Raw genomic sequence first — 115343 nt, 5'->3', positions numbered from 1 at the left:
AAAGATCGCCATGTTATTGCTTTCCGTTCCACCGCTAGTGAAGATGAGCTCACCAGGCAAACAGCCTAGGGATTTCGCCATGCCGTCGCGGAAGCGATTCAGCGCGGTTCTCGCGGCACGACCAAAGCTATGCGTGCTAGAAGGATTACCATAATTTGCTGTATAGAAAGGCAACATAGCCTCCCATACATCAGCATGTACGGGCGTTGTTGCAGCATGATCAAGATAAATGGGTTCCATGTGTCACCTTAAATGTAAAACATGTAGTTATCGTTTTTGCCTTTATCCTCAAAAGAAATCAGGTTCGCCAATGTTGTGGAGTCCAGCACTTCCGCAATGCTATCGCGAATGCGAATCCACAAGTCCCGTTTGGCAGGATCATCCTCTTCCGTAAAATCTACGGGGCTGATCGGTCCTTCAAGTACACGAATAACCTCACCTGCAGTTACCTGCTCAGCAGATTTAGAAAGAATATAGCCACCGTAAGCTCCGCGAATACTTTTGACTAAACCCGCATTGCGCAATGGAGCTACAAGTTGTTCAAGATAATGTTCTGAAAGCTGATGTCTCTCAGCAATACTCTTCAGTGAAGTCGGTCCTTCACCCACTCGGTTAGCCAATTCCATCATGATCGTTAGACCATAACGACCTTTTGTGGAAATTTTCAAAATTAACACCTCATTCAACAAGATATGCCATCAAGGAGTCTGTATATATCGCTAAAACTTGAGATGCTTACCAACCTTGCTACCCACGCTTTAACACCAGGGTCGTCCCTATCTAGGTAAACAGCGTTTCCATTTTTCGCAAAAACATTCCAAAACATCCGTATATCGTATCTATGTTATCACAAAACCCTTGTATTGTGGGGGAAAAACAATGACATTCTCATGAAATATTTTAATTTTGAGCAAAAGGCATGTATAATAGTAGTGTTCAAAATAAACAGTTCCCCCAAAGTCATGCAAGATGGAAAAGAGGTTTACGCTATGCAAACGAAAAAACGTGTCATCCTAGGTATGTCTGGAGGTGTCGATTCATCCGTTGCCGCGCTGCTGCTTAAGGAGCAAGGGTATGAGGTTATTGGCATTTTCATGAAAAATTGGGACGATACCGACGAATTCGGTCATTGTACCGCAGAAGAAGACGCAGAGGATGTTAGACGGGTCTGTGACCAGCTCGACATTCCTTTCTATACAGTAAATTTCGAGAAGCAGTATTACGACAAAGTTTTTGCCTACTTCTTGGACGAGTATACCAAGGGACGCACACCGAACCCTGATGTCATGTGCAATCGAGAAATCAAATTCGGGGAATTGCTACAGAAAGTCCTCGATTTAGGTGGCGACTATATTGCAACTGGACATTATGCGCAAGTAAAGGAACAAGACGGTGAGTTCGTGTTGATGCGTGGAAATGATTCGAATAAGGATCAAACTTATTTCCTTAACGTCCTTAATCAGGGGCAGCTTGCCAAAGCGATGTTCCCGATCGGTCACCTGCCCAAGTCCAAGGTACGTGAAATCGCTGAAGCAGCAGGTCTAGCAACAGCGAAGAAGAAAGACAGCACAGGAATTTGTTTCATTGGCGAGCGTGACTTCAAAACGTTCCTCAGCCAATACCTCCCTGCACGACCAGGCAATATGGTCGATATTCGCAACGGTGAGATCAAGGGGCGCCATGACGGGTTGATGTATTATACATTAGGCCAAAGACAAGGCCTGGGCATCGGTGGGTCTGGTTCAGGAGAGCCGTGGTTCGTTGTGGATAAAAACTTGGAGACGAATGAATTGCTCGTCGTTCAAGGTGAACAGCATCCTGGGTTGTACTCCAAAGGACTGACAGCGACTGATGTGAATTGGATTTCTTCCAAGAAACCAGAAGGTCCATACACATGTACAGCCAAATTCCGCTATCGCCAAGCCGATCAAGGTGTTGTGATTACCCTGCAGCCAGACGGCAGCTGTGAAGTTGTTTTCGATAAGCCGCAAAAAGCGGTAACACCAGGCCAATCCGTTGTCTTTTATGATGGGGAGAGCTGTCTAGGTGGCGGTGTGATTGATAAGGTGCATAAGTAAGGGTAAGAGCAACGATAAGGGCTTAGAGATAAGGCATAGAGATAAGGCATAGAGATAAGGGCGAAGACAAGGGACAAGAGACAAGGGACAGTTGAAAAGTAAAGATTATAGCGAAGGAGTTTGGCTATGGCAATGAACGAAGTTAAGATGAAGGCTGATACGTATGAAGATGTGAAAAGACTCGTTAAGGAGATAGGTATCCTCCCTCTCTCTTCGTTCATTCCCGAGCATCCTTCTCTTGAATCCTTGACTACGCACGAGCAATGGCATACTGGGTTAGAGACAGATCCTTGGTTATGGCGTGATCGGCTTCCTGGGGACGGGCTCGCTGCTTATGGACGTTTTTTTGCTAAAAAGCCGTTGTTGATAGCTTCTGAAATCTTTCCTCTGATCAAAAACTTGCTAGAAGATCCTTACACAGTGGACGAGCGGTATTCCGATGGTGAGCTGTCCAAGGCAGCTGTGGATGTGTATCACGCCATTGCTGGAAATGAAGGCATTGATGTGAAAGCTTTGCGGTCTGCCACCGATCTAAAATCCAAGGAGTCGAAGGCAGAGTTCGATCGTGCCTTGATCGACTTGCAGAGTAAAGCGGATATCGTGATCGCCGGGATTAGTGAGCGGTTGAACGCTAATGGCACGAAAAACGGATGGAACAGTACCTGTTACATGACTGCTTCGCATTGGATGGAGCTGCACGGTATAGAGAAGAATTCACTTCCAACACCTGAAGCTAAGGCTCAACTACGCACGTTGCTGCAGGACAAGTATAGCGAAGGTGCTGGTAAGTATTTGGGGAAGATTTTTAAGTTGTAAAAAGGGGGGAGCACTGGGTGCTCCTTTTTTGTTTTGCTAATGGATAGATTGGTTAATTATCATGTTGAGCATTTCATGTTTGGTGCTTGTTAGTGCGGTTGGTGGCCGGGACGTGTGGTGAGAGTTGCTGTGTGGTGGGAGTGAATGGAGTGGCGGAGTGGCTGGTCTGGTTGGTGTGGGAGAAAAATGAAATAACTGGAAAACGTACAGCTATTCCGGAGAATTTCGCCCAAAAACGCAGTTTAGATGGAAAATATGTAGTTAATTCTGCTCCATTTGTTCATTTCGGTACAAAGCTCAAAAAATAACTGGAGGAAACCCAGTTATTCGAAATTTAAAGAGAAATCCAAACAAATTAGCTGTACAAAATACATCTGTTCGCACCAAGAATCGGGCTAAAGAATTAAATTACCTATATGTCCTGACCAACCATACACAGGATTTGCAATCTCCGCAACCTGTAGGTCACTACTAGTTCTACTTTTGCCTTTACTTCGACCTTTACTTCTTCCTTCACTTCAGCTCCAACTCCAACTCCAACTTCATCCACTGCCTTTCCTTTCGTTTTTGCTGTTATTTACCGCTCGCAATTACGCATGTAAGCTCCCCCCCTCGCACAGGCTACAAACGAAAGGTGTGAGCGACACTGAGCAAAATCATAGCTGTCTTACTCATGTTCGGGCTGAGCTGTGTCGGAGCTTCCTCTGCACTTGCAGAGACGATCCAAGTTGGCAACAGCGGCCATGTGGAAAGGGTTCCAGTACATGACCCCTCTTATGCCAAATGGAGTCGCCTTGCTTTTCACGAAGCCGGTAAGGTGTATACATTGTTGGATTACAAATATATCGGAAAGTCCAACGTCGCACCAGGTGTCGTTCAGCAGCAGTTCCGATTCTGGGCCAAAAAGAATGGTGTTGAATTTCCACTCATCGTCTCGATTCGTTATGACCCTGTCACAGAAAAGGTCTTCACAATCCTCATGGAGCAAGAAAATAGAGGGACTCTACGGATTCTATGAATCTGTAGGCGTCCCTCTTCTTTTGATTTGATTAAGCTTCATCTTCTCTTCTGTTCCTTGATTGGTTGCTGTAAAGATAACTTCGTGTTGGATCTCATCCGGTAAGTATTGCTGACGCACATAATGCCCAGGGTAATTGTGCGGATACATATAACCTTTGTGACCGAGCTTTTCTGCGCCTTTGTAATGTGTATCGCGCAAATGCAAGGGAACTTCGGCTGATTTCACACGTTCCATCAGCTCTTGCGCCCGCATAATTGCAAGCGGAATCGAGTTGGACTTCGGACTCTCCACCGCGAATAAAATTGCCTGGGAAATGATGTACTTCGATTCCGGCCAGCCGATCTTATGGTAGGCGTCCATCGCAGTGACAGATTGGACCATCGCCTGCGGATTGGCGAGTCCGATGTCTTCACTGCAAGCGACGATGAGACGCCGCAGGAAGGTCATAGGATCCATGCCGAGCTTCTCGACGGCATAGAGGAACCAGAACAACGCGGCGTCGCTAGAGCCGCGCACGCTCTTGTGAAAGGCGGACAAGACGTCATACTGCGTCGACTCGTCCGCTTTCACGATGGGGCGGCGGATCGACTCTTCCGCCACCTCACGCGTGATATGAACCGTGCCGTCCGGTTCAGGGGAAGTCGTTAGCGCTGCCAGTTCCAGCGCGTTCAGGGATCGGCGGATGTCGCCATTGGCCATCTGTCCGATGTGCTCTAACGCCTCCTCGTCCACGTGGAGGCGCATGAAGCCGAGCCCCTTCACGGGATCGAATATCGCTCTTCGCATGGCGATGAGCGCATGCTCCGCCGTGAGAGGCTCGAGCTGAAACAGCGTCGAGCGCGACAGCAGAGCCCCGTTCACATGGTGAAACGGGTTCTCTGTAGTCGCCCCGATGAAGATCAGGATGCCCTGCTCGACAGCAGGAAGAAGTGCATCCTGCCGCGAGGTATTAAAGCGATGGACTTCGTCCAAGAATAAGGTCGTTTTGCGACCGTACATCGCTTTCGTGCTTTTGGCCAGCTCGATGATCTCGCGGACGTCCTTCACCGAAGCATCAACGGCGTTCAGCTTCATGAATTCGCCTTGCGTTCGGTTCGCGATAATATTAGCAAGCGTGGTCTTCCCTGTACCCGGTGGTCCGTATAGGAGAATCGATGTTACTTGATCGGCCTCAATCGCCCGACGAAGGAGCTTGCCTTTGCCGACGATTTGCTCTTGTCCAATATATTCGTCCAATGTAGTTGGCCGCATCCGATCGGCAAGCAGCTTGCCTCCTGGATCTTGTGAAGCCGCATATGTAAACAAATCCATAATTAGTTTTCCTTTGCTTGATGATGTAGAAAGTGATAATGTCCATTATACTCCGCCACGGTGGGCATGTCATGTATCACAATCAAATAAGCTCGCCCCCTTCCTGCTAATGCAAAAAAACGGACACCCCTTCATCGGGGCATCCGTTTCTCCTTACTTCGATTTCTTCTTCGCACCAATCTCCAGCAATTCCTTCACAGCTGCACTCACCATGATGAGACCTGCAACAGGTGGTACAAAAGAGTTGCTCGCTGGCGGCTGCTGCGCCTTACGTATTTCAGGTGCATTCGCAGGCACGATTTGTTCCGTAACGTCTTCCCGTGGCTTCATCGGTTCTTCCATCGAGAATACGACCTTCACGCCCTTCTTAATGCCTTCCTTACGTAATCTTTGACGAATGACACGTGCGATGGGGTCCATGCTTGTTTTGGAAATATCCGCAATTCTAAATTGCGTTGGATCCATTTTATTCGCAGCACCCATACAGGAGATCATCGGAATTTTACGTTCGAGACACTGTTTTATCAGATGGATCTTGTACGAAATCGTATCACTTGCATCCAGTACGTAATCGATCGGATACGCGAATACTTGCTCATACGTTTCCTCTGTGTAAAACATCCGAAGAGAAATGACATCGCACTCTGGATTGATGAGTTTGATTCGATCACGCATCAGATCAGCCTTCGGCTGACCAACCGTTGTCGTAAGCGCATGGATCTGACGGTTAATATTCGTGATATCGACAACATCCTTGTCGATCAGAATTAGACGCCCGACTCCGGAGCGCGCCAGCGCCTCGGCAGCGATAGAGCCAACGCCACCGATTCCAAGCACAACAACTGTACTATTTTTCATAATTTCTAGACCCTCAGGTCCGATCGCTAGCTCTGTTCGCGAAAATTGGTGAAGCATAAGGAACACTTCCTCTTCAAGGTTCTTAGGCTTTGGCAGCAGGCTGCTTAAGCGCTAAGCGAATCGATAGTTGTTCTAGTTGTTTGTCGTCCACAGTTCCCGGTGCGTCCGTCAATAAGTCTGTTGCACTTGCTGTTTTCGGGAATGCGATGGTTTCTCTCAGGTTCGTACGGCCCGTGATTAACATCACCAAACGGTCAAACCCGAATGCAAATCCACCGTGTGGAGGTGTGCCATATTCAAAAGCTTCCAGCAAGAAGCCGAATTTCTCAACTGCTTCTTCTTTGGAGAAACCAAGTGCTGCGAACATTTTCTCTTGCACTTCACGTTGGTAAATCCGCATGGATCCGCCGCCTACTTCATAGCCATTCAAGACAAGATCGTAAGCTTGCGCACGAATTTGGCCTGGATCTGTGTCGAAGAAATGAATGTCATCTTCGTTCGGACGTGTGAACGGATGATGTTCAGCTACATAGCGTTTTGCCTCTTCGTCATACCCAAGAAGTGGGAAGTCTACAACCCACGCATATTTGAAGACGGAGTCATCGATAAGACCAAGTTGACGACCGATTTTTAGACGAAGGTTACCTAGTACATCCGCAACAACTTTCTTCTTGTCAGCAGAGAATAATAGAAGATCTCCCTCTTCTGCTCCCAAACGCTCGGTCAATGCTGCGATTTCAGTCTCGTTGAAGAATTTCACGATAGGCCCTTTGAACTCGCCGTCTTTCACTTGAATCCAAGCAAGACCTTTCGCTCCGTAACGTGCTGCGAATGGCAATAGATCGTCGATTTCTTTACGGCTCCATGTGCCACAGCCTTTGGCATTAAGTGCTTTCACTTGGCCCCCGCCGTTTACTACATTAGCAAAAACTTGAACGCCAGAAGTTGAAACGATGTCGGACACATCTTTCAACTCTAGGTCAAAACGAAGATCTGGCTTATCTGAGCCATATTTCGCCATCGCATCTGCATGTGTAATACGTTGGAATGGACGTGGAATCTCAACATTTGCTGTTTCTTGCATCAGTTTCACAACAAGCTCTTCAAGAATATCTAGAAGCTGATCTTGTGATAGGAAAGAAGTCTCGATGTCTACTTGTGTAAATTCAGGCTGGCGATCTGCGCGAAGATCTTCGTCGCGGAAACAGCGTGCGATTTGGTAGTAACGCTCAAGACCACTAACCATTAGCAATTGCTTAAAGATTTGTGGCGATTGTGGAAGTGCGAAAAACTCGCCTGGATGCACGCGGCTTGGTACCAAGTAATCACGTGCGCCTTCAGGTGTACTTTTCGTCAAAATTGGTGTTTCTACATCGATGAAACCTTTTGCATCTAAGAAATTACGGAATACGTTGGATGCTTTGGAACGCAGCATCAAGGTACGTTGCATTTCTGGGCGACGCAAGTCTAGGTAACGATATTTCAAACGAACGGCTTCATCCACTTCAACGCCATCTTCAATGAAGAACGGAGGCGTTTTCGCTGCGTTCATGATTTCGATTTCGGTTACTTGAATTTCGATTTCACCTGTTGGGATATTCTTGTTGACGGTCTCATCATCACGTACAACCACTTTCCCTTTTACGGCAAGTACGTACTCATTACGGGCACGATCCGCAATTGCCAAAGCATCCCCTGAGAAATCTGGGTTAAATACCGTTTGTACAAGTCCACTGCGATCGCGCAAATCAATGAAAAGAACGCCGCCTAAATCGCGTCTTCTTTGAACCCACCCGTTAAGTATAACTGTTTCGCCTACCTGGGCTTTCGTTAGCTGCCCGCAATGATGTGTTTTGAGCATCATAATTGATATTGCCTCCTTATTAATCTTCATATTGGTTTTGCTATCTATTCGAATAGTGTCTTTGCAGCTTGTGAGGCAAGATCCACTAAACTTACCGTGATTTGATTACCTGTTTCCATCTTCTTCAGCGTAATTTCGCCGCGTGCTAACTCGTCATCGCCAAGAATCGCAACATAAGTTGCTTGGAAACGATCGGCGGATTTCATTTGAGCCTTCATCTTGCGGCCCTGGTAGTCCTTCTCCGCCTTTAAGCCTTGAACTCTAAGTTGGTGCAGAAGCTTCGTAACTTCCTTCTCCGCCGCTTCCCCCAGACCAATCAAGTACACATCCAGCGGCTCAGGCTTCGGTATTTCAACCCCTTGCGCTTGCAGTACGAGCAGAATACGCTCAAGACCAAGACCCAAGCCTACACCAGGTTGATCTGTGCCATGTCCACCGATCTGTTCGACAAGACCATTATAACGTCCGCCTCCACCAATCGTGTCGATGGCACCGATACCAGCTGCCTTATATTCAAACGCAGTGTGCGTGTAGTAATCCAGACCACGTACCAAGCGAGGATTAATTCGGAATGGAATCTCCATCGCTGTTAAGTGCTCTTGTACCTGTGCAAAATGTGTACGGCATTCCTCATCCAAGAACTCTAGAATGTCAGGAGCGCCCACACCATGTTTTTGATCGATTTTGCAATCGAGAATACGCATTGGATTACGGTCATAACGAGACTGACAATCCTTACAAAGCTGATCCTTCACAGGGGCAAAGAACGCCTGAAGCTGTTCACGGTAAGCCGTTCTAACTGCTGGTGTACCCACGGAGTTAACTTCCACGGTAACTTCTTTCAGCCCAATTTCTTTATAGAAGGTGTATCCTAGAGCAATTACTTCCGCGTCAATGCTTGGATCCACCGATCCGAACGCTTCAATACCGAACTGGTGAAACTGGCGGTACCGCCCCGCTTGCGGCTGTTCATAGCGAAACATCGGTCCCACATAAAATAACTTCGTTAGATCCGGGATCCCATACAGCTTATTTTCAACGTAAGCTCGAACGACACCCGCCGTTCCTTCCGGACGCAGCGTCATGCTTCGATCGCCTTTATCCATAAATGTGTACATTTCTTTTTCGACGATATCTGTCGTTTCCCCAACACCGCGCGAAAAAAGTTCTGTACTCTCGAAAATTGGCGAACGAATTTCTTTGTAGTTAAACCGTTGACACAAGTCTCTCGCCTTCATCTCGAGATACTGCCATTTCTCTACCTCGCCTGGCAGAAGATCCTGTGTTCCTTTTGGCTTCTGAATACTCATTTAAGTAACCTCCCTTTATCTCTACTACGTGCTCTTGCAAAAAACAAAAAAATCCCCCATCCCCGACTTTCGTCAGGGACGAGAGATTTGAATAACTCAAATTCACCCGTGGTACCACCCACATTCAGCTTCCTTGTACTCTCGCTTACGCAAGCAAAGACAATTCAGCTCTTTGCGGTTAACGCCCGCTACTCGCGCAACTACTACTTAGCACATACTCACATGGGCTGTTCCCAGTCGGTCCTCGGGGAGGTCTGTTCATTCGCTCATCATGGGAAGCTTGCAGCCTAGGCTTCCTTCTCTGTACATGTGGGGGCGAATTACTGTGTCCCTTCAATGGATCACAATCATATCAAATTACATTATGGTTATTGTAAACATTGGAAAGGGCAAAGTCAAGAGATAGTCGTTCCTAATAGACTACTTCACTCATCAAATTAATTGAATCCGTCTGCCCATTTTTGAACTTCATCCATAACAGGCTGTAGTCCCTTCCCTTTAGGTGTTAATTCATATTCTATTCGAACGGGCGTTTCTGGATACACATGTCGAATAATAATCTCCGCCGCTTCTAATTCCTTGAATCTTTCAGAAAGCATCCGATCGCTCATACTCGGGATGAGTACCGAGATATCTTTAAACCGCTTTGGCCCAGATAACAACACATTAACGATAAGTCCTGTCCAACGTTTTCCCAGAAGTTCGAATGCATGCTCGAATTTGGGACATAGTTGATAGTTCTCCATCTTAATCATCTCCTTCGAGTTCTTGCTGAGTACATCTTCATACACTTCTGTAAAAACTATTTTAGCATAGTCGCTTGACAAAAGTAAGTGACTCGTAATAATATACTAACATAAAGTAAGTTGTTAAACAAAATATATTTAAAGAGGAGATGTTAGTATGGCATTAGGACTTTTAATTATTCGATTGGTGATTGGTTTAACAATGGCGGCACACGGTACACAGAAATTATTCGGTTGGTTTGGCGGGTATGGGCCTAAAGGAACAGGCGGATTCTTCGAATCGATCGGTATTAAACCAGGTGTCCTTATGGCCGTAGTAGCTGGACTAGGGGAATTAGCTGGTGGCTTGCTATTCGCCGCTGGTTTATGGACAGAAGTTGGTGCTGCACTCATTATTATTGTCATGATTATGGCGATTATTAAAGTCCACTTTAAAAATGGTTACTGGGTAACCTCTAATGGTTATGAATTCAATCTGACCTTGCTGGTCATTGCGCTTGGCGTTGCATTAATTGGTGCTGGTGACTATTCCATAGATGCACTTATGTAAACTGATTTCTCAAACCGTCCAGCTATGCTGAGGCGGTTTTTTTGTACAAAGAAAATAGCCTGCAGCACATGGCAGCAGGCTTTCAAAAGTTTATATTTTAAAGGGGGTCGAGTATCAGTATATCCTTCTTAGATTAAAGGAAGATGAAGCGCTTATTACAATTTCATTACACGCAAATCCCGCATATTTTCAAGCATTTTCATTTCGTTTCTCCCGTATATTCATCCTGTTTTCACATATACATGTACAACAAGGCGAATGGCCTTGAATATAACATCTGGAGGCTGTAACAATGACACTACAAAACGAGTTTCAAGAGGAACGACAAGATCTCGTGGTGCTTTTCTCTGAAGAATCCGAAACCGAAGCCGAAGTAGAAGATGAAACTGCTGACGAAGAAGCAGCCGAAGAAGAGGCCATTGAAGTGACGGAAGCTGATGCGGAGGAAGCGGAAGAAGAAGCGGCTGATGAGGAAGAAGCCGAAGCGGAAGAAGTCGAAGAAGCTGAGAGTGAAGAATCCGCGGACGAGGAGCCAGAAGCAGCGGCTGATGAAGAAGCTGAAGCTGAGGAATCCGCTGATGCTGAAGCGGACGAAGAAGCTGCCGACGAAGACTAAGAAATGTAACCGAAACATCCTTTCTCTCAAGGCCAAACTACAAACTAAGAGCCTTACAGCCACATCCGATGCGGCAATAAGGCTCTTTATTGATTTAATTGAAATTAAGGCTTACCCGTTAATCCAAGCTTAACATCTCGAATCATCATATATGTGTCGCCATTGGTTAATTTTTGCTTATCTGAAATTCTTTTTATCGTTTCTGCCGTTAGCAATTTACTCTCTATCAGCTTCGCTTGTGCTTCAGCGGCAGTCCCTTTTATTCCTAGGGCTTCTGTAAAGGTAAAGCTAGCTTGCTCAAGGGTCAACGGTATTTTGTCCGCATTATCCAACTTGGCAATGGCTTGATTCACGTCACCCTTAAACGCATCAGGTTTCATCTTCCGTGCACTACCAACCACATTGACCATACGCTTCGGATTGGCCGCGTCATCTAGGCGGAAGTTGTTGTCATAAGCACCTGATGCCAGTCCGAGCATCATGGCTGTTTTCAAACCTTCGTATGCCTTATGCTCCATGAAAGGCTGAGGCTTTATTGTCATCGGTTGAATCTCCATGCCTTGCTTATTCAACTGAGCCTGCAGCTTGGCTATGCTTTCCTTGGATGCTGAAAGCTGACGGAAGGTCTTGTTCTCTGATTTGGCCAAGCTAACAGCAGCCCCGGCTGCTTCCCCTTCTGCCATACCCGTTGGCATAACACGAGCGCTTCCGTGTGGAAGTGTATCATAGCTTGCCGCTCTACCTACGACCAGTAAGCCGTCAATCTTCTGTGGTACGATGCTACGGAAAGGAATCGCATATTGTTTTGGCTTACACACGACATTTCCAGAGTCCGTTGGTGCGATACGCTGAATATCGACGGGATAAGAGCCGAATCCAATGCGATCCCACTGATCCGCATTTGTACATACATCGATGATACTTAAGCGGTATTCACCCTGCATGTGACGTGTTTCCCTCACATAAAGCTCAGGTGCGGATCCATCCAGCTCAATCGTAGAGAACTCTGGGAACGTCTTCTGCATATAAGCGACAATGTTAGGCAGTTCCTTTTTGCCGATATCAAACGCCTCTTGAACCGACTTCGGATCAAATGTGTCTACACCAAAAATTTGCAAGGCATTGATAAGCACCGTATTATCATTTTGCCTACCCATGTTGAGCCCTCTCATTTTGGCTCTTTCTTTGTTCAGTGCAGGATAATTACTCATCTCGCTATATCCAAACACACTCACATCCGTTACACCTGTGCCCGAGTTGTCATCGCCATTCAATCGTTTGGCCATCAGATTCCATACTTCGGGAGTTACATTCTTCAAACGAAAGGCAAGCGTGACAGCCATTTTGGATTTCGGATCTCCAATATCTTCATGCCCCATTGTAAAAGGCACACCTGCTGCTGCTGCGAAATCGCCATCCTGTGTTGCATCAATAACAGAGAAGGCTTTGACGACTTGTGTACTGCCATTTTCAAGTGTGATCGTTGCACCCTGCACGGCATTTTTATTTTGCGAAAGAAGTGGTTCAATCTTCTTCGTTTTCATCAGCACATCGATATTTTTTTCATTCTTCACGGCATCATAGAAAGCATTCGCAGCTGTATTCACATCGAAGGAATCCCCTTCGGTCTTGGCGTACCATTCTGAGAAATACCCTTTGTTCCACACATCATCCTTGCCCAGCAAGGTTTTACTCGTGGAATAATTGTTATCAAGGGAATTGATCCAGCCAAGCGTCATCAATCCGCCTAGAATCTCACGATCTCGACCATCAACAAGCAGCGTGCTTAATCCATTCCGAGCTGACGAAACCGCTGCGGCTACGCCTTCCGGATCCGTACCAACCACAATTACATCATAGGCATCTTTCGCCTTTTTCACCGATTTCACTTCTTCAAGGGCTTGTTGCTGCCCACTATGTCCTTTGGAGTTGTTATGATGAGTATATTGGTAGTACATGGCGGCCGTTGCAGCCAGCAACGTAAGTACAATCAATAAGCCCATCAACCATAGCCATCCTTTGGATGTGGATTTGTTGCGATTTGAATTTGACATTACGACGTAAGCACCCACCTTATCTCCTGCATGTCTTACAATAATTCCATAGGCTAGTTTACCACAATTTACAGGCGTAGAGAAATTATGCCCGTTTCACAAATAAAACCACGCAGGCTGATTGAACAGCACACACGTGGTTTTATGAACTACCGGTACGATTTTTTAGGAATACTCTTCATTTTTTCATGATCAGAAGTGAATTCCGAACTAATTTCAACATCGGCAAAAGCAGAAGCTTGACTCATCCGCTCAGCCATGGAGGTATGGAACAATTGTTGTACCGGAGCTGTCATCATTTTTTCTTTTATGGATTGACGCATCTGTAGGCTCCTAACCGCTAGTATATACATGTTTAGTATAACCAGTGGCTAAGCTGCCTATCCCGATACCCTCCGTATAAAGCTTATTTACTATCGATAATTAAAGTAACAGGTCCCCAATTCGTAAGGGAAACGTCCATCATTTCTCCGAATGCGCCAGTTTCAACCTGTAAGCCTTGATCCCTTAGCAATGAGTTGAATTGATGGTACAACGGCTCCGCCTGCTCAGGGCGTGCCGCCGACATGAAATTTGGGCGCTTACCTTTGCGACAATCCCCATACAGCGTAAATTGAGACACAGATAATATGGCTCCCCCCGTCTCCATGACAGAAAGATTCATTTTTCCCGTTTCGTCCTCAAAAATGCGCAGTCCCGCGACTTTATCTGCAAGATACTTCGCATCCTGCTCCGTATCTTCGTGGGTAATTCCTACTAGCAGCATTAGCCCCTGCTCAATGCGACCTACAGTTTGATTATTGACGGTTACTTCCGCGCGTTTACAACGTTGTACAACTACCCTCATCTTCCTAAATCTCCTTAATTTCTTGCTAGCTCTGCATAATACGCTGAACGGAATAAATGTCTTTGACACGTTTTATTTTTTCTACAACGGACTGTAGATGATCAATATTTTTTATTAAAATGGTCATATGAATCGTCGCCATTTTGTTCTTATCGGAACGTCCTGAAACAGCTGAAATCATCGTCTTGCTCTCCGATACGGCTTGAAGAACTTCATTAAGGAAGCCACGGCGATCATGACCCGTAATCTCAATCTCCACATTGAAATTGGATTCAACTGCTTCTGCCCAATCAACTTCGATAACGCGATCTTCCTCACCCATCGTCGTTGGTATGTTCGTACAATCAGACCGATGGACTGAAACACCACGTCCGCGTGTGATATACCCAACAATGAAATCCCCTGGCACTGGATTACAGCAACGAGCAAAGCGTACAAGCAGGTTATCTACACCTTTGACACGTACACCGTTCGTTGGACGGCTTTTGCGCTCTGTAGCTGCAGGGGCTTTAACCTCTTTCACTTCACTGCTAAGTTTGATAATCTGCGCTTCTTCCGCTTCTCTGCGCAGCTTCTCTGTAAGCTTCGTACAGATCTGTGCAGCCGTAATCCCGCCAAAGCCAACAGCAGAGAGCATGTCTTCAATATCGCTAAAATTGAACTTCTTCGCCGCTTCCAGCATTTTATCGTCACTCATTAAGGTTGGAGGATCGATCGCTAAGCGTTTGAGCTCACGCTCAATCATATCCTTACCTTTTTCAACGTTCTCTTCACGCTTCTCTTTCTTAAACCATTGCTTAATTTTGCTGCGTGCGTGGGAAGACTGTGCGATTTTGATCCAATCTTGACTTGGACCATAGGAATGCTTGGATGTTAGAATTTCAATGATATCGCCGGTTTTGAGCTTATGATCGAGCGGAACAATGCGCGAATTGACTTTGGCGCCAATGGTACGATTCCCAATTTCAGTATGAATGCGATAGGCAAAATCCAACGGAACCGCCCCTGCCGGAAGCTCGATGACTTCCCCTTTTGGCGTAAAGACGAAAACAAGATCAGAGAAGAAATCCATCTTCATGGATTCCATGAATTCTGAGGCATCATTCGTTTCATGCTGAAGTTCGAGAATTTCGCGGAACCAGCTCATTTTATCCTCGAAGGTGCCTGATGGAACAACGGACCCGCCTTCTTTGTAAGCCCAATGCGCCGCAATCCCAAACTCAGAAGTACGGTGCATTTCCCATGTCCGAATCTGTACCTCAAGCGGTTCACCCTTCGGTCCAATAACCGTCGTATGCAAGGATTGATACATATTAGGCTTCGGCATCGCAATATAATCCTTGAAGCGTCCAGGCATTGGTTTCCATAACGTATGAATGATACCCAAAGATGCATAGCAATCCTTAATGCCGTCAACAATGACACGCAGGGCCATGAGATCGTAAATTTCGTTAAATTGCTTGCCGCGGGAGCTCATTTTTTTGTAAATGCTATAGAGATGCTTCGGTCTTCCCGAAATATCCCCTTGAATCCCCATCTCATCCAATTTCTCTTTGATGCTGTGAATCACATCTTCAATGTACTGCTCACGCTCAGTCCGTTTCTTCTGCATGAGATTTACGATCCGGTAGTATTGCTGCGGATTCAAATAACGGAGGGCAATGTCCTCCATCTCCCACTTGATCGTAGAAATACCAAGACGATGGGCAATCGGACAGAAAATCTCCAACGTTTCTTCCGCAATGCGGCGCTGGCTTTCTTCCGACTGATACTTCAAGGTCCGCATATTGTGCAGACGATCTGCCAGCTTAATCAAAATAACGCGAATGTCCTGCGCCATCGCGACGAACATTTTGCGATAATTCTCATTCTGCTGTTCTTCTTTGGATTTGAACTTAATGCGCTCCAGCTTCGTCAAACCATCAACGAGCATTGCACACGTTTTCCCGAATTTATCTAGAACAGTTTCCAAAGAAACTGTTGTATCTTCAACCACATCATGCAGAAGTGCAGCGATCACCGAAGTGACGTCCATCTGCATGTTCACCAATATATCTGCAACAGCGAGTGGATGCAGAATATAGGGCTCACCTGATTTGCGTACTTGGCCATGATGGGCTTCGTCCGCGAATTCATAGGCCTCCCGAATCCTCTGCAAATCATTCTCTTTCAGATAGGTGGCGGCCTTTTCCAGCAGCTGCTCTATACCCATGCATCTACCCATTCCCTTTAGTCGATTTTTATTCATTATGCCTGCAAGTCAGGCCCCTCGTCAACTATTCGCGTACATGCTTTCGACAAAAAGCATCATAGATGCCGCAAAAGCATCGCTTTCACTCCGTAGAATGCTATGAAAAAGAGAATCGAATAACGTACATTCGATTCCCCAGACCTATCTTAATATTGAACAAGAGATACAACATCAATACCATTAAATTTGCTGCGGCCATCTAAGTACGTAAGCTCGATTAAGAAAGCAGCCCCAACGATTTCACCGCCAAGTTGTTTGATCAAATCAACAGACGTTTGAATTGTACCACCTGTTGCAAGCAAGTCATCAGCGATAAGCACCTTTTGTCCAGGCTTAATCGCATCCTTGTGCATAGCAAGTTTATCTTTGCCGTATTCAAGCGCATAATCAGCTTCGATCGTTTCGCCAGGCAATTTGCCGCTTTTACGAATTGGAATAAAGCCCACACCTAAAGCTGTAGCAAGAGGAGCTCCAATCACAAATCCACGTGCTTCCGGACCTGCAATCACATCGATTTCTTTGTCTTGAATGAGCTGTTTCAATTGCTCGATGGCTTCTTTGTATACAGGGCCATTCTGAAGCAGTGTTGTAATATCTTTAAAACGGATGCCTGGTTGTGGAAAGTCCGGGATAACGCGAATGTAATCTTTGAAATTCATATGATTTCCTCCAATGTAAACTCTTTTTATTTTATGTTATCAGCGATCCATTGCTCCAGCTCTTTCGCTGAAGAATACATAACAATGGCTTCAACTTCTTGTCGATGCAATCGATGCTGGTACAATCGTGATGTGGTTAAATCTCTTTTGGCCGGAGTGGCACTCAATGTAACCATATTATCATGTTTCACTACAAATTCTAATTCCTCGAAGACAGATAAAATAAAATGTATCATACCTAGTGATAATCCCGATCTTTTACTAAAAGCAGTCATCATTCTGGTATCTTGCAGTTGAAGTGACTTCTCCTTCTGCAAGGTGCCATACAGCATCTTAAACATCTCCCGGGAAGGCAATGTATTTCCACTATCCTGCCCAAGTTCTGCGAATACAGGATAGCACCGCATCATGCCTGTTGCCTGCTGGAGTACCCCTTTCAGACTGGCAATACGACGAGGTAATGTGTACAAAATGACATCTTGCAGCTCACCGAACATCACCCCGCTTGCTGCCTCATTGCCTGGCCTCACTTGTTCGGTATCCTGTACAATCCAATAAGGCACATGATGACCGACCTGCGAAGCAGTTGACTCGAATAAGGCTACGTCCGCTTCATCAAAAAGTAGGATACCAGGTGACCGAGGCGGCACCGCCCCCCCCGCTGAGAGATTGCTCGCAAGCGCTGCAAGCTTCAGATGCAATTGTCCCGTACCTCGCCAATCGAATACCTGGGTGTGCTGGATGCGCAGATCCTGCATGATGATTTGCGGCTTCCTAACGCCATTCCACTCATTAATCGAGAGCTCACCCAGCACATCAACCTTGGCCGAGGGGGCAATTAACGCTGCTAAACTTCCCTTGCCGAAGCCTACTGCTTCAACCATGCAGCTGACTTCATCCTTCGCTTGAGAAAGTCCTAGTTTCAGATGCTGCTTTTCTTTGCCCATGGTTCGAATATCTTCAAGTCCTAAATCAGTAAACATAAATTTAGGCGATGGATTCCCCATACCGAAAGGTGCTAGCAGTTCTAACCCCTCAATGCTTGCTATAGGAACATCCGCTAGGCTGCACTGATTATCTACGCGTAAGACAGGTACGAAATCTTGCTCAGTCAACGTTGCTTCTGCAAGCTCATTTAATCGGAGTGCGAAAGCTTCCAGATGACTACTGTCCAAGCTCATTCCAGCCGCTGCTTGGTGACCTCCGTAGTGGTCGAGAAGATCCTTACAAGCTGTCAATGCCTTGTGCAAATCAAAGCCCACAATCGAACGCGCAGAGCCTTTGGCCATCCCCTTCACAGGATCAATGCTAAGTACCAGCGTTGGGCGATAGAATTTCTCCACAATCTTCGAGGCAACAATCCCAACGACTCCAACGTTCCAGTTCTCTTTGGCTACGACTATGACTTTATCCAAGCCCTTCGCTCTCTGCTCCTCAGCCATCGCAAAGGCTTCTTGAACCATATCCTCAACGATTTGTTGACGCTCCTTATTCAGCATATCCAATTCAAAGGCAATTTGCTCCGCTTCTTTTTCATCTGTCGTAGTAAGCAGCTTAACGGCAATGTCGGCTGCTTCTAACCGACCGCTAGCATTAATTTTGGGAGCAAGCGAGAATCCGATATGTCCTGCGGTAATCTCTTTCCGTTCTATGCCCGAAACACCAATAAGGGAACGAAATCCCACGTAACTGGAATCCTGCATGCGTGCCAAGCCCATCTTCACGATCAACCGATTCTCGCCTGTTAGCGGCATTAGGTCGGCAACCGTTCCAAGCGCCGCGAATTCAAGAAGCTCTTCTGGAAATCGCTCCAGCAGCGCATGTGCGAGCTTAAATGCAACACCTACACCTGCTAATAGCTTGTAAGGATAAGGACAGCCCGGCTTCTTAGGGTTAATCACAGCCAAAGCGTCTGGCAGTACTTCTGGCGGCTCATGATGGTCCGTTACAATCACATCTAAGCCTATTTCTTGGCAATACGCAATTTCGTGAACGGCGCTGATTCCCGTGTCCACGGTAATGAGCAGCCCGACACCTTGCTCCTTCGCTAACGCAATAGCAGCGCGATTAAGACCATAGCCCTCGCGAATCCGATGAGGGATATAGGTATCGAAATGAGCCCCTAATCCTTTTAACAAATGTGCCATTAAGGATGTACTGCTGACACCATCGGCATCATAATCGCCATAAATACGGATCATCTCGTTGTTCTGCAGCGCTTTGCGGATTCGCTCCACAGCTGGAAGCATCCCGTCCAGCAAATAGGGATCATGGTAATCGCTGATGCCACCCTGCATAAATTGTTTGGCCTCTGGCACGCTGCGGATATCTCGAAGCACTAGAATACGGGCAACCAAGGGTTCCAACTGCAGCTCACGTACAAATTCTTCCACAAGCGCTTCATCCGCATTTCCAATGTTCCATCTTGCCTTCGGTGCTAGCACTTGGTGAGTCCTCCTTGGCGTTTTCCTAAGAAAATTTCATGATAGCTTAGATTTAGAAAACTGTGAATTAGTGTAGAACAGATGGCAGCTCGCTTGCTTCCATATCTGCCTGTTGTTTATAGGGATAGCCTGCATCGTAGGGATTCACATGAATGAACACATTGGTCACATGATGGTACTGCTTCATCAGCTGTTGTTTTATTTTCTTCGATACCTCATGCCCCTCCCAGACGGAGAGCCTAGGATTCACACTGATCGTCATTTCGATTACAACATAATGTCCGTGTTCTCTAGCGCATAGATCATCAACAGTAATCACACCATGAATCTTTTGAACGGCTGTAACGAAATCAGCTGCCTCTTCCTGATGAAGAACGTTTTCTGCTGAGGTAGATATCGTTTTGTTGAATAAAGAGAATCCCATTTTACAAATTAGAAGTGCTATGAGAAGTCCAGCTAATGCGTCTGCATAATAAAGTGCGCCATATCCCATTACATGCGCTAGCATCGTCGATAGTATACCTATCCCGACTACAAAAGAAGAGTATATATCGGAACGCTGTCTCCGCGCATTGGCAATGAATTCCTCTGTTCCAACTTGTTTGGCGAGTCTACGCAAGTATTGGAACATGGATTCCTTTGTAAGAAGCGAAATCACTAAAACAATTAGGGTAATTCTACCAGGTTCAATCTCCGCATGATTTATCCATGATTTGACCGATATAATGCCCATTTCAGTGCCAATCACCATGATCAGGACAATAAGTAGAATCGAACCGACTGAAATTTCCCCATCCAACCTTCGATAAGAAGCACCCTCAAGCTGCATCCTCGTTGTTCTTACTCTCCCGATAGCAGCAGCTAGCACACAAATCCCTGCTGCCGATTGAGCCGCTGCTGCGAGCAGCGAAATACTATGCGCCTGAAAGCCTACTATACCATTCAGACAAGTCAGAACAGAAAGGATCAGCATGCCTACCCAAAGCGCGTATTCTGTCTTATGAAAACCCTCGTCTTTCACGTGGCCATTCCCCCTGAACGGATACAAAGGCCGCGCAACAATCACGCGGCCGGTTATTATGGTTATTACGCTGCAGCTTTCTTTTTAGAACGTGATAATGAATTTCTTTTGAACAAATACCATAAGGAACATGCAATGAAGATAGACGAGTAAGCCCCACTCGTTAAACCAATTAACTTGGCCAATGCGAATAACTTAATGGACTCACTGCCGAACAGATATAAACATCCTGCAGCAATTAACACCACGAGTACCGTATTGATGTTACGCGCCATCGTTTGCCAGATACTGTCATTGACCAAAGCAACAAGATCAGCGTCTGTCTTAAGTTTAGCGAAACGTAGATTCTCACGAATCCGGTCAAAGATAACGATCTTATCATTGATGGAGTAACCGATCGTGGTCAAAACTGCCGCAAGGAACGGAAGGTTCACTTCGAAGCGGAAAATGGCAAACATCGCAATAACGATGAACGCATCGTGCAAAATAGCAATAATTGCTGCTAGGGCAAATCGCCATTCGAAACGGATACTCACATACAAGCAAATTAATACGCTTGAAATTGCGACTGCGTATACCGCTTTAAGCAATAATTCTTTAGCAAGCTGCGGATCAACGGTATTGATTTCCTTCGAAACCTCAGCGCTATAGGCTGTTGCAAATGCTTTTTGGATCTTGTTCACCGTCGCATCGTCAAGAACGTCATCGAAACGGATCGACACGCGATCACTATTATTACCACCAATTGTAGGATCCGCATATTTCGATTTCACATCACCACTTGTGTTCAATCCGTGCAAAATTTCCTCAACCTTAGCACTATCCAACTGCTTACCGACAACAAGGTCGATATTCGTTCCCGCTTTGAAATCGACACCGAAATTCATGCCCGAGGTTAAAATAATGACTAACCCAATGATCAGGATTGCGGCCGATATGATGAAAAATTTATTGCGATTTTTAACAAAATCATACTTTTGCTTAGAGTCCACGGATATCTGCCTCCTTTACACCGAAATAACTTGGCTTTTTCAGCAAATTACCTCGGATAATAAGATGCAGCAGCCATCTGGAGAACAATACGTTCGTTAAGATACTGATAATAATACTCATCATCGTAATAACTGCGAATCCGCGAATAGCACCGTTACCTACATAATAAAGCACGATACCTGCAATTAAGTTTGTTACGTTCGCATCCATAATCGTACGGAAGGAATGCTTTGTCCCTGCTTTCAAGGATGAAAGGATACTCTTGCCTGCACGGATTTCTTCACGAATTCGTTCGTATGTGATAATGTTCGCATCAACAGCCATCCCTGCTCCTAAGACTAAGGCAGCGATACCAGGCAATGTCAATGTGGCATTCATAAAGTCGAAGATCGCTAATAATACCCAAACATACGTGATCAAAGTGAAAGCCGCTACTAGACCTGGTACACGGTAGTAAAGCACCATGAACAAGAAGATCAAGATCGAAGCGATTAGCCCCGCTCTAGCTGTCTCATGAAGGGATGCTTTCCCTAATGTAGCATCAACACGTTGTATGTATTTTTCCGTTAATTTAAGCGGCATTGCGCCTAAGTTAATCATTTTCGCTACTTTGGTTGCTTCAGCAACATTCGTTTGTGTAATGATTGCGGAGTCGCTGTCAATTGGGAAATTAACCGATGCCGTCGACTGAACAACATCATCCAAGTAAATAGACAACGTACTGCCAACCAGCTTCGTTGTTACTTCCTTGAATTTCTCTCTGCTTTTCATTTTGATCTCAACGATCGGTTGCTTCGTATTCGGATCATAGCTTAATTTCGCTGCATTCTCGACGAAGTCAGTTCCATTCATGTAAACCGTTCCATCAGGACCTCTGAAAGTAAGTACAGAAGGTTTGGACATCAGGGTACGAACTTCTTCTTCGTTCTCTACACCCGCTAGACGAACACGGATACGATCTGATCCTTCTGGGTACACCTCAGGTTCAGCAACACCGAGGGAATCGGCACGTTTTGCAAGACTTTGTGCAGCTTCCGTAAGCGTTTCCTTCGTGAGGGGCTGTCCAGCCGTTAACGGCTCCGCGGTGTACAATATTTCAAAACCGCCTTTTAAATCCAATCCAAGCTTAATACGTTCTACTAGTCTAGGGCTCGTTGCTCCAACTGCGCCAAGAACAATGACAACCGTTAGAAAAAAGAACGAAATTCTTTTCCAATCCAGCATCTGTTGCTAGTCTCCCTTCAATACTCAATATGCCTATTATACTCAGGTCTGAAAAACGAGTCAATTTAAGTCGTTTCATGAAAAATAAGCCCATTCTTAGAATTGGGCTCCTCTATACATACTAATCGTCATCCAGTTCATAAACGCTGTAGATTTGAGGGACAAAATGTCATTTACGATTTGATGGAGAGAGGGCAACCCTGTTTTACGGTATTTATCACTTACACAATCCCATATATCCTTGCCGGTAACATGCTCGTACCCAAGCAGAACAAATTCCTCAACCTTGCTCAAACATAAGTTTTCGATGATTTCATTCAATTCATGATCCGAAAGACCCGGATTCTCTTCTTCGCTTCCATTATCCTGTTCGTCATTCATTGGGGGATCCTCCTAAGGCATGGTTTAACCTGTATGTACGGTAATTCGAGAGACACCTCGCAATTTCCTGCCAAATACGCCCTTGTCCCTAAAATCTTAGCATGAGCTTGGCCAGCTCGCGCATAGTCATAGGTATGACACTATCGGAAGAGGGTATGGCAGTGACCAAGCAGTCGTTTATTAGAGGTACAATGATCCTGCTCGCCGCAGGTATTTTGAATCGCATACTTGGCTTCATACCCAGAATGACTTTACCGCGCGTGATCGGGGCCGAAGGCATTGGTATATATCAAATGGGGTGGCCTTTCCTATCTGTTATTTTAACCATCATTACCGGAGGCATTCCTATCGCTATCGCCAAGTTGATTGCAGAAGCGGAGGCAGAGAAAAATGAGACCCGCATTCGCAGTATTTTGCGCATATCTTTAGCGATCACTATAACCCTAAGCATCATTTTTACTTTTATCTGCATCGTAGGAGCCTCATGGATCACATCGCATTTGTTAACAGATTCACGCGTTTACTACACTTTCCTATGTATGAGTCCCATGATTCCCATTATTGGTGTATCGGCAGTGTATCGCGGTTACTTTCAGGGCAGACAAAATATGATTCCTACCGCGACCTCACAAATTATGGAGACATTGATTCGTATCGTCATGGTCTTAGTCTGTTCGTATATGATGATTCCTTACGGGATTGAATACGCGGCAGCCGGGGCGATGATTGGCGTCTTAGCAGGCGAAATTGGCGGACTTGCTGTCTTGGCCATTCATTTTAGATGGGATAAAAAAGCTTCACCAAAGTCTCCTCTTGCCCACATCGGTACGAAGAAAACGACAGGGCGACTTACGAATTTACGTAGAATCTTACGCATTTCCATCCCGATCACTGGAAGCAAGCTCATCGGTGCCGGCTCCTATTTACTTGAATCCATCTTAATTGCACAAAGCTTAGCGATCGCTGGTATTACGACTTCCCTTGCAACCGCACAATATGGCGCATTACAAGGCATGATTATTCCCATCATTCTTCTACCAAGCGCACTTACGATGTCATTATCCGTCTCTTTAGTTCCTTCGCTAAGTGAAGCAGCCGCTCGCAAAGACCTCAAAACGATTCATATGCGTTTGCATCAATCCTTGAAGCTCGCTTTAGTTACAGGTGCCCCATTCGCAGTCCTGATGTTCGTTCTTGCTGAACCCATTTGTACGTATATGTACAATCAGCCCGATGTCAGTGTCATGCTCAAAATGATGGCACCCATTGCGATTTTTATTTATTTTCAAGCCCCGCTGCAATCTGCTTTGCAAGCATTAAACAAGCCAGGAGCTGCGCTAATCAATACCTTGATTGGTTCGACTGTTAAGCTGGCATTGATCTACTGGTTAGCCAGTAAACCTGAAATGGGCATTCACGGCGCCGTATTTGCGATTAATGTCAATATTGTCTTAGTTACCTTGCTGCATTGGAACAGTGTAGTCCGACTACTCAAATTCCGGATGGAAGGCAGCAGTTTCGTAAAAATTGGTGCGGCCATGCTGCTTTCTGGCCTTGTTAGCTACGTCATCATGTATGCACCTTGGGTCTCCGTGACTTGGATTCGCTTTGTCTCCGCCTTACTTCTAGGTCTCTTCTCTTATATCTTTTTCATCACCGTATTCCGACTCATTAGTCTTAAGGATATTGGACGTCTGATGAATATGGGCAAAAAAATAATACGCTGAATCGCGACTTATCGCTTACGATCGAGAAACATTCTGCCGCGATGATCTATCGAGCAATAGAATATTTCTTTAAAATCCCTAGCCCCATTTTCTTGGAGCTGATTTTTCAACCAAAACCTTGTTTGCCCGATTTTCTCTAAATTATCGTCTTGGACTTTACCATCCATAATCAGAGGCAGCGGTAAGCCTTCATAACGAATGGTTTCTTTTAACTTCGTGACGCCAGCACCTGTCTCTTTCCCATCCTTGTCTTTCTCAATTACGCTTAATTTCCCCGAAGGCTCCAGTATGGCAAATTCCACATCAGCCACGTTCATCACTTTATTTTGTCTTAATTGCAGCATCAAATCATCTAAATTATAACGATGCTTCTTCATTTCCTCGCGATTGATCATTCCTTTATTGATTAGAACACTCGGCTTACCATCGAAAAGCACACGAATGGCTCGGCTTTTTAACGTGATATAAGCAATGACAACTTGAATAAGCACCAATGTCGCCATCGGTAAAAGGCCAGCCATAAGAGGCTTCTTCGTATCCTCAAGCACGAAAACTGCAATTTCCGCAATCATAATGGAAATGACAAGATCGAAAAGCGACAGCTTACCAATCTCACGTTTTCCCATGATACGAAGCATGAGAAATACGACAAAATAGATAAGCACCGTACGCAAAAAAATGGTCAGAATATCCATTGCAACCTCCCTGATCTAAGCTCTTGCTTGTTCTCGGAGTTCACTGGTATTCTGACCGCCAACGCACTTCATCATGCAGATATTACGTATTCAATTGTTGGCAATTACAACAAGAATAATTTGAAATACAACGTAGAAATCAACAGCAGAACGAAACAAATCGGGGCAGCAACCACCACATACTCACTTTGTTTTAGCTTTACTCCATCATAATAAGTAAATGATGCCGCGTATAAGCTTGCGATTGAGCTGATTAGCGTTACACCGCTTCCAATCCCGCTTCCTACGATCAATGCCCACCAAATCGGCTGTGTGGATACCTCTATAAGCTGCTCCATATGGTCAACGATTGGAATCATAGCAGCTAGGAATGGGATGTTGTCCATCATTGCAGCACCAAAGGTATTCAACCATAGCAGCAAAATGGACAAAAAGGGAATACTGCCTTGACTTAGCTCAAGACCTCTGCTTGCAATGAACCCCGAAAACCCTGCATAAGTTAAGCCCCCAACCATAATGAATAAGCCTAAGAAAAACAGCCATTGCGTTTCTTTCAGATGATGCCAGACCAGACCATAATCTTTGTTTTTAAAAAGATCTAGTATGTCTTTGTAATTCATCGCGAGTAGAGCAAGAGCACCAGAGGCCGCAATGTAGGCTGGGCTCCAAGCTAGTACACCATGAAGACAAAGCGTAACAATGGTCAAGCCCGTTATCAGGCTGCTTCCCAGAACATACCCTCTATTTGCGGATAAATAGGAACTTGGCTTTATGCTGAGCAGCTCACGCATATAAGCTTCAGCTGCAACCAAACGCTTTCGATAGATCAACCACATAATGAGATAGACCACGGCTAATAGCAAGCAGATCAAAGGCAACAGCTTCATGAACATGTCCCCTGCCGAGATATGTCCAGAAGCCCCAAGCATACGGCTAGGAATATTTCCCATGATGGTGGCTGCTCCGCCAATATGTACGGATAATAGCATGGAGATTAGAAACGGAGCTGGTAACAGCCTCATCTTTTTCGAAGCAACAATAATAAAGGGTACTATGACAACGACAGCCATTAAGCTGTCCAACAGGGCAGAAATAAGCGCTGCTAGAAGCGATAGGCTAATGATCAGCGTTAATGCCCTCATACGGTATTTTCGAACGATTGAACTTACGATATAAGAAATTATGCCGGTTCTCTGAAAGAGGCTGGATAGGATGAAAAGGCTCACGAGATAGATTAGAATTGGCCAGTTCGCATAGGTGGTTAGTGCCTTTTGGAGTGGAACAATGCCTAATATCAGCATCAATAAGGCTCCACCAAGCGCGGTGTACATGCGATCCCATTTTTCAATTAATATACAAACATAAGCTGCCGCGAAAATAAGTAAAGCTGCTATTGCTTGCCACATAGCTGGACCCTGAGAGAATTCAGTCATAAATAATCACACTCCTTTGATCTATAGTTTGTACTAATTCTATGTGCTTGGCCATACAATGATGATAATGAAGCGTTCGAATATAGGAAAGGAATGATGCCTGTGAACCCTATGAAAACGGTCAGTCAGGTTCGAATAACATCGCCTTTATTTTCAGGACTCGTCTATTCATTTACTATGATGACCATTGGAACCATCGTGACCTCCTTGTTTTTACTTTTAACAAGCACACAAGAAAGCTCCTTACACACGCTAACAACCATCATCCACGCGGTCTCCTTATTTATTGGAGGATGGGTTTCAGGTAAACGAGGCGGAAGCCGCGGCTGGTATCACGGGGGCATGGTCGGCGTTTTCTACTTCATTCTTATTTTCTTAGTCGGTTTTCTGGCATTTGATGCAGGGTTGAATCTTCAATCCCTCCAATTACTTGGCATTTTATTCGCATCTGGGGCGCTCGGAGGCATACTTGGTGTAAATACTCAGAAATAAGTCTTTTCCGTGAAGATTGCACTTCCCCCCCGTTGAATGTGGTATAATGTCATAGTTATTGCCGCACAAAACTTCCAATATAAGGGGGGATACAACATGAGCCCTTTTCAATCTATGACGCATGCGACAGTCTATATTGTACTAACAATTTTCGCTTTTGTAATTATCGCAACGCGAAAGAGTCCATACACCATTGCGAGCAGCTTGGTTCAAGAAATATTTACTTCACGTAAGTTCCTTTTACATTTCATCGCGCTGCTTATGATCCTAATGGTCAATAAGATGGAGATGGCGATCGAAAAAGGAATGCAATACAAAGCCGATTTTACGAAGTCGATCTATGGCATCGAAGGTGACTTTGTTGCAACGATTCAACACTTTTTCCATAATGATATCCTTACGGTCATCAGTAGTTATTTCTATGTTATTATTTTCCCATCCATCATGATTACCTCCATTGCACTCTACACGTACCAGAAGAATCATAAACTTTTCTATGCGGTTTGTTATGCACTCATGTTCAATTATATGATTGCCATTCCATTTTATCTCTTTTTCCCAGTTAATGAAGTGTGGTTTTTCCATCCAAAAGTAGATCTGCTTATTTTAGATGTATTTCCCACGTTTGAGCAAGATTACAGACCGTTATCTGGACTGGATAACTGCTTCCCTAGCTTACACACATCGATTTCCATTTCAATGGCGGTTATCGCTGTCAAAAGCCGAAATAAGTTTTGGAAAATCTTCGTTCCCTGCTCAGCAGCCTTCATCATTTTCACAATCTTCTATCTAGGCATTCACTGGTTATCTGATATGTGCGCAGGTGTTGTACTCGGTGTTGTAGCTGCACGAATGGGTCTTCGCATTGCTGAAGGCCGGCTCATCCTTGGTGAGCGCGCACTACTCAAGCGTCGAGTAAAGAATAATGAATATTAAATTTCATATGTTTATGCAAACAAAAAGCGAGAGCCTATTATAGGTCCTCGCTTTTTAAATTGACTCATTCTTTAGAAGCAGGTGTTTGTGAAACCGCATTAACCGCAGAGCGATCAAATGTCATTTTCGTTGCATCGTTGACACGAAGTACACAAATGTCATCTGTGATTTCTACAATCGTGCCGTGAAGTCCGCCGATTGTTACTACCTTATCCCCTTTTTTTAATCCTCCAAGCATTTGACTACGTGTTTTTTGTCTTTTTTGCTGTGGACGAATAAGTAAGAAGTACAGAACTACGAACATGAGCACTAAAGGCCCGTATGTATACAAATATCCTACTGCACCAGTAGTACCTTCTTCAGCTGATAAAAACATAGGTATCCTCCTCTCTTAGAATCCTCTTTCATTATCATTCAGCCCGTAAGCGGCAAAGAAGGTATCGCGGAAATCAAGTAAACGATCTTCCTTAATAGCTTCTCTCACTTCACGCATAAGCTGTAATAGAAAGTGAAGGTTATGAATCGTCGTCAAGCGAATACCAAACGTTTCATCCGCTTTGATGAGATGTCGAATATAAGCGCGGCTATAATTCGTACACGTATAGCAGGAGCATTTGGAATCTAGCGGACCAAAGTCAGTTGCATATTTGGCGTTACGAATGACAAGACGACCAGAACTTGTCATGCAAGTCCCGTTTCTAGCAATCCGCGTAGGCAATACACAATCGAACATATCAATGCCGCGGATAGCGCCTTCAATTAAAGCGTCCGGCGAGCCAACACCCATCAGATAACGTGGTTTGTTTACAGGCATAAGCGGTGTTGTGTAATCTAGCACTTCATACATCAAGTGCTTAGGCTCACCCACACTCAGTCCACCAATAGCATACCCCGGGAAATCCATGGAAGTCAACTGCTCGGCACTCAGCTTACGGAGATCCTTATGCATGCCGCCTTGAATGATGGCAAACAAGCCTTGATCTTGGGGTCTAGCATGACTTTGCAGGCAGCGCTCTGCCCACCGCGTCGTACGCTCCAACGATTTTTTCACATATTCATATTCGGCTGGAAATGGCGGACATTCGTCGAAAGCCATCATGATGTCCGATCCTAGCGCATTCTGAATCTCCATCGCCTTCTCTGGAGATAGAAATAGTTTATCGCCATTCAAATGCGATTTGAATTGAACGCCTTCTTCGGTAATTTTACGCATATTGCTTAAGCTGAATACTTGAAACCCACCACTGTCCGTCAGAATGGGGCGATCCCAATTCATGAATTTGTGCAAGCCGCCTGCTTCTTTCACAATTTCGTGTCCAGGACGAATGAACAAGTGGTACGTATTACTTAAAATGATTTGGGCGTCCATCGTTTTCAATTCTTCCGGACTCATCGTCTTTACTGTTGCCTGTGTTCCCACTGGCATAAACGCAGGCGTTTCTATAACGCCATGCGGGGTGTGTACACGGCCTAAGCGAGCGCCGGATTGTTTACAGGTTTTAATCGGTTCATAGGTTACTGCTGCTGTCATGATATCCACTTCCTATTCTAAGCTTGCTCTTCTTGTTCGTGTATTGTCTTAATAAATTAGCATTGCATCGCCAAAGCTGAAGAATCGGTACTGCTCTTTCACAGCTTCTTCGTAGGCTCGCATCACATTCGACTTACCAGCTAATGCGCTAATGAGCATAAGTAACGTTGACTTGGGCAGATGAAAGTTCGTTAACAAAGCATCTACAACACCAAACGTGTATCCAGGGTAAATGAATATGGACGTCCAGCCCTGAGACGGTTGAATGAGTAATGGTTCACCTTCAATGTAACCAGGCTGCTCACGGCTCAATCCAGCGGCCGTCTCAAGTGTACGTGCAGATGTCGTGCCGACAGCAATTACGCGTTTCCCCGCTGATTTGGTCTCATTAATTAGAGATGCTGTTTCAGCTGATAAAATGTAAAATTCAGCATGCATTTGGTGATCTTCGATCTTGTCCACGGAAACAGGACGGAAAGTGCCTAGACCTACATGCAGTGTTACGAAGGCAAGTCGGACACCTTTGGCCTTGAGTCTCTCCAAGTAGTCCTCCGTAAAGTGTAAGCCAGCCGTTGGCGCGGCGGATGACCCTTCATGCTTCGCATAGACGGTTTGATACCTTTCCCGCTCTGATAGCTGCTCCTTGATATAAGGCGGAAGCGGCATCTCGCCTAATCGATCGAGGATCTCATTGAAAATTCCGGTGTAGCGGAATTGCAGTATACGAGCTCCCATGTCTCCCACATCTACGACTTCCGCAGTTAGAAGCGGTTCACTTCCCTCGTCAGTCGTCACGCCGAATACCGCAATAGCCCCTAATTGCATGCGTTTCCCAGGCTTGACCAAAGCCTCCCAACGATCCTCGCCGAGTGGCTTCAAAAGTAATAGTTCTACTTTAGCGCCCGTGTCTTTCTTCATACCAAAAAGCCGTGCTGGAATGACTCGTGTGTCATTCATCACGAGTAAATCCCCGGCTTCTACGTAGCTAATCAGGTCTTCGAACGTACGATGAGCTGTTTCGCCTGTTTCTTTATTCAGCGTAAGCAACCTAGACGCCGTGCGTTGCAGCAGCGGCGTCTGGGCAATCAATGATTCAGGTAATTCAAAATCGAAAGCTTGTACTTCCATGTGAGTTATTCATTCCTTCGTTATGTTGACCCCAGTATAGTACGTCTGAAGTATTTTTTTGTAATCGTAGCCCTTTTCGGCAAAGCCTTTTGCACCCCATTGCGACATACCTACACCATGACCAAACCCTTTTCCACGGAAAATGATTTGATTCCCTTGCAGTGTAGACGCCCCCTTTGTTGGGAGTCCAGGAGTCCCAGTTCCTGCCAACGCAGGCTTACTTATCCCCTTGCTGCTTAACGTCATGATATCCGTTGTCTTCACCGCTGTTGGCTGCGATTGTTTGCCAGATAACACATATACGGTATCAGGCGTCAAGCTGGTTGAAACAACCCCTGTACTACTCAGGATAGCTAAGCTTGGAGCATTAGAGCTAGTACCAGTATAACTGCCTGCACCTTCTATTTCAAACAGCGTGCTCGGCAAACCGCCAAGTGCGGCGCGAATGGCGTCCGGATTATCCAACTTCACGACAACACCGTTCGCTTTCAGCTCGATTGCTCGGCCAGACGGCCCTCTTTTGGAAACCTGCAGTGAGGTTAATTCCCCAGTAATAGTCGTTTTCGTAAATGCTTCAAGCTTACTCTTGATTTCACTTAATGTATAAGGACCTCTTATCCAGGAATACGCATTCGATTCCCTCTCTTGACCAAGGATGACGACTTTTTCCTTAGTGGCTAATTTTGCAATGGCAGGATTCGCAACGTTATCCACATATGGCGCGATGCGCACATTGACATCTGGCTCGGTAGCTTCGTATATGGCCTTACCTAACTTGTCCTTCTGCCCGCTGTCCTTGACATACATACTATGTACAAAGCCGATACGCCCGTCTGTCAGTTGAATCTGATACCAAATGGCTTTGCCCTGTTCAGCGCCTTCATCCGGGCTTGCTACGCTACGCAGGTACTCAACTGAATTCCCCCAGGCCTCGGTAGAATCTGCTGTAATCCCACCAGCATTCGACCCAAATACAGGTGAAATCAAGCCTTTCTTGTCTGAAATCACTTCATCCTTCGTGGCATCAACCGCTTGGTTGCCTGCCGTAAATTCTTTTTCCAAACCATAGTACGCCTGGTCAAGCGTTGTATCCGTAACCTGTGCAATCTCATACTTATTTCCTTGATAAATAGCGAATGTCCGCGCCGCAACTGCTTGAGCCTTCAATGCTTCGGTTGGCCATTGCGAGTTAAGTTCTGCACCAATAACGCCATATAAATATTGCTCCATTGGGACTTCATTCACCAAGGCTAGTCGGTCATGATACGTGCTGACCTCCATGTCTCCACGGAAGCTGCGGTCCATACGCTCTTTGACCGCGATGCCCATTTTCTTAGGATGAATCACCGTTTTCTGCTCACCGACGGCAGTCACATAATGAGGCACAGCAACCGTGGGACTGCTTGAGTTGGTTACATCCAACCTGCGGATCAGATAGGCAGCCTTCGTATTCGCAGCTTGGAGAGGTGTATTGGGTGCGGCTTTCAGCGCTGCTTGCTTCACTAGCTCCAGCTTGGCATCAGTTGCCTCATTCCCTAACCAAACACTATAGCCAACTTTGCCTGCCCCATCCGCCTGTAAAACGAGATCAGCTACAACACCAGCTTGTGTGTACAAAGCAATTTGCTGCTGTGCTGCAGCCTCTGACGCATACGTTCCCGCACTCAAATGGAGCGGACCGCTGATCGCAGGTGCAGCCGATTTCGTTAAGGCAGCAACTGTTGGATCCTTCAACGCTTGAGCTGCCGCATTTTCGGCTTCTGCCATCGTAGGCAGATTCCCGTAATACACTTGGTACACCATCTTACCTAATTTCACACGACTTAACACATAGCTTTCCTCTGCCATAACAGCCAGTTTGGCGTTCAAAGTCTTGGCCGCTGCGAAGTCTGACGATTCTAGCATCATCACACTATACTGATCCAATGACATCCGTATGGTTGAATCCGAAATGGAAGCATATGGATCCGCCACCGTATTCGCTGAACTTCGAACACCGATATCAAATCCTCCTGGTGATGAGAGTGAAACTAGCGGCTCTAGCTTTTTATATTTGGTAGCGTTAATGACAAGTGCAACGCGAATCTGGTCCAAATGCTTAATTCCCTCTGCATTGGCCTCAAGAACACCTAGGGAGGAAAATGTAGCGAAAGTTATTACAGCTGCCGTCAAAATGGCGATTCGTCTAGAATTCAGTTGCTTATGTCTTCCATACATGAAGGTATCGTTTCCTTTCTTTCTTAACTCTTATAGTAATGTAGACTCTAGCAAAAGGCAGAAGTTTTGTAAGATTTGCAGAAAAAATGACAAAAAAGACGAAAAAGCTCCTGCCTGCCTTACAGCAGAGGCAAAAGCTTCTCGTATGTCTCACATTGAAATGGCTGCTAACCATCAATTAGCGTTGCTCTGGTACAGGTAAACCGAGGTGGTGATACGCCTGTGGCGTCACGGTCCGCCCTCTAGGCGTACGCTGCATAAATCCGATTTGGAGCAAATACGGCTCATATACATCTTCTATGGTTTGACTTTCCTCACCGATGGTTGCTGCGATCGTTTCAAGCCCGACAGGGCCCCCTTGGAAGCTCTGAATTATGGCACGCAGCATCTTATGGTCAATTTCATCCAATCCCAAATCATCGACCTGCAGTAGGCGAAGCGATTCTTGGGCGAGCTCCATCGTGATGATGCCATCGCCTCTCACTTGCGCGAAGTCGCGTACCCGCTTCAGCAAGCGATTCGCGATTCGCGGAGTTCCGCGTGAACGCATGCCGATCTCGCGGGCTGCATCACCCACGATTCCGACCTGCAGAATGTCGGCTGTCCGGCTAACGATGTAGCTTAGCTCATCCACCGTGTAGAATTCCAGACGACTTACGACGCCGAAACGGTCGCGTAGAGGCGCAGAGAGCAGCCCGACACGCGTTGTGGCGCCGATCAAGGTAAATGGCGGCAGGTCTAGGCGCACAGAGCGCGCACTAGGCCCCTTGCCGATGATAATATCAAGGGCAAAGTCCTCCATCGCTGGATACAGCACCTCTTCCACCGTACGGTGGAGGCGGTGAATCTCATCGATGAATAGCACATCCCCCTCCTGCAGATTCGTCAGAATGGCAGCAAGATCTCCAGGCCGCTCGATGGCAGGCCCGGAGGTTGTACGAATATTCACGCCAAGCTCGTTGGCGATAATGTTGGATAGCGTCGTTTTCCCAAGTCCAGGCGGCCCATACAGAAGTACATGATCAAGGGCTTCTTTCCTCATCTTGGCAGCTTCAATATAGATCTTGAGGTTCTCCTTCGCCTGCTTCTGGCCGATATATTCAGCCAAATAACGAGGACGTAGACTATACTCGACCACATTGTCCTCCATCATAAAATTAGCCGATATGATCCGGTCATTGTCCATGGTGTCCCTCCTTCATTTGCACATTCAATTCACTTACATGGTAAATAGGGCTTGCAGGGCAAGCTTCACAAGTACATCAACGGAATCCGATGGCCCAGCTTTAGGCTTCACTTGCAGCCACGCACGATCGACTTCTGCCTCCGTGTAGCCAAGTGTCATTAAGGCTTCCTTCGCTTCGCTCCAAGGCAGTCCGCCCTCTGTTAATTGTGCTGATCCGACAACACTTAATGCGACAGCAGCTTCCGGACTCGAGAAGCTCACAGAGCCCAGTTTGTCTTTCAAGTCGAGAATAATACGTTGGGCTGTTTTCTTCCCAATACCAGGAAGCTTCGTTAGAAATGCCAAATTTTCTTGGCTAATCGCTAGAATAACAGCTTCGGGCCTTCCACCTGCTGCCAGAATACCCAGCGCTACCTTTGGACCGATGCCGCTCACATCTAGTAATAAGCGAAATAGGGACTGCTCATCACGCGTGATAAAGCCAAACAGTAGATGAGCGTCTTCCCGCACATGATAATGGATGAACATCGTGACATCCTCATTTTCCGTATGCGAAAGCGCATATGGATTCGGACAGAATACCCGATAGCCCACCCCATTCACATCGAGAACCGCATAATCACTTTCACGCAGGGCAACTTTACCTCGTAAGAAATCTATCATCTTTTCCTGACCTCATTTATCCTAGATTGAAGTGATGAAGAATGTGCATGACAAATAGCGATGGCAAGCGCATCAGCGACATCATCTGGTTTCGGCACCTGTGTCAGCTTCAGCAAAATTTTGACCATCTCCTGCACTTGCTTTTTCTCTGCATTTCCATATCCAACAACGGCTTGCTTCACTTGAAGCGGCGTATATTCAGCAATCGGCAAGCCAGCCTGTACGCCCGCAAGTATCATCACACCTCGCGCTTGGCTTACGGTGAATGCCGTTGTTACATTTCGATTAAAAAATAATTTCTCAATGGAGATCACATCTGGTTTATATTTCTCTATCAATTGCACTGTAGCGTCATAGACATCCTTCAATCGGATACCAGGATCCGTATGTGCTTCCGTTTGAATCGAACCATATTGTACCGGAACTAGCTTACTGCCGATTTTATCAATAAAGCCAAAGCCTACGATCGCGATCCCTGGATCAATCCCTAGAATACGCAAAGATATTTCTCTCCCATCTAATAAAAAGCGAACATATGTAGTCATTTTCCATTATAGCAGATAACAAAAAAAAGAGATAGACTCGGGATTTCCCGAAACTATCTCTGCGGCTGTATCTATGGTATTGTGTGAACTAGGGGCGCGACATTGCACCTTCCGTAACTTCAATGGCATAATCGCTGAAGGTAGATAATACGCTATTATACTCCTCTATATCGGAGACTCGGATTCCCTCGTGCAGCTGTGCAACCGTATCGCGTGGCAAACTGCTTTCTAACTGCTGTATATTGAGTTGGAAAAAGGTTCGAATGATGTGATTATTTGCTGGGGTACCGTTGAATAACGACAAATTGCTGCTTCCGTCGATTCCGAATACTGCTTTTTCTTTGCAGTCTGGAGATAGATCTTCAATGTTTTCCGTAAAAACAACCTCGCCAGTCTCTTGGATGGTTACCTGCCAACTAGGATGCTGTTTCTGCAGCGAGAGTAATTCTTGTGACGTATGCGAACCCAGCTGACTTCGTTCTTCACCACAAACATAGGACTTGAGCAAGTAGCTTTCTCTGCGATCCGAAATATTTTGCAACAGCTTTGCAGCTTCCTGAAGTCGTCGTGCATCATTTTCCGGCGTTAAACCAGCAATGGTCGCTTGAATTGTATCTTTCGGGTTGTGGAGGTCATTATTTCCAAAAACTAGCCAGGTAACGATAACAACCAGAACGAACATCCCTAGGGTCAACCAACTGCGCTTCCAGCGTAGCCTTTTCTTCAATTGCTTCAAGAACCGATGTACATTCACGTTATCCCCTTCTTCTTGTTTTTTCGTATTGTTTCCATTTGCAAGAAGCACTATACATCATTTACCATAGAAGAGAATGAAACCAATCAAGACGGATGGTGAATTTAACCATGAACGGAAGAAAGCCAATTAAGCGCACAACTCTCCTAATTATCGGCGTCATTTTATTCTGGGGAAGTGTGGCATTGTGGAACGAAATTCAAAAGGTTGGATCCGGTACTGCGAATACGAATACCACCTCTGTCTCCCACTCAAATCCGAGTCCTCATTCCTAGCAGAGAGACTTTGACTTCGTCAAAGATCCCTATAAAGCGTCACGAAACCTACATGATTTCGGTAACAAATGGTTATAACGAGACTCTTACTCGCATTTGAATTTGACTGTAGCCACAGAAATGATATAGTCAAAGATAGATGAAAAACTCTCATAAGCATGAATGAAAGACGATATATATGAAATAAGCAAATAAGATCGTTTCACATCTTTTCTAAACGACAACTCTAAGGAGGGAAACATCATGAATGTGGCAGAACTTCAATTAATTCAATTATCCAGACGGGGCGATCGCAACGCTTTCGTGGAGTTAGTCGAGCTCTATCGTAATAAAATACAAAAGCTAGCGTTTCGGATGCTGCATAACCGTCCTGATTCCGAGGATATTGTCCAAGAGACATTTATCCGCGTTTATTTGAATTTAAACCACTTTGATGAAAGCCAGAATTTCTCAACTTGGATTTATCGGATCGGAAAGAATGTTGCCATCGATTTGCTTCGTAAAAAAAGACCCGTTCAATCCCTTGATGCGGAGCTAAATGATCTGGATGACGATTACAGCTACTATAGTAAGCTGGCCAGTCAAGATCAATCACCTGAACATGCGCTGCTTCAAACGGAAGTTCAAGAGCACATGCACGCTTCCATCAATAAATTAGGCGTTAAATATAAGGGCATTATTACGTTGTACTATTTAGAGGAGCTTTCTCTACAAGAAATTAGTGAGCGTCTGAACCTGCCGATTACAACTGTGAAAACTCGCTTGCACCGAGGGCGTGAGCTCCTCCGCAAAAAGTGGGGAATGAATTTCGTTATTGGTTTAATGACATTTTTCACATTGGGCATGATTGCATAATGTCTCTATACCATACAAAGAAGCCTCTAACCACATCCTATCTGTGGGTAGAGGCTTCTTCTTTGATTCTTAGAAATTCATCCAAGGACTATTTGGTTTACTTGGTTCTCTTTTCTCAGTAGCTCGTTGTTGTTGCTGGAGGAATGCACTCAACGCTGACGTTCCTGAGAGCTTAACTTTACGAGTGGAGCGATTTCCATTGGACTTCGCTTTATCTGCTTTCTGCTTATCCCGAATGTCGATTTCAATCTCCTCTAACGTATCAGAAACCTTCTTGAGCTCGTGTGTATGAACTTGTGGTACCAGCGAAGATTCATCATATGGCGCGTGCTGCCCGGCACCAGCATAAGGAATGCCATACGGATCATGCTGATAGGCATAGTGCTGAGCCATTGGATGATCGTACGGCATAGGCGGTGGATAAAAGGCAGGCATAGCTGTCATGTCTTGCGGCATCATGTTGTCCCAAGGATTTCCCATTGGTACATTCGAATAATGTGCTGGGTAATTCATCCATGGGTGCTCACTCATAACAGGTCCACCGCACCCGCAACCTTCATCAACTACCGACACTGGGGCTGTCATCGCTGGAAGTGGCTCACAAGGCTCTTCTTGATAAGCCGGATACGTCATGGCCTCGTGCTGCTGCTCAGGGTAAGCGAATACCTCTGTAGCTGTAATATGAAATTGTTGAAATGGATGTACCGCCTGCCCATAAGGTTCATGGAGTCCAAGCCCATCCATAACCGGGGCTGGAATAACCGGCGAAGCCGCTTGTGGTGCGGCAGGCACTGTTTCACCTGTAGATAATGGAGGCGCTTCGAATACAGGTGCTTGTGGGCTCGGGATAATTGGCTGTTGATAGGCATCTGTTGGCGGCATTGGCTGTGTCATAGGCATGGGAGCAAATGGCTCCGTAGAGAGCTTCGACGTTGTGTGGTGTGTGTGGTGCTGATTTCCATGCATATGACCATGCTGCATTTTGGGGACAAAGACGACATCCCCCGTCATAAGTACATTCGGATTCTTGAGGTGCGCATTCGCCTTAATCATCGCCTGCAATGGCACATCCCATGCTTTCCCAAGCTTCCACAAGCTGTCACCTTGCTGCACGACGTGCTTATACACGAAGTCAGATGCAGGTGGATCTACCGGTTTATGCGTAGATGGAATCTTCACTTTCATCCCAATATCAATCTGATTCGGGTCAGCTATTTGCGGATTGAGCGCAATAATCTGGTCTAGGGTGGTGTGGTATTTTTTTGCGAGCTCGTACAGGGTATCGCCTTTTTTGACAATATGGATTTTCAAAACCCTACCTCCTTAAAGTTTTCTTCAGAAAACTCACTTCGTAAGCATCAACTCGGCGTTTTTCGGTAGAAAAACTAGTTTCGTAAGCAGCTCCTTCGCGTATCTCTTCCTTTTGCCAGAATCTTGGCCGCGATAGCATTCGCTTATTCACAATAATGATATTACAGTTTATGCGCGTTCCTAGGCTTTTGCCCCTGTAACACAAAAAAAATCCCTCGCGTCATAAACGCAAGGGATTTGCACTAAGAACCTTGATAGGAGTAGCTTGGATAACAGCCCAAAATTCGAACCTGACACCCAATAGCTTCAATTTCTTGAATGGCAGAAGGCAGAAGGACTGAGTCCATATTGCCAGCAATATCGATATAGAAATAATAATTGCCCAACTTCTTCTTCGTCGGCTTGGATTCAATCTTGGACAGGTTGATTCTCCGCCAAGCAAAAGCTGAAAGCACCTGATGCAGGGCACCCGGATAATCCTCTGGCAGTGTAACAAGAATCGTTGTCTTCATGTCTTCTGATGACATTAGCTCCGATGCTTCCTTGCCCACAAGCAAGAAGCGAGTCATATTATCCTTGTGATCCTGAATCTCCCGCTGCAGCATGGGAACGTTATAGTTCGTTGAGGCGATAGCCGTACCAATCGCAGCGACGGTTGGATCCTGAAGCGAAGCGACAATACGCACTCCTTCAGCTGTAGAACTTACTTGCTCAAACTCGGCCTCACGCAGATATTGCTTCATAAATTGGTTGCATTGCGCAGGCACAACTTGATGAGACAATACTTTGCGAATGTGCCGATAGGGATTCAAGCCATCCGCTTCAGCATCGGGATTTGGATATCCAATGAGGTTCATATCAATCGGGAAGACCCATTCTGCTCGAATCGGAAGATCAACTTCATGAACGAGCCAATCCACATGCAGATGTACAGAGCCCTCCAGCGTATTCTCAATCGGAATAACACTCAAGTCCGTTTCACCCGATGCCGTTGCATTGAAAACCTCAGAAATCAACTTATACGACACATATGTGAAATTCTCACCTAGAAAATGGCGCGTAGCTTCCTCCGAGAAAGTGCTTGGCCCAAGAATGGCAACTCGTTTCATGCCAGCACCTCTCTTTCTACTAAGGAAAGCAGACCCTCATCTCCGCTTCGAAGCTCTGTAGTCGTCACTCCAGCTTGGCTTGGCTTCAGCCATAGAAGCTTAGCTTCGATGCCCTCCTTCGCCAACGTGCCTTGAAGGAATGCCTCCAGCTCCGCTTTCTTCTCACTGCGCGTATCGACGAGCGCTAGCATCGTAGGTCCCGCTCCGCTTAATGCAACGCCAAGCGCACCATGGTGCTCACATTCATCCAGTAATGTTTTCATACCCGGAATAAGTGCTGCGCGGTAGGGCTGATGCAATCTATCCTTCATCGCATGACGGATCATACCGAGGTTTCCTGTACTAAGTGCAGCAACGAGCAAGGAAGAATGGCTGAGATTGAACACAGCATCCTTCATGGTTACATGCTGTGGCATTACGCCTCTCGCCTTTTCGGTCGCTAGCTGAAAGGCTGGTATCGCTACCAGCACCTCCAAATTACGATCAGGCTCAATTCGGATCGATTCCGCCTTGACATCGTCCCAGAACGCGACTATGATTCCACCGAATAAGCTTGCACCGACGTTGTCAGGGTGCTTCTCCAGTCGCGAAGCAATTTGAAATAGCTCATAGGTTGAGAACCGATTCCCAATTAGTGCGTTCGCTCCTGCAAGTGCACCTACAATAGCAGAGGCACTGCTTCCTAAGCCTCGCGTGAGTGGAATTTCACTATACATAGAAATCTCAAGCTCTGGATGCGAAACCCCAGCTTTATCAAAAACCATTTGAGCTACCTTATAGATTAAATTGGACTTATCCGAAGGAATTCCACTCATCTGATCGCCAATCAATTGAATGCGAGTCTGATCAGAGATCGCCATATCAATCCAAGCATATAAGTTCAAGGCCATCCCCAAAGAGTCAAAGCCGGGACCTAGATTTGCCGTACTTGCCGGTACTTTCACTCTTACCTTTTGTTCTGTCTTGTAGCTCATTTCGAAATTGCGCCTCTCTTCACTCAAAATAAACGGATACGCCGTCCTTTGAGGACGTGAGCGTTTATCCAGAAATTTAGCCAATTTATCATGCGAAAATATCAATTCCATAATTTGATTTTACCGCACTAAGCATTTCCTACACCGATTCTAGCCCTCTACACGATATACGCTTTTAATGGCATGAATAACGTCCATGGATTCAAATTGATTCAATACTTTTTTCATACTAGCTCGATTCGCATCGTGCGTAATAATGATAATTTCAGCTTTCGGATTCGCTTTATTCGGATGTTGGAAGACGGATTCCAAGCTAACTTCATGCTCCGCGAAAATTTGAGTAATTTGGGCGAGCACGCCTGCTTTATCTTCAACATGAAGTAAGATGAAGTTTTTGGAAGCGATTTGTTCGTCTGTTTTAAGCTTCTTCTCTTTGTAAGGAGCTTGTACAGTACGTCCATTGATGCCTAATTTCAAATTGCGAACGACTGCCACTAAGTCAGCTACAACGGATGTTGCTGTGGGCAGCTCGCCTGCACCTGCGCCGTAGAACATCGTTTCTCCAACTGCTTCACCGGTTACGTATACGGCATTGAATACGCCGTTAACGGATGCTAGCGGATGTGAATTTTTAACCATCGTCGGCTGAACGCTGACTGAGATATGACCATCATGATTTTCAGCGATGCCAAGCAGCTTCACTTCGTAACCCAATTTCTTACCGTATTGAATATCTTCCTTCGATACCTTGGAAATACCCTTCGCTTCAACATCATTTAAAGCTACATTGGCATGAAAACCAAGTGTCGATAAGATCGTCATTTTACGAGCAGCATCTAAACCTTCAACATCAGATGTCGGGTCTGCTTCCGCATATCCCAATTCCTGTGCTTCCTTCAGCACATCCGCATACGCCGCGCCTTCTTGACTCATTTTCGTCAAAATGTAGTTCGTTGTTCCGTTCACAATTCCCATAATCTTCGTAATGCGATCGGAGGAGAAACCTTCCACTAACGCACGAATGATTGGAATTCCACCAGCAACACTCGCCTCATAGAAAACATCACAATTATTCTCAGCTGCTTTGGCTAAAATTTCTGCACCATGCATGGCCATAAGATCCTTATTGGCCGTAATGATGTGCTTGCCATTTCCAAGCGCTGTTAGAATGTGGGCCTTCGTTGCCTCAACGCCACCCATGACTTCAACGACTATATCGATTTCACTATCGCCAATCACATCCCACACATTCTCCGTTAGCTTATCTGCATCCACAGAGATGTTACGATGCTTCGATTTATCTTGCACAAGAATTTTCGCAATTTCGATTGCTGAACCCGTTTGACGCTGCAAATCCTCTTGATGACCTTCAACAATACGGACTACACCTGTTCCAACTGTACCTAAACCTAGTAAACCAACCTTGATGGGCTTCATTTCATTACCTCCTGAATTTGTGCTATCTTAACTGCCTTGACCGATGACCATGGCACGCTTAACTCCGTCTTGCGCCCCGAGGCGATCCACGATTTCACGGATCTCTTCACCCATGGATGAAATTTCTAGTGATATGACGACGTTCGCCATACCTTGTAATGGAATCGTTTGATGAATGGTCAAAACATTGCCATCCAAATTTGCGATAAGTGCGAGTACGCGGGATAATATCCCGGACCTATGCTCTAAATCCATTGAAATCGTAATAATTCGCTCGCGTTCCAGCTTACTTAGTGGATGAATGCCATCTTTATACTTATAGAAGGCGCTTCGGCTCAGCCCAACTTGTTCGACAGCGTCGTGAATCGTCTTCACTTCACCCCGTGCAAGCAACTCTTTGGCCTGTGCTGTCTTTAGAACACCTTCTGGAAGAATGTCCTCACGGACTAAGTAGTACCTCTCAGGTCCGATGTGCTTCATGCTTGGAAGAAACTCTTTGCTCTCCGGCACCTAACTACCGTCCTCTCCAAAAAGACTAATGTTTCTCTATAGAGGACATTATATCGAATCATGCCTCGTGAAGCAATAGGCAAAATGCATCCAAGCATTCGCCTTTGCTGGCCATTCCCTTTCTATGATAAGCTAAAACATAACCCAGAAGGGAGGGGTCCTCTCCATGATTACCTTACGAATGATGTCTACAGCACTTTTATGGAACAAGCATGACGAGCTCCTAATGATGAAACGTGCATTAACCCGCACGCTCTCTCCTGGCTTATGGGCGGCTATTGGCGGTCATCTCGAACCACATGAAATTAGCCAACCAAGAACGGCCTGCTTTCGTGAAGTATGGGAAGAAACGGGCATTGAGCAGGATGAAATTCAAGACTTACACTTGCAATATGTGCTAATACGACTCAATGGCCATGAAATACGCCAGCAATTTTTCTATGTGGGCAAGACGGATGTGGATCCACGGATCGAAACGTCTGAAGGTGATTTGCATTGGATTCCCAAAGCGTCTGTCTTAGACCGTCCGATGCCCTATATTTTCCGCTGTTTACTCGAGCATTATTTCACAGTTGGCCGGGCCTCACATCCATGGATAGGCTCCGCTGGGATTCAACCAGAAACAGATAAACCTACTATTCATTGGAACCCTTTGCTGGATCCGCTACAAATCTAAATGATTGAAAAAGAGCAGACACCGATTTCTCGTAGTCTGCTCTTTGCTTGTCATGCTTATAGTGCACTTCCTCCGAAGAGAAAGCGATATTCCCAGTGTCGATTCGCGATGGAATCAATTCGGACACCGCCGCTTTCTTTGGAATAGGTCGATAGGATTTGCCCATTGCCTAAATAGATTGCAACGTGTGTAATCGTTTGTGCAGACTTATTTATTCCTGCATAATTGGACTGTGCCGTCCCTTTATAAGACATAAAGAACATCAGGTCACCAACCTTGAGGTCGTGCCAATCCGTGACATTGTGCCCGAGCGATTTCACATACGCACCCTGACCTCTAGAGTCGGTCGGAAGGTTCAGTCCAATGCCGTCCAAGAAAGCCTGATGTACAAAATCAGAACAATCAAACGTAGACGTGTTACTACGACTAGAACCATACTCATAAGGCGTTCCCATGTATTTCTTGCCTGCCGCAATGACTTTCTGAATCTTTTCACTTGTTGTCCCACCTGTGTTTGTATCCGGAGATGCTACTACACCAGAGGTTGAAATATATGTAGGGCTTGTACTGACGTAGCCTTCACGACCATCGGAAGCTTTGACTTTATACCAATAAGCATTCACTTTCTGGAGAATTTGTACGGTTTCTCCGGTTTTCAGATAACGAATTCGAGTCGAATTCTGATCGGCAGCAGTACGGAAACTCACGCTTGCGACGATGCGTCCTGTTCCAGATGCTGGTGTAGTGGTTTGACCGTTTGCTTTTATGTACTTCGAATTCGTTGAGACATAACCAATTTGACCATTCGTAACTTGAACTCTATACCAATAAGCATTTACTTTCTCAATAATGGAGACAGGCTCCCCAGCTTTCAAATAACGGATACGAGGTGAATTCTCATCAGGGCTTTGGCGAAAGCTCACACTGCTAACGACTTCTCCAGTGGTTGCAGCAGACGCTGCTTTAGGTAATGGGACTGTAACAGCACCAAAAATAAGTGTTGGGATAAGGGCAAAAGCAAGTAATTGTTTCTTCATGTTGTAGGCCTCCTAGCTTTTTGTACTTACGAATCATGATGACACTAGTAAATGGTAACATATCCATTGATTAAGTTTTAGCTGTAACATCTACCAATTCTGCTACCCCCATAAAAAAAGACCCTCCCATTCGCTGTCTACGAACCAGCTTCATGGAAAGGTCTTCATCCGATTTTCGTTGTGGAATCATCGCTATCTGCAAGATCCTGCAGCTTCAAGTATTGACTCTGCTCAATCCAGCGCTGCATCGTTTTCTGTGCTTCTTTCCGCTGTAGTAAAACTTCTGCGAGCTGAAAGCCCTCCTCGTAGCTATCTACTTTGTCAAACCATTTCAATCGTAAGCCTGTATTGAAAATAACATGATCGCGTTCGCGTTTTACTTCTGCCGAATCCTCACCAGCAATAATTCGTTTCACCATGGTGATCTGATCTTCTTTGGCAAGTAAAGGTAAGGGTGAACTTGAGAATCCAAACTTCTGCGGGTCAAGAACACGGGACTCATCCCCCCATGGCGTCACAATGCGAATCGCACTGTGTTCATATAGGGGTAAATCCTCCGAGCCATCAATCCCACTGACAATATAGGCCTGTTGAAAGCCAGATCGAATCGAAATGGGAATGAGGGACTCCATGGTTTTCCGTTGCTGTACACCGATAATTAAATTCGCGGAAAGCACAGGATTCAACACTCGCTCAATTGTATCGATGACTGTTCGAATACCGAGCTGTTCCCGGACCTGCTTTAGCCGCCCAATGGGTGGACACAGCTGCTCCGTAGGGAGAAAACCGATGTGCAGATGAAATAACATGGATTGCCAAGCCTTGACGGAGAGATGTAAGGACACACCAAAGCTCTCTACGATTTCCTGTAGGGATGTCCCTTGTCGTGCAGGAAGAGCCTCTCCACCTTGCATCACCTGTGTGAATCCCACGGATGCCAGCAATAGGCTGACAGGCAGCGTGATGGGGAATCGCTTCCTCCCTTCCGTTGTACCTGTTGAATGAAGCGAGTTAGGCTGAGCATGGTAATTCAAGGAGTAGCTGCGATACACATCGATAAAAGCCATCAACTCGTCATCTGCTTCCCCTTTCATATATAACGCCATCAAGAAAGCCGCGCATTGCGCATCTGTTGAATCTCCTTTCGCCATTTCGTTGGCGGCTTCCACAGCCTCATCGTAGGTTAAATTCCGCATATGCATCTGATCCGAACCCATCGCTTGAATCCATCTCTTCATCCTGGCTCCTCCTTTCTCGCTATTCAAACTTTTATTATGTTATATTTACTGACATTATTTAAGTGATATATCTAAAATGGTAATGCTTTTAATACTACATGTCAAGTATTGTGACATTTAATGGGGCGAAACAAAAAAAAGCACCTATCCTGTTTGGATAAGTGCCTTGCCTTTTATTATAAATTGTTCTCGTCGAACTCGAAATCAAAATCACCGATTTGGATCGTCTGTCCATGGACAGCGCCACGTTTACGCAACTCGTCATCAATGCCCATGTTACGCAAAATACGAGCAAAACGCGCGATCCCATCTTGGGTAGTGAAATTTGTTCGCTTGATCAATTTCTCAATCGACGGGCTCTCAATTACGAAGACATCATTATCACGACGAATCGTGAAATCATTCTCTTCGCGTTTCTCAAAGCGATATACCTTACGCTCTTCGGTCTCAGCCACTCCCTCGACTTCAGGAGCGTTCGGGATGCTTTCCACGATATCCGAAATCTTATACAGCAGTTCTTGAACACCACCGCGTGTTAATGCCGAAATCGGATAAACCTCAAATTCTTTACCGTCAGCCGCCAACTGCTCTTTGAACAATGCCAGGTTATCTTCGGACTCCGGCATATCCATTTTGTTAGCTACAACGATTTGTGGGCGTTGCTCTAGCTTCGCATTATACAGTTTAATTTCTTCATTGATTTTGATGAAATCCTCATAAGGATCACGCCCATCCGCTGCCGACATGTCCACGACATGCACAATAACACGCGTCCGTTCTACGTGACGTAGAAACTCATGACCAAGACCAACGCCTTCATGTGCGCCTTCGATCAAGCCCGGTAGATCCGCCATTACGAAGCTGCGGCCATCTCCAACATCAACTACACCCAGGTTCGGGGTTAGCGTTGTAAAGTGATAAGCAGCAATCTTCGGCTTCGCGGCCGAAACGACAGACAATAGCGTGGATTTACCAACGCTCGGGAAACCTACAAGTCCAACGTCAGCCATAACCTTCATTTCTAGGACAACCCATCGCTCGACGCCTTCTTCACCGTTCTCCGCAATCTCAGGTGCTGTTACACGCGCAGTCGCAAAGCGAGTATTCCCTCTTCCGCCTCTGCCACCCTTAGCAACGACTACTTCTTGTCCATGACGAGTTAAGTCCGCAATGACTTGTTGCGTATCATCGTCAATAATAGTCGTTCCAGGCGGGATACGTACAACCAAATCCTCCGAATTGGCGCCATGCATGGATTTGTTGCGGCCTTTCTCGCCGCGTTCTGCTTTGAAGTGCTTCTGATAACGGAAATCCATCAACGTCCGCAAGCCTTCATCTACCCGGAAAACGACATCTCCGCCATTGCCTCCGTCACCACCGGCAGGACCGCCCTCTGGAACGTACTTCTCACGACGGAAAGCAACTAACCCGTCACCACCGTCTCCACCTTTAACAAAAACCTTCGCCTTATCAACAAACATTTCTACACCTCAACTTTATATATGAAACGGCAATCGTAATGTAATACGTGCTTCTTCCTCATGCCATTCATCATGCTCAAGCGAATACTGGGCACCTTTCGATGCAAAACGTTCTAAAACTGATTGCTCAAGTTGCACCCGATTATAGGGGCCTTGATATACAAAATCAAGCAGTAAGCTATCCTCTTGGACATCAAATTCCAAGCTGAGTGTGCCGCTTTCCCCATCATCGAATGCCGTGTGTTCTTGGATACATGCCACCAATTGCCGAACCAAGCGTTCAATCAGTCCACTCTGGATCGGGAGTTGTCCAAGATTTATTTCTTGTTCGACTTCCACATTCAGTTCTAATGTCTTGGACTGAACACGGAATTGAAGCAAGTAAGCAATGAAAGATGGGATCCCCAGCTTGGAGAGATTGCTTTCCTGCTGCATAGTCATTTTTATTTTTTCCATATAAGGCCGTAAATTATCAAACTTCTTCATTTGAATATAACCAAATAAAATTTGGGTATCATTCATCCAATCATGCCGCAAGCGATTAACAACCGCAATCAGCTTAACATGATCGTCTTGTTCTTGCTGTTTCAGCTTAGAACGCCACTTCTCTTCCATTCTACTCGCTTCTAATCTCCAAGCCGTATACCCGCTAATTAGAATGATTAGTAAAAATGCCACTCTGATGATCCAGGGTTCTGTAACCAACATGCCAGTCAATCCTATGAACACAAGTACTAATAAATAGACCTGCGCGCTGCCCAATTGCTTCATTATCCGTTCGCCCCGTTCTCCCTGCTTTGTAACCGTTCATCCAGTATATCATGCTGGCTGGAAAACTTCACCAAACAAACGAGAAAACCTCCGCCCTCGACCATCCGAAATGAGTGATCACGGTTAGAGGTTTTTCCATTCATTGTGAGAAAAAATCCCTGGATGAACTGTCGCTCACCAGGGATTCTAATTACGCTTCTAGAGCTGCAGCTACTGGAGCTACATCAACTGGGTATACGCTCACTTTTTTGCGATCGCGGCCCAAACGCTCGAATTTCACTACGCCTTGTACCAAAGCGAAAAGTGTATCATCCGAACCGATACCTACGTTCGTTCCTGGGTGAATTTTCGTACCGCGTTGACGGTAGAGAATGCTTCCCGCAGTAACAGTTTGACCGTCAGCACGTTTAGCGCCAAGGCGCTTAGAGTGCGAGTCACGACCGTTCTTTGTGGAACCTACCCCTTTTTTGGAAGCGAATAATTGGAGATCCAATTTCAAAAACATGGTGTTATCCTCCTTTGTGATAGATTGTTTCAATCGTTATATAATCACCGTAAGTTTGTTCAATCGTTTGTAACATAACGACCATCGACTCTATAATTAACTGCACTTGATCCCGAGTTTCAGGCATGGTAAACGCGCTCTCCGGGATGGTTACATCCAGTAGACCAGGCTCCATTTCGTGAATCGGAATCACACCGGTTAAGGATTCTATCGAATTACATGTACCAACGGAAATCGCTGATACCGCGGCGCAGACCAAGTCTTTGCCAGGTACGTCATATTCAGCATGGCCTTCCACTACAAAAGAAAGAATTTGAGGTGAATCCGTCGCAAGACGTTCTATGGTCACGTAGATCATAGGCTTGTCTCTTACGCTTGGATTTTCTCAACTACTACTCTTGTGTACGGTTGACGATGACCTTGCTTTTTGTGATAGTTCTTTTTCGGCTTGTACTTATAAACGATGACTTTTGCACCTTTGCCGTGTTTCTCCACTTTCGCGGAAACTGAAGCACCTGCAACCAATGGAGCACCTACTACTAGGCCATCCTCTTTGGAAACCAAGAACACACGATCAAAAGAAACAACCTCACCCTCAGCAGCGTTCAATTTCTCGATGTAAAGAACATCGCCCTCTTGAACTTTGTACTGTTTACCACCTGTTTCAATAATTGCGTACATTTTCATTACCTCCTCATGTCTCAGACTCGCCTTGTGCAGGTGACGGAAAAGAATGAATCCCTTCGCGTACTTCGACCTGTTTCGTGCGGTTACAGCATGCCTAAACAACACACTTCGAATATTATATCACAGTTATAAATTCATATGCAAACCTTTTATTTGCGTTTCCGAGTCATTTCCAACAATCCAAGCTTGGTCCAACCAACAATCGTCGTCTTAGAACGATCTTTGCGCACAGCTTCCGCCATGTTTGCCATGACCTTCGCTCGATTGTCTTCTGCGTGCATATCAATAAAATCGACAATAATGATGCCTCTTAGATTACGTAGCCGCAAAAGTCTAGGAATTTCAACAGCTGCTTCCCGATTAATATCTGTAACGGTTTGCTCTAAGTCAATAGAACCCGTGTATCGTCCCGTATTTACATCAATCACCGTTAGCGCCTCTGTTTGATCGATGATTAAGTATCCGCCGCTAGGCAGCCAAATTTTACGACGAAAGCTCTGATTCAGCTCTTCCGTAACGCCGAAATGATCGAACATAGGTGTTCTACGATCATAGAAAGCAATTCGGCCTCGCCAACTTGGTTGCTGCTTGCGAAGTAAAGTTCTCATCTCTTCAAAGACCTTATTATTGCTCATCCACACTTCTTGAACTTCATCGGATATCACATCTCTAGCCAGCTTGGGCAGGAGATCGAGGTCCTGGTAAAGCTGTGCAGGTACACGGGTCTCTTCTCGCTTGGCTAGAATGGTACTCCATACATCGCGTAAGTTTTGCAAATCGTCTCGAATGGCTTCTTCGCTTTGTCCTATCGCACCTGTACGAATAATGACGCCTTCACCTGGCAAAAGGTTACCCTCTGCAAGCTGCTTTAGACGCTGTCGCTCAGCTTCTAGATCAATTTTACGTGATATCGCAATATAATCAGCATCTGGCATATAAACAATCCAACGGCCCGGAATGGAAACGTGCGTAGTCACTCTTGCCCCTTTGGTACCCTGTGGATCCTTGCTCACTTGGACCATGAGCATTTGCCCGACTTCAGCAATCTCCGTAATGGAAGGTTTGATCTTAGGCTGCTTGTCCAAATGGACGGGGAGGAGATCGTCTATATAAAGAAAGGCATTCTTCGCAAGTCCGATATCGACGAATGCCGCTTGCATGCCAGGAAGTACGTTAACGATGCGGCCCATGTAGATGCTGCCTGCCCGTTGAGATTCAAGCGGATACTGCGTATCATACTCCACAAGACGCCCATCTTCTAGCAATGCCGCTTGTGTAAGCTCGGGTGCGCAGTGAATTATCAGTTGCTTCATACATGTTCACCTCACCAGTTATTTTACATGAAAAGATCGGAAACTGCACTCCCCGGTTTTTTCCCATCTAAATAACCGCCGACGATTTGCTGCTCGGGCAACACAGCTTGGATGCGCCCTAGTTCGTTCACAACATAGATCAAGTGATATCTTTCTCGCATAAAAAGCTTCAGTGTCTCCGCCATCGTAAGCTGCTTCGTAATTACAATAGGCTGCGCTCTTGTACCGCGGCTCAACAGCTGCCCGACCCGAAAACCGCGCCCCATTAGAAAGCGAAGAAAGTGGTACGGTATTTGCTGGTAGGCATACCAATTTGATACAAGAAGAAACAAGCCAATAACAAGGATATTGATAGGAAGCTGACCTTGTACGAGCTGAATAATCGCCATAACGATGATCGAGAAGCTTATAATCATACTAATCCAAACAGAATAAAGAATCGTGTTATGGTACGACATGATATAGCCTAACAACCCTTGCATCACTTTTCCGCCATCTAGCGGCATCACGGGTATCAGATTGAATAAACCAATCATGAGATTTGCTTCAATGAAGTAGTCCCACCAGCTACCACTTCCGATATCCAATGACTTCATCAGCAGCGCCACTAAGATCATCCATACGTGCTGAAGAGGGCCCGCTAAAGCGACAATCAATTCCTCGCGTGTGGAAGTCGTTCCAAGTTCATCAACAATCAAAACACCACCGAAGGGAAGAAGCTGCACTTCCTGAACCCGCCAACCGAACCCTTTGGCCGCGGTTAAATGCCCGAGCTCATGAATGAGTACAATGCCAAACAAGGTGATTGCCTCTAGAAAATACCCTGTGAAGGCACAACCAATCATTATCAACGTAAATAATGGATGAAATCGGTATTTCGTCCCTGCCCATTTAATCAAAGGTGATCACACCCTCTGGGTTGATCGTCACGCCCTCTTTCATGACTGAAAAGTACAGCGTCCCTTTCGCTGGATCTTTAGCAGATGCCTTGCCGATGGGCTCCCCAACCTTCATCCAATCCCCTACGGATACACTTGCCTCACTAAGACCTCCATATAAGGACTCCAGTCCTCCCGGATGACGTATCATGATCGTTAACCCGGTATCCGCGGCTTTGCCTGAGAAAACGACCTGGCCTGTGTCCATCGCATACACCGGAGCATACTCAGCTGTGTTCAAATTGACTCCCTTATGGATGGCCCCATCGTATCTAATCACCACATTCCCTCTCGCTGGCGCGAACAACGTACGCTTCGAGGTACTTACGATAACAGCTTCATTTCCTGTACGGTTAAAGCTAGGAATGAAGGAAGGCGAGCCTCCGAACTTATCGGTATACCAAGCGGAAAAGGCCGTAAAGTCATATGACTGCGTAAGTGCTGCTGATATATACAGCTTTCCTTGGATTGCCCAAGGCTTGTCTAGCTGGAACATGCCATAAACAGCCGCAAATATCACGCCGCTGATAAGCAGCTTGAATGCGATTTTCCGCGGAGACGGAGGTGTGAACAACCCTCTTTCAGTATCATCATGAGCTGTATCCATCATGAGCTTCTGTCTCCAAGCAAACTCAGGGTCCTCCATCCTCCTTCTCCAATCAGGATCCGCATGTAGCGGCATTTCGTTATTCTGACGTGAAGGCAAGAGGAATTCGGCCGACTGAGAGGATCTAAGCGAACTTCCATTCCCGAGTGTTGCTTCCGACGATTCCCGCAAATGGCGAAGTCGTTCTAGTCGGCGCTGCTTGACTTTATCTTTTATAACCATAGAATCCCCCTCCTTATAAAGTTTCATTAATACAGCCTATGTGTGTATGGACAAGATTATGTGATTGTTGTGACGTATAACAAAACAAGCCGCCTCACGGCAGCTTGTTAGTAATCCTAGTGTTGCAGCAAATTATATATGACCTGTGCGCTTTCTGCTCGAGTCGTAAATCCTTGTGGAACAAATGTTGAATTCTCTCTTCCATGCACGAGTTCCAAAGATACAGCAGTCTGAACAATGCTTAGCGCCCAAGGGCTTATGGCACTTTCATCTTTGAAAGTTGTCTTTGTACTTGGCAATGAAGGCTTAGCGCTTCCATACTTCACTTCGTACGCACGCACGATCATGACAGCCATTTCTTCACGTGTAATAGATGCATCCGGTGCAAAATGGTGCTCATCACGTCCTGTGACGATGCCTAGGTTAAATGCTGTTGCAACAGCTTCCGCATACCAAGCATCTTCTTGGATATCCGCGAAAGGCTGTACACCTACAGCCTCTTTCCCCAGCGCTCTTACAAGCATCGCAGCGAATTGCGCTCTAGACACTTGATTTTCGGGAGCAAATACGGAGTCTGTCATCCCTTCCACGATATGTTTGGCACTTAATTCTCTAATGACAGAGAAAGCCCAATGATCTGCGGCGACATCTGCATAGACTTTAGCTACTTGAAGAGCTGCATATTGACTAAAGTGATTCACATTAACAGTCAGCGTGTCGCCTTGAATCATTCCACCAAAAAATTCGAGCGTACCATTATCAGTTATATAATAAGCAGCTGTAAGCTTAGGGTCTACACCAGGTAGGAGCTTGAATGTTAACGTAATTGGTTTATTAAATTGACGCAGGGTATAAACCTTATCCTCTTTCGTTACGATTGAAAGCGTGAATTCATAAGCCTCACTGGCGAGGCTTATCCCCTCATGTGATGACAACTTCTCTTTGTCTTCCTTGCTTACAAGAGCAGCCTGCAAGTGGATCTGCGAATCCTTCAATAATGCTACAGGAACCAGTCCTTGTACAGCTTCCAAGACCTCAGAGGGCAATGTAACAGACATGTTCTCATTACTAATCGTGATAGGAACATCTCCTAAATCATTCACAACATCAATTGGAATCCTAATCCCATTGTGCTCCTGATCCAATCCTACGGTGAAACTGCCGTCGGCATTTTTCTTGAAATCGTCGGAGGTAACAAGCTGAACCGGATTTTCGACTGGTAAATCTGAAGGTAACGACGGCGAATCTGTCGGTGTCGGTGTCGGTCTCGGTGTCGGTGTTGAATCCACACTCGTCCGAGTCACAGTAATCTTTAATGTCTTAGTCGCTTGTCCCTTCCTACCCTTGTCCTCGTACCAAGGTTGGTTCAATGTTTCCTCACTTGGTTCGATATGGAGTACAAACTCATTTATACCTGGTTTTAAAGCTATCTCGTTCAACTCAACATTTCCGAAAGCATCCATACTTCCCGTAGGAATCGGTACGCCGTTCAACGTAAAGTTGACGCCATATGGAACAACAGCCTTAAGATTCATCGAGCTGTCTGCCGTGGAATACACGATATCATCACCGAATGAAATGCGCGGCATCGAGATGGACATCGGCATATCAACCCATCGAAGCACGTAATCTTCAACTACCATTTTGTTATCAGCTTGGTTCTTAATGGTCAGCTGCATGTTCGTATTCTCTGAGCTATACGCCCAATTACCGTAATCCACAGTATCATTAACTTGACGTGTATGACTTGTAAATGCTTCTCTATTCCAATCTCCACGTGTGTACTTATACTGAATGGACTTGCCAGCCATCATCTTGAAGCTGTACTCCACAACACGACGATCCGTTGCACCGCTAGGCACATGCAGTTGGTTCCCGCTTGCATTCCAACCGTTAAAATCGCCGGCGATGTAAATATCATCCGTAGATGGCGTATAGTCTGGAAGACGCAGTCTCAGCAGCACATCCACCATAACCAGTTTGGGCATAACAACCTGTTCCCCTGAAAAAGCACGATTATAGCCAGCGTCAAAAGCAGCGACCACATACGTATAGGCCGTATCGTTACTCACTGCATAGTCAACAAAGGACAATTGAGAGGATGGGATTGAGGCAATTTTATGGTAAGTAGCCTCTGTAACCGTCTTTTTATACACTTCATAGCCCATAACGGATTCATCCGTCAACGTCCAGTTAAGCTGCACGCGATTAGACTCAACTGTAATATTGGAAAGTCTTGGAGCACCCGGTGGTATTTGATCATCCTTATTGGCATTTACCTGTAAGGTTACTAGGGATGACTGCGTATAATGTTCCCCATTATCCATAGAGGCTTTCACGAAATAATGATAGAAACCAGGCTCAGTCGGCTCAAAAGCAGCCCCATACACCTTACGTCCAGAAGAATCCGAGTCATACCGAAGCTTTGTTTCTTGTGCGAAAGCAGGATCTGACCCTTGCTTATAATAAACTAAGCTTGCCAACAGATTTGCTGCTTCTTTGCCGTCATAGGACGGATTATTCGTTACCCCATCTACACCAATCTCAACCGTGATTTTCCCTACTTTATGACCTACTTGCAAATATACCGCATCCGTAACCGAAGAAGGTGCTCCCAAATAGCTGATTGGGAAGGCCGGAGTTGCTGAAACCATATCGCTTAAAAAGCTCTCTCCGCTGCCTTTTGTCGCAGTAACGGCGTAATAGTATTTCGTCCCGTTAACAATCGTTGAATCTACAAAGGACGTTGTGGACGTTGTGCCAACTAACGTCACTTGACCACCCTCGATCGCCGCACGATAAACATGATAGCCTTCTGCTCCTGAAACAGCATCCCACGTCACGTCTACTCGATGATTTCCTCCGATAGCTAAACTATTCGTCACTTGAGGAACAAGCTGCAAGTCTACCGTGGACACCATCATGAGCCCCGTCTGACCGGGAATCGTTAGCTCAATTTGTCCATTCACAACAGTCCCTTGCACTTGACCATAGAGTTGATCGACTAGCGATAATCCCTCAGGGAGGAATCCAGCAACATTCGCATGTATGGTTTTGGCATCGGTGTTGCGATTAATGACGAGTAAAGCACCTTTTTCCTCATTTTTGCGAGCATAGACAATGACATCCTCCTGCGCATAAGCAGCTTGGATATCTCCCGTACGGAATACAGAATTCGCATTGCGTATCGCAGCCGCTTTTTGATACACATCTAAAATGCCCGCATATTGCCCATTCCCTGTATAGGTTCCGTTGACTTGTTTCGTTACGCGTTCCCAAGGAAACGTTCTACGTGAATCCGGATCTTTCGTGCCGGTTACCCCAACTTCATCTCCATAATAAATCGTCGGCGCACCAGGATACCCCATTTGGAAAATCGCCGTAAGCTCTTGCAGCTTCAACGCTCGCGCGCTGGCGTCTGGAGCCATCTGAAGATGTTCTTCTTCCCATTCCGGATGATCGTAGATTGTCGCTGAACGCGTTGTATCATGCGAATCAACAAGATTGAGCATCGCTTGCCAAGCTTCTTTAGGATAATCTTCACGCACAGACTCCAACTGCACATTCAGTCCGCTGCTATTTCCTGCAATCATGAAGCTTTGAATCGCTCTACGGAAACGGTAATTCATCACAGAATCAAATTGATCACCTAGCAAGAACCGCGTGGCAACTCCCCACTCTTCACCTAAAATGACCGGATCTTCAATAAGCTCTCCATTACCGTCCGTAAACCCTTTGGTCGATTTCACAGCTTCCCGAAACTTCTGCCATGTACCGCTGGACACATCAGGAGCCACATCCAGGCGCCAGCCGTTCGCCCCCATCCACAGCCATCGCTGTGAGTTCGCGGCTTGCATCTCTTTTTGCGCATCGGCAGGACTAAGCCCTGATACATCATGACCAATCACCATATCGCGATAGTCGATATTGTTCCACTCATGCTGACCTGGAAGCGACATCGTGTCCGCTGGCAGTAATTCTGTCGCCGCCGTTTGCGGCTCCTTCGCATCCATCACCGGCAGCGAATCGTAACCCCACCACGCGTCATACTTGTAATGAAGTTTGTCCCCGTCTCTATCTTTGACCTTTTCATTCAAGACGGTGAACCAGGTCGTATATTTGAAGTCCTCTGGATATTGATAATGTTGACCCGTCATCGGATTAATTTGTGAAGTGAAGACGAGCTTAATTGCATCCTCCGCTTGCTGCTTTGTTTCATTCGTCGCTTTCATACGGTCATAAACCTTCGCCCAATACTCATAAGCGCCAATTTCGGGATATTTCTCATATCGGTCAAAATAAATCGAATCATCCCCTACATGATTGAATACCCCATCATTTATGACCTTAATGCCTACTGCTTTCGCGGCCTTCGTGAAAGTTAAAAACGCTTCATCCGATGCTTCGCGTGTTTTCGTATAATCTAATCCTGAGGTAGGATCATTAGGCTTATTGTAGACAGGGACTCCGAACATCGGATCCAAATGCTTATAATCCGTGGCGTCATATTTATGATTGGAGGCTGCCCAAGAAACAGGATTCAAATAAACAGCTGTGATGCCTAACGCTTTGAGATAGCCTAGCTTTTGTTGAATCCCTTGAATATCACCGCCATAAAATTCATTCGTCCATGCGCCATCTGTTTCGGCGTCTGGAAAATATGGTGAATTGACCGGTGTCTTCCGATCTGGATTCTCGGGCATATCGCCCCATGTTCCCCATACCTGATTGCCAGCAGGGTCCCCCGGTACGCCGCCATCGAAATATTGCAGCTTTTGCCCGCCCTTGGAAGTGGCATATTGACTTTCCAAAGCGCCTCTTGCACCATCTTCCAGCTTAGCTCGGTTATTATCCGAATTACCATCGAAGAAACGATCAGGGAAAATTTGATACACAACTGCATTTTTCATCCAATCCGGTGTCTTGTAATTCGGATCATAAACGGTCAGATTATAGGGTAATGCTCCCTCATCACTCGTGCTGCCCGTAGCACCGCTGGAACCATCATCGCCGTATTCGATCTTCGTGACCCCATCCACCAGAATAAATTTGTAGCCCCAGATCCCTATTTTCCCTGCAAACGTACTCTTCGGAATAAGGACTTCGAAATAATCTTTGTCCTCAACCGTTGTCGCCTTCTTCATCATAAAAGCATTAGAAAGACCGTCAGGTGCTGTCAGCTCAGCTTTAGCAAATTGCACATCACCCTTGTTCGCTGAAATCCGCAGCGTTACGTCCTCTTCGCCAGCTTTGATAGCACCAAAAGGCTTCTTATAGGTGATGGATCGGCTGTCAAAAGCTATACCATCCTTCTTAATTTGCCCATCGAACACGTTATCCTTTGCTATGTAATCATGGGAGAGCAGCTTCGTGCCAGCCGAATAATCGATTGAAAATGTCACGTTCGCCTCATCTAACGTTACAAGCTTGAGATTCCCGTCAACACCCCCATAATCATTCCCGTTCCAGTCATCGGAAAACGTAACTTTCGCTTCATAACTTCCCGGTGGAACCGTTCGCTGCAGCTTATAAACAGTACCATCGAGGTTATAATCCACGAAGAATTGCGCCGCTTGATTAGGTGCCCATTCTGGTTCGCCAAACAATTTTTGAATGGAGCCAACTAATCTAGGCCACTGATTATTCGCCTTTTGCGGCACATATTGTTCCAAGCCATGAACACCAGGGATTGAGATTTTCGCCTTATTCAACAACTCGTTGATATAAAACTTAACCTTGGTCGCGTTAGCCAAATCAAAGGCGAAATTGTTTCCGTTATCACTGAAGCCTTCCCATGTCCCATTTTTTACAAACTTAAATTCATAATGACCTGGCTCAAAATCATGCGAAAACTCATAGTAATCACCAACAACATGCTTTATCTTCGTGTCAGGATTCTGATTGTTCCAGCCTTGAAAGCTGCCGGCCAAATACCATTGCGTATTTCCACCTGGTTGTTCAATACCTGTTTCTACAGAAATCTCCGCAGCATACGATTTTGGCGGAAATAAACTGACCATCAGCTGCAACATAAGCAGCATTGCAGTAACAAGAGCCATATATGACAAGCTCCTCCGGAATGATGATACCTTCATGATTGCAATTCCTCCTTGTAATTGTAGTGCAAACGTTTGCGCAATTAGCAGGAATAGACCTACCTATTTGAACGCAAATACCCCGTCATCTCACACAAGAGATAACGGGGTTGTTCCAGGCGGAGACTCCGTCCGGAAAGCATTGCCCTTAGGTTTTAAAAGCATTTCAAAGATGTATTTGTAAATAACTATATTTTGAAAACGCTTTATTGTCAATCGGCATTCTTGAAAATGTACCTTTTCAAAATTCCAGAGAAGTGCAAACGACTAATTTTGCGCAAATTCTTTCTCTCATTTTGTGCAACTGACATGAAATGAAAAAGTCCGCGCCCCAGAAAGGGACACGGACTTTTCATGAATACTTTAAAATAATTCGGGGGCACGCTCTTGATGCAGCTTCACACTCATGACTAAGCCAAGTGAAAGCATATTGATCAGGAGCGACGTTCCCCCATAGCTCACAAATGGGAGCGTAATACCGGTCAACGGCATAATACCGATCATCATACCGACATTTTCAAATATTTGAAACACGAACATGGATACAACGCCAACGACGATATAAGCTCCACCCAGTTGAGAACTTTGGATAGAGATCAGAATCATCCGATAGATAAGCAAGAAATAAATAAGCAATAAAACAGCAGATCCACGAAAGCCAAACTCTTCTCCAACGACAACGAAGATCGAATCGGAATAGGCGAAGGGGATAAAGTTACTATGCACGGAAGTCCCCTGCAAGAAGCCCTCTCCTTCTAAGCCTCCCGAACCAATGGCCCTAACTGCGTTACGGACCTGATAATTATCATCATCCGACACTTCTGACGGATAGAGGAACGTATCAATCCGATCCATCCAGTGGCTGAAGCCATAGCCCTTGAGCATCTCGAACAAGCTATCATGAAAATGTTTATATAGTGTAAGCGTCAGGAAGCCTACCCCGACCACGACAAGGATACTAATCAAGACTTGCGAATATTTGATATTCCCGATCCATAGCATCCCTAACAAAATAATAATAAAAATGATCGCATTCCCTAAATCCGGCTGGATGAGCACAAGACCGAATGGGATTAGAACGGCTATCCCTACAGGAATAATATCATTTTTAACTAGCAGCAGGTCTCCTCCGCGTTTGGCAAGAAGCGCTGTAATACAAATGATCAGGATCAGCTTGACGAGCTCCGCAGGTTGAAAAGTCAAACCACCGGGGAGCTCAAACCAGCCGCGTGCACCATGGATTTTTTTACCGAAAAAATAAACAGCAATCAACGACACAATCCCAATCCCATACAAGTACGGTGCAATCCGAATAAGAACACGATAATCGAATAAACTACAGGCAAGAAAAGCGATTAACCCTACCGCATATAAGACCAGAATTTTCGTAATACTGATATTAATCGTCGGATGATCGATTGATGAACTGTAGACCAACATTGTGCTTATAACCATAAAAGCGAACAGAATGACAACTATTGGAATATCAATGTTTTTCAGTTTGGCAAACACAGAACAATCATCCTATTCCAATAAACTTTTTCATTCGTTTTACCCAACCGGTTTTATCCTCAAGCTGCATGAGCGGCACCGTATCCCCAACAATACGCCGGGCAATATTCCGATAGGCGATGGCTGCGCGCGATGAAGGATTCATCACTGTTGGCTCTCCTAAATTAGCAGCCTTAATGACATGCTCATCATCTGGGACAATCCCTAACAAATCAATAGCAAGTACCGAACAGATTTCATCGATATCCAGCATCTCGCCTTTTTTCACCATTTGAGGACGAATACGATTAATCACAAGCTTCGGTGAAGATATTTTCTCATTTTCCAACAAGCCTATAATCCGATCTGCATCACGCACAGCTGCATTTTCCGGTGTCGTCACGACAATCGCTTTGTCGGCGCCTGCAACCGCGTTTTTGAAGCCCTGCTCAATCCCTGCCGGACAGTCAATAATGACGTACTCGAAATCATTTTTGAGTTCTAAAATAATCGTCCGCACCTGCTCCGGAGACACAGCATGCTTGTCTTTCGTTTGCGCGGCTGGCAACAAATACAGTTCATCAAACCGCTTATCTTTAATTAATGCCTGTGGCAATCGGCAGCGTCCTTCCGCAACGTCCACAAGATCGTAGATAATCCGATTCTCCAACCCCATAACCACATCCAGATTACGTAAACCAATATCCGTATCCACCATGCATACTTTCTTCCCAAGAAGTGCAAGTGCAGTCCCCAGATTAGCGGAAGTCGTCGTTTTACCAACGCCGCCTTTACCTGAGGTGACAACGATAGCCTCTCCCATATTCCTCACCCCAGACACAGTTTTTTAATGATCAAAATCACGATTTGACAGGAGCATCCGGCCATATCCGATGAAGCTGATGCAGCTTATCGATTTCCATTTTACCTTCTTTGACATAAGCAAATTCCATGAATGCCTCTTCGATTCCCCATTCATCGGGAGAACGGCTGATTACGCCGGCAATTCGTAATTGTGTAGGACGCATATGAGAAGCAGCAATGATCGCTTTCTCATCCCCTTCTGACCCCGCATGAGCCATTCCGCGAAGTGAACCCATTATGTAAATGTTCCCTGTGCAGGTTATAATTCCGCCTGGGTTAACATCACCTAAATAAAGTAAATCACCTTCGTTATGAAGGGTTTGTCCTGAACGAATCATCCCTCTTAGCGTAGTCATCGAGGCCTTGGGCTCTGGTGGAGCTTCGATCTTAGGCGGTTCACTTTCGATCGATTGAATCAAGAGATTCCCTTTCTGCTTAATGACAGCTCGAATCTCTTCCTTCTGCTCGTCCGTGGCCTCACGGGTGCCCAATTTGACATTCACATGAATAATTGGACCCGTTAATATTTGTTGATGCGTTTTCTCAAGCTTATGTTGCAGCTCTTGCAACAGGTCTTGCCAATCGCATGCGTCATTTAGTAAAAAAACTAGGCCATCTTTGACCCCTTTTATCATCACATGGTGCTTCGCTACAGACATAATGGCATGACGACCTCCCAACCTATACATTTCGGCCCTTGTTCTAATTTCTCCTGCTTATCGCCTGGAATATTAATCTTCCTTCGCTGAAGCTGCAAGTCGCTTTCCTTCAAGCAGTTTACGAATGGGAACGTAGCAAATCAAGGCCACAAGTAAATTAAATAGAACACTTGGGAGCATGTAGTGGGTGAGAGCAAAATTTAAATCAATCGCAATCAGCTTGAATAACCGATTGATCCCATAATTGAGAAACTCAAAAATTAACAACCCTAAGCTCGTTATGAGCAAGTTGTAAAAAATTAAATTAGGCTGCTTACGCTGTGCTAGCCCAGCCAAATACCCTACGAGCCCCATGCTGAAGGAGTATACGCCAAGCATGGCTCCATAATAGGTGAAATCGTGTAATAGTCCAAAGATAAGTCCATATAGTAAAGCCGCATGACGATGATGAAAAAGTCCAATAAACATGATGAAAACCAAGGTTAAGTGCGGTGTTACAAAAACGATCGATTGCCATGAGGCTGGCAACAGCCATACTACTAAGCTGCCTTGAAGGATAAACAATCCGAACAGGATGAGCCATAAGACTTGTCTATTCATTTGTCGGCTCACCTCATTTCACTTCCGGAACTTCGACGACGAACACTTCACGGATTCGATTAAAGGATGCTCTCGGCTTCACCATTACCTTGTAGGTAATGCCGAATTCTCCAGGTCCGATGGATGAGATCGTTCCTACTTCTATCCCTTTAGGGAAAACCTGGCCCAAGCCTGACGTAATAATCGTATCGCCGACCTTCATGTCGTCCGCATGTTCGACCTTATTCATCACCAGCTCACCTACTTTGGGATCATACGTTTCGATCATCCCAAATGGCTGAGTCTCGTTTCCTTTGACTGTGACGGCAATCGCTTTCGAGTTGTTATCGGTATCATTGGTCTCGGTTAGAAGCTGTACATTGGAGTGAAACCCGAATACTTTACTTACTCTTCCTACTAAGCCATCAACCGTCATGACCGCCATGTTCTCCTTAATCCCGTCTTTATCACCCAAATTAATCGTTACGGTGCTATTGTACGGGTCTGGATCAATAGTGACGACCTCTGCAATGCGATACGTATAATTGTTAGCTTCACGCTGACGCTCTGTGAAGCCAAGTGACTCCATGAGCCGTTTGTTTTGTGATTCAAGCTCGTTCAACCGCTGTGTATCTCGCGCGTACTGCGTGAGCGTCAGCTTTAATGTTTTGTTTTCTTCATAAATGACTCGCAGCTGTCTAATATCTTCGAAGAAACCCGCTACCTGCGCAGCGGGCTTATACAAGAGTCCTTGCGTCCATGAAACTGAATCTTTGACAAATTTCTCAGGCCAAGTCATTGGCCCTCGATTCCCTAGTGTTAGTCCCATTAGAATAAAGAAACAGACTAAACCGGACATAAGAAAAATGAGTCGTTTATTTCCCATGAATTTAAACAAATTAGCACCTTCTAACGAAAATTAACCCTTATACCTCGAACCAGATCCTGATTTGTTTTTAAATAAATGAATATTTTCTAAAGCGCGGCCCGTTCCAATTGCAACGCAATCCAACGGATTTTCAGCAACCATAACGGGCATCCCCGTTTCTCTAGCTAGAAGACGGTCCAGATTGCGGAGCAATCCGCCTCCTCCAGTCAACACAATACCGCGATCCATAATATCCGCAGATAGCTCTGGCGGGCATTTCTCAAGCGTAACCTTCACGGCGTCCACAATAGCACTTACCGTGTCAGACAATGATTCTGTAATCTCGACCGAGGTTACACTCATTGTTTTCGGTAAACCGCTAACAAGGTCACGACCACGAATTTCAAGCGATTCCGCTTTTTCTGTATTTAGAGCAGAACCAATCTCGATCTTCAGCGTTTCCGCAGTTCGTTCACCGATCATGAGATTATACGTACGTTTAATGTATTGAATAATGGCTTCATCCATTTCATCGCCAGCAATACGAATGGATCGGCTGGTTACAATTCCGCCAAGTGAGATAACAGCAACCTCTGTCGTTCCCCCGCCAATATCCACCACCATGCTTCCTGTTGGCTCCCAGACTGGTAGATCCGCTCCGATGGCAGCAGCGAACGGCTCCTCGATTGTGTAAGCTTCTCTTGCTCCAGCTTGCTTCGTTGCATCTTCAACAGCACGCTTTTCTACAGCTGTAATTCCGGACGGCACACACACCATGACATTCGGGTGACGCGGAAATAACCAGCGCTGCTTCTGCGCTTGTCGAATAAAGTAACGAATCATGGTTGCTGTCGTGTCGAAATCGGCAATAACGCCATCTTTCATCGGGCGTACTGCACGGATATTCCCAGGTGTACGACCAATCATTTTCTTAGCAGATTCACCCACCGCTTCAATTGTTTTCGTATCTGTACGAAGGGCAACCACTGAAGGCTCCCTAACGATAATTCCTCTGCCTTTCACATACACCAGTGTATTCGCGGTACCCAAATCAATCCCAAGATCTTTCGTAAAACCACCAAACATAAAAACGGCTCCTTTCCTGTTGCGTGTTCTATTATATTACATAAAGCCTTGTTCCTTCAAACTTATAAATCTCTGATCTCCAATGATAACATGATCTAACACTTCAATACCAATTATTGCTCCAGCTTCTACTAATCGCCCTGTCAGACTAATATCTTCCGGACTTGGGGTGGGATCTCCACTTGGATGGTTATGTACACAGATAATTGAAGCACTACTCCGTTTAATGGCTGCTCGGAACACTTCCCTAGGGTGAACAATGGAAGCGTTCAAACTGCCCATCGATAAGGTTTCTTGCGCAAGGACATGATTTTTGGTATTTAGAAACAAGCAAACGAAATGCTCCTTTTGTAAATACCGAAGATCCTCGCTCATTAAATTTGCGATATCTTTGGGAGAACGAATCGTGATTCGCTCCTCGTATGAGCTTTTGGCCAGCCTGCGACCTAGCTCAATACCCGCCAGAATTTGAAGTGCCTTCGCATCACCAATGCCTTTGATTTGTGTTAGCTGGTCCTTGCTCATATCGACAAGGCTGCGCAGCCCGCCGCTTTCACTTAGAATCCGGCTTGCCAAATGAATGGCTGATTCCGCTACTGTCCCAGTTCTTAATAAGATTGCTAGCAACTCAGCATGACTTAAGGCCCCCGCCCCCAGTTGGAGCATTCGCTCCCGCGGTCTTTCTTCGATCGGAACTTCTCGCAGCATTAAGCTTGAGCTTTCCATGTTTTCCCCTCTTCCGTAATGTAGGTTATGTTACTTATTGCTATCCCATGCATGCAGGTGCAAACCCCTAAAGACAACATAAAACCCCCGGATTATAAGATCCGAGGGCTTCTAGGATAGAGATTCTGTATTCGATTTGGGACATTCTAAATTCCTTATTTGTTCAAGCATGCTGCCTATCGTATGACCTTCGAAGTAATTTTCCATTTGCTTCTCAGCATCAGTGAACACCTTACTCATCAGTCGATCCATTTTGGATGAAATCATACAAGGTTTGGACTCATCACCAGAGCACCAACTTGGCTTCAACGTTCCTTGGCATGTTAAACGGTAAATCTCCCCGAGTGTGACTTCCTCAGGCTTACAACTCAAAATAAAACCGCCGCCAATGCCTTCCTTCGTAGACACATAGCCTGCTTTTCGCAGAAAACCCATGACCTTACGAATTCGTGCAGAATGAGTAGACACATTTGCTGCAATTTCTTCGCTAGTTGCCATATGATCCGGCAAGTGGGCTAACAGAACGAGGCTGTGGACGGCAATTGTAAATTCGCTGTTCATGGTAGATACCTCCCAGAAGAATGCGAAGTCATGTCGCTTACTGTCATTGTAACCGTTACAGATTGCTCAGTCAATCTCATAACCCAAATTTGGACTAGAATGGATAGGCTTGGGAATCAGTTTACAGAACTTGAACATCGAACGTAAGAAGTAAATCACTCAGCAAAGAAAGCGGGAGTCCAACAACCGTGAAATAATCCCCTTCGATCCCACTGATGATCGTTGCCCCAATCCCTTGAATGGCGTAAGAGCCCGCTTTATCTTTCGGTTCCCCTGTAGCAATATAGCGCTTAATCTGCTCGTCAGACATCGGCTTCATTCTCACGTGGGTCACGCTATGTGAGACAACTTGTTGACCCGTTGCTGCATCCACACAGGCCACGCCACTATATACCTGATGTGTATTACCCTGGAGTCCTTTCAGCATCCGGAAGGCATCTTGTTCATCAACCGGTTTGCCAAGCACTTCCTCCTTACTAACAACAACCGTATCCGATCCAATGATAATGCCGTATTTATCTTGCTCTTCTAGCATTTCTCTAACTGTAGAGGCTTTGCGCAAAGAAAGCACCTCGACGAGTTCAGATGGCGTTATTTTTTGTTCGACGGTCTCATCCGCGTCACTCACCCGAATAATATAGGGTAGTCCGAACGATTGGATGAGCTCCTGCCTCCGCGGCGACGAAGAAGCAAGAATAAGTCTTTGATGTTCTGTGGTTTGCACTATCAACAGCTCCTAACTGATAATCCTACGGTTTGAAGTTCATAAACTTACTAAAGTTTCCGATAAAGGAGATAGGCTCCTACTAATCCAATAATACTGCATAGGTTTAGCTTCACCAAAAGATGAAATTCATATTTCACAACTTGCAAATCCGCTTTAGGCTCCCATGAAATTTGTACTGATTTGGTTAGAAATGCGAGAGCAGGAACGGGCGCCAGCAGCTGGCCGATAATAATCCCAGTAATTAACCCGACGATTAGAAAAATGATCAATGTGAACGTGCTTTTTTTCATTCCTGTCATCCTCTCTATGTATGTACAAGCCTATTATAAGGGGAATCACCTCTTTTTTCCATGAAAAATAAGAAGTTGCGCCGTTGAAGCCATCAATGGTGATTCTTTCCTGCTTACAGCTTAGACCAATCCTAGTAAGATAGTTACCGGAGGTAATTTCAACTATGACTCTACTCAAAAGACTTATTCTGTTCACTTTATTACTCACAATTGCGTTTCCCTATCATGCATTCGCTTACAAGGTGGTGCTAGATCCAGGGCATGGCGGTAGTGATCCTGGTGCAACTGGTGTTGGCGGTCTCCGTGAAACAGATGTCAATCTGGACATCACGCTAAAAGTACGTCAAGCGCTGCTTGATCGAGGTTATGAGGTCATCTTAACGCGCACCAATGACACTTTCTTGTCACTCGCTCAGCGAGTTGAATTCGCGAACGAGCAGCAAGCTGATTTGTTCGTATCCATTCACGCCAATGCACATTCGAGCAGCAAGGCCAATGGCACCATGGTGCTCTACTATGACAACGCCTACCCGCAAGAAGATTATCCAGCAAGCAGCGCAATGACCAAATTAACGCCTTACAGTAAAGATTTAGCTCAGCGTGTTCAGGACGCTTTACTTGCTCAGTCAGGTACCAAAGACTTAGGTCTGACTCCGAGCGCAGTTTATGTGGCCCGAATGGGAACAATTCCGAGCATACTAGTAGAGACCGCCTTTCTCACGAATAAAAGTGATGCAGCATTGCTAGCTAGCGATGCCATGCGTTCCAAAATGGCGATCGGAATCGCCAATGGAATTAGTGCTTATGAACCGCCGCTTTTTACCGATGTGCTGGTTCATTGGTCTAGACCTGCCGTTCTACGCATGAAAAATAAAGAAATTATCGAAGGCGTAGGTAATAACTATGAGCCTGACCGCGCGCTAACGAGAGCAGAATTCCTAACTCTGATGGATCGCGTATTCTCGTTCGACAAACTACCGGCCGCCTGTTCCTCTACTGGAAGTGTAACTACTAATGTTTATGGATGCGGGACTGGACCTGCTGTTAAAAGTTACTCTGACTTACCTGCTTCACATTGGGCTAATGCCGTTTTCACCAAAGCTGGGAAGTTAAACCTCCTTCAAGGCTACGCAGATGGGACAATTCGTCCCAATCAGGCGATTACACGCGGGGAAGTTGCTTATTTATTCAATCAGCTTCTGCAGATGACTTCACCAACCAAACAATCAACAGATACATCAGCATTCGATGATGTACCCAAATCGCTTTGGAGTGCTTCAGCAATTAACACGTTGAAAGAGAAAGGCATCATTAACGGCATAACGGACTCTTCCTTTATGCCGGATCAAACGATGACAAGGGCTGAAATTGCAGCCCTGCTCGATCGATACGTCAAATAAGATAAAGCCGTGTATCTCAACTCCGAAAAAGAGTTCAGGTACACGGCTTTTCTGTTAAGCGACAGTAATTATTTTGAGCAGCTCTTTCTGAGCAATAATATACTGCATCAAGGAGGATTGTGCTTGCCACATCAAGGCTTGAGATGGCGTTTTCTTGTACTCTTCCATAGATTGTACAGCACGATTGATCGCTGTAGTCATCTTAAGCAGCGGCTGCTTTACATCATCACCCGCTCCGTCGGTAAGTCCTGTACCGAGCGTAATGAGGGCCTGATGCGAAGTACGGATCGTCTGTAACGATGCATCTGTAAGTGCAGTTGGCTTCGTCTCTGCCAGATGGATCAGTGTCAATCCGCTAATCGTATTCACCAGCTTATCGCCATCAGCAATGTAATTGGCCACTGACTCTGGCTTTGCGCCAGACCAACGAATGCCAGTTACCGCTGGGAAATCCACGTTTTTCATAAAGACCTCAATCGTTTTATCCGTTGCTAGCACACCTTGTCTCAGCGCAATCGCATCATCCTTCGTCTTAGCAAAGCCAACAAACACAGTAAGCTTATCGGAGTTGTCCATCGCTGACGCAAGCCCCTTCTTACTCAGCGAATCCTGAGCCGCCTGAGCGCCCTGTAGGGAACTAAACACACCATTTTGCAAGAAGGTATAGGACTTCGCAGGAATTTGCACAGGTGTGACAGCTACTGTCGCTGCAGGTAGAGCAACTTCCCCAACGCCAGTTTGTGTCTTGGTAGTTGATCCCGCTGCCTGTGTGTTCGGCGAAGGTACTGTTATTTTCGTCGGATTCGAAGTCGCGACACTTGTATCTCGATCCGATGAGAACATGGAAAGGACGAAGAAACCGAACGCGATACCGGTTACTACCGCACCTGCCACGGATGTTGCAATACGTATCCAAGGGGTGCTTGACGATTTGGCATAACGAGCTCCTGTTCCTGACTCTCTGTATGGCTCCCTCGATGTCCAGCTCGACCAGTCATCCCGATTATCGGGAGGCTCCACATCGTTTCGGACTGGAGATGGTTTTGGGGAATTCTGCTGCTCTCTGGAAATCTGCGTTTCACGAATAATCCGTTCTACACGCTCTCCTTCCGATTCGATCGGACTATTCCAATTCCCAAAATCCGTCGTAAACGTATTCAGCGCATGAGGTTCAAATAATGATTCCACTTGCTCCCTCTCTGCTTGCTCGTAAGGCGTAACCTCTTTCGGACTGCGATCCAGCTTCGTGTCTATAACTTTAAACTCTTCTTGATAGAGTGGGATTACATTCTCCTCTTGATCATGAACCCGTGCCGCTCTGCGTGTTGATTCTGCCCCCTCCTTGGGGTCGAATCGATAAGTGATTCTAGCTTTTTTCATTCTCTTCCCACACTCCTCATCCCATGTATGTTGGAAACAGGCACAATGCCGTATCATCTTGTCCCAATCTTCTGTTACTAGAGTATGAGAGAGAGAACCTTATTATGATTCCTTTAAGAAAAAAAGACCGCCTCCAGCCCAACGGCTACAGCGATCTTTTCTCTATGAGTGTGATTCGTATTTTTTGCGCAGTGATTTAGCTAATCCATCGGCTGCTTTCCAGATATCGCCAGCGCCCATCGTCAGGACGAGGTCGCCTGGTTGAACGTGATCAACCAAATAAGTCAGCACTTCTTCACGTGTCGCGATATGCTGAACGTTCGGGTTACTGTTACTCCGTATCAGCTCAACTAGCTTTGCAGAGTCAACGCCTTCAATTCGTTGTTCACCTGCCGGTGAATAAATATCCGTAATAATCACTTCATCCGCTTCAAGGAAGGAACGGCTAAACTGCTCAAACAGATAATAGGTTCGCGTATATCGTTGCGGCTGAAACACTGCGATGATACGCTTTTTCGTTGCTTTCGCTGCAGCAATAGTTGCTTGAATTTCGGTAGGATGATGAGCGTAGTCATCGATGACCAAAATATTTTCAACTTCGCCAAGCACTTGAAATCTACGCTTTGCTCCCCGAAACTCCTGAATAGCTTCCGCAATATTCTCAAAAGAAAGACCAGCTTCCAAGCAGGTAATCAATGTCGCAAGCGCGTTGTACACATTATGTTTACCTGGCACCGATAAGCTAACTTGGCCCAATGATGCACCCTTGAACTCTACCGTAAAGGTCACTTTGCGATCACCAAGCGAGATGTCACGTGCGATATAATCCGCTTCCGTTTCAATCCCATACGTAATCACTTGGCTTTGAATTTCCGGTATCATTTCACGCAGGAATTCATCATCTTGACATACGATTGCTTTACCGCCAGGTCTTACTTGACTTAGAAATTGTTTGTACGCTTTTTTCAAATTTTCGAAATCGCCATTGTAATTTTCCAAGTGATCGGCTTCGATATTGTTCACTAAGGCTAGGGTTGGGTGATATTGAAGGAACGTTCCATCGCTCTCATCCGCTTCCGCAACAACGTACTCCCCTTTGCCAGCTTTGGCATTGCTGCCTACATTCATGATTTCTCCACCGATAATATACGTTGGATCTATCCCGCAAATCTCCATCACTAAAGCAATCATCGAGGAGGTTGTTGTCTTTCCGTGGGCACCTGCAACGGCAATCCCTTTACGTTCATTCATCAGCCTTCCCAGCATTTGTGAACGATGAATAATGGGAATGTTCAATTGCTCTGCCGCTTGCATTTCCACATTATCTTTGGCTAACGCCGTTGAATATACAACCAAATCGGCTCCTGATACGTTCGTTGCCTCATGACCAATAAAAACTTGAGCACCTTTGGCTTTCAGTTTATCAGTAAGCTCTTGCTGTGCTAGATCTGATCCCGAAATGCGGTAACCCATCTCGAGCATGACTTTGGCAATGGCACTCATGCCGTATCCGCCGATTCCTATAAAATGTACGTGTTCTGCTTGACTCACGCCGTTCTCACCATCCTTTTTCAGAATCGGTTTGATAGGTTATCCAAGAACGAACATCAGAGATTAAATACAGCGTGCCGGATACGACCGCCAGATCATCCTGCTCAGTTCTATTTGTTAATAAGGTTAAAGCTTGCTTCCAATCGCGTTCTACAACAATGTCAACCTCTAGATTCATCTCTCGAAGAAGACCACTTGCGATTTCAGCGAGCAGGGAAGCATCCCCTTTTTTATGAAAATTCGCTTCGGTAATAATGAGCGTATCCACCAATGGTAGTATATGCCTTAAGTAGCCTGTATGATTCTTCGTCGCTAGCATTCCAATCATCATATGAAGCTTCTTATAACTATAAACGTTTTGAAGTGCTGCAGCCAGTGTTGCAGCCCCTTCTGGGTTATGAGCCCCATCGATTAGGATTCGCGGTTCCTGTGAAACCATTTCCAGCCTACCTGGCCATTTCGTTCCCTCAAGACCCTTTTGCAAATCCACATCCTCCACAATAGTGGCATAATATTGACGAAGAACCTCAAGAGTCATGACCGCTACGGCCGCATTCTTCAATTGATGCTCACCATTCAATGTGATAGACAGATCTGGTATAGGTCGAAAAGGTCCGTTAAACTGGAAGCTTTGACGATCTAGCTCGCTGTTCACTTCAGTCAACGTAAATTGATCGCCAAGGGAGTAAAGCGTGGCTTTCTTCGCCTTCGCCGTTTGCTCTATAACGTTCCAAATCGCGGCAGGCTCAACAGCCGTAATGACTGGAACTCCCGCTTTAATAATCCCTGCTTTCTCAGCTGCTACGAGCTCCAGCGTATCACCCAGAATATCCATATGATCATGGCCTACATTCGTAATTACGGTAACGATTGGATTCACGATATTCGTGCTATCCAGCCTTCCCCCGAGACCTGTTTCCCATACCACGTAATCGGGATAAGCCACTTTTCCGAAGTAAAGAATCGCAAGTGCAGTCGAAATTTCAAACATCGTTGGCTGGCCAACCTCTGTGGCTGCAATCTCATCCACAATCGGCTTCATGTCATTCACTAATCGCAGCAGGACGTCATCCTCAATGTCCGCACCATTCACCTGAATACGATTGGTATATTTCACCAAATAGGGTGACGTAAACGTGCCTACATCATAGCCGCACGCTTGAAGCACGGAAGCTAAATAAGCGCATGTTGAGCCCTTTCCATTCGTACCAGCCACATGAATGAACTTCAGCCTGCGTTCTGGGTGACCTAGCTTCTCCATGAGGAGATGCATACGTTGGAGGCCCGGTTTCATACCGAGCTTCTCCATCCGTCCAACAATCCAATCAATGGCTTCCTGTGCGGTTTGAAATTCACCCGCAGTGTTCTTGATTTCATCCATTGTTCTCATCCTCTTTTACTATATGAATCACCTTGTAGACGAACCTAGGCAATCGTATAATTTGCGTTCATTAAGCCTTTAACTCCGCTAATCGAGCGATAACTTTATCCCGCTTATCCGCATAATCGGCAAGCTTGGCTTTCTCCTCTTCGATAACTTTCGCAGGTGCCTTAGCTACAAAGCCTTCATTGCCCAGCTTTTTCTCAATACGCTCTACCTCACCATGCAAGGATTGCAGTTCTTTATCCAAACGAGCAAGCTCTTGCGCGATATCGATCAGACCCGCTAAAGGTAAGTACAACTCAGCTCCTGTGATAATTGCCGTCATCGCTTTGTCTGGTGCTGCCATACCAAGGTCAATTTCAAGATTAGATGTGTTGCAGAAGCGCTTCAGGTATTCCTCATTTTTGCTAAGAATCTCCTGTGTCTCTGAACTTGCAGGTTTAATAAGCAGCTCCACTTTCTTACTCATCGGCACATTCACTTCAGCACGGATATTTCGAACCGAACGAATCGCTTCCATCAAAAGCTCCATCTCACGAATCGCATCAGGCGCCTCGAAGGCTGCGTTCTCTGTCGGCCAGGCCGCCAGCGTAATCGTATCGCCAACATGCGGCAAGTGCTGCCAGATTTCCTCCGAGATGAACGGCATGAATGGATGAATCAAACGCTGTGTTTGGTCTAGTACATAAGCTAGAACGGATTGTGTCTGCTTCTTCGCCGCTGCATCCGTGCCATACAGGCTCAGTTTGCTGAACTCAATGTACCAATCACAGAGATCATCCCAGATGAAGTTATAGAGCAGTCGCCCTGTTTCACCGAATTCGTAGCTGTCAATCAGACGAGTTACATCACGAACCGTCTCGTTCAAACGATGCAAAATCCAACGGTCTGCTGTACCTAGTTGACCAGTCAAATCGATATCAGCTGCGTTTACACCTTCCAAATTCATCAGAGCGAATCGAGATGCGTTCCAAATCTTATTGGCAAAATTACGAGCTTGCTCAACCCGCTCCCAGCGGAAGCGCAAATCTTGACCCGGCGTACTGCTCGTAGAAATCATATAACGCATGGCATCCGCACCGTATTTCTCGATAACTTCTAACGGATCAACACCATTACCAAGGGATTTGGACATTTTGCGGCCTTCGGAATCGCGAACAAGACCATGCATAAGCACATCTTTGAAAGGAATTTGTCCCGTAAATTCAAGTCCTTGGAAAATCATTCGAGCTACCCAGAAATAAATGATATCGTAGCCAGTTACTAGAACACTCGTCGGATAGAAACGCTTCATGTCTTCGGAATCATTCGGCCACCCTAATGTGGAGAAAGGCCATAGCGCCGAGCTGAACCATGTATCCAGGACATCGTTATCTTGGTTAAGATTCGTGCTTTGGCAATGTGAGCAAGCTGTAGCATCTTCACGGGTTACGGTCACTTGACCGCAATCAGCACAGTGCCAAGCAGGAATTCGGTGTCCCCACCATAACTGACGGGAAATACACCAGTCACGTACATTTTCAATCCAGCTCAGATATGTTTTCTCGAAACGATCTGGTACAAAATTAACACCAGTGCCTGATTTTTGCGCTTCAATCGCTTGATCAGCAAGCGGCTGCATTTTCACGAACCATTGCGTGGACAAGTAAGGTTCAATAACTGCACCACTGCGCTCGCTATGTCCAACTTGGTGAACGTGCTCTTCGATTTTAATCAGAACGCCTTGTTCTTTCAAATCTGCTACGATTTGCTTCCGGCACTCGAAACGGTCCTGCCCTTGGTAAGGGCCAGCGTTCGCATTCATCGTTCCGGATTCGTCCATAACGAGAATTTGCGGCAGATTGTGACGCTTTCCTACTTCGAAATCGTTCGGATCATGCGCAGGCGTGATTTTTACTGCGCCGCTTCCGAACTCTTTTTCAACATAATCGTCTGCAATAATCGGAATTTCGCGGTTGACGATTGGAAGCAGTAAAGACTTTCCGATAAGGTGCTTGTAACGCTCATCCTTCGGATGAACTGCAACGGCTGTATCGCCAAGCATCGTTTCAGGACGCGTCGTAGCCACAACGATGGAGCCTGATCCGTCAGTCGTTTCATACTTCAAATGATACAGCGCACCTTGTACTTCTTTATATTCAACTTCAATATCCGAAAGAGCCGTGCGTGCCGCTGGATCCCAGTTAATAATATAGTTGCCGCGATAAATCAGGCCTTTTTCAAACAAGCTAACGAAAACTTCACGAACCGCTTGTGAAAGTCCTTCATCTAGGGTGAAGCGTTCACGCGAATAATCAAGTGAGAAGCCCATTTTGGCCCATTGCTCGCGTATGGTATCCGCATATAATTCTTTCCACTCCCAGACCTTCTCCAAGAACTTCTCGCGTCCAAGATCGTAGCGCGTTTGTCCTTGCTCACGAAGCTTCTGCTCAACACGCGTTTGCGTTGCAATCCCAGCATGATCAGAGCCAGGCAGCCACAGCGTGTCAAAGCCCTGCATACGCTTCGTACGAATCAGAATATCTTGCAGTGTAAAATCAAGCGCATGCCCGATGTGCAGCATACCTGTTACATTCGGAGGCGGGATCACGATCGTGTAGGTTTCCGCGTCAGGGCGGTTGCCTGCTTTGAAAAATTCATTTTTAATCCAGTAATCGTACCATTTACGCTCCGCTTCTTTCGGGTCGTACGTGGTAGGCATTTCTGTTTGTAATTTGGCTTCGGTCATAAAAGTACCTCCATATCTGGCTAGATGTTAATGTGATTGCAAAAAATTAAGATGAGCAAATAAACACAAAAAAACCTTTCGCCCAAAAAAGGACGAAAGGTATAGCTTCCGTGGTACCACCTTCATTTCATGTGACTTGCCCCAATAGCAAATAACATGACACTTATAACAGATAACGGCTGCGACCGGAAAATGCTAATGCATGCGAGAAACGATAACTCTGCGATTGCACTCACATTTACTGCTCCAGGGCGACTTCGATCGGATGTTTCCTGAGGAACCTCTCAGCGCTGCAGTTCCACTCTCTGAAGGGCGTTCCGACTACTACTCCCTATCTTTGCAATTCCATATGTTGGTTTGAAAATGATTTACACTATATGATATCGAATTATTTACACATAGTCAATAATTTCAGCGCCTTTTATTAGGATTATTTTCTAGTATTGGGCGAAATGGTGTAACTTATACGTTGACCTTAACTACATCCCATATTCCCCCAAACATAAAGAGCCCCCAGCCGCGATAGCAGCCGGAGGCTCTTGCCTATGTATCGGTTATTATTTGGGCAGATAAATAACTTGACCCACTGTGATATCCTGATCGCTCAATCGATTCATCAATTGAATCTCACGCGTTGTCAGTTGATATCGCTTGGCAATTGACTCTAACGTATCTTCCTTTTGAACGATACATAATTTGAGCTTCTTGAACTCTTGCGACTCCGATCTGCTCTGGAGAAATAATCTCCTCCATTCAACGGCATCTATCCGCGATTCCGCCTCAAGAGCCGCTTGCGCCTCTGCTTCCGCAATCCGCTTGTCGGAAAGATACGTGCCTGCCTTTGATAATAACGATTTGATGCCATACGGGTTAACCTCCACAGCGTCCGCGGCCTTCTTCCCAAAGGCAACTTTAAGCTCCTTTTTCTCCTCCGTAACAACGGTACTATCGGCATGCGGGGTTACCTTCAGCTCGATTTGTTCCACTTCTACTCCAAACGTGTCATCGCCATGACTGACTGGTTGAGCCGCAATGACCGCTGGTTCAGGTGCAGCTGCAATTAGAGTTGGAGATGGTGTAGGAATCGGCGTAGGAAGGACTGGTGTCGGCGGTGGTTGGATCACTTGTGGAATCTGTGGTTCTTGCACAGCCTGCGCAAATTGTACGGGTGCTGGTGCGTACGGAATGATGGGCTCGGAGCGCGGATAGTCAATTTGATGAACAAATGTGACCTCTTCTTCCTCCCGCCAGTTCTCTTGCTGTGCAGAAACCATTTCTACACCTTGTAGGGAAAGAACCCCCGTTACATTCAAGCTGCGAGCCGATAAGAGGTCGATATCAAAGTTCTCGATTTCCACCTGAATATCTTCTACACGATGAATGCGATTCAAGGGAAGCGTGATTTCGACAGGAATTAAATGCTCAAGTGTGCGAGGACTGCCGCCTTCGTCACTAAAGTAATTACCCGTAAGTAGTAAATTCCCCTTTAAGATCGCTTGATCATCCAGCGTTATCACTTGAATATGCGGAAGCAATTCTACTTCATTTAATTCTTGTATAGCCGCCAAATTTTCCTGCAAATGCACACGTTCATAAATATCAAATCGTAACCCTGGTTGTTGTTCAGACACCGAATGAATCCTCCCTTCCGTTAACTCGAAACATAAATCAGCTCCGAATTGTTGGGTGATATACTTGATTGTCTCTAAAAGTATATGGGTGGAGGAGGCCAGGCATGACTACATTTTTCAATTCGCGGACATCTGGTCCAATAATAACTTGAAATCTAGTGGATAAGGCGCATGAACTACGACCTCATCTTGTGTTATCGGATGCTTAAATACAAGCCGTTCACCATGAAGAGCTTGCCTTTGAAATAAACGCGAAGAACCCCCATATAAGGTGTCTCCTACCAAGGGATGTCCCAAATAACTGAGATGCACACGAATTTGATGCGTTCGGCCTGTCTCCAATTCTACTTCCACAAGTGCCGCAGCTTTCAGTTGTTGAACAACACGATAGTGCGTAAGCGCCTGATCCCCATTGGGGGCTACTCTTCGTTTCCCTGGCTGATGACGATCCTTGCCGATCGGTTCATTAATCCATCCTTCTTTTGCTTTGAAAATCCCTTGAGCCAACGCTATATAGCGTCTATCAATTTGCTTCTCTCTCATGGCTTCATCCAATAGGACATGGGCCCATTCATTTTTGGCATAAAGTACAACGCCTGTCGTATCTTGATCTAGACGGTGAATATGACGAACGCCGCATGCTTGTCCGGTCGCTTCATAATAATGAGCTACCGCATTAGCAAGCGTTCCTCCTTGTCCGACTTCAGCTGGATGGACAGACTTACCAGCGGGTTTATTCACGACTAGAGTGAACTCATCTTCAAATAAGACGTCTAATGGATATGACTCGGGTTTAAACGCCGCCTTCTCCTGAGGAAATACCTTTAGCCGAATCGTACTGCCTTCAACGCGAATAAGTCCCTGTGAAGCTAAGCGTAGAAAAAATTTGCGAGGTACAGGCAAGAAAGCCGCTAATTCTTCAATTGCACCTGGTTTAAGCGGTTTCCAATGCTCGTTCGGAAGTGGTAGCTGCAGCCATTCTCCATCTCGTGACCAATTCATCATGATTTCATGCCTTTACGAAATGATAGAAAGATTGCTAGCAGAATAAGTAGAAACACCAAAATAATCGCCATTAGATCGATTGGAAAATCAAAAAAGTAATAACGTTTCATAAGTAGAACGAGCTCCTTAACAAAGCAGGGATTATGTACACTTTATTTTAACAATTACCATTACCATTTGCATGTAAAAATATGATACTATAATTCTTGTATTGTTTTTTTTCGACATTTTCTATCAATTTATTAATAGAGCAGGAGAGGTTTACCTTGGGTAGTTTAATTGCAAATCATTTTCGAAATTATAGTTGGCTGAAGCGGACTTTACTTGTTATAGCAGTATGTACATTTTTAAGTTCTAGCTTTTTATTTCTAACCCCGCCGGGGACTTATATTCGTGAGTATTTGGCTAAAACAGTCATTACAACACAGCATCGTGATTGGGCATGGATTTTCGTAGGTGCGCAACGCAGGGATCAGATGGTTCTGGAAATGCAGAATCTAACAGAGGTCAACTCCATAGAGAAGCAAGATTTGGAGGCCGTGCAATTTAATACAAAACGCCCCATCGAAAGTCTTGTCAAGGTGGAAGATATCTCAGGTACATTCTGGAAAGGAAAGCGGATGTATGTCTATGATCCGCGGACGATTCGTGTAGTTGTACCAGGTAAGCAAGGTGAAGGTGAAAGAATCACGTCCATGGTTCAGCGAACCGGTGCAGTTGCCGGTGTCAATGGCGGCGGGTTTAACGATCCTGACGGACTTGGGAACGGATTTGCCCCAATCGGTGCTATTATGTCCGGTGGCAACATTCTTTATACGGATCAAGAAGGAAGTAATCCACAACAAATTGTTGGCTTTACCAAAGAAGGCACGCTTATTATCGGAAAATACTCGATCAACGAACTGTTGGAGCTCGGTGTCACAGAAGCCGTTTCTTTCTACCCTCGCGTAATCGCGAATGGTAAGCCGCTTATTACAAGCGGTGATGGTGGCTGGGGACGCGCGCCGCGAACAGCTGTAGGGCAAAAAGCAGACGGAACCGTCATCTTTATCGTCATCGATGGTCGTCAAACCTCAAGTGTCGGTGCGACACTGAAAGAAGTACAGGATCTATTCTTAGAAGATGGCGTTATTAATGCCGGATTCCTTGATGGCGGAGCTTCTTCCGAAATGGTTTACAATAACGAATTGATTACCAAACCTTCTAGTCGTTACGGCGAGCGTCGCTTGCCATCAGCCTTCTTGGTATTTGGTAACCCTGACGATATCGTCGTGAAGAACATTTGGGAAGGACTTACAAAGATTGATCCAGGCGGTGCCTATGATCACCCAGATTTCTTGAAGGAACAAGCCGCACTAAAGGCGCAAGGTAAATTACCTACTCCAACGCCTAAAGCTACACCTACGCCATCTGCAAAGCCGGAAAATACGTCTGAAGCAGGAAAAGGTGGTGGATCATCTTCACCATCAAGTACAGAATCGACCAAACCGAATGCAACAGATAAACCGAATAATTCAGCAACACCATCAAATTCCTCAAATCCTACGCCTACATCTACACCAACGCCTGGAAATGGGAATACAACTGGTGGTACTACGAAGCCGTCAACAACATCAACACCAACGCCAACGCCGACGCCAAGTGTCTCACCGAAGCCATCGACGAATGGAACCGTAGTCTCACCGACTAACACTACATCACCAACCGTTAAACCTAACTAATTGGCAAGCTCAAAGGGGCTGCACTCACGTAGAAATGTCTACGGAGGGCAGCCCCTTTGTCTATCTTATAAACGTTTCAAAGCTTCACGATGTGCATTGATCGTCGTTTCAATATCCTCATCGGAGTGAGCAGTAGATACAAACATTCCCTCAAACTGCGAAGGTGCAACGGAAACACCTAAATCCAACAAATGACCGAAGTAGGCATTAAAACGACCTAGATCGGATGTTTTGGCCGAGTCGTAGTTCGTTACAGCCAGCTCTGTGAAAAATGGACATACCATCGAGCCTACGCGATTGATCGTACTCGCAATACCAAACTCAGCAGCATTCGCAGCAAAGCCCGCTTCCAATCTTGCCGACTTGCGCTCCAGCTCCTCGTAGACATTCGGCTCACCCAGTAAGGATAAGGTCGCAAAGCCCGCCGCCATCGCAAGTGGATTTCCCGATAAAGTACCCGCCTGGTATATCGGACCCGCAGGGGCGATCTGTTCCATGATGTCCAAGCGACCGCCATAAGCGCCTACGGGAAGTCCACCACCGATTACTTTACCTAGGCAAGTCAAATCAGGCGTAACGCCGTATAGACCCTGTGCACAGTTCTTATGTACGCGGAAACCGGTCATAACCTCATCGAAAATTAACAAAGCGCCATATTGCTTCGTGATGTCACGAAGTCCTTGCAAGAATCCTGCCGCGGGAGGAACAACCCCCATATTCCCTGCAATAGGTTCCACGATAAGCGCGGCGATTTCTTCACCAAACTTTTCAAAAACCAGCTTCACGGAATCCAAATCATTATAAGGAACTGTAATCGTGTTAGACGCTACGCTGCTTGGCACACCAGGGCTATCTGGCAGTCCAAGCGTAGCAACCCCAGAACCAGCCTTGATCAGCAAGGCATCTGCATGTCCGTGATAGCTTCCTTCGAACTTCACAATTTTGTCGCGCTTCGTGAATCCACGAGCAAGCCGCAACGCGCTCATTGTTGCTTCCGTACCTGAATTGACCATGCGAACCATATCTATGGATGGTACACGTTCTATAACAAGCTTCGCCATTTCGGTTTCGAGCAACGTCGGAGCTCCAAAGCTTGTCCCTTTAATAGCTGTAGACTGAATCGCTTCCAAAACCTTTGGATGAGCATGACCCACGATTAACGGTCCCCATGAACCTACATAGTCGATAAAAGTATTCCCATCAATATCCGTTACACGAGAGCCTGACCCGCTCTCCATGAATAAAGGTGTTAAGCCAACCGATTTAAAAGCGCGAACTGGACTGTTCACACCCCCAGGAATCAGCTTTCTTGATTCTTGAAATGCAGCCTCTGACCGTATGTCGATTCTGCTCGAATTTCCCATTATTTAGCCCCCAATAGCGTGATCTTGTGATAAAATGAGGTCATATCCTACCCATAACTACCTACAAAGGCGGTACAACCATGCTAGAGCTTATTAAAAAAGTTCCTTTATTTGCCCAATTAAACGAACAGCAATTGAACGCGCTTGTTGAAATATGTACAAGACGTACTTATAAAGCGGGTACGATCTTATTTCAAGAAAAAGAAATCGGCTCTGTTTTCTATATGGTTCTTAACGGCTCTGTTAAAATCTACACAACGAGCAGCTCAGGAGAGGAGAAGATACTCTCGATCTGCAAAACCAGCGAGAGCTTCGGCGAGCTTTCCCTCATTGATGGCAAGCCTCGGTCTGCTTCTGCTCAAACCTTAGAAGAGTGCATACTGTTAACGATAACTGGCCAGAGCTTCCTTGAACTGCTCCGTACTCATTTTGACATTAGCTTAGGTATCATGCAAGAACTCAGCAGTCGTCTTCGTGACACGAATCAACAAGTCTTCGATCTGACCTTCCTGGATGCAAGAACACGCGTCATCAAAAGCTTGATCAAAATGGCGAACTCGCATGGCCTGCGTAAAGGGACAACCATCGTCATAAAGCTAGTGCTGAACTTTGATGAAATCTCACAGCTGGCTGGTGTTCAGAAATCAACGCTCATGCAAGTCATTCGTGACCTTGAAGAGAAGAAAATCCTGACTATTTCTGCCTCCGAATTCACGTTAGAGTTGACCAAGCTCCGCTAATTATCTCACAGTTGCAGTGGCATCCATATGCGACTCCGTAAGGACAATCTCGGCAAGCTGATTAGCAGCCTCTTTTCCTTGTCGTATGCAATCGGGCAGTCCGACGCCATGGAAGCCTGCACCTGTGACCAGGACTCGTGGCATTGCTGCCGTTAGTTCTTTCTTGAAATGAGCGATCTCTTCTAAATGACCAACAGGGTATTGCGGCATGGAATGCATCAACCTGGTCACTTCAGCGAATCCAGGTTCTGCCGTAATCCCAAGTAAATCTTTAATATCATGACGTGCTTTACTTATGAGCTGCTCATCGGACCATGCCGGCCATTCTTGTTCGCCAGAACGACCTATATAACAACGCAGCAGCACCTTGCCTTCAGGAGCAGCATGCAGCCACTTCGCTGAGGTTAATGTACAGGCAGTAATGGTATACCCCTCATGCTTAGGTACAAGGAAACCGGAGGCATCCAGTTCAAATGGAATATCCTTACGTTCGAAAGCCATAATCACATTGGCTACCGATATATAATCAATTTTCGCAAGCTTGCTTGCTGCAGGCAGCTCCGAGAGCAGCTTCGCCGCTTGATACGTTGGCGTCGTCACAATGACACCGTTAACGACCTCACGACGACCGTCCTCAAAGGTAACCTCCGTTTGTCCCCCATCTACACTACGTACCGAGACAACGCCAACGCCAGGACGTAAATCAACCGTAGCACGCATGGCATCAACCAAACCTGTCACTAACGATTGCAACCCTCGCTTAAACGTTACAAATACCGAATTGCGAACAGCCGCAGGCAAATGCGCGCTTTCCTCGGTCACATTCTTGCGACTTGCCATCATCCCCAGAATTAAGCTGCGGTTCTTCTGCTCCATAGCTCGAAACTGCGGGAATGTGGACTTCAAGCTCAGCTTATACGTATCTCCCGCATATATCCCTGCAAGCAGCGGCTCAACAATGCGCTCGAGCACTTCCTTGCCAAGTCGGCGCTCAAGAAAATGTCCAAGCGACTCATCAGCTGCGACATCCCGCTTCGGCAAAATCAAATCCATCGCAGCTCGCAGTTTGCCCAATGGGGAAATAAGGCCTGTCTTCATAAATGGCGTCATTTGAGTCGGAATGCCTAGAACCAAGCCCGGAGGCATGCGATGCAGCTTTCGTCCACGAACGATATAGGTTTTCTTGGCTTTCGGATTCGTACCTGTCAGCTCGTTTTCCATACCAAGATCATATGCCAAATCAATAATGGGACGTTTACGCGCAAGGAAGGAATCAGGACCCTTTTCGATTACAAATCCGTCTCGCTCTATCGTGTAAATTTTCCCGCCGAACGACGGTGATTTCTCTACGACCGAAATGCGAAATGGCGTACCGCCACCGTCATCAGTATCAGTCAACCGCTTTTTCAAATAAAAAGCAGCACTTAAGCCCGTAATACCGCCGCCAATTATCATATAATGAGGCACTTGTGTACTCATTTCGAACTCGCTGCCTCTTGCCATTTCTTGTATACAACATCACTTAAGGTTTCCATGTAAAGAGGATCCGTATTAAGCGACTCTGTTCGTTCCAAATGTACGCCCAGCTCTTTCGCCAACGCTTGCGCTTCAATATCGATATCGTAAAGTACTTCTAAATGATCGGAAACGAACCCAATTGGACAAAGTAAAATTTTATCCACGCCTTCTTCTTGCTTGATCGTACGCATAACGTCCAAAATGTCCGGGCCTAACCACGGCATAGCCGTCTGTCCCGCACTCTGCCAACCAAACTGCCAATTCGTAAGACCGACCCGCTCAGCAAGTGCTTTGGATGTAGCCAGCAATTGATCCGGATACGGATCCTTCATTTCTAGAATTTTCTCCGGCAAGCTATGCGCTGTAAAGATAACCCGTACCTGATCACGATCGGCCTCAGCAAATTTCCCCAAAGCGTTCTCTACACGTGTTTGCAAGGCATCCAGCAGCTTCGCATGTAGGTGATAATCCAGCACGAAAGTCATGTTAAGACCTAGTGCTTCCGCCTTATCCTTCGCTCTCTTCACATAGCCGCCGACACTCATCGTCGAGTAGTGAGGCGCTAGAACGATCCCCACAGCCTCTGTGATACCGTCCTTAGCCATTTGTTCAACGCCGTCTTCTACGTAGGGCTGAGCATGCTTAAGTCCTTGATAGCACACGAATTCAAGCTCAGGATGCTCTTGACGCAGCGTAGCTTCAAGTCCTTTTACTTGTTTGTTCGTATTTTCACGCAACGGGAAGAAGCCACCAACAATGGCCTCGTAGCGCGTCGTTAATTCATGTAATTGCTCAGGAGTCGGCGGATGGCCCCGTCTTATATGTGTGTAGTACGCTTCAACTTGATCCAAGCTTTCCGGCGTACCATATGACATGACTAAGACACCTATGCGCTTTTGGCTCATATTAAACACCACTCTTTCCAGCTTGCTGGGTTAAAACGGAATGAGAATAGGTATGAACGAAAGTTGTTAATTCTTTCAATTTCTCCAGCGACGCTTCTGGGAAAAGGCCATGTCCTAAGTTGAAAATGAACCCTGGCTGCTTCATCCCATCATCCATGATCGCTTTCGCTTGCGCTTCAATCACGCTCATCGGCGCTGTCAAAATATAAGGATCCAGGTTTCCTTGCACCGCATAGCGGTTCTGAAGTCTTTCGCGACCAACGGAGATCGGCACCCGCCAATCAAGACCAATTACATCTGCTTGAATCGTCGTCAGATACGGAAGCAATTCACCGGAGCTGACGCCTGGGAAATAAATTTTCGGTTCTTTCAAATCAGACAACTCTTTGAAGATTCGCATCATCGTAGGCCGCACATAGACGTCGAAATCGGCCGGAGAGAGAGCACCCACCCAGCTATCGAATACTTGAACGGCTTTCGCCCCATTGGCAATGTGTGCACGCAGATACGTGATAACCATATCCCCGAGCTTATCCATTAACGCGAACCAGACCGCTGGCTCCGAATACATCATTTGCTTCGTGCGAATATAGCTTTTGGATGGTCTTCCTTCAATCAAATAACTAGCGATCGTAAAGGGAGCACCCGCGAACGAAATCAGTGGAACTTCCAATTCTTTATCTAGAATTCGAATCGTTTGTAGAATGTGGGACAAGTCCTTCTCCACATCAATCGGACGAAGACGCTCAACATCTTGTGCCGTACGAACCGGCGTATGTATAACAGGACCGATATCTTTGACAATATCAAAATCAACACCAAGCGAAGCCACTGGATTCATGATATCCGAGTACAAAATCGCGGCATCCACACCAAGCTTTTTAATCGGCATCATTGTCACTTCAGCTGCAAGCTCTGGTTGCTGACAAATTTCGAGCAAGGAGTACTTTTCCTTGATTTTACGGTAATCGGGGTCGTAGCGACCTGCTTGGCGCATATACCACACGGGCAGGGTATCTACCTGTTCTTTTCGACATGCTTTAATAAAATTATCATTATAACTCATGAGGCACCTTCCTCTTGTTTCCATCTATTCTCATCCATTATGCCCTAATTATACCCCTCTCACAACCAAGGTAAGCTTACCTAATGCGACAAAAGTATGACAAAAAGAACCACTCGAACTCTGTTTTAGATCACAGAGAACAAATGGTTCACGATCTCATTAATTTTGCAAATAACGAGCAATATCCTTGGCGAAATATGTCAGGATAATGTCAGCGCCTGCACGTTTGAAGCTAGTCATCGTTTCCATCACGATGGCTTCTTCATTCACCCAGCCTTGCTTCGCAGCGGCCTTCACCATGGCATATTCTGCGCTCACATTGTAAGCAACAACAGGCAAGTCAAAGTTATCCTTCAGCATGCGGATAATATCCATGTAAGCGAGCGCTGGCTTCACCATAAGGAAATCGGCTCCCTCGATGACGTCGCTTGACGCTTCACGAAGAGCTTCACGACTGTTAGCCGGGTCCATTTGATACGTTTTCCGATCGCCAAATTGCGGGGTAGAATGGGCAGCATCACGGAAAGGACCATAATAAGCTGACGCATATTTGACGGAATAGGCCATAATTGGTGTGTTTTCGTAACCAGCCTCATCCAAACCAGAACGAATCGCTTGCACATAGCCATCCATCATATTCGAAGGGGCGATAATGTCAGCGCCTGCTTTGGCTTGTGACACCGCTGTACGAACAAGAAGCTCCAAGGAAGGATCGTTCGCTACATCGGCATGCCCTGTAATCGGGTGGTGATGAATAACACCGCAATGACCCGTATCGGTAAATTGACATAAGCACGTATCTGCGATAATTAGCAAGTTAGGGTTAAGCTCTTTAATAAAACGTGTAGCTTGCTGCACAATGCCATCATCCATAAATGCGGAAGTTCCTGTTGCATCTTTATAATCGGGTACACCGAACAAGAGGATTGCTTGAATACCCAATTGCGTGATTTCATCGATTTCTTCTTTTACGCGATCTAGAGAGAAATGGTACACACCCGGCATCGAAGCAATTTCTGATTTTACATTCGTACCGTGAGTAACAAATATCGGTTGAACAACATCGTTAACCGTTACTTGATTTTCACGAACGAGATTACGAATGGCTGCATTTCCGCGTAAGCGGCGATTACGAACGATTGGAAAACTCATGATGGATTTCCGCCTCCTTGAATCATGCTTTGTACCAAAGAAGCGACAGTCGCTTCTTCAGCCATGTATGTGATCGACAGGCCCGCTTGAACCGCGGTTTCTGCCGTTTTGGGACCAATAACTGCGATCTCCACGCCTTGCAGCAACGATAACGGATCTTCCATACCTAGCTGCTTTAGCGCTTCGAGTAAATTCGTAACCGTAGATGAGCTTGTAAAAGTGATGATATGAATGCTTTGATTTTGTAAAAGGTGAATGATCTCGTCTCCGTCATCGGTAGTCAGCACATTCTCGTACACATCTACTTCCGTAACTTCGAGGCCTAACTCCTTCAGTTTTGAAGGCAAGTGATCGCGAGCAAGATCAGCAGTCGGTAACAGCACCTTCTGACCAGCGTTCAAATCCCCTTGAATGGCATCTAGGATGCCTTCCCCCTGAAACTTAGCCGGTAGGACGTCTGCTAGGATACCACGCTCAGCGAGGGCTTCAGCCGTCTTAGGACCTACGGCAGCAATGCGCGCGTTCGCCATTCTGCGAACATCGATGTTTAGTTCACGCATCCTGCGGAAGAAGAACTCGACGCCATTGACGCTCGTAAGTAGGATCCAATCAAACTCCTGCAGTCTGTTGAGAGCGAGATCAAGTTCCTGTTGTGCTTCAACTCGACTTGGCGGTTGCAGTCGGATCACAGGGAACTCGACAGGCTCTCCTCCCAAATCATCGATGAGATCTACAAGCTCACTTGCTTGGCTGCGAGCTCTCGTAACCAGCACGCGTTTACCAAACAGCGGCTTCTTCTCCATCCAAGCCAGCTTCTCACGAAGCTTAACAACCTCACCCACAATAATGACAGCAGGAGATTTAAAGTTCGCTTCTCTTACTTTTTCTGTGATATCTGCAAGTGTACCTGTGATCGTCGCTTGATCCGCCCAGGTCCCCCATCTGACAAGTGCAACTGGCATTTCTGGCGGTTTCCCGCAGCGAATCAATTCACGGCATATTTGCTCTAAATTAGCAACGCCCATCAGGAATACCATTGTGCCAATCGCCTTGGCCAGATGCTCCCAGTTCAGGCTGGAATACGTTTTGTTCGGGTACTCGTGACCCGTTATAATCGCAACAGACGATGTGAAATCGCGATGTGTTACAGGGATACCCGCATAGGCTGGAACAGCAATTGAAGAGGTGATTCCTGGGATAATGTCATACGTTATCCCGTTATCTGCCAGAAGCTCAGCTTCTTCCCCAACGCGTCCGAATACACTAGGATCTCCGCCTTTGAGACGTGTGACTACCTTCCCTTGTAAAGCCAAATCCACAAGCAACTGATTGATTTCTTCTTGCTTTAAGATATGTTTATCTGGCAGCTTGCCAACAAAGATGAGTTCTGCTTCCGGTCTACGATGCTTCAATAAGCGTGGATTCGCCAGTCGATCATACACGATGACATCTGCTCTTTGGATCGCTTCCATCCCGCGTACCGAGATGAGCTTAGGATCTCCTGGACCCGCTCCAACAAGAAAAACTCTTCCTTTGTTCACAGCATTCACTCCCTCACCTCAGCTAGAATCTTCTCGGCTCCTTGTGCGATGAGCTTCTCTGCAACTAGCGCACCCAACGCTTCCGGATCGTTCCCGGAAGCCGTTTCCTTGAGCATGGTCACGCCATCCGGCGTCCCGACCATGCCTGTAAGGGTCAGCAGCGGGGCGTCCCCGCTGCTCGTCTCGTTCACGCTCGCGTATGCGCCGAGCGGCACCTGGCAGCCTCCGTTGAGTCTGCCAAGGAAGGCCCGCTCCGCTCGCACCGCGAGCGCCGTTGGCTCATGCTGGAACTTGCCCAGCAAGTCCAGCACGAAGGTGTCGTTGCCGCGGCACTCGATGCACAGCGCTCCCTGCCCTACGGCAGGGAGGCATACCTCGGGCGGCAAGTAGCTACTTATGCGATCTTGCCAGCCGATCCGGTGGAGACCGGCGGCGGCAAGCATAATCGCATCGAAGTTCTCTTCTTCGAGCTTGCGCAGCCTCGAATCGATGTTGCCCCGGATCGACTCGATCCGGAGGTCCGGGCGGTAGTGCTGCAGCTGGCTAGCACGGCGCAGCGAGCTTGTCCCGACGAGAGCGCCCTGGGGCAGCTCGTCTAGCGAACTGCCGCCGCGCGTGATCAGCGCATCACGCGCATCTTCACGCTTCGGAATCGCGCCAACAACGAGACCTTCGGGTAGCTCGAAGGGCATGTCCTTCATACTATGGACGGCGATATCAATATCCCCATCCGTCAGCGCCTGTTCGATTTCCTTCACGAACAAGCCCTTGCCGCCAACCTTGGATAACGTGACGTCCAGAATCCGATCGCCCTTCGTTACAATTTTCTTAATTTCAAATTGACATTCGATACCATGCTCTTTCGCAAGCTGTTTCAACAGCTCCACGGCTTGTCCCGTTTGAGTCAGTGCCAAGGCACTCTGTCTTGTCCCTACTATAATCGTTTTCATTTCGTCTCCGCCTCCTGTACGTGCTGCCTAAAATAAATGACTACGCCGTCCTTCTTGGACGGGTGCATTTATCCAAAAATATAAGAATTGTATGTCGTGAAACATATACTCTCTTATATTTCAATCTCATTGATGAAAGACCAAGAAGGCAGTTCAATCTCTACCTGCTCCTGCGTTTGCATCCAAGCGGCGCCATGTAATGCTATGTTAAACTTCTCTTTCCAGTCTTCAAACTTTCCTTCACGGATCAATGACATGAGATCCCACGCCAACATTTCTTTAAATAAACGTTGTCTTGCTTCTTTATCTTTCACGTGGTTCTGAATCAACAAGCGCGTATCGGTGAGGAAATCCAAATAGATTTCATACTCATCACCATAGGCATTGTCGAGCTCCTTAGCAATTTTACGAGCCGCTGAAGGACTTGCTCCTCCTGTAGACACCGTAATCACCAACTTACCTCGACGAACAACGGAAGGTAAAATAAAGGAACTAAGCTCTGGTTGATCCACAATATTGACTAGGCTCCCAGATCCATTAGCATCTAGTGCGATCTGCCTATTCACTTGCGCATCATTCGTTGCAGCGATGACTAAGGCAAAGCGTGCCTCGCCAAGAGCTGTCCATATTGATGGATCATAGGGCTGCCTTTTTACGATCACATTCGGTTGAAGCGCAAGCGCTAGAACACCCGTGGTGAAAGCTGGACTGACTACGGTCACTTCTGCTCCTGCTTGTAGCAACGAGCGCAGCTTCCGCTCGGCAATCGGCCCACCGCCGACGATCAGACACTTGCTTCCCGCTAAATTCATCATAATCGGATAAGGATACTGCCAACTTGTTAACTCCATATCCACCCATGAAAATCAGAGACAAGATTCGATACAACGAAATTCAACACGACAATACAGAAAGCTGCCAAATTCCAAACCGCTAGCTTGTTACCAGAAATCCGCATGGATTTATGTTGAAATAAGTAAAAGGCATAGGCGGCCAAAACGAAGAAGGAATTGATTACTTTAGGATCATAGAGAAGATTTTGGTTGCCTTCGAGCACGACCCACACTACGCCAAGACTCAAAGCCATCAGAAGCAGCGGCCCTCCAATAATGACCGACAAATACGTGTAATGCTCAATTTTCTCCAGCGACGGCAGTCTCATGACAGCCTGAGAGAAATTCTTGCTCTTTAACCTTGCATGTAAGAATATGTACATCCCTGAAAAAATGGCGGCAATCGAAAATGCGGCATAACTGCCAATGGCTAACGAAATATGAATGAATAATAGCTCATCATTGATGTCCCAATTGGATTTAATCGGCATAACATTCGGATTTCCAAAGATATTCAGTGCCAGAATTGCAAAGCCAAGCACATTCACAAAGAACACAAACAATTCAATACGGAAAAAGCGGTTGATGATGAGTGAAATCGTGACTAGAAGCCATGAAAACATGAACAGAACATCTGACCGAACGAAAGCCCATTCTGTTAAATGGCCATATAAACTAATAGCAAAGTAAGCGGTTTGCAAAACCCATACAAACAAAAGCAGCCCCGTCCCCATCCGTTTCGCGCTCCGGCTCGCATTCGCGAAATCCGAAAAGTAAAACAGTAGGCTCAGGGCATACATATAAATCATCGCATCAAACAACCAGCTGCTTGTAACCATGGCACCTCTCCTAGGCGGTTAGCGCCTTTTAATTGAGATAAACGACTTCTATTTCGCCCATTAGGGCGAGTTCGTTTACGATCTTATATATCAAGATGGGGCTAGAACATCCGCATTCTGTAAACCACGAACGGACAGTTTCTCGTCCATCGTTTGTTTACTTTCTACTTTGTTAAATCCGGACTCTAGCTCTTGTGCTATTTGATCTGCCTGTTCTTGTTGTTTAATCATATCTTCTAATGCGAAAAGCTTGGTGAAAATTTCGAGTGCATCATCGCCATGACGCTCGCCAGCCATTTCTTTGATCCGTAGAATCGGATCGCGCAATACTTGATTCACAATACTTTTGGTTAATTTGCGAATCACCTTAATTTCACGTTCATCCAGATCTGTCAGCTTGTTCAGCATGTTCTCCATGGTTTCTTCATGAATTTGATTCGCTTTCGTTTGTAGCGCACTAATCAATGGGCTTACGCCAAGTGTCTTCGTCCATTGGTCAAAGGCGGCAATTTCCGAATTGATCATAACCTCAATCTTAGCCGCTTCCTTCTTTCTCTCCTGCAAATGTTTATCGACAATATGTTCCAAATCATCGATATCATACAGAAACACGTTCGGCAAGCCGCTAATCTCAGGATCCAGATCCCGCGGAACTGCGATATCCATCATAAAGAGGGGACGTGATTTTCTTTTTTGCACATAGGTCTGAATATCTTTCTTCGTCAAAACATAGCCTGGTGCACCCGTTGAGCTAATGATGATGTCTACTTCGGGTAAATATTTTGGCATTTCCTCTAGCGTGCTGGCCACACCCTTGAATTTGCCCGCTAAATCCATAGCTCTCTCCAACGTGCGATTCACAACGATAACTTTGTTTGCACCATTCGCATAGAGATGCTTCACGGTCAACTCACTCATCTTACCTGCACCAATAATCATAATCGTCTTGTTCACATAGCTTCCGAAAATCCGTTTCCCGAGTTCTACGGCTGCATAGCTGATGGAGACTGGGTTATTACTGATGCCCGTTTCTGAATGTGCTTTCTTAGCAAGTGTGATTGCTTGTTTAAACAACGTGTTGAAATAAGATCCTGTTGCTTTCAATTCTTGAGATGCTAAAAAAGCATCCCTCACTTGACCGAGAATCTGAGTTTCCCCAATGACCATCGAATCAAGCCCCGTTGTTACACGGAACAAATGCTCATTTGCTTTGTCATTCTCATACGTATATAAATGCTTCTGGAACTCATCCTTCTTCACATGAAACCAACGCTCAAGGAAATGCGTCAAGTAATGACTACACAATTGAGGTCGATCCACGACGGCATAAATTTCGGTGCGATTGCAGGTGGCAACAATAACACATTCTAGAATACTTTTCGTCTCTTTCAACTCAGCGATTGCCTTGGGTAAATCTTGATCTGAGAACGCAAACTTTTCACGAATTTCTACCGGGGCTGTCCGATAATTCAAACCAACTGCGATAATATGCAACGTTACCACCTGCCTTTCGTTTTATTTAGAATCATTATAGCACAGCAAAACATACATTCCGACAAAATATTTGAATAAATTATGAATGCTTTGGGTCTGTTCGTTAGTTTTAACAGCTCTTTGCTCCTCTATACCTCATCCAGGCAGAATCCCCTATTGCAGCCCTTTTTTTCTTAAAAAGGTGGTCATATCCCGATCTAGTTTGGATAATTCCTCATTCTGAGATGAGATGATATCGCCGTTAGACGCCATCATTTTCTCATAAATCTCATACATCTCATTGAATTGCTTCAGCGTTTCTTTCAAAGTTGACGTTTCATCCGGCTTCAAGGCTCTGATGCCCCCAAGCTGTAACCTTTGTATGTATTGGCTTAATTGGGTCATGAAGTTAAGCGAACTTAACTCCTCACTTCCTCCAGCAGCTAAAATAAGTCGTTCATGCGTATATTCAGCTGAATACAGCGCTTGTTTCACCCGATCTAGCTCATTCGTATTTTTAATCTGAGAGGCTTCTTCCAAACTGCTCTTCAAAATTTCCATTTGAAATAAAGATACTTGGAACAGTAAATGTGTGGCATCGTGATCTTCTTTTTGATGATCTAACATTTGGGTAAGTTGATAAATAGGCCAAATGATCAGAAAGAGAACAACAACATACATCACTGTTTTTCTGACTAACTTTTGTTTCAATCTTCTTCCCCCACTCCAAATGAATTGGACATGTATCGCTCTCCAATACCATTGTATGGGTGTCTGAACAAACAAATAACCACGGATTTCTCCGTGGTTATCGTTTTATCAATTTGCAGAATTTTATTTAACAAGCTCTGCTTGCTTTATTTCAGGAGTTTCTACTTGTAATTCACCCATTCCGCGAACAAGCTTCTTCGCATAGAACGTTTCTGGTTTTAGTACGGATACCATAAAGTCGATTGCTAATTGAGGGTCGACTGTCTCACCGCATGTATAACAATCAAGTGCGGCAAAACCTCTCTCAGGATAAGTATGAATGGAGAGATGACTCTCGGACAACATAACAAGTACTGTTGCTCCTTGTGGTTCGAATTGCTTGGATTGTACAGATAAAACAGTTGCTCCACATACCTCGGCAGCTTCAACCATCTGAGCTTGCAGCCATTCTGCATTGTTCAGAAGTTCAAAATCTACCCCCCAAGTATCAACAGCAACGTGTCTTCCGAAAGTTGAGTATTCTGTTTCCATCTTTCGGTTCCCCCTTCCTAGGAATAAAATGTGTGAAAAAAATTTCATCCGCTAGGACCTACGTCATTCACTTCCCGAGGGTATAATCTCTCGCAACATTCAATGTCCTGAGTGAATCCTGGTTCCTATATTGTTTCAACGAGAATAAAAATAACATCTATCGACGATAAATGCAATAGTTTTTTTTGCTAAACGTCATCTGTCACACTGACGCCATATCTAAATTATGACGATAAGCCAATACGTGTGCGTCAAAACAAAAAGAGACCCAAAAATGGGTCTCAAAAAAATATGTCATGTATGAGTGATTATGCCTCCAAAACGAACAAACGATGTGTAAGCTCATTGAGGCGAATGTCGATTTCTTCGTGTTCATTCCTTGCCTGCAGCATGTTACGCATATCAAGAAGATGATTGATTTGATCGTAGATCATTTCAATTTCTTGCTCAACTTCTCTCTTCTGGAACATCATCTGCATGAGACCAATGGTATCTTTGTGCTCATAGACAATCGTTAATAATTGACCTTTGATTTCCTCGATCTTCACAACGGTTCCGCGTTCATAATAATAAACCATTGTATAGCTTGGGTAAATCCGGTTGACCTTTGCGCTGCCTTTGAATTCCGATACTGCTTTACGCATTAAATTAGCTAATAAGGTATTACTTAATCTGCAGGATCCTGTGCATTCATATAGGCCCGATTTCTTTTCAAATGAAAGGACGATTTCTTGATCTTCGCCATCTTGAAAAACAACCTCTTGATTCCCGTTTTCCAAAACTTTGACTTGCAGCGTCACTTGATGGTCCACAAACATTTGAAAAAACTTCAACATATCGGCTTCTGTTAACTGGAGGCAGGTTTTGACATATTCAGTCGCTAACCTTTGTGCCATAAAAATCCCTCGATTCTTTGTTTTCAAGCCATTAACTATTACCTTGATTATTATTATACTACATGAGCCGCGAATATTCCTGCCTGCAATTCATGATAATCAGCCAAATATTCTGAAAAAAGCTTGATAAACTGGGATGCCATCAAATTTCCCCCAGATTACCTCGCTTTCCCGTATACTTCTTTTTGATTTCCTCTATCTTTTAACGCTTTCCCCAAAAATACACAAAAAACCGCCCTAAATTAGGACGGTTGCGGATCGGTTACGGCGGTTGGAAGCTCTTCTTCGGTTTGAGACTCTTGAGGCTCCGACTCGCCATACGCAATCGCTTGCTCAAGAATTCCCCACAGTTCATCTTTGCCAAGCGCTAGCTCGGAAGAGAACATTAGTGGTTGAACTCCTTTATCCATCCCTAATGTTTCACGCACAATTTTCATGTGCTTTGGCCATCTGCTTTTGGGGATCTTGTCCGCTTTGGTTGCTACAACAAGAACAGGCACATCCATGTGGCGAAGCCATTCGTACATCGCTTGATCATCTTTGGACGGCGGATGTCTGAGGTCCACGAGCTGCATCACAAGTCGCAAAGGCTCACGATTTAATAGATAGCTTTCAATAAATTTGCCCCATTGCTCACGCTTGGTTTTGGATACCTTTGCGTAGCCGTACCCGGGAAGATCAACGAAGTATAAGTCCTGATTTACTTTATAATAATTAAGAGTTTGCGTTTTGCCTGGTTGCGAACTGGTTCTAGCTAAGTTTTTACGAGAAATCAAACAGTTGATGAGTGACGATTTCCCGACATTAGAACGCCCTGCCAGAGCAATCTCTGGCAAGGCATCTTCTGGATATTGGCTAGGTCCAACCGCACTGATGATAAACTCAGCTTGATTGACTTTCATGAATGTTCAACTACTTTCTAAGTCGATCCGACGTTAGCCGTCGGCTTATTTTTGATAAGTGCATGTTCCAGCACTTGATCCATGTGACTGACAGGGATGAATGTCATCTCTGCACGGACACTTTCTGGAATTTCGATAATGTCTTTCTCATTGTCCTGTGGAAGAAGGATCGTACGAATACCCGCACGATGCGCAGCTAGTGCCTTTTCCTTCAAGCCACCGATGGGAAGCACGCGGCCGCGTAGCGTTACCTCGCCAGTCATTGCAACTAAGCGCGAGACTGGGATGTTCGTCAATGCAGAGATTAACGCGGTAGCCATCGTGATACCAGCTGATGGACCATCCTTCGGAATAGCTCCCTCGGGAATGTGGATATGAACATCATTTTTCTCATGGAAATCTGGAGCTATGCCAAGGACTTCAGCTCGCGAACGTGTATAGCTGAAAGCCGCTTGTGCGGATTCCTTCATGACGTCGCCTAACTTACCAGTTAAGGTTAACTTACCTGTACCAGGCAATACGGAAACCTCGATGACCAGTGTATCTCCGCCCACTTCCGTCCAAGCAAGACCTGTGACTGCTCCAATCTGATCCTGCTCTTCAGCAACATTATATTTAAACTTGACCGGACCTAAATAGTCACTCAAGTTTTCCTCAGTTACATGAACAGGTGTCTCAGGGTTAGATACGATCTTTTTGGCCGCTTTCCGATTCATGCCTGCAACTTGCTGCTCTAGATTACGCACGCCTGCTTCTCGCGTATATTCGCGCACGATCTTCATCAGAGCGCCCTCGTCAACGACAAGCTGCTCTTCTTCAAGACCATGGTCACGTTTCTGCTTAGGAAGTAAATATTTCTTGGCAATTTGGAGCTTTTCAATCTCCGTATAACCTGGAATATATAGAACCTCCATCCGATCTAACAGAGGACGAGGAATATTATGCACAGCATTCGCCGTGGTCACAAACATCACGTTGGATAAATCAAAAGGAACTTCAATGAAATGATCACTAAAAGTGCTATTTTGTTCAGGATCCAGAACTTCAAGCAGGGCCGAGGCAGGATCTCCGCGGAAATCCATAGCCATCTTGTCAATCTCGTCTAATAAGAAAACAGGATTATTCGCACCTGCATTCTTCATTCCTTGAATGATTCTACCCGGCATAGCGCCTACGTAAGTACGGCGATGACCGCGAATCTCAGCTTCATCTCTGACGCCGCCAAGCGAAATTCGAATAAATTGTCTTCCCATCGACCTAGCGATTGAACGAGCAATCGAGGTTTTACCTACACCCGGAGGACCTACTAGACATAAGATTGGACCTTTAAGCTTTTTAACCAGCTTCTGAACGGCCAAATACTCCAACACCCGTTCCTTCGGCTTCTCAAGACCAAAATGATCCTCATTTAGAATTTCTTCCGCTTTATCCAGATCCAAATCGTCATCCGTTTGCTTGTGCCAAGGAAGCCCCAATAACCAATCGATGTAATTACGGATAATGCCTCCCTCTGCGGAAGTTGCAGGCATTTTCTCCAATCGATCAATCTCTTTCTCGACCTTCTCGCGTACTTTTTCCGGAAGTTCCGCTTCGGCAAGCTGATTACGTAACTCATCAACCTCACCAGCACGACCTTCTTTATCCCCAAGCTCCTTCTGAATCGCCTTCATCTGCTCACGGAGATAATATTCCTTCTGTGTCTTCTCCATTTGCTTTTTCACGCGCTGACTGATCTTGCGTTCGAGTTCAAGTACTTCTCGCTCATTGTTCAAAATATTAAGCATTTTCTCGAGCCGTTCCCGTACATCAACGGTCTCGAGAATATCTTGTTTATCTTTGATTTTAAGCGATAAATGACTACAAATAACATCTGCCAGGCGACCAGGCTCATCGATATCCGATACCGCGGCAAGAGTTTCTGGCGTTACTTTTTTGGATAAATTGATATAATGCTCAAATTGACTAAGCACGCTTCTCATCAAAGCATCGATCTCAGGATCCGAAATTTCTTGCTCCGGCAATTCCTTTACCGTCACCTCGTAATACTCGTCATTCGTCAAATACTCAACAATTTCAGCACGTAGTACGCCTTCTACAAGAACACGAATCGTACCATTCGGTAGCTTAAGCATTTGCCGCACTTTGGCAATGGTTCCGATGCGATAAATGTCTTCTTTCGTTGGTTCTTCTATGTTGATCTCTGATTGAGAGCAGAGGAGAATCATGCTATCATCCACCATTGCCCGCTCGAGTGCTTTCACCGATTTTTCTCGCCCTACATCTAGGTGTAGAACCATGCTCGGATAGACCAGCAGTCCCCTAAGAGGCAATAACGGCAATCTGCGCACCTTAATTTTTCCAGGTCCCATCCTCTGCACCTCCAATAATAGGGATCCTTGAACCCTAAGTTCAAAGTCTCACCTTGTCTATGTGGGATTTTCTCCCTGCGTTGCCCTTTACATTTTAACAAAACTCTAAACAAAACACCAATTGAGAGCTTACGCGTCATGTAAGGTAACGCAAAGCCTCCCTTTAAGAGTCAATTGTATGCTGTGAATTAGCATGTAGAATGGGTAAAGTTGTAGTTGGGATGGTTCTCTCCATAGAGAAAGGTAATGGTATCACATTATCAAGAAGCTCTATGCCTAGCGCAGCTGCTAGCACTTCCTCAATCGTTTCAGCTGCGACAACTTCAACACCTGGTAAATCAACAAACAGAGCTTGCCAATTTTCTTTAGGAATAATGACACGGGTAGCTCCGGCTTGGAACGCCGCCTCCACCTTAGCCACAACCCCGCCAACAGGCTTAACTTTCCCGTGGATACTCATTTCACCTGTCATTGCCAGTTTGTTGTCGACAGGTATTTTATGTATGGCAGAGGCAATCGCCGTAGCCATTGAAATACCTGCGGAAGGTCCGTCGATCGGCACACCGCCCGGAAAATTGATATGCAGATCATAATCCGACGTATTAAAACCAAGCTTACGAAGAACAGTCAATACATTTTCCACAGAGCCGCGGGCCATGCTTTTACGACGAATGGTTCGGGAGCCTCCACCCATTTCTTCCTCATCAACAACACCTGTAATATTAAATTTCCCTGTACCTGCAACAGCGATTGGAATGGCTGTTACTTCAATCTCCAATAGTGTACCCAAATTAGGTCCATAGACAGCTAAACCATTTACGAAACCTATTTGTGGTTGCGCAGGAACTTTCCGTTCTGGCCTAGGAGGGATTTGCGAAGAATTCACAACCCATTCGATGTCTGCTGCGGTAATCGCATCCCGCTTATCGGTTAAGGCGATACCCGCTGCTAATTGAATCACATTCACAGCCTCACGACCATTTGTTGCATATTTCGTCACAACATGTACCGCATCTTCACATTTTTTGAAGCCAATTTTATCAAGAGCTTTCCGTGCTATTTCTCCTACCTCATCAGGCAGAAGCGGTCGGAAGAAAATTTCTAAACAACGCGAACGAATTGCCGGAGGAATTTCGCTTGGTGTACGAGTCGTTGCTCCAACTAAGCGGAAATCGGCCGGTAAGCCATTCTGAAATATATCATGAATATACCCTGGAATATTCGCATCCTCGGAGCTGTAATACGCACTCTCCAAGAATACCTTACGGTCTTCAAGCACCTTTAATAATTTGTTCATTTGCGTCGCATGCAATTCACCGATTTCATCGATGAACAAGATTCCGCCATGCGCTTTTGTTACCGCTCCTGGTTTAGGCTGTGGAATGCCCGCAACGCCCATCGCGCCTGCTCCTTGATAAATAGGGTCATGTACGGAGCCAATCAACGGATCGGCGATACCTCGTTCGTCGAAACGAGCTGTCGTCGCATCGATCTCTGTAAATTTGGAGTCAGGTCGAAAGGGAGATTCTTGATTTTTCTTAGCTTCTTCTAATACGACGCGTGCTGCAGCTGTTTTCCCAACGCCTGGAGGCCCGTAAATAAGCACATGTTGCGGATTCGGACCACAAAGTGCCGCCTTTAATGCCTTCAACCCTTCAATTTGACCAACGATATCCTGCATAGAAGAAGGTCTTGTTTTTTCTGACAATGGTTTCGTTAATGAAATGGATCTTAATTTACGTAGTTTTTCTAACTCTTTCCTAGACTCTCTATCCACTGCAGACTTGTTCGTCTGTTGATTTCGCAGTAAATTCCAGAAATACAACCCGATTACAACTGCAAAAAACACTTGAATGACCATTAGAATGATACTTAAACTCATGTGTTGAACCTCCTTAAACACGTCATCTTCGATTATGTACGCTTATTTTTATACATGCTGTCTTTGTTAATTTCCATTATTCCCGTGTAAAAGAAGGTTAATCCAATCCATGCAAACTTTTGCATCACGTATGATAGCCTCCTTGCGGAAGAAGGATAAGGGGGAGATATTGTTGCAAAAAGGATGTGGCGAGATTTGAAGCAATACATGTTGATTGTCGTACTTGCGCTATTTCTATGTGCACCAAACTCCCAAACCATTGCTGCTACTGCTGCTGACCCCTTACTTCCTAATGCCGATGTTATTCTAGATGTTGGGCACGGAGGAATCGATAGCGGGACCATGGTTGGCAAGTATGAAGAAAAAGATATGAATCTAGCCATCGCCAAAAAAACGTATAAATCACTTGTAAAAAGGGGTTATCGCGTTATCATAAACCGAACCGAGGATTATGCATTAAGTGATGATAATACTTGGTCTTACGGGGGAAGACACCGAAAAGATCTGGCACAGCGTTCCGGTCTCGCCAATACAATTAAGCCAAGTATGATGCTCAGCCTGCATATTAATTGGTCCAAAAAATCGGGTATACGCGGCCCACTTGTTATTTATCAAAATCAATCTGACAGCATTCTGTTAGCAAGCTTGCTGCAAGATGCTTTGAATCGGGTGTATGGCACGGAAGAGCTCCCTGTACTTGGCAAAAAGTATCATGTACTCAAGTATACAAAATGCCCTTCCGTCATCGTTGAACTTGGATTCTTGTCAAATAAGTCGGATCGCAAGCTGCTAAATGACAGCCACCATCAAGCAAAGCTTGCCAAAGCGATCACCCATGCGGTCGATCAGTATTTCGCTATGACGCATCCGAAATAATCTATTTAACCATTTGTGAAATAGGAACAAAGGCAGCTTCCTTTTGAATACTAGGAATTGCCTCTTTAATCACATGTGCTGTCTTCTTCCCTGGAGGACCCACATGCCCAATGGCGATCACTTCATCCTTGTCATGAATTAATTTCTTTAGCTTGACCATTTGTTTATTAATATGGCTGTAGGTATACAAATCATCGAAAAATAGCTGATTGTCCGCATGCGGTACGCCACGTGAATCTGCAATTTTGCCAATTAAGCTCTTCGGTGTTGTTCGACTGTCCAGCAATATCAGATTTCGTTCTTTGCAAATCTCAATGAGGATCTTCATTACTCTTTCATCCGCTGTCGCCTTGGAGCCCATATGATTATTAATGCCTATAGCGTATGGTACATCGTCGATCGCAGCGACAATCCGTTTATGAATTTCATCACTGGACAAGTCTGTTGTAATTGCGCCAGGACCCAACCAGCTCTTCTTTCCTCTCACAGGTTCCATCGGCAGGTGTAGAATGACCTCAAGTCCTCTGTCATGTGCTAACTGTGCATCCTGCTTCGTTGAGGGCAGGAAAGGCATTACAGCCACTGTGAAGGGAATAGGCAGCTTCAGCATTTCGGCTGTACCTTCCATGTTATTACCAAAGTCATCGATGACAATCGCTACTTTCTTCGTCACGGCACCCGTAGGCTGCTGCGGGTTTAAACCTGGCTCTGCTCCTGTATATCCTGGATTAGCGATCAAAATGGATCCGGTTATAAGGGTAAGAGCCACCTGTCTACATAATGCAAACGTTGGAAACAACTTCATTCTTTTCTCCTCCTGCTGCTTAGAAAGTCCTGCTGAAATTGAGCATGCTTTCCAGTTTTACTCATTATGCTTCTCTTCCTCATCAAATATGCGCATAGGCTTCGGTATACAAAAAACCGTTAAAGACCTCAATAAGCTGAGTTCTTTAACGGTTTATATTTATAATATTTACTTAGTGCTGCTTACGCCCAGGGATGACCCCGGTCTGTTCATAGGAAGTCACTATAATATCAATTTCCTTCTTCAACTCCGAAAGCAGTTCAGCCTCAGGTACTTTACGAATCATCTCTCCGTAACGGAAAAGCATACCTTCACCGCGAGCTCCCGCGATGCCAATATCCGCTTCCCTCGCTTCACCAGGTCCATTCACGGCACAACCCAAAACGGATACCTTGATCGGCACTTTGATTTTCGCAATGTAATCCTCAACTTCATTAGCGATTGAGAACAAATCAATATCTAAACGACCACAAGTCGGGCAGGAAACCAGCGTCGCGGCGTTCGTAATCAAACCAAACGTCTTCAGCAGCTCTCTTGCGACTTTGATCTCTTCTACAGGGTCAGCACTCAACGAAATACGAAGCGTGTTACCAATGCCCATATTCAGTAGCGTTCCTATCCCAGCAGCACTTTTCACAGCCCCAGTGAAGAGCGTACCAGCTTCTGTAATCCCAAGATGAAGCGGATAGTTAAACGCCTTCGCAGCCTGTGAATACGCAGCTATAGCCATAGGGACATCAGAAGCTTTCAGAGATACGATGATATCATGGAAATCTAGCTCTTCCAAAATGTTGATATGGAATAACGCGCTTTCTACCATAGCTTCAGGCGTCGGGTACCCATACTTTTCAAGAAGATGATTCTCAAGGGAGCCTGCGTTAACACCAATACGAATCGGGATCCCGCGTTCTTTACATGCCTTAACAACCGCCTCGACCTTCTCACGGCGACCGATATTGCCTGGATTAATACGCACTTTGTCAATCCCGTTCTCAATCGCGGCAAGCGCCAAACGATGATCGAAGTGGATGTCAGAGACAAGCGGAATATGAATTTGCTTCTTGATTTCCTTGATGGCTTCAGCAGCTTCTTTATTGTTTACAGTCACACGCACAAGCTGACAGCCCGCTTCTTCTAAACGAAGAATTTCCGCTACTGTTGCTTTAACGTCAGCCGTTTTCGTTGTGCACATGCTTTGCATGATCACTTCGTTACTGCCACCGATCGTTAAATCACCTACCCGAACGGCTCTGGTATCTCTTCTATGGAACATTTTGGTTTCTCTCCCCATGACACCAAACATCCTCCGCTCCAATTCCCAGAAATGGAAATTGGATTGGAGGCTGTGTGTTCATTTATGAAATTGTGCGTTAAGCACTTTCTTCTTTTTTCTTACCAGTTGGCTGTGCGCCTTCTTTGGTTGTCAGAACGGGCGTGATCTTGTTTTGTACCGTTTCTTTGGAAACGATACAAGAAGATACATCCGTTCTTGAAGGAACTTCAAACATCACATCAAGCATAATGCTTTCAATGATGGCTCTCAGACCACGAGCACCAGTATTCCGTTTAATCGCTTCTTTGGCAATCGCATCAAGTGCTTCTGCATCAAATTCAAGCGAAACGTTATCCATCTCGAGCATCTTCTGGTATTGCTTCACAAGAGCATTCTTAGGCTCGGAAAGAATACGCACAAGCGCTGCTTCATCAAGCGGCTCTAGTGTTGAAATAACCGGCAAACGACCTACGAACTCCGGAATCAATCCGAATCTCAATAGATCCTCAGGAAGGACCATGGATAGGTATTCACCTGGTTTCAAGTCAACTTTCATTCCATCTGTGCTAAAGCCAATCACTTTTTTACCGATTCTGCGTTTGATAATTTGCTCTAAACCATCAAAAGCTCCACCACAAATAAAGAGAATATTCGTTGTGTCGATTTGAATGAATTCTTGATGTGGATGCTTACGTCCACCTTGTGGAGGTACGGAAGCTACTGTGCCTTCAAGAATTTTGAGAAGAGCTTGTTGTACACCTTCACCGGAAACATCACGTGTAATGGATGGATTCTCGGATTTACGTGCAACTTTATCAATCTCATCAATATAGATGATGCCGCGCTCTGCTTTTTCAACATCATAATCAGCAGCTTGGATTAGTTTGAGCAGGATGTTTTCGACATCTTCACCCACGTAACCAGCTTCTGTCAACGAAGTTGCATCAGCTATCGCAAATGGCACATTCAAAATTTTCGCAAGAGTTTGCGCAAGAAGTGTTTTACCACTACCTGTTGGCCCTAGAAGGACGATATTACTTTTCTGTAGTTCAACATCTTCAAGCTTGTTCTGGGAATTGATCCGCTTGTAGTGGTTATACACCGCAACAGCCAAGGATTTCTTCGCTTGTTCTTGACCAATAACATATTGATCCAAAATATTACGAATTTCCTTTGGTTTCGGAACATCCTTCAGATCCAGTTCTTCTTCATGCCCTAGTTCTTCTTCCACAATCTCCGTACAAAGCTCTATACATTCATCACAAATGTAAACTCCCGGTCCGGCAACAAGTTTACGAACTTGGTCCTGGGATTTTCCACAAAAGGAACATTTGAGTTGGCCTTTTTCATCGTTAAATTTAAACATGGGATCACTCCTTTATTTCAAGTCGTTTCGAGTGATAACCTCGTCGATTAACCCGTATGCCTTCGCTTCATCAGCGCTCATAAAGTTATCTCGGTCGGTGTCTCTTTCGATCTTTTCAAGCGGCTGTCCCGTTCGGTCCACGTAAATCTGGTTGAGTTTATGTTTGGTCTTGATAATCCAATCCGCATGGATTTTGATATCGGTTGCTTGACCTCTAACACCGCCGAGCGGTTGGTGAATCATTACTTCTGCATTCGGCAGCGCGTATCGCTTACCTTTGGCTCCTGCTGTCAAAAGCAAAGAACCCATACTTGCGGCCATACCTACACAAATCGTAGATACATCCGGTTTAATAAACTGCATGGTATCGAAGATACCCATTCCAGCCGTAACAGACCCACCAGGTGAGTTGATATATAAGTGAATATCTTTATCAGGGTCCTGGGCGGATAAAAAGAGCAGCTGGGCAATGACCAAATTAGCCACATCGTCATCAATAGCGGTCCCGATGAAGATTATGCGGTCCTTAAGTAAACGCGAGTAGATATCGTAGGAACGCTCCCCACGAGCCTCTTGTTCTACAACCATAGGAATAAGACTCATTGTACCAACTCCTTTTGCGGCAATCGCCATGTTCTCTCATTTGAGATTCATTTACAGTTTAACACGATTGGGCAGCAATGTCATTTTTCTGAAATCAGCTATGTAAGCGGTAATACGTATGTACTAAGGAGTTTCGCCTTAAATTAGGGTAAAAGAAAGGCACGTTGCTTGCGTACGTGCCTTTACTTACCTTATTTACACGGCTGCGGAAACATGCTTGCTATTTTGAAGCAAGAAATCAACCGTTTTTCTGATAACTAGATCATTGCTAAGACCTTCAAGAGATCCGTTTGAAGCGAACAGCTCACGAAGCTCAGCTGTTGATTTTTGGTAAGACGGTGCATATTTCTCAAGTTCCGCGTCAACTTCTTCATCGGATACTGTGATTTTTTCTGCAGCTGCGATAGCTTCAAGAACAAGGTTGTTACGAACACGCTTCTCAGCATCTTCTTTCATTTGTTCTTTCAACGCGCTCTCGTTTTGACCGGAGAACTGGTAGTAGATCTCAAGCGTCATGCCTTGTGAGCGAAGACGTCTTTCGAATTCTTTCACCATGATGTCAAGCTCAGCTTCAACCATCGAACCTGGAATTTCAACTTCTGCATTAGCAGCAGCTTTCTCAACAACCGCAGTTTCAAGAGCAGCTTCGGAATCTTTCTCTTTGCGCTCTTGCATACGTTTTTGAAGCTCTTCTTTGTACTCAACAAGTGTATCGAACTCACTTACGTCTTTCGCGAACTCATCATCAAGCTCAGGCAGGTTTTTGCGTTTGATATCGTGAAGTTTCACTTTAAACACAGCTGCTTTGCCTTTCAAATCTTCGGAATGGTAGTTTTCAGGGAAGCTAACGTTAACGTCTTTCTCTTCGCCTTTACCAAGACCAACGAGTTGCTCTTCAAAGCCTGGGATGAAGGAGTTGGATCCAAGCTCAAGGGAATACTTCTCCGCTTTACCGCCTTCGAATGCTACTTCATCAACGAATCCTTCGAAATCAATGATAACGACATCGCCGTTAGCAGCTTGTCCTTCTTCAAGAACAACCAATTCAGCATGACGTTGTTGCAAACGTGCAAGCTCTTCATTCAATTCTTCTTCAGAAACAGTAGCGTTAACTGCTGCTACTTCGATACCTTTGTAATCGCCAAGCGTTACTTCAGGCTTAACTGTTACTTTAGCTTTGAATTTCAAGACTTGACCTTTACCGAATTGCTCAACATCTACTTCAGGACGATCAACAGGCTCGATTTTAACCTCTTCAATCGCTTCTACGTAAACTTCTGGCAAAATGATATCTAGTGCATCTTGATACAAGCTTTCAACACCGAATTTAGCTTCAAAGATTGAACGAGGCACTTTCCCTTTACGGAAACCTGGAACATTCACTTTCGCTGATACCTTTTTAAATGCTTTATCCAAAGCATCTGCTACACGTTCTGCCCCAACTTCAACTTCAAGAACGCCAACGTTCTTCTCTATTTTTTCCCAACTTGCTTTCATTTTATGCCTTCCCCTCCAAAAATGTACCATGACATATATTTTTCACGTTAAGCTCATTATAACCATTCTATTATACCATATAACATTTTCATTTCAAGCCAGCATTGTTCTTAGCTAGGATCGGGGCTAAATTGCTTCACAAATGCACTAAGCACATTATGCGCCCGCTTCCATTGCAACGTCATCGCATCCACGATTCCGTAGGTTTCTAGTAACTCATCTCGATCAACCGTACCAAACAATTTATCCTGCAAAATCGCATGCAGCGCGGAGGCCCACACGTCTACCGCACTTTCTTCTGTCCTAAGCAATTCTGTGTAAATCGATGTGCCATACGCATAGGCAAGAAACTCCTGCCAAGTCTGAGTTGCAAAGAATACAAAGTCAGGCTGGCTTATTTCACTAATGTCCCCGACTCTGCGAATCATATCACGAATTCGTAATGGAAAATCCTCCGCCGTCAGGGGGGTCTCCTCGATTTCTACGAGAACGGTTTTACCATTCTTGGGAAACTCAATGAAACCATGTTCCCCCATTTGTTTAAGCGTCTGAAGGGCTTTGAATTGCAGATGAGGATGTCTGGGCTTTTCGCAAAGCCAGGACTTCACGAATTGGCTCACCTCGGGCTGCTCGATATAAGCAAGCTGTTCCAAGGCACTAACTTGTCCCTCTAACGATCCTTCTTGGAGCATCGTTTGGAGTTTCATCACAAAAGCACCATCATCCGAAGCTGCCTTATCATGAATGTACTGCCGCAATAAGGCGGATTCTTCCTCAGAATCCTCTTCCTCTGTCTCTGTTGCTGGAAACATCGTTTCCGGAAACATGGTTAGCAGCCAGTGGCGCAACGCTTCCCATTGTTCGGATTTACTCGTATCGACATTGGGAAACTGCAAGAGGAATGTGAGCATCTCGAGTGCTTCTTTATATTGCTCGGAGCGCAACAGCTTCGTTAGCTCGTCTTCATAGAACTTCTCTGTTTTAGGAAAAAGAATGACATTATTGGGCGTAGGGTCTGACATAGGGATCACCTCTGTTCGTGGTCTCGCTTGTGACAGTTTACTCTATCACCCAAATGATTGCAAAAATAAATATTAAAAGAAGTGTTGACTTCCTACAAAACGATATGATATTATAACTCTTGCTTCGCCAAACGGATCACGTCCATGCGGTAAGAAGTGAGGTATGTCTCAGTAGCTCAGCTGGATAGAGCACACGCCTTCTAAGCGTGCGGTCGGGGGTTCGAATCCCTCCTGGGACGTTGATGTAAGAGGAAAGACCGCGAGAAATCGCGGTCTTTTTTTGTATCTTCGTAAGCAACGCCTGTTTTTCAACGAAGAATTCTGTAATGAAACGGAACCTGCGTAAACCTGTTACTTTTACTTGAGTTAGTCGATTTATTCGACTAATTCACTCTGTAGAGCCTCTGGTTCTCTTGCGTTAGTCGATTTATTCGACTAATTCACTCTGTAGGGCATCTGGTTCTCTTGCGTTAGTCGATTTATTCGACTAATTCACTCTGTAGGGCCTCTGGTTCTCTTGAGTTAGTCGATTTATTCGACTAATTCACTCTGTAGAGCCTCTGGTTCTCTTGCGTTAGTCGATTTATTCGACTAATTCACTCTGTAGGGCCTCTGGTTCTCTTGAATTAGTCGATTTTTTCGACTAACTCACTCTGTAGGGCCTCTGGTTCTCTCGAGTTAGTCGATTTATTCGACTAACTTCACCTGCAGCGCCGTCCGCTTGAGACAGACTTGTGCGTTTTTTAGTCAAACAGAGCCGTCTTTTCCTGTGAAACATCTTATATTTTTTATTAAAACAAAACTCTTTGCATACTCAAAGATTTCATGTATAGTATTCAACAATTGCATATTGTGGGAATAGGTGCTCTTGTTTAGCCTAATAAACGAGAGCTTAAAAGGGAAGTTCGGTGCAATACCGACGCGGTCCCGCCACTGTAACAGAGGAGTCGACGCTTAAGGTGCCACTGATCGAAAGATCGGGAAGGCTAGCGTTTGACGAGGATTCTGGAGCCAGGAGACCTGCCTAATTCTGACAGCACTGTTTTACCTACGGGAGATAGGGAGGTGTTAGAGATCATAAACACTGTATACACATACACAGGGTATCTTTAACCTTTTTTATTAAGGTTAGAGATGCCCTTTTTTGATTTTCCGAGATTCGTATGAAGCAAAATTTGAGGAGGATGACCCCCATGTGCGCACTGATAAATAGCAATTTAGGATATCCAAGAATTGGCGAGAACCGCGAGTGGAAGAAATCGCTGGAGGCCTACTGGGCCGGCAAGCTGGATGAGCGTGAGTTTACAAAGCAAATCGAAAACATCCGTCTTCAAAACCTAAGACTGCAGCAGCAAAAAGGCATAGACCTTATCCCTGTTGGTGATTTCAGCTTGTACGACCACGTGCTGGACACGTCCACCATGTTCGGACTAGTTCCAAAGCGTTTCCCTTATGAAGGCGGCGAAGTTTCACTTGCCACGTATTACGCAATGGCTCGCGGCAGCCAAGGGGCGACAGCTTGTGAAATGACCAAATGGTTCAACACCAATTATCATTATATCGTTCCTGAGTTACAGGATGCACAGCCAGTGCTCACGATCAACAAACCGCTTGAAGCCTACCGAGAAGCTAAGCAAAAGCTAGGCATTAACGGCAAGCCTGTTGTTCTTGGCTTATTTACCTTTCTCAAACTAGCAAAGGGGTACAAACCAGAAGAAATCGATAGTCTAATCGCGTTGTTTCTACCGCTCTATTCACGTATTTTGGCAGAGTTGGCGGAGGAAGGTGTGGAATGGGTACAGCTAGATGAGCCTATTCTCGTGCAGTCCCTAAGTCCAGAAGATATCGGACGCGTAAAGCATATCTACGCCACGCTTGCGGCAGCTGCTCCAGCACTTAAAATTATGGTTCAGACGTATTTTGACGCTATCGATCATTACCAGGATCTTGTATCTCTTCCCGTCCATGGAATCGGTTTAGATTTCATTCACGGCTTTGAATTGAACTGGAGCAGCCTTCAAACACACGGTTTCCCCGCGGATAAAGTACTTGGCGTCGGCCTTGTGGATGGACGTAATATTTGGCAGACGGATTTGAGTAAGCAGCTTTCTTTCCTTGCCCAGCTTGAAGCAATCGTTCCCTATGAGCGCATGATGCTGCAGCCCTCATCCAGCTTACTGCATGTTCCTGTTTCCACCCGTAATGAAAGTAAACTTGAGCCTGTATTACGGGATGCACTAGCATTCGCAGAAGAAAAGCTGACTGAGCTTGCCATCTTGACTAAAGCCATTCAACACGGCCAAGATTTCATTCAATTGCAATTAGACATAAATCAAACGGCCATAGCTAAGCTCAATGCCTCTATCTATCGGAATAAGGCCTCAGTCCAACAAGCGATCACGGATATCGGTCTACAGCCATCTCTTAGAAACAGCAGCTTCACGACACGCAGAGGTCTTCAAGCAGCGAAATGGCAGCTGCCCTTCCTGCCGACTACGACGATTGGATCCTTTCCGCAAACGGCTGAGGTCCGTAACGCTCGTAAAAATTGGCGCAGCGGCGAATGGAAGCCTGAGCAGTATGAATTATTCATTCAAGAGCAGATTACAGAGTGGATTAAACTCCAAGAGGAGCTTGGACTTGATGTGCTTGTACACGGGGAATTTGAGCGTACGGATATGGTTGAGTTTTTCGGTGAAAAGCTGGATGGCTTTGCCTTTACCTCAAACGGCTGGGTTCAATCCTACGGTTCACGCTGTGTGAAACCTCCTGTTATTTTCGGCGATGTGGAATTCGTGCAAGAGATGACGGTCACAGAAACGAAGTTTGCCCAATCACTCACTACGAAGCCGGTCAAAGGCATGCTAACAGGCCCCATTACGATTCTGAACTGGTCATTCGTACGCAGCGATATTTCCCGCGAACAGGTTGCGTATCAAATCGCATTGGCCCTGCGTCACGAATTAGAAGCCCTGGAGCAAGCAGGCATTGAAATGATTCAAGTGGATGAGCCTGCTCTACGAGAAGGTTTACCATTGAAGAAAAGAGATTGGCAAGCTTATCTTGACTGGGCTGTTCTGGCATTTCGATTGTCCACAGCAACAGTCGGTGATGAGACGCAAATTCATACACATATGTGCTACTGTGAGTTCCATGACATTATTGACGCCATTCGAGCGCTAGACGCTGACGTCATCTCAATCGAAACCTCGCGAAGCCATGGTGAGCTGATTCACAGCTTCGAGGAGCATACGTATGATCAAGGAATCGGGCTTGGGGTTTATGACATTCACAGTCCGCGCGTACCCTCTGTAACAGAAATGGTTGAAATGATAGAACGTGCTCTTCAGGTGCTAGAGCCAGAGTTGTTCTGGATAAATCCGGATTGCGGCTTAAAAACACGCGGAAAAGATGAAACCATTGCTGCGCTTCGAGTGATGGTTGAGGCTGCCAAGCTATTCAGAGCCAGCAGAAATGAATTAATCCCATCTTAAAAATGAACAAAAACACCCCTGCCGCATTAGCGAGCAAGGGTGCTGTAACTCTCGTTTGTTTACACAGATGGCCTGTTCGGCTGATGGTGACCTGGTTCCGTTGAATCCAGATTCGATTGAATACGAGATGATTGCTTGGAGTGGTCAATCGCACTTTGCTGTTTCTGCATCATACTTTTCTTTTTACCCATAGTAAGCAACTCCTTCTAGTCATAGAATGAACGCTACATTAGTATGGAGGGTTTGAGCACTGAATATGCTGGATACTCTTGGGGACGCCAAGATTGAAGAGCTTAGGTTCGGTTTCCGAGCCTATTTCTCGGCGAGCGCAGACTTAGGCTCGGTTTTCGAGCCTATCTCTCGCGAGCGCAGACTTTAAGCTCGGTTTCCGAGCCTGTATAACCAAAAACAAAGAGCCTGCAGGGATCACTCCCTGCAGGCTCTTGCTCATGCCATGAGACTTAGTGCATCTTGTGAGGCAAGTTTTTGCCTGTATGACCGTCACCTTGTGTCCTTTTATTCTTCTCGGCTTTCCTCTGCTTCTCATGCAGCTTGCTAATGAAATGACTATCCATGAGCACTCGCCTCCTGAATAAAGAATGGCATTACCCCTTTAGAATGTCACGGCAACCCGAAATTTAATCTCCCAATCTCTACAAAAACTCACGTCCTGCTTGCTCCTCTCGCTTTCTGGACAGACATTTAATACCTTCCATTTGCATACCCTTTATCATCATGCTCTCTTAAAAAGAAAGGAAGGAACGTCTATGTGCGGAATAACGGGTTGGATAGATTGGCGGAAAGACTTGACCGGGTACCCGTCCATTCTAGAAAATATGACGGAAACGCTCCAACTGCGTGGACCTGATGCTTCAGGTACCTGGATTTCACAGCATTGTGCCCTCGGACATCGACGTCTAAGTGTTATGGATCCTGAGAATGGCGCTCAGCCTATGGTCCGTAAACAAGGCGACTATACGTATACCATCGTATATAATGGCGAACTCTATAATGCCCCAGAGTTGAAAAAGGAGCTCGAGCTCCGCGGTCATCAATTTCGCACAACATGCGATACCGAAGTGCTGCTGGTCGCTTTTATGGAGTGGGGAAAAGCATGTATCGACCGCCTGAACGGCATCTTTGCCTTTGCGGCCTGGAATGACCAAGAGCAGTCCTTAACTCTAGTGCGCGACAGACTCGGCGTTAAGCCTCTTTTTTATTCCCACCAGGATAGTGTATTGTTATTCGGATCTGAACCAAAAGCGATTCTAGCTCACCCTGACTTCAAAGCAGAGGTTGGTGCTGAAGGCTTTGCTGAAATATTCGCAGTAGGACCGGCTCGCACGCCAGGACATGGGATTTATCGGAATATGTCTGAGCTGAAGCCAGGTCAATTTGCCATTTTTGATCGCAATGGATTATCCATTCGAACGTACTGGAAGCTCGAAAGTCACCAGCATCCAGACGATATTGCTGCTACAGCCGCGCATGTTGGGCAATTGCTTCGCGATACCTCCGAGCGTCAACTTGTTTCGGACGTTCCCATTTGCACGCTGCTGTCAGGAGGATTGGATTCTAGCGCACTCACCGCGCTCGCTGCAGCTCATTACAAGGAAAGCGGGCAAGGACCGCTTCATACCTTTTCGGTCGACTACAAGGATAATGATAAGCATTTTAAAGCAAACCTGTTCCAACCGAACTCCGATGCCCCTTGGATCAAACGGATGACCGATCACCTTGGCACGGAGCATCATTATATTGAGTTTGACACCCCAGAGCTTGTGGAATCTTTGAAGACAGCTGTGATAGCGCGCGATACCCCAGGGATGGCCGATGTCGATGGGTCCCTTTATTTATTTTGCCGAGAAATTAAAAAGGGAGCAACGGTTGCAATCTCTGGCGAAGCAGCCGACGAAATATTCGGTGGGTATCCATGGTTCCACAATACAGAAGCACTTGAAGCGAATACGTTCCCCTGGTCACTCAAATTGGCGAATCGGGTTGACTTACTAGCGCCTGACTTCGTCGATTGGATTAAACCCGTCGAGTATGTTAGTAATCGATACCAGCAAGCCTTGAGCGAAGTACCTCGCTTAGCTGGAGAAACGAAGCAGCAGAATCGCATGCGGGAAATGTCTTATTTGAACATCACGCGTTTCATGCCCACATTGCTTGATCGTAAAGATCGTATGAGCATGGCCGTCGGCCTCGAGGTACGCGTCCCGTTCTGTGATCACCGTCTCGTTGAATATGTGTGGAACATTCCATGGGAAATCAAAACATCCGGCGATCGGGAAAAAGGTATTTTGCGTCAAGCCTTAAGAGGTGTATTGCCAGAAGATGTATTGACACGGAAGAAAAGTCCTTATCCGAAAACGCACAACCCGAATTATTTAACCGCTGTACGAAAATGGGTACTGGAAATTCTCGATGATCCGTCATCTCCTATTTTACCTTTCATCGATGTCAAAAAGATTCGCGCACTCGCCAGCTCGGAGTCGAACGATTTCGACCTCCCTTGGTTTGGTCAGTTAATGACGGGGCCTCAGCTATTCGCTTACTTGGCTCAAGTAGATACTTGGTTAAGAACTTATAAGATATCAATTCGGTAGATGGAAAATGATGAAAAAATGAAAAGACCTGCCTCCACGCATTCACGTGGTTGCAGGTCTTTCTGTGTGTCTTAGCTGCTTTGATCAGGAAGTTGATCTATAAACATACGCAGGGCTTTGGCGCGGTGGCTCAATTCATTCTTCTCTTCCATGGTCAGCTCAGCCATCGTTCGGCCTAGTGATGGAATATAGAACAAGGGATCGTAGCCAAAGCCACTCTCGCCACGTTCCTCATGAATGATGTAGCCTTGGCAAACATCCTCTGCTTCGATGATTTCATTCGCAACAGGATCAATCAAGGTGAGTGCACAAACGTAGGAAGCCTCACTCAACAAAGGAGGATGACCTTCCCCAGCAGCCAACTCGCTTCGCTCCTTCAACTCCTTTAAAGCCTGAAGAAGCCTCGCATTATTGTCAGCATCCGTTGCATTTTCTCCCGCGTAGCGCGCTGAGTACACACCCGGTTCACCGCCTAATGCTGTCACGCATAAGCCAGAATCATCCGCTAGAACAGGTACATGTAGATGTGCGGAGATAATCTGGGCTTTGATCCTTGCATTTTCAGCAAAGGTAGCGCCACTCTCGATAATTTCCGGTAAATCCGTATAATCCGCTAAGCTGCGAACTTTATAACCTTTGGCTCCGAAAAGCTTCGCAAACTCTTTCACCTTGCCCTCGTTACGTGTTGCTATGACGACAAAATTACTTTGAAGCCGCATGCTGAGCACCTCGAATACGATCGGCGATCGGTCCTAGCACACCCGATTGCACTTCAATCATCGTGTTAATGCCCGCTTCTGCGAGTGCAAGTAACTCATCGAGTTCTTTACGGGAAAAAGGTGCATCCTCACCTGTTCCTTGCACTTCCACGAATTGGCCTTGACCCGTCATAACAACGTTCATATCAACCTTCGCTTTGGAATCTTCTTCATAATTCAGATCCAGCTTCGGCGTATTCCCAATGACGCCTACGCTAACAGCAGCAAGGAAGTCGTTGATTGGGAACTTGGCTAGGTTTTTATCAGTGACAAGCTTATTCATCGCAAAAGCCATAGCTACGAAAGCTCCCGTAATGGACGCTGTGCGCGTGCCGCCATCAGCTTGAATCACATCACAGTCGAGCGTTATGGATCTTTCACCTAGCGCTTCCAAGTTGACAACGGAACGAAGCGCCCGTCCAATGAGACGTTGGATTTCCATCGTCCGTCCACCGAGCTTACCTTTTGCCGCTTCACGTTGATTTCTTACCTGCGTAGCTCGCGGCAGCATCGAATACTCTGCCGTTACCCAGCCTTTTCCTTGCCCTTTCATAAAAGGGGGAACACGCTCTTCAATCGTAGCTGTACAAATGACTTTCGTATCCCCAACTTCAATGAGGACCGAGCCTTCTGCGTGTTTTATATAATGAGGGGTGATTTGCATAGGTCGTAGTTCTTGATCGGTTCTTCCACCAATTCTCATAAGTGTCTTTCTCCTCCTGTAGCTCCATCTAATGCTATGATCCTTACGCCCCATTGTATCAAACTAGTTAAGGAAAAGCATCCTGCTGGATGGGATTACGGGAATAATCAAAAAACTACTAGGTTATCCCCCCTGTTTTTGAATAGCGGGGTAACCTAGTAGTTCATGATTAAGATATTTTTTACAGCTTTGCTGGATTAATATGTGCTGGTCGAAGGACAGGCTTACTATAGTTTTGATTGTCCGTGGACGTAATTTTCACTGCGCCGTCCACTTTAATTTGCACCTGTTTAAAGGTCGTATTCTCCGTTAATGACAAGATGACAGATTGCAACGCATCCGCAGAAGCTTTCTGATCAGCGCCCAGCAGCTTATTGGAGAAGTCCACCGTGATAAGACCCTCGCTTGGCTTAATGCTTTTCACTTCCGTAGTTGCATTTAAGACGGCAGCAAGTCCCTTCTTCTGATCCGGTCCTTTAATTAACTGCTCCACAACAGCCTTCGCAACATCATCTGTTCTCTTAACAAGGCGAGTCACAGGGACGTAATATTTGTAGTTTTGATCATTTTTATTTAAGAAATAGAGAGTAACTGGTGTAGATTGACCAAATTCAGTATCCTCTGCTTTCTCCAGATTGATCCCCATGGTACGCGCTAATGGTACATCGAGTGGTGTTTTTCCTTTAGGCATCTCTTTCAAGTCCTTGCCATCTACACGCAGCTGAACTTTATCAATTGTAGGGAAGTTCGTTAAGTTCCACGTAATGGCCTCAAGGAGCTTGCGCTCATCCTTCACATCGTAGTTGAGGAACTCCTTGGTGAAATCAACCGTGGCGCTTTTGTCCGATTTCACATTTAAGCTTATGACTTTCGTCCCTTTCGGTAGAAGCGCTTGGAACCCTGATGGCAGCTGACTTGTTTCCGGACCTCCGTCCACCATGTACTCCAATGTTGTTTTAGCGACGGAGACCGTCTTAGGTAAGGCGAGACTTAATGGAGTGACAAAGCCCTTGGCGTCTTTCACATACACGGTCATTTGTGACGTAATATCTTCGGTCATGTCGACTGTAACCGCAGCTGAAGTCGTCTTCACGTCTACCTCTGCACCCTTTGTCGGAGGTGCATCGATGTCACTCTTCTTTCCGGTGCCCAGAATCGAACATCCCGTGGTCAGTAGAACAATCACCCCCGCTAAAGCGGCTGAACGAATCCAATGTTGATGTTTCATTTGCTTATTTCCTCCTTCGAGTTTTGCTATTCGCATGGCCTGTACGATGCTTTTTCGTATTATTATGTATACGAGGCTTTGTCCGATTTATAACTACTTTTTGTCCATCTTTCGTAAAAAAGAGAGATTTCGAAGTAAAGTGCGATTCAAGCGTAAAAGCAACCAATTTTCGTCAATTCAGACTCATATGCTATACTGAAACCAGCATGAACCCAAAATAAACGCCAAGTCATCCTCTTAGGACGTATCACAGTGTTTATTTAGAAATATCGCCTAATTATCAAGTGCAACATATCCTTTCTGAGATTTGAACAAGGAGGTGCTTGTTATGAGAACATTTTTGAAGGAAAAAACCCTTATATTCAATGAATTTCGCGATGAAGTTTTCAGT

At 45.6% G+C, this 115343-nt stretch carries 104 protein-coding genes, 1 tRNA gene, 1 riboswitch and 1 other annotated feature (2 of these 107 cut by a window edge); of the genes, 19 read left to right on the top strand and 86 right to left on the bottom strand.

Annotation, left to right across the window (positions count from 1 at the left end):
• Window positions 1-240 carry the 5' portion of a cysteine desulfurase family protein gene (locus tag AC58QC_RS05570; protein ID WP_497414210.1) on the bottom strand. It extends 909 nt beyond the left edge of the window, so the window shows 240 of its 1149 coding nt (coding positions 1-240); it begins with the start codon at window positions 238-240; the stop codon falls past the left edge of the window.
• Window positions 241-248: 8 nt separating this feature from the next.
• On the bottom strand, window positions 249-668 hold the full coding sequence (gene cymR, locus AC58QC_RS05565) for a cysteine metabolism transcriptional regulator CymR (protein WP_057311968.1): 420 nt from the start codon (window positions 666-668) through the stop codon (window positions 249-251).
• A gap of 321 nt (window positions 669-989) precedes the next feature.
• Between cymR and mnmA the strand changes: the two genes are divergently transcribed.
• The 4 genes from mnmA to AC58QC_RS05545 all read left to right on the top strand — a co-directional run bounded on the left by mnmA (window position 990) and on the right by AC58QC_RS05545 (window position 3912).
• Window positions 990-2078, top strand: a complete 1089-nt coding sequence (gene mnmA / locus AC58QC_RS05560; protein ID WP_497414209.1) for a tRNA 2-thiouridine(34) synthase MnmA — start codon at window positions 990-992, stop codon at window positions 2076-2078.
• A 126-nt stretch (window positions 2079-2204) separates the two neighbouring features.
• Entirely contained in the window at window positions 2205-2894 is a 690-nt protein-coding gene (locus AC58QC_RS05555) for an AlkZ-related protein (RefSeq protein ID WP_497414208.1), read from the top strand.
• 149 nt (window positions 2895-3043) lie between these two features.
• Window positions 3044-3202 (top strand): hypothetical protein, encoded by a 159-nt coding sequence (locus tag AC58QC_RS05550; RefSeq protein WP_497414207.1) that lies wholly within the window; start codon window positions 3044-3046, stop codon window positions 3200-3202.
• Window positions 3203-3567: 365 nt separating this feature from the next.
• Complete coding sequence (locus AC58QC_RS05545; RefSeq protein WP_497414206.1) at window positions 3568-3912, top strand: DUF3889 domain-containing protein; 345 nt, start codon at window positions 3568-3570, stop codon at window positions 3910-3912.
• On the opposite strand, the gene AC58QC_RS05540 is transcribed toward AC58QC_RS05545, so the two are convergent.
• The 5 genes from AC58QC_RS05540 to AC58QC_RS05520 all read right to left on the bottom strand — a co-directional run bounded on the left by AC58QC_RS05540 (window position 3907) and on the right by AC58QC_RS05520 (window position 10004).
• Window positions 3907-5226 (bottom strand): replication-associated recombination protein A, encoded by a 1320-nt coding sequence (locus tag AC58QC_RS05540; protein WP_497414205.1) that lies wholly within the window; start codon window positions 5224-5226, stop codon window positions 3907-3909. The two genes, AC58QC_RS05545 and AC58QC_RS05540, sit on opposite strands and share 6 nt — an antisense overlap.
• Window positions 5227-5379: 153 nt before the next feature.
• Complete coding sequence (locus AC58QC_RS05535; RefSeq protein ID WP_497414204.1) at window positions 5380-6141, bottom strand: tRNA threonylcarbamoyladenosine dehydratase; 762 nt, start codon at window positions 6139-6141, stop codon at window positions 5380-5382.
• Between the two features lie 25 nt (window positions 6142-6166).
• Window positions 6167-7948: an aspartate--tRNA ligase gene (aspS, locus tag AC58QC_RS05530; protein WP_497414203.1), complete on the bottom strand. Its 1782-nt coding sequence runs from the start codon at window positions 7946-7948 to the stop codon at window positions 6167-6169.
• Window positions 7949-7992: 44 nt separating this feature from the next.
• Window positions 7993-9258 carry a histidine--tRNA ligase gene (gene hisS, locus AC58QC_RS05525; protein WP_497414202.1) on the bottom strand — a complete coding sequence of 422 codons (1266 nt, stop codon included), beginning with the start codon at window positions 9256-9258 and terminating at the stop codon, window positions 7993-7995.
• 437 nt (window positions 9259-9695) lie between these two features.
• The gene (locus AC58QC_RS05520) at window positions 9696-10004 is read right to left on the bottom strand and encodes a winged helix-turn-helix transcriptional regulator (protein WP_497414201.1); all 309 of its coding nucleotides are present in this window, start codon (window positions 10002-10004) and stop codon (window positions 9696-9698) included.
• Between the two features lie 157 nt (window positions 10005-10161).
• Between AC58QC_RS05520 and AC58QC_RS05515 the strand changes: the two genes are divergently transcribed.
• Together AC58QC_RS05515 and AC58QC_RS05510 are read left to right on the top strand one after the other, a co-directional pair.
• Window positions 10162-10554, top strand: coding sequence for a DoxX family protein (locus tag AC58QC_RS05515; RefSeq protein WP_497414200.1), 393 nt, complete (start codon window positions 10162-10164; stop codon window positions 10552-10554).
• A gap of 292 nt (window positions 10555-10846) precedes the next feature.
• Window positions 10847-11170, top strand: coding sequence for a hypothetical protein (locus tag AC58QC_RS05510; RefSeq protein WP_497414199.1), 324 nt, complete (start codon window positions 10847-10849; stop codon window positions 11168-11170).
• 104 nt (window positions 11171-11274) lie between these two features.
• Here AC58QC_RS05510 and AC58QC_RS05505 read toward each other — a convergent pair whose 3' ends face one another.
• The 10 genes from AC58QC_RS05505 to AC58QC_RS05460 all read right to left on the bottom strand — a co-directional run bounded on the left by AC58QC_RS05505 (window position 11275) and on the right by AC58QC_RS05460 (window position 23044).
• Window positions 11275-13224, bottom strand: coding sequence for an FAD-dependent oxidoreductase (locus AC58QC_RS05505; protein ID WP_497414198.1), 1950 nt, complete (start codon window positions 13222-13224; stop codon window positions 11275-11277).
• A 149-nt stretch (window positions 13225-13373) separates the two neighbouring features.
• Entirely contained in the window at window positions 13374-13547 is a 174-nt protein-coding gene (locus AC58QC_RS05500; protein WP_497414197.1) for a hypothetical protein, read from the bottom strand.
• 83 nt (window positions 13548-13630) lie between these two features.
• Window positions 13631-14071 (bottom strand): D-aminoacyl-tRNA deacylase, encoded by a 441-nt coding sequence (gene dtd / locus AC58QC_RS05495; protein ID WP_497414196.1) that lies wholly within the window; start codon window positions 14069-14071, stop codon window positions 13631-13633.
• Between the two features lie 25 nt (window positions 14072-14096).
• Window positions 14097-16283: a RelA/SpoT family protein gene (locus AC58QC_RS05490; RefSeq protein ID WP_497414195.1), complete on the bottom strand. Its 2187-nt coding sequence runs from the start codon at window positions 16281-16283 to the stop codon at window positions 14097-14099.
• Window positions 16284-16468: 185 nt separating this feature from the next.
• Complete coding sequence (locus tag AC58QC_RS05485; RefSeq protein WP_497414194.1) at window positions 16469-16981, bottom strand: adenine phosphoribosyltransferase; 513 nt, start codon at window positions 16979-16981, stop codon at window positions 16469-16471.
• A 26-nt stretch (window positions 16982-17007) separates the two neighbouring features.
• Window positions 17008-19425 carry a single-stranded-DNA-specific exonuclease RecJ gene (gene recJ, locus AC58QC_RS05480; RefSeq protein ID WP_497414193.1) on the bottom strand — a complete coding sequence of 806 codons (2418 nt, stop codon included), beginning with the start codon at window positions 19423-19425 and terminating at the stop codon, window positions 17008-17010.
• 67 nt (window positions 19426-19492) lie between these two features.
• The gene (locus tag AC58QC_RS05475) at window positions 19493-20446 is read right to left on the bottom strand and encodes a cation diffusion facilitator family transporter (protein ID WP_497414192.1); all 954 of its coding nucleotides are present in this window, start codon (window positions 20444-20446) and stop codon (window positions 19493-19495) included.
• A gap of 65 nt (window positions 20447-20511) precedes the next feature.
• Window positions 20512-21438 (bottom strand): protein translocase subunit SecF, encoded by a 927-nt coding sequence (secF, locus tag AC58QC_RS05470; RefSeq protein WP_497414191.1) that lies wholly within the window; start codon window positions 21436-21438, stop codon window positions 20512-20514.
• The gene (gene secD, locus AC58QC_RS05465) at window positions 21428-22663 is read right to left on the bottom strand and encodes a protein translocase subunit SecD (RefSeq protein WP_497414190.1); all 1236 of its coding nucleotides are present in this window, start codon (window positions 22661-22663) and stop codon (window positions 21428-21430) included. The genes secF and secD overlap by 11 nt, the downstream gene beginning before the upstream one ends.
• A gap of 96 nt (window positions 22664-22759) precedes the next feature.
• A complete protein-coding gene (locus AC58QC_RS05460; protein WP_497414189.1) occupies window positions 22760-23044 on the bottom strand; it encodes a post-transcriptional regulator in 285 nt (94 codons plus the stop codon).
• Between the two features lie 161 nt (window positions 23045-23205).
• Here AC58QC_RS05460 and spoVB point away from each other — a divergent pair, with 161 nt between their 5' ends.
• A complete protein-coding gene (gene spoVB, locus AC58QC_RS05455; RefSeq protein WP_497414188.1) occupies window positions 23206-24771 on the top strand; it encodes a stage V sporulation protein B in 1566 nt (521 codons plus the stop codon).
• Between the two features lie 8 nt (window positions 24772-24779).
• On the opposite strand, the gene AC58QC_RS05450 is transcribed toward spoVB, so the two are convergent.
• Both AC58QC_RS05450 and AC58QC_RS05445 read right to left on the bottom strand, forming a co-directional pair.
• Complete coding sequence (locus AC58QC_RS05450) at window positions 24780-25466, bottom strand: DUF421 domain-containing protein (RefSeq protein WP_497414187.1); 687 nt, start codon at window positions 25464-25466, stop codon at window positions 24780-24782.
• Between the two features lie 104 nt (window positions 25467-25570).
• Window positions 25571-26899, bottom strand: a complete 1329-nt coding sequence (locus AC58QC_RS05445; protein WP_497414186.1) for an ArsB/NhaD family transporter — start codon at window positions 26897-26899, stop codon at window positions 25571-25573.
• 111 nt (window positions 26900-27010) lie between these two features.
• Here AC58QC_RS05445 and AC58QC_RS05440 point away from each other — a divergent pair, with 111 nt between their 5' ends.
• Both AC58QC_RS05440 and AC58QC_RS05435 read left to right on the top strand, forming a co-directional pair.
• Entirely contained in the window at window positions 27011-27391 is a 381-nt protein-coding gene (locus tag AC58QC_RS05440) for a TIGR04086 family membrane protein (protein WP_497414674.1), read from the top strand.
• Between the two features lie 96 nt (window positions 27392-27487).
• The gene (locus tag AC58QC_RS05435; RefSeq protein ID WP_497414185.1) at window positions 27488-28327 is read left to right on the top strand and encodes a phosphatase PAP2 family protein; all 840 of its coding nucleotides are present in this window, start codon (window positions 27488-27490) and stop codon (window positions 28325-28327) included.
• A 64-nt stretch (window positions 28328-28391) separates the two neighbouring features.
• Here AC58QC_RS05435 and yajC read toward each other — a convergent pair whose 3' ends face one another.
• From yajC to AC58QC_RS05395, 8 genes are all read right to left on the bottom strand, one after another.
• Window positions 28392-28703, bottom strand: coding sequence for a preprotein translocase subunit YajC (gene yajC / locus AC58QC_RS05430; RefSeq protein WP_497414184.1), 312 nt, complete (start codon window positions 28701-28703; stop codon window positions 28392-28394).
• Between the two features lie 15 nt (window positions 28704-28718).
• Window positions 28719-29858: a tRNA guanosine(34) transglycosylase Tgt gene (gene tgt, locus AC58QC_RS05425; protein WP_497414183.1), complete on the bottom strand. Its 1140-nt coding sequence runs from the start codon at window positions 29856-29858 to the stop codon at window positions 28719-28721.
• Window positions 29859-29906: 48 nt separating this feature from the next.
• Complete coding sequence (gene queA / locus AC58QC_RS05420) at window positions 29907-30986, bottom strand: tRNA preQ1(34) S-adenosylmethionine ribosyltransferase-isomerase QueA (RefSeq protein WP_497414182.1); 1080 nt, start codon at window positions 30984-30986, stop codon at window positions 29907-29909.
• Between the two features lie 9 nt (window positions 30987-30995).
• Window positions 30996-33203, bottom strand: coding sequence for a SpoIID/LytB domain-containing protein (locus AC58QC_RS05415; protein WP_497414181.1), 2208 nt, complete (start codon window positions 33201-33203; stop codon window positions 30996-30998).
• Window positions 33204-33381: 178 nt separating this feature from the next.
• Window positions 33382-34389, bottom strand: coding sequence for a Holliday junction branch migration DNA helicase RuvB (ruvB, locus tag AC58QC_RS05410; RefSeq protein WP_497268972.1), 1008 nt, complete (start codon window positions 34387-34389; stop codon window positions 33382-33384).
• A gap of 33 nt (window positions 34390-34422) precedes the next feature.
• A complete protein-coding gene (gene ruvA / locus AC58QC_RS05405; protein ID WP_497414180.1) occupies window positions 34423-35052 on the bottom strand; it encodes a Holliday junction branch migration protein RuvA in 630 nt (209 codons plus the stop codon).
• Window positions 35049-35552 (bottom strand): crossover junction endodeoxyribonuclease RuvC, encoded by a 504-nt coding sequence (gene ruvC / locus AC58QC_RS05400; protein ID WP_497414179.1) that lies wholly within the window; start codon window positions 35550-35552, stop codon window positions 35049-35051. Before ruvC ends, ruvA begins: the two co-directional genes overlap by 4 nt.
• A gap of 133 nt (window positions 35553-35685) precedes the next feature.
• Window positions 35686-36351, bottom strand: coding sequence for a BofC C-terminal domain-containing protein (locus AC58QC_RS05395; RefSeq protein WP_497414178.1), 666 nt, complete (start codon window positions 36349-36351; stop codon window positions 35686-35688).
• A gap of 518 nt (window positions 36352-36869) precedes the next feature.
• On the opposite strand from AC58QC_RS05395, the gene sigW reads away from it, so the two are divergent.
• The gene (gene sigW, locus AC58QC_RS05390) at window positions 36870-37481 is read left to right on the top strand and encodes an RNA polymerase sigma factor SigW (RefSeq protein WP_497414177.1); all 612 of its coding nucleotides are present in this window, start codon (window positions 36870-36872) and stop codon (window positions 37479-37481) included.
• A gap of 69 nt (window positions 37482-37550) precedes the next feature.
• On the opposite strand, the gene AC58QC_RS05385 is transcribed toward sigW, so the two are convergent.
• The 5 genes from AC58QC_RS05385 to AC58QC_RS05365 all read right to left on the bottom strand — a co-directional run bounded on the left by AC58QC_RS05385 (window position 37551) and on the right by AC58QC_RS05365 (window position 42792).
• Window positions 37551-38792: a LysM peptidoglycan-binding domain-containing protein gene (locus AC58QC_RS05385; RefSeq protein WP_497414176.1), complete on the bottom strand. Its 1242-nt coding sequence runs from the start codon at window positions 38790-38792 to the stop codon at window positions 37551-37553.
• Between the two features lie 242 nt (window positions 38793-39034).
• Window positions 39035-39901 (bottom strand): prephenate dehydratase, encoded by an 867-nt coding sequence (gene pheA, locus AC58QC_RS05380; RefSeq protein WP_497414175.1) that lies wholly within the window; start codon window positions 39899-39901, stop codon window positions 39035-39037.
• The gene (thrB, locus tag AC58QC_RS05375) at window positions 39898-40875 is read right to left on the bottom strand and encodes a homoserine kinase (protein ID WP_497414174.1); all 978 of its coding nucleotides are present in this window, start codon (window positions 40873-40875) and stop codon (window positions 39898-39900) included. The genes pheA and thrB overlap by 4 nt, the downstream gene beginning before the upstream one ends.
• A 150-nt stretch (window positions 40876-41025) precedes the next feature.
• Window positions 41026-42312 carry a homoserine dehydrogenase gene (locus tag AC58QC_RS05370; protein ID WP_497414173.1) on the bottom strand — a complete coding sequence of 429 codons (1287 nt, stop codon included), beginning with the start codon at window positions 42310-42312 and terminating at the stop codon, window positions 41026-41028.
• A 27-nt stretch (window positions 42313-42339) separates the two neighbouring features.
• On the bottom strand, window positions 42340-42792 hold the full coding sequence (locus tag AC58QC_RS05365; protein ID WP_056610603.1) for an ACT domain-containing protein: 453 nt from the start codon (window positions 42790-42792) through the stop codon (window positions 42340-42342).
• Between the two features lie 196 nt (window positions 42793-42988).
• Here AC58QC_RS05365 and AC58QC_RS05360 point away from each other — a divergent pair, with 196 nt between their 5' ends.
• Window positions 42989-43498 (top strand): NUDIX domain-containing protein, encoded by a 510-nt coding sequence (locus tag AC58QC_RS05360; protein WP_497414172.1) that lies wholly within the window; start codon window positions 42989-42991, stop codon window positions 43496-43498.
• A 56-nt stretch (window positions 43499-43554) separates the two neighbouring features.
• Here AC58QC_RS05360 and AC58QC_RS05355 read toward each other — a convergent pair whose 3' ends face one another.
• The 21 genes from AC58QC_RS05355 to AC58QC_RS05255 all read right to left on the bottom strand — a co-directional run bounded on the left by AC58QC_RS05355 (window position 43555) and on the right by AC58QC_RS05255 (window position 66243).
• A complete protein-coding gene (locus AC58QC_RS05355; protein WP_497414171.1) occupies window positions 43555-44535 on the bottom strand; it encodes a C40 family peptidase in 981 nt (326 codons plus the stop codon).
• Window positions 44536-44699: 164 nt separating this feature from the next.
• Complete coding sequence (locus AC58QC_RS05350; protein ID WP_497414170.1) at window positions 44700-45773, bottom strand: anthranilate phosphoribosyltransferase; 1074 nt, start codon at window positions 45771-45773, stop codon at window positions 44700-44702.
• 176 nt (window positions 45774-45949) lie between these two features.
• Window positions 45950-47254 (bottom strand): GTPase ObgE, encoded by a 1305-nt coding sequence (gene obgE, locus AC58QC_RS05345; protein ID WP_497414169.1) that lies wholly within the window; start codon window positions 47252-47254, stop codon window positions 45950-45952.
• A gap of 15 nt (window positions 47255-47269) precedes the next feature.
• Window positions 47270-48025 (bottom strand): Spo0B domain-containing protein, encoded by a 756-nt coding sequence (locus AC58QC_RS05340; protein ID WP_497414168.1) that lies wholly within the window; start codon window positions 48023-48025, stop codon window positions 47270-47272.
• 190 nt (window positions 48026-48215) lie between these two features.
• Window positions 48216-48530 carry a 50S ribosomal protein L27 gene (rpmA, locus tag AC58QC_RS05335; RefSeq protein WP_036742986.1) on the bottom strand — a complete coding sequence of 105 codons (315 nt, stop codon included), beginning with the start codon at window positions 48528-48530 and terminating at the stop codon, window positions 48216-48218.
• Between the two features lie 4 nt (window positions 48531-48534).
• Window positions 48535-48888, bottom strand: a complete 354-nt coding sequence (locus AC58QC_RS05330) for a ribosomal-processing cysteine protease Prp (RefSeq protein ID WP_497414167.1) — start codon at window positions 48886-48888, stop codon at window positions 48535-48537.
• Window positions 48889-48899: 11 nt separating this feature from the next.
• Complete coding sequence (rplU, locus tag AC58QC_RS05325; protein ID WP_028555793.1) at window positions 48900-49211, bottom strand: 50S ribosomal protein L21; 312 nt, start codon at window positions 49209-49211, stop codon at window positions 48900-48902.
• Window positions 49212-49366: 155 nt separating this feature from the next.
• Window positions 49367-50530, bottom strand: coding sequence for an Rne/Rng family ribonuclease (locus tag AC58QC_RS05320; protein ID WP_497414166.1), 1164 nt, complete (start codon window positions 50528-50530; stop codon window positions 49367-49369).
• A 23-nt stretch (window positions 50531-50553) separates the two neighbouring features.
• Window positions 50554-51429 (bottom strand): M50 family metallopeptidase, encoded by an 876-nt coding sequence (locus AC58QC_RS05315; RefSeq protein ID WP_497414165.1) that lies wholly within the window; start codon window positions 51427-51429, stop codon window positions 50554-50556.
• Window positions 51422-52297, bottom strand: coding sequence for a peptidoglycan DD-metalloendopeptidase family protein (locus tag AC58QC_RS05310; RefSeq protein WP_497414164.1), 876 nt, complete (start codon window positions 52295-52297; stop codon window positions 51422-51424). The genes AC58QC_RS05315 and AC58QC_RS05310 overlap by 8 nt, the downstream gene beginning before the upstream one ends.
• Window positions 52298-52413: 116 nt before the next feature.
• Window positions 52414-58392, bottom strand: a complete 5979-nt coding sequence (locus AC58QC_RS05305) for an alpha-amylase family glycosyl hydrolase (protein ID WP_497414163.1) — start codon at window positions 58390-58392, stop codon at window positions 52414-52416.
• 363 nt (window positions 58393-58755) lie between these two features.
• Entirely contained in the window at window positions 58756-59904 is a 1149-nt protein-coding gene (locus tag AC58QC_RS05300) for an FtsW/RodA/SpoVE family cell cycle protein (RefSeq protein ID WP_497414162.1), read from the bottom strand.
• Between the two features lie 7 nt (window positions 59905-59911).
• The gene (minD, locus tag AC58QC_RS05295; RefSeq protein ID WP_057311629.1) at window positions 59912-60706 is read right to left on the bottom strand and encodes a septum site-determining protein MinD; all 795 of its coding nucleotides are present in this window, start codon (window positions 60704-60706) and stop codon (window positions 59912-59914) included.
• Between the two features lie 37 nt (window positions 60707-60743).
• Entirely contained in the window at window positions 60744-61406 is a 663-nt protein-coding gene (minC, locus tag AC58QC_RS05290) for a septum site-determining protein MinC (protein WP_497414161.1), read from the bottom strand.
• 72 nt (window positions 61407-61478) lie between these two features.
• A complete protein-coding gene (gene mreD / locus AC58QC_RS05285; RefSeq protein ID WP_497414160.1) occupies window positions 61479-62006 on the bottom strand; it encodes a rod shape-determining protein MreD in 528 nt (175 codons plus the stop codon).
• 13 nt (window positions 62007-62019) lie between these two features.
• Window positions 62020-62883, bottom strand: coding sequence for a rod shape-determining protein MreC (gene mreC / locus AC58QC_RS05280; protein WP_497414159.1), 864 nt, complete (start codon window positions 62881-62883; stop codon window positions 62020-62022).
• Between the two features lie 21 nt (window positions 62884-62904).
• On the bottom strand, window positions 62905-63939 hold the full coding sequence (locus AC58QC_RS05275) for a rod shape-determining protein (RefSeq protein ID WP_497414158.1): 1035 nt from the start codon (window positions 63937-63939) through the stop codon (window positions 62905-62907).
• A gap of 36 nt (window positions 63940-63975) precedes the next feature.
• The gene (gene radC / locus AC58QC_RS05270) at window positions 63976-64665 is read right to left on the bottom strand and encodes a RadC family protein (protein WP_497414157.1); all 690 of its coding nucleotides are present in this window, start codon (window positions 64663-64665) and stop codon (window positions 63976-63978) included.
• A 111-nt stretch (window positions 64666-64776) separates the two neighbouring features.
• On the bottom strand, window positions 64777-65226 hold the full coding sequence (locus AC58QC_RS05265; RefSeq protein WP_497414156.1) for an RrF2 family transcriptional regulator: 450 nt from the start codon (window positions 65224-65226) through the stop codon (window positions 64777-64779).
• A 121-nt stretch (window positions 65227-65347) separates the two neighbouring features.
• Complete coding sequence (locus tag AC58QC_RS05260; protein ID WP_497414155.1) at window positions 65348-65950, bottom strand: Maf family protein; 603 nt, start codon at window positions 65948-65950, stop codon at window positions 65348-65350.
• Between the two features lie 50 nt (window positions 65951-66000).
• Window positions 66001-66243: a DUF4321 domain-containing protein gene (locus tag AC58QC_RS05255; RefSeq protein ID WP_056610348.1), complete on the bottom strand. Its 243-nt coding sequence runs from the start codon at window positions 66241-66243 to the stop codon at window positions 66001-66003.
• 164 nt (window positions 66244-66407) lie between these two features.
• Between AC58QC_RS05255 and AC58QC_RS05250 the strand changes: the two genes are divergently transcribed.
• Complete coding sequence (locus AC58QC_RS05250; protein ID WP_497414154.1) at window positions 66408-67643, top strand: N-acetylmuramoyl-L-alanine amidase; 1236 nt, start codon at window positions 66408-66410, stop codon at window positions 67641-67643.
• A gap of 54 nt (window positions 67644-67697) precedes the next feature.
• Here AC58QC_RS05250 and AC58QC_RS05245 read toward each other — a convergent pair whose 3' ends face one another.
• The 6 genes from AC58QC_RS05245 to AC58QC_RS05220 form a co-directional block, all read right to left on the bottom strand.
• Window positions 67698-69023 (bottom strand): hypothetical protein, encoded by a 1326-nt coding sequence (locus AC58QC_RS05245; RefSeq protein ID WP_497414153.1) that lies wholly within the window; start codon window positions 69021-69023, stop codon window positions 67698-67700.
• A 162-nt stretch (window positions 69024-69185) separates the two neighbouring features.
• Window positions 69186-70526, bottom strand: coding sequence for a UDP-N-acetylmuramate--L-alanine ligase (gene murC, locus AC58QC_RS05240; protein ID WP_497414673.1), 1341 nt, complete (start codon window positions 70524-70526; stop codon window positions 69186-69188).
• Window positions 70527-70581: 55 nt separating this feature from the next.
• Complete coding sequence (locus AC58QC_RS05235; RefSeq protein WP_497414152.1) at window positions 70582-71955, bottom strand: bifunctional folylpolyglutamate synthase/dihydrofolate synthase; 1374 nt, start codon at window positions 71953-71955, stop codon at window positions 70582-70584.
• A 70-nt stretch (window positions 71956-72025) separates the two neighbouring features.
• The gene (locus AC58QC_RS05230; protein WP_497414151.1) at window positions 72026-74686 is read right to left on the bottom strand and encodes a valine--tRNA ligase; all 2661 of its coding nucleotides are present in this window, start codon (window positions 74684-74686) and stop codon (window positions 72026-72028) included.
• Between the two features lie 85 nt (window positions 74687-74771).
• Window positions 74772-75033 (bottom strand) — a binding site (T-box leader).
• Between the two features lie 210 nt (window positions 75034-75243).
• Window positions 75244-76317 carry a LysM peptidoglycan-binding domain-containing protein gene (locus AC58QC_RS05225; protein ID WP_497414150.1) on the bottom strand — a complete coding sequence of 358 codons (1074 nt, stop codon included), beginning with the start codon at window positions 76315-76317 and terminating at the stop codon, window positions 75244-75246.
• Between the two features lie 117 nt (window positions 76318-76434).
• Window positions 76435-77322, bottom strand: a complete 888-nt coding sequence (locus AC58QC_RS05220; protein WP_497414149.1) for an RluA family pseudouridine synthase — start codon at window positions 77320-77322, stop codon at window positions 76435-76437.
• A gap of 266 nt (window positions 77323-77588) precedes the next feature.
• On the opposite strand from AC58QC_RS05220, the gene AC58QC_RS05215 reads away from it, so the two are divergent.
• The gene (locus AC58QC_RS05215; protein ID WP_497414148.1) at window positions 77589-79043 is read left to right on the top strand and encodes a phosphodiester glycosidase family protein; all 1455 of its coding nucleotides are present in this window, start codon (window positions 77589-77591) and stop codon (window positions 79041-79043) included.
• 65 nt (window positions 79044-79108) lie between these two features.
• Here the strand turns inward: AC58QC_RS05215 and hemL are convergent, their stop codons facing one another.
• Entirely contained in the window at window positions 79109-80407 is a 1299-nt protein-coding gene (hemL, locus tag AC58QC_RS05210; protein WP_497414147.1) for a glutamate-1-semialdehyde 2,1-aminomutase, read from the bottom strand.
• Window positions 80408-80487: 80 nt separating this feature from the next.
• Here hemL and AC58QC_RS05205 point away from each other — a divergent pair, with 80 nt between their 5' ends.
• Window positions 80488-81147, top strand: coding sequence for a Crp/Fnr family transcriptional regulator (locus AC58QC_RS05205; RefSeq protein WP_497414146.1), 660 nt, complete (start codon window positions 80488-80490; stop codon window positions 81145-81147).
• Here the strand turns inward: AC58QC_RS05205 and hemG are convergent, their stop codons facing one another.
• The 15 genes from hemG to lonB form a co-directional block, all read right to left on the bottom strand.
• Window positions 81148-82626, bottom strand: a complete 1479-nt coding sequence (gene hemG, locus AC58QC_RS05200; protein WP_497414145.1) for a protoporphyrinogen oxidase — start codon at window positions 82624-82626, stop codon at window positions 81148-81150. It abuts the gene before it with no gap.
• On the bottom strand, window positions 82623-83570 hold the full coding sequence (hemH, locus tag AC58QC_RS05195; protein ID WP_497414144.1) for a ferrochelatase: 948 nt from the start codon (window positions 83568-83570) through the stop codon (window positions 82623-82625). Before hemH ends, hemG begins: the two co-directional genes overlap by 4 nt.
• A 1-nt stretch (window position 83571) precedes the next feature.
• Entirely contained in the window at window positions 83572-84636 is a 1065-nt protein-coding gene (gene hemE / locus AC58QC_RS05190) for a uroporphyrinogen decarboxylase (protein ID WP_497414143.1), read from the bottom strand.
• A 159-nt stretch (window positions 84637-84795) separates the two neighbouring features.
• Window positions 84796-85788 (bottom strand): porphobilinogen synthase, encoded by a 993-nt coding sequence (gene hemB, locus AC58QC_RS05185; protein ID WP_497414142.1) that lies wholly within the window; start codon window positions 85786-85788, stop codon window positions 84796-84798.
• Window positions 85785-87329, bottom strand: a complete 1545-nt coding sequence (gene cobA / locus AC58QC_RS05180; protein WP_497414141.1) for a uroporphyrinogen-III C-methyltransferase — start codon at window positions 87327-87329, stop codon at window positions 85785-85787. The genes hemB and cobA overlap by 4 nt, the downstream gene beginning before the upstream one ends.
• Before the next feature lie 5 nt (window positions 87330-87334).
• Window positions 87335-88279, bottom strand: a complete 945-nt coding sequence (gene hemC / locus AC58QC_RS05175) for a hydroxymethylbilane synthase (RefSeq protein WP_497414140.1) — start codon at window positions 88277-88279, stop codon at window positions 87335-87337.
• Between the two features lie 113 nt (window positions 88280-88392).
• Entirely contained in the window at window positions 88393-89130 is a 738-nt protein-coding gene (locus AC58QC_RS05170; RefSeq protein ID WP_497414139.1) for a precorrin-2 dehydrogenase/sirohydrochlorin ferrochelatase family protein, read from the bottom strand.
• The gene (locus AC58QC_RS05165; RefSeq protein ID WP_497409219.1) at window positions 89121-89951 is read right to left on the bottom strand and encodes a cytochrome C assembly family protein; all 831 of its coding nucleotides are present in this window, start codon (window positions 89949-89951) and stop codon (window positions 89121-89123) included. The genes AC58QC_RS05170 and AC58QC_RS05165 overlap by 10 nt, the downstream gene beginning before the upstream one ends.
• A 90-nt stretch (window positions 89952-90041) precedes the next feature.
• Window positions 90042-91445: a glutamyl-tRNA reductase gene (hemA, locus tag AC58QC_RS05160; RefSeq protein ID WP_497414138.1), complete on the bottom strand. Its 1404-nt coding sequence runs from the start codon at window positions 91443-91445 to the stop codon at window positions 90042-90044.
• 153 nt (window positions 91446-91598) lie between these two features.
• Window positions 91599-92135 (bottom strand): hypothetical protein, encoded by a 537-nt coding sequence (locus AC58QC_RS05155; protein ID WP_497414137.1) that lies wholly within the window; start codon window positions 92133-92135, stop codon window positions 91599-91601.
• Between the two features lie 123 nt (window positions 92136-92258).
• The gene (speD, locus tag AC58QC_RS05150; RefSeq protein WP_056610310.1) at window positions 92259-92666 is read right to left on the bottom strand and encodes an adenosylmethionine decarboxylase; all 408 of its coding nucleotides are present in this window, start codon (window positions 92664-92666) and stop codon (window positions 92259-92261) included.
• Between the two features lie 308 nt (window positions 92667-92974).
• A complete protein-coding gene (locus AC58QC_RS05145; protein ID WP_497414136.1) occupies window positions 92975-93562 on the bottom strand; it encodes a non-ribosomal peptide synthetase module in 588 nt (195 codons plus the stop codon).
• A gap of 242 nt (window positions 93563-93804) precedes the next feature.
• Window positions 93805-94464, bottom strand: coding sequence for a ribosome biogenesis GTP-binding protein YihA/YsxC (gene yihA, locus AC58QC_RS05140; RefSeq protein WP_497414135.1), 660 nt, complete (start codon window positions 94462-94464; stop codon window positions 93805-93807).
• Between the two features lie 17 nt (window positions 94465-94481).
• Window positions 94482-96833 carry an endopeptidase La gene (gene lon / locus AC58QC_RS05135; protein WP_497414134.1) on the bottom strand — a complete coding sequence of 784 codons (2352 nt, stop codon included), beginning with the start codon at window positions 96831-96833 and terminating at the stop codon, window positions 94482-94484.
• Between the two features lie 163 nt (window positions 96834-96996).
• On the bottom strand, window positions 96997-98715 hold the full coding sequence (gene lonB / locus AC58QC_RS05130) for an ATP-dependent protease LonB (RefSeq protein WP_497414133.1): 1719 nt from the start codon (window positions 98713-98715) through the stop codon (window positions 96997-96999).
• 195 nt (window positions 98716-98910) lie between these two features.
• Between lonB and AC58QC_RS05125 the strand changes: the two genes are divergently transcribed.
• On the top strand, window positions 98911-99591 hold the full coding sequence (locus AC58QC_RS05125; protein ID WP_497414132.1) for an N-acetylmuramoyl-L-alanine amidase family protein: 681 nt from the start codon (window positions 98911-98913) through the stop codon (window positions 99589-99591).
• Window position 99592: 1 nt separating this feature from the next.
• Here AC58QC_RS05125 and AC58QC_RS05120 read toward each other — a convergent pair whose 3' ends face one another.
• The 6 genes from AC58QC_RS05120 to AC58QC_RS05095 all read right to left on the bottom strand — a co-directional run bounded on the left by AC58QC_RS05120 (window position 99593) and on the right by AC58QC_RS05095 (window position 106157).
• Window positions 99593-100396 (bottom strand): divergent polysaccharide deacetylase family protein, encoded by an 804-nt coding sequence (locus AC58QC_RS05120; RefSeq protein ID WP_497414131.1) that lies wholly within the window; start codon window positions 100394-100396, stop codon window positions 99593-99595.
• A gap of 172 nt (window positions 100397-100568) precedes the next feature.
• On the bottom strand, window positions 100569-101669 hold the full coding sequence (ispG, locus tag AC58QC_RS05115; protein ID WP_497414130.1) for a flavodoxin-dependent (E)-4-hydroxy-3-methylbut-2-enyl-diphosphate synthase: 1101 nt from the start codon (window positions 101667-101669) through the stop codon (window positions 100569-100571).
• A 97-nt stretch (window positions 101670-101766) separates the two neighbouring features.
• On the bottom strand, window positions 101767-103035 hold the full coding sequence (gene clpX, locus AC58QC_RS05110; RefSeq protein ID WP_497414129.1) for an ATP-dependent protease ATP-binding subunit ClpX: 1269 nt from the start codon (window positions 103033-103035) through the stop codon (window positions 101767-101769).
• A gap of 12 nt (window positions 103036-103047) precedes the next feature.
• Window positions 103048-103638, bottom strand: a complete 591-nt coding sequence (clpP, locus tag AC58QC_RS05105; RefSeq protein WP_497414128.1) for an ATP-dependent Clp endopeptidase proteolytic subunit ClpP — start codon at window positions 103636-103638, stop codon at window positions 103048-103050.
• Between the two features lie 195 nt (window positions 103639-103833).
• A complete protein-coding gene (gene tig, locus AC58QC_RS05100; protein WP_497414127.1) occupies window positions 103834-105135 on the bottom strand; it encodes a trigger factor in 1302 nt (433 codons plus the stop codon).
• Window positions 105136-105245: 110 nt separating this feature from the next.
• Window positions 105246-106157: a hypothetical protein gene (locus tag AC58QC_RS05095; RefSeq protein WP_497414126.1), complete on the bottom strand. Its 912-nt coding sequence runs from the start codon at window positions 106155-106157 to the stop codon at window positions 105246-105248.
• A gap of 165 nt (window positions 106158-106322) precedes the next feature.
• On the opposite strand from AC58QC_RS05095, the gene AC58QC_RS05090 reads away from it, so the two are divergent.
• Both AC58QC_RS05090 and metE read left to right on the top strand, forming a co-directional pair.
• Window positions 106323-106396 (top strand) — tRNA-Arg (locus AC58QC_RS05090).
• 604 nt (window positions 106397-107000) lie between these two features.
• A riboswitch (cobalamin riboswitch) is annotated at window positions 107001-107200 on the top strand.
• A 150-nt stretch (window positions 107201-107350) separates the two neighbouring features.
• A complete protein-coding gene (metE, locus tag AC58QC_RS05085) occupies window positions 107351-109651 on the top strand; it encodes a 5-methyltetrahydropteroyltriglutamate--homocysteine S-methyltransferase (RefSeq protein ID WP_497414125.1) in 2301 nt (766 codons plus the stop codon).
• A gap of 59 nt (window positions 109652-109710) precedes the next feature.
• Here the strand turns inward: metE and AC58QC_RS05080 are convergent, their stop codons facing one another.
• Both AC58QC_RS05080 and AC58QC_RS05075 read right to left on the bottom strand, forming a co-directional pair.
• The gene (locus tag AC58QC_RS05080) at window positions 109711-109842 is read right to left on the bottom strand and encodes a hypothetical protein (RefSeq protein ID WP_497414124.1); all 132 of its coding nucleotides are present in this window, start codon (window positions 109840-109842) and stop codon (window positions 109711-109713) included.
• A 270-nt stretch (window positions 109843-110112) separates the two neighbouring features.
• On the bottom strand, window positions 110113-110226 hold the full coding sequence (locus AC58QC_RS05075; RefSeq protein WP_082595252.1) for a DUF4023 family protein: 114 nt from the start codon (window positions 110224-110226) through the stop codon (window positions 110113-110115).
• A 192-nt stretch (window positions 110227-110418) separates the two neighbouring features.
• On the opposite strand from AC58QC_RS05075, the gene asnB reads away from it, so the two are divergent.
• Window positions 110419-112263, top strand: a complete 1845-nt coding sequence (asnB, locus tag AC58QC_RS05070; RefSeq protein ID WP_497414123.1) for an asparagine synthase (glutamine-hydrolyzing) — start codon at window positions 110419-110421, stop codon at window positions 112261-112263.
• A gap of 71 nt (window positions 112264-112334) precedes the next feature.
• On the opposite strand, the gene rdgB is transcribed toward asnB, so the two are convergent.
• From rdgB to AC58QC_RS05055, 3 genes are all read right to left on the bottom strand, one after another.
• Window positions 112335-112982 carry an RdgB/HAM1 family non-canonical purine NTP pyrophosphatase gene (gene rdgB / locus AC58QC_RS05065; RefSeq protein ID WP_497414122.1) on the bottom strand — a complete coding sequence of 216 codons (648 nt, stop codon included), beginning with the start codon at window positions 112980-112982 and terminating at the stop codon, window positions 112335-112337.
• A complete protein-coding gene (gene rph, locus AC58QC_RS05060) occupies window positions 112966-113724 on the bottom strand; it encodes a ribonuclease PH (protein ID WP_497414121.1) in 759 nt (252 codons plus the stop codon). The genes rdgB and rph overlap by 17 nt, the downstream gene beginning before the upstream one ends.
• 181 nt (window positions 113725-113905) lie before the next feature.
• The gene (locus AC58QC_RS05055) at window positions 113906-114952 is read right to left on the bottom strand and encodes a GerMN domain-containing protein (protein ID WP_497414120.1); all 1047 of its coding nucleotides are present in this window, start codon (window positions 114950-114952) and stop codon (window positions 113906-113908) included.
• A gap of 328 nt (window positions 114953-115280) precedes the next feature.
• Between AC58QC_RS05055 and AC58QC_RS05050 the strand changes: the two genes are divergently transcribed.
• Window positions 115281-115343 carry the 5' portion of a phosphatidylglycerophosphatase A family protein gene (locus AC58QC_RS05050; RefSeq protein ID WP_497414119.1) on the top strand. Its footprint extends 900 nt past the window's final position, so 63 of the gene's 963 nt are visible here — the first part of the coding sequence; its start codon is at window positions 115281-115283; its stop codon lies beyond the right edge, outside the window.

Source organism: Paenibacillus sp. J22P51 (genome assembly GCF_059692215.1).
The sequence above is the reverse complement of the archived record's forward strand: the minus strand, read 5'-3'. Positions and strand labels throughout refer to the sequence as shown.

What these genes read in the sequence shown, in the direction of transcription:
- radC (WP_497414157.1), bottom strand. Translation starts at nt 64,665, where the DNA reads ATGGAAAGCTCAAGCTTAATGCTGCGAGAAGTTCCGATCGAAGAAAGA.
- thrB (WP_497414174.1), bottom strand. Translation starts at nt 40,875, where the DNA reads ATGAGCTACAAGACAGAACAAAAGGTAAGAGTGAAAGTACCGGCAAGT.
- AC58QC_RS05520 (WP_497414201.1), bottom strand. Translation starts at nt 10,004, where the DNA reads ATGGAGAACTATCAACTATGTCCCAAATTCGAGCATGCATTCGAACTT.
- AC58QC_RS05170 (WP_497414139.1), bottom strand. Translation starts at nt 89,130, where the DNA reads ATGGAGTTAACAAGTTGGCAGTATCCTTATCCGATTATGATGAATTTA.
- AC58QC_RS05460 (WP_497414189.1), bottom strand. Translation starts at nt 23,044, where the DNA reads ATGAATGACGAACAGGATAATGGAAGCGAAGAAGAGAATCCGGGTCTT.
- AC58QC_RS05120 (WP_497414131.1), bottom strand. Translation starts at nt 100,396, where the DNA reads ATGAAGTTGTTTCCAACGTTTGCATTATGTAGACAGGTGGCTCTTACC.
- pheA (WP_497414175.1), bottom strand. Translation starts at nt 39,901, where the DNA reads ATGAAACGAGTTGCCATTCTTGGGCCAAGCACTTTCTCGGAGGAAGCT.
- AC58QC_RS05450 (WP_497414187.1), bottom strand. Translation starts at nt 25,466, where the DNA reads ATGGATATTCTGACCATTTTTTTGCGTACGGTGCTTATCTATTTTGTC.
- AC58QC_RS05330 (WP_497414167.1), bottom strand. Translation starts at nt 48,888, where the DNA reads ATGATCTACGTGACCATAGAACGTCTTGCGACGGATTCACCTCAAATT.
- AC58QC_RS05230 (WP_497414151.1), bottom strand. Translation starts at nt 74,686, where the DNA reads ATGACCGAAGCCAAATTACAAACAGAAATGCCTACCACGTACGACCCG.
- speD (WP_056610310.1), bottom strand. Translation starts at nt 92,666, where the DNA reads ATGGAAACAGAATACTCAACTTTCGGAAGACACGTTGCTGTTGATACT.
- secD (WP_497414190.1), bottom strand. Translation starts at nt 22,663, where the DNA reads ATGCTGGATTGGAAAAGAATTTCGTTCTTTTTTCTAACGGTTGTCATT.
- minD (WP_057311629.1), bottom strand. Translation starts at nt 60,706, where the DNA reads ATGGGAGAGGCTATCGTTGTCACCTCAGGTAAAGGCGGCGTTGGTAAA.
- sigW (WP_497414177.1), top strand. Translation starts at nt 36,870, where the DNA reads ATGAATGTGGCAGAACTTCAATTAATTCAATTATCCAGACGGGGCGAT.
- aspS (WP_497414203.1), bottom strand. Translation starts at nt 7,948, where the DNA reads ATGATGCTCAAAACACATCATTGCGGGCAGCTAACGAAAGCCCAGGTA.
- AC58QC_RS05265 (WP_497414156.1), bottom strand. Translation starts at nt 65,226, where the DNA reads ATGAACAGCGAATTTACAATTGCCGTCCACAGCCTCGTTCTGTTAGCC.
- AC58QC_RS05340 (WP_497414168.1), bottom strand. Translation starts at nt 48,025, where the DNA reads ATGAAGCAATTGGGCAGCGCGCAGGTCTATTTATTAGTACTTGTGTTC.
- hemG (WP_497414145.1), bottom strand. Translation starts at nt 82,626, where the DNA reads ATGAGTACACAAGTGCCTCATTATATGATAATTGGCGGCGGTATTACG.
- AC58QC_RS05255 (WP_056610348.1), bottom strand. Translation starts at nt 66,243, where the DNA reads ATGAAAAAAAGCACGTTCACATTGATCATTTTTCTAATCGTCGGGTTA.
- AC58QC_RS05415 (WP_497414181.1), bottom strand. Translation starts at nt 33,203, where the DNA reads ATGTATGGAAGACATAAGCAACTGAATTCTAGACGAATCGCCATTTTG.
- AC58QC_RS05510 (WP_497414199.1), top strand. Translation starts at nt 10,847, where the DNA reads ATGACACTACAAAACGAGTTTCAAGAGGAACGACAAGATCTCGTGGTG.
- rplU (WP_028555793.1), bottom strand. Translation starts at nt 49,211, where the DNA reads ATGTACGCAATTATTGAAACAGGTGGTAAACAGTACAAAGTTCAAGAG.
- AC58QC_RS05435 (WP_497414185.1), top strand. Translation starts at nt 27,488, where the DNA reads ATGAGCCCTTTTCAATCTATGACGCATGCGACAGTCTATATTGTACTA.
- AC58QC_RS05355 (WP_497414171.1), bottom strand. Translation starts at nt 44,535, where the DNA reads ATGAAGAAACAATTACTTGCTTTTGCCCTTATCCCAACACTTATTTTT.
- AC58QC_RS05370 (WP_497414173.1), bottom strand. Translation starts at nt 42,312, where the DNA reads ATGAAGCCCATCAAGGTTGGTTTACTAGGTTTAGGTACAGTTGGAACA.
- AC58QC_RS05505 (WP_497414198.1), bottom strand. Translation starts at nt 13,224, where the DNA reads ATGTCAAATTCAAATCGCAACAAATCCACATCCAAAGGATGGCTATGG.
- asnB (WP_497414123.1), top strand. Translation starts at nt 110,419, where the DNA reads ATGTGCGGAATAACGGGTTGGATAGATTGGCGGAAAGACTTGACCGGG.
- queA (WP_497414182.1), bottom strand. Translation starts at nt 30,986, where the DNA reads ATGGAAGTACAAGCTTTCGATTTTGAATTACCTGAATCATTGATTGCC.
- AC58QC_RS05545 (WP_497414206.1), top strand. Translation starts at nt 3,568, where the DNA reads ATGTTCGGGCTGAGCTGTGTCGGAGCTTCCTCTGCACTTGCAGAGACG.
- AC58QC_RS05205 (WP_497414146.1), top strand. Translation starts at nt 80,488, where the DNA reads ATGCTAGAGCTTATTAAAAAAGTTCCTTTATTTGCCCAATTAAACGAA.
- AC58QC_RS05055 (WP_497414120.1), bottom strand. Translation starts at nt 114,952, where the DNA reads ATGAAACATCAACATTGGATTCGTTCAGCCGCTTTAGCGGGGGTGATT.
- AC58QC_RS05165 (WP_497409219.1), bottom strand. Translation starts at nt 89,951, where the DNA reads ATGGTTACAAGCAGCTGGTTGTTTGATGCGATGATTTATATGTATGCC.
- hemE (WP_497414143.1), bottom strand. Translation starts at nt 84,636, where the DNA reads ATGAGTTATAATGATAATTTTATTAAAGCATGTCGAAAAGAACAGGTA.
- AC58QC_RS05080 (WP_497414124.1), bottom strand. Translation starts at nt 109,842, where the DNA reads ATGGGTAAAAAGAAAAGTATGATGCAGAAACAGCAAAGTGCGATTGAC.
- clpP (WP_497414128.1), bottom strand. Translation starts at nt 103,638, where the DNA reads ATGAGTCTTATTCCTATGGTTGTAGAACAAGAGGCTCGTGGGGAGCGT.
- AC58QC_RS05245 (WP_497414153.1), bottom strand. Translation starts at nt 69,023, where the DNA reads ATGAAAAAAGCTAGAATCACTTATCGATTCGACCCCAAGGAGGGGGCA.
- dtd (WP_497414196.1), bottom strand. Translation starts at nt 14,071, where the DNA reads ATGAGGGTAGTTGTACAACGTTGTAAACGCGCGGAAGTAACCGTCAAT.
- murC (WP_497414673.1), bottom strand. Translation starts at nt 70,526, where the DNA reads ATGAGTGCCATTGCCAAAGTCATGCTCGAGATGGGTTACCGCATTTCG.
- AC58QC_RS05075 (WP_082595252.1), bottom strand. Translation starts at nt 110,226, where the DNA reads ATGGATAGTCATTTCATTAGCAAGCTGCATGAGAAGCAGAGGAAAGCC.
- AC58QC_RS05485 (WP_497414194.1), bottom strand. Translation starts at nt 16,981, where the DNA reads ATGAATTTCAAAGATTACATTCGCGTTATCCCGGACTTTCCACAACCA.
- AC58QC_RS05365 (WP_056610603.1), bottom strand. Translation starts at nt 42,792, where the DNA reads ATGAAGCACATCGGACCTGAGAGGTACTACTTAGTCCGTGAGGACATT.
- lon (WP_497414134.1), bottom strand. Translation starts at nt 96,833, where the DNA reads ATGGGACCTGGAAAAATTAAGGTGCGCAGATTGCCGTTATTGCCTCTT.
- metE (WP_497414125.1), top strand. Translation starts at nt 107,351, where the DNA reads ATGTGCGCACTGATAAATAGCAATTTAGGATATCCAAGAATTGGCGAG.
- AC58QC_RS05445 (WP_497414186.1), bottom strand. Translation starts at nt 26,899, where the DNA reads ATGACTGAATTCTCTCAGGGTCCAGCTATGTGGCAAGCAATAGCAGCT.
- ruvB (WP_497268972.1), bottom strand. Translation starts at nt 34,389, where the DNA reads ATGGACAATGACCGGATCATATCGGCTAATTTTATGATGGAGGACAAT.
- AC58QC_RS05360 (WP_497414172.1), top strand. Translation starts at nt 42,989, where the DNA reads ATGATTACCTTACGAATGATGTCTACAGCACTTTTATGGAACAAGCAT.
- minC (WP_497414161.1), bottom strand. Translation starts at nt 61,406, where the DNA reads ATGTCTGTAGCGAAGCACCATGTGATGATAAAAGGGGTCAAAGATGGC.
- AC58QC_RS05250 (WP_497414154.1), top strand. Translation starts at nt 66,408, where the DNA reads ATGACTCTACTCAAAAGACTTATTCTGTTCACTTTATTACTCACAATT.
- AC58QC_RS05305 (WP_497414163.1), bottom strand. Translation starts at nt 58,392, where the DNA reads ATGAAGGTATCATCATTCCGGAGGAGCTTGTCATATATGGCTCTTGTT.
- hemL (WP_497414147.1), bottom strand. Translation starts at nt 80,407, where the DNA reads ATGGGAAATTCGAGCAGAATCGACATACGGTCAGAGGCTGCATTTCAA.
- obgE (WP_497414169.1), bottom strand. Translation starts at nt 47,254, where the DNA reads ATGTTTGTTGATAAGGCGAAGGTTTTTGTTAAAGGTGGAGACGGTGGT.
- mnmA (WP_497414209.1), top strand. Translation starts at nt 990, where the DNA reads ATGCAAACGAAAAAACGTGTCATCCTAGGTATGTCTGGAGGTGTCGAT.
- AC58QC_RS05220 (WP_497414149.1), bottom strand. Translation starts at nt 77,322, where the DNA reads ATGATGAATTGGTCACGAGATGGAGAATGGCTGCAGCTACCACTTCCG.
- AC58QC_RS05500 (WP_497414197.1), bottom strand. Translation starts at nt 13,547, where the DNA reads ATGCGTCAATCCATAAAAGAAAAAATGATGACAGCTCCGGTACAACAA.
- tig (WP_497414127.1), bottom strand. Translation starts at nt 105,135, where the DNA reads ATGAAAGCAAGTTGGGAAAAAATAGAGAAGAACGTTGGCGTTCTTGAA.
- rdgB (WP_497414122.1), bottom strand. Translation starts at nt 112,982, where the DNA reads ATGCGGCTTCAAAGTAATTTTGTCGTCATAGCAACACGTAACGAGGGC.
- AC58QC_RS05235 (WP_497414152.1), bottom strand. Translation starts at nt 71,955, where the DNA reads ATGGATGAAATCAAGAACACTGCGGGTGAATTTCAAACCGCACAGGAA.
- AC58QC_RS05490 (WP_497414195.1), bottom strand. Translation starts at nt 16,283, where the DNA reads ATGGGTATAGAGCAGCTGCTGGAAAAGGCCGCCACCTATCTGAAAGAG.
- yajC (WP_497414184.1), bottom strand. Translation starts at nt 28,703, where the DNA reads ATGTTTTTATCAGCTGAAGAAGGTACTACTGGTGCAGTAGGATATTTG.
- AC58QC_RS05350 (WP_497414170.1), bottom strand. Translation starts at nt 45,773, where the DNA reads ATGAAGAGATGGATTCAAGCGATGGGTTCGGATCAGATGCATATGCGG.
- AC58QC_RS05440 (WP_497414674.1), top strand. Translation starts at nt 27,011, where the DNA reads ATGAAAACGGTCAGTCAGGTTCGAATAACATCGCCTTTATTTTCAGGA.
- hemC (WP_497414140.1), bottom strand. Translation starts at nt 88,279, where the DNA reads ATGAAAACGATTATAGTAGGGACAAGACAGAGTGCCTTGGCACTGACT.
- hemH (WP_497414144.1), bottom strand. Translation starts at nt 83,570, where the DNA reads ATGAGCCAAAAGCGCATAGGTGTCTTAGTCATGTCATATGGTACGCCG.
- AC58QC_RS05515 (WP_497414200.1), top strand. Translation starts at nt 10,162, where the DNA reads ATGGCATTAGGACTTTTAATTATTCGATTGGTGATTGGTTTAACAATG.
- AC58QC_RS05275 (WP_497414158.1), bottom strand. Translation starts at nt 63,939, where the DNA reads ATGTTTGGTGGTTTTACGAAAGATCTTGGGATTGATTTGGGTACCGCG.
- AC58QC_RS05310 (WP_497414164.1), bottom strand. Translation starts at nt 52,297, where the DNA reads ATGGTTATAAAAGATAAAGTCAAGCAGCGCCGACTAGAACGACTTCGC.
- yihA (WP_497414135.1), bottom strand. Translation starts at nt 94,464, where the DNA reads ATGAAAGTCAATCAAGCTGAGTTTATCATCAGTGCGGTTGGACCTAGC.
- lonB (WP_497414133.1), bottom strand. Translation starts at nt 98,715, where the DNA reads ATGAGTTTAAGTATCATTCTAATGGTCATTCAAGTGTTTTTTGCAGTT.
- ruvA (WP_497414180.1), bottom strand. Translation starts at nt 35,052, where the DNA reads ATGATAGATTTCTTACGAGGTAAAGTTGCCCTGCGTGAAAGTGATTAT.
- AC58QC_RS05535 (WP_497414204.1), bottom strand. Translation starts at nt 6,141, where the DNA reads ATGCTTCACCAATTTTCGCGAACAGAGCTAGCGATCGGACCTGAGGGT.
- tgt (WP_497414183.1), bottom strand. Translation starts at nt 29,858, where the DNA reads ATGACAGCAGCAGTAACCTATGAACCGATTAAAACCTGTAAACAATCC.
- ispG (WP_497414130.1), bottom strand. Translation starts at nt 101,669, where the DNA reads ATGTTCCATAGAAGAGATACCAGAGCCGTTCGGGTAGGTGATTTAACG.
- AC58QC_RS05555 (WP_497414208.1), top strand. Translation starts at nt 2,205, where the DNA reads ATGGCAATGAACGAAGTTAAGATGAAGGCTGATACGTATGAAGATGTG.
- hisS (WP_497414202.1), bottom strand. Translation starts at nt 9,258, where the DNA reads ATGAGTATTCAGAAGCCAAAAGGAACACAGGATCTTCTGCCAGGCGAG.
- hemB (WP_497414142.1), bottom strand. Translation starts at nt 85,788, where the DNA reads ATGAGTTTTCCAATCGTTCGTAATCGCCGCTTACGCGGAAATGCAGCC.
- AC58QC_RS05320 (WP_497414166.1), bottom strand. Translation starts at nt 50,530, where the DNA reads ATGAAGCAACTGATAATTCACTGCGCACCCGAGCTTACACAAGCGGCA.
- mreD (WP_497414160.1), bottom strand. Translation starts at nt 62,006, where the DNA reads ATGAATAGACAAGTCTTATGGCTCATCCTGTTCGGATTGTTTATCCTT.
- AC58QC_RS05540 (WP_497414205.1), bottom strand. Translation starts at nt 5,226, where the DNA reads ATGGATTTGTTTACATATGCGGCTTCACAAGATCCAGGAGGCAAGCTG.
- AC58QC_RS05145 (WP_497414136.1), bottom strand. Translation starts at nt 93,562, where the DNA reads ATGGCACAAAGGTTAGCGACTGAATATGTCAAAACCTGCCTCCAGTTA.
- AC58QC_RS05095 (WP_497414126.1), bottom strand. Translation starts at nt 106,157, where the DNA reads ATGTCAGACCCTACGCCCAATAATGTCATTCTTTTTCCTAAAACAGAG.
- rpmA (WP_036742986.1), bottom strand. Translation starts at nt 48,530, where the DNA reads ATGTTTTTGAAATTGGATCTCCAATTATTCGCTTCCAAAAAAGGGGTA.
- clpX (WP_497414129.1), bottom strand. Translation starts at nt 103,035, where the DNA reads ATGTTTAAATTTAACGATGAAAAAGGCCAACTCAAATGTTCCTTTTGT.
- rph (WP_497414121.1), bottom strand. Translation starts at nt 113,724, where the DNA reads ATGAGAATTGGTGGAAGAACCGATCAAGAACTACGACCTATGCAAATC.